We start from the raw sequence: 115,343 nt of genomic DNA on the forward strand, positions 1-115,343 counted from the left end.
AGTAAAACCAAACGAATTGGTTACAGTGAAAATTGATAAGAATACGGCCTTAGTTTTCGCCAATCAATCAAAAGACACAGCTTCTGTTGATTTAAAAGTTACTGGCGATATCGGATTATCTATGGGTTACAAAAACTAATTCTATTTCGACAACTAAGATAAACATTCATGAAAATTTTAAAACAAATTACAAAACCGATTTTATTACCACATTGTTCACAAGATTTGCTGCTGGCCATTCCAAGAATTGTTTGCGGCTTTCTTTTAACTTACAGTTTTGGCGCTGCTAAATTTGGCTTGCCTTGGTCGCCCGCGGATAATAACTTAGGCTTCTTCGAAGTGGCCTTTTGGTTTCCAAATGATGTAGCCGCTTATGTTGGTATATTTGCCATTGCCCCAGCGTTCTTTGCCTGGATGGGTGCATTTAGCGAAGCCGTTGGTGGTATCTTTTTACTGCTAGGCTTTCAAACCCGAATCGCTTCCTTCTTAATAATGAGTACGATGTTAGTTGCTATTTTTATGCAACAAATCAATAACGGCATGTGGAATTGCCTTCCGGCTATGGGATTTTTATGGGTTGGAGTATTCTATATGATTCTTGGTTCCGGAAGATTTGGCATTGATTATTTAGTAACCCGTGAAAGAATTTCACTATGAAAACTATTATAAAAACAACCATGCTTCTTATTCTCATGACTGGTTGTGTTCAGAAATCATACAAACGATTGGTTGTAGTTACTCTGGATGTTTCAAAAGTCAAGGATGTGCAATCGGTTGGTATTCGCGGTGAAGGAAAACCATTAAGTTGGGAAAGCGATTATCCTATGCAGGAAGTGGTAAAAGACAGTTTGTATAAAGCTATAATAACCATAAACACAGGTTATCTTTTGCTGAAGGAAAATGTACCGTAAACGGAGATTTTGAGTTAAAAGACAAACCCAACAGACGCATCTATTTTGATGTTAAAAAAGATACCACTTATGTCAATTTGGTTTTTGACAAAGAATAAAAAAAGAGTTCCTAATAGGAACTCTTTTTTGTTATAAAGAATCAATCTCGCCCTGTACAACTTCCCATTCTTCGAGCAGTTTATCCAGCTCTTGTTTTTTCTTATTGTATGCCATAAAGAAATTAGCATCTTCAACATGCTTGTTATAGTTTGAAGCTAAGGCTTTGTCATCTGCCTGAATGTCTTTTTCTAATTGCTGAATTTGACTTTCTACTTTACTCAAACGGTTTTGCAGTGATTTACTTTTCTTTTGATCTTCATAAGAAACATTTTTGTTTTCCTTATTTGAATTCGAAGTAACGACTACATCTTTCTTTTCTATTTCACGCATGCTTTGTGCGTTACGCTGTTCTAAGAAAAAGTTGATGTCGCCTAGATATTCTTTTATTTTTTGGTCTTTAAATTCGTAAACAATATTCGACATTCCTTGTAGAAAATCTCTGTCGTGCGAAACTAACAATAAAGTGCCTTCGTATTTTTTTAATGCGGCTTTCAATACATTTTTAGATTTGATGTCCAAGTGATTCGTTGGTTCATCCATTACCAAAACATTGATTGGCTGCAGCAACAATTTGCACAATGCCAAACGATTTCTTTCTCCACCGGAAAGTACTTTTACTTTTTTCTCCACATCATCACCACGAAACAAAAAAGAACCAAGCATATCTCTAACTTTAGAACGATTGGTATCGGTAGCTGCATTAATCATGGTTTCTAATAACGTAATTTCGCCATCTAAATATTCGGCCTGATTTTGGGCAAAATAACCCAACTGCACATTGTGTCCCAGTTTTATCGAACCCTGATATTTAAATTCGTTAACGATGGCTTTCATAAAAGTTGATTTTCCCTGACCATTCTGACCTACGAAAGCAATTTTAGAACCGCGTTCAACCAAAAGCGAAATATCTTTTAAAATCGTTTTATCTCCGTAAGCTTTAGTTACATGTTCTGCCTCAATCACAACTCTTCCCGGAGTTTGGGAAACCGGAAATGAAATATTCATTACCGAGTTATCATCTTCGTCCACTTCGATGCGTTCTACTTTATCCAGCTTTTTGATAAGCGATTGCGCCATCGATGCTTTTGATGCTTTCGCTCTGAACTTTTCGATTAACTTCTCTGTTTCTTCAATTTTCTTGGCTTGATTTTTTTTTGTAGCCAATTGCTTTTCGCGAATTTCTTCACGCAAAACTAAGTATTGTGAATAGGGTTTGTTGTAGTCGTAGGCTTTGCCTAATGAGATTTCAATCGTACGATTCGTTACATTATCCAAAAACATTTTATCGTGCGAAACAATTACCACTACGCCTGGAAAGTTTCTCAGAAATCCTTCCAGCCAAATGATACTCTCGATATCCAAGTGATTCGTTGGCTCATCAAGCAATAGAATATCATTCGATTGCAGTAATAATTTGGCCAACTCTATTCGCATTCTCCAACCACCGGAAAAAGTATCGGTTTGGTTGTTAAAATCTTCTCTTTTGAAACCTAATCCCAATAATATTTTTTCGGTATCCCCAACATAATTATAGCCGCCCAGTAATTCAAAACGATGTGTATAATCGGATAAATCTTCTATAATCTGACTATATGCTTCGCTTTCATAATCGGTTCTTGAGACCAATTGATTGTTGATGTTTTCTAACTTTTTTTCGACAGCTTTTATCTCTGTGAAAGCTTCATAAGCTTCTTCAAGTACAGTTCTTCCATGTTCAAAATCGATGTCCTGACGAAGAAAGCCCATTTTAATTTCCTTTTCGGTTGCAATCTGACCTGAATCGGGTTTGAAATCGCCTGCAAGAATTTTTAACATCGTCGATTTTCCGGCGCCGTTTTTCCCAACAAGTCCTACTCTGTCGCCTGAGCCTAATCGAAAAGTTACCTCTTCAAAAAGATAGGTACCACCAAAAGAAACAGATAAGTTATGGATATTTAACATAGAGAAAAAGAATAGTATATTAGTATTAAAACCTGCTTTCGGTTTACCTTTGCAGAACCGAAATGGAAATAAAATTAAAATTTTTGCAAATGTTAAAAAAAGGATCCAAACTAAATAGTATTTTAACAGGAACTTGTCCTAGATGCCAAGAAGAAAGTATGTATGTTGATAAAAATCCATACAACTTACCAAAGATTTTTGAAATGCACGAGAATTGTAGCCACTGTGGTTTACATTATCAAATAGAGCCTTCCTTTTTTTATGGGGCGATGTATGTAAATTATGGACTGACTGTTATGGTTGGAGTCGCGGCATTTATCATTTCAAAAGTCCTTTTGGGATTAGCATTAACTCCATCATTTATCAGCATTATTTTAACACTGATTGTTTTAATGCCGATTAACTCAAGATTAGCCCGGAATATTTATATCAATATGTTTGTGAGTTTTGACAAAGATGCTGTTAAGAAATAGCATATCTTTTTATATCGATTGTCTTATCTAATGGTTTTCCGTTTTCGATAAAGTCGTATAAATCTAAAGCCAATGTTGGTGCCAGCATTACACCTCGGGTTCCCAGGCCATTTAAAATATGAAGGTTTGCGTATTTTGGGTGCGTACCAAGTAATGGTTTTCTGTCCTTTACTGTTGGTCTTACGCCTGCAAAATGCTCTACAATTTCAAAATCACAGTTTAGAATCTCATTTATTCTATCTATCAGTTCTTGTCTGCCTTCTTCAGTAGGCGAGTTTGTTTTATCTTCCCAATTATAGGTTGCGCCAACCTTGAACAGATTATTACCTAATGGCAAAATAAAAACATTTGTATTTATAATTACATCCAAGTCTAAATCGGCAGCTCTGATGATAAATAATTCTCCTTTAGTTCCGTCAAGCGGTAAATAATTAAAAAAAGGGTTTGAATGCATTCCAAATCCTTCAGCGAAGACAATGCATTTGGTTTTTATGCTTTTATATTCAATAGAATCGTCAAACGTTTTGATTTCTGTATAATCAAAAGTTTCAGAAATCAATAAATCCAAACTCCTCAGATAGGCGTGATAATTAGTAAGCAACGCAATTGTATCAACATAACCCGTTTGCAGGACTTCTCCGTATCCAAATGGAGCATCAATACCTACATATTTTTTGTGAACTATAGCTGTTGAAAGAAATGGTGCTAAATTAGGTTTATCTGAGGCTGCAAACCAATTGTTTTGTTCTTCTACCGAAAAGAACTTTCTGTAAATTGGAATTTTAAAATCAAATTGAACCTTGAACTTTTCTTCTATCGTTCGATAAAATTCTGATGCTATTTCAAGTTGGGCATTTGCATTCCATACCTGGCTAAATCTTTTTAAAATAACCGGATTGTACAATCCACCAGCGATGCTGCTTGAATTTTGTGATTTATTATCAAAGACTATAAATGATTTATTATGCTGCAAAAGGGTTTCTGCAAAAGCGATGCCTGCCAATCCTGAGCCAACAATAATGTAATCTTTCATCCTGTTTATACCTAAAAAAAACTCTCACCATAAAGATGAGAGTTTTATATTTTATTATGAAATATTTCTTAGTAATTCCACATGTCAGATTCGAAACTACGAATCTTTTCTTTTACTCTTTCAGATTCCAAAAGCTGTGCCTGTGAATTGTCCTTCATGTATTGCTGAATTTCTCTATCACCATAAACATTTTCTTCTTTGTAAATCTCGCCGTTAAATCTTCGGGAGTTTAACAAATGGTCAAACGTGATTGGCATTGCAGAATTCTTATCATTAAAGGCCTTCGACTCATGCAGTATATCTCTTACTGTAGGGAAGTAAACCCAGAACAAATCAATTACATCGGCTTTTTCATTCCCGGCATCTCTTGCTTCAGGAGTAACCGGACACAAAGCTAACAATCTGTATTTCAACTCACCTTGACGTTTGTCAAAATACCAATAACCTTTGATTTTGTAGCCTGAAATATAACTGGCGTCCAATTCTTTTTTATTGATATACTGTGGGTCTAAAACTTTAGCTCCACTTTTATAATCATCATAGTAGTTATTTATTTCATCTTTCCCCATATCGGTAGTATCGATATAAGTAAATGAAGATTCCATATCCTTAAACGTTTTCTTAATATTGAAATAATCATCAGTATATACTTCTGTTATTTTACCACTCTTGATGTTTTTTACAAGTACATCGAAGAGTGATCTTCTTTCTTTACCAACGAAAGCCGTATCGATAGGATAATACAAAGGAAAATTAATTCTCTCATCAACGTCAATAAACTCCCAAATGGTTTTACCCATTAAGACATCCCTGTCATGAACATAACCATAAGGTAATGGTTTGTCGTTGTCAGAAATTAACTGTGCAGGTGTTTTCTTTCCAATCTCATCTGGAGTTTTAGAATTCAACAAGTTTGCCTGAGCATAAGTTGAAGCACTCATTGCTACTGCAAAAATTACTGATAAAAGATTTTTAATTTTCATAATTTATAATATAAGTTATTTAAGTAGGTTTCTCTCAACTTAAATTATTATTGTATTTCGTAAATAACCGGTGCAGCATCTTTAGGGATAATTCCTGAAGCTCCAACAATTTTTGTTTTAATATCAAAAATAGATATTTGGTCACCTTTTGATGCTCTTGCTAAAGCCGCTTTACATTTTCCATCAACTTTACTACCGTTAACAATAACAGCTGCTTGTCCAGGAACTTTGAAACTAAAACGAGTTACTTCATATTTTAAATCATAAACGAAGTCTTGAAGCTCAGCAGTAATATTTGAAACCTCTAAACGAGATTTAGCTCCTTTTTGAACTCCTGTAACTCCACCAATTGCACCAGCCGGAGCAGGGATGTTTTTGATTCTAAATACTTTCTTATCTGATACTTTAGATTTGTCCGGTAATTCACCAGTTACACTAACGGTAACTTCAGTTCCACTTCCAGGGCTAAGATTATATTGTCCAGGCTTAGCACCTTTTGTCATACCAGGAGCAGAAGCAGAAACTTTATTATCAGTAATACCGGCAAATGAAATAGTCATTGGGTTTGGTAAACCTCTGTACACTACGTTCATTTTATCAGCAGATATATTTGCTGAATTAGGTTTAGGTACTACTACATAGTTTCCTTTGATTGGTAAGCTTACAACTTTTCCTCCTTCGTCGAAGTTGAAAGAACCGGTAATTTCATGTTCTCCAACTGCACCAGCACCAAAAGAGAAGTCTGCCTGACCCGCTTTAGCAGGAACACTGACTCCGTTTACGATAACTGATTTTGCAACCAAGTTCGGGTCAAATTTACCTAAGATAATTTTACCTTTTACGGCTTCTCCCTGAAAGAAAGCTGTTTTTTCAGGAACAACAATTGGTTGGTACGCTGTTAATGAAGCAGCTGCCACAAGGTCTGATTGGAACATACCTGCAATAATATCGCTTTCAGTAGTTTTAATGTCAGCCTGTAATTGAGATAATTTTGTAATCGTTGCGATAAGTGGGAATCCTTTGAAGTTATAATCTAACCAATTCAAAGTAGCTCCAGCACTTTTAGATTTTACTGGTTCAGCAGCAAATCTTTTTTGGATTTTTTTCAATTCCGGCTCAGATATTGAGCTTCCTCCGATTTGTTTAACTTTCTCAACAAAATTCTTCATTCTATCAAGGAACTCTTGACCTGATTTTGACGGTTTATCACCTTCAAACCATTTCTCGTCAACTTTGTCTCCTTTATCCATAGCTTCGAAAGGTAAGTTCCCGTCTTCGTTTCTTGGATATTCTTTTGTAAACTCAGTTTTAATATCCTCTATATACGTGCTATATTCTTTACAAAGTGCTCTTATTTTTTCTACCTTTTCCTTTTTAGCACCAAATTGTAACGGCTGATCTTGAGCTTTTTGAGCTAACTGTTGGAATGATGAATCATTTCTAACATCAGCAATACCATTTGACTCAATAATTTTATTATTCAAGATTCCAAAAGCCGATAGTACTTCTTTGGACATATTTAATGCTAACATTGCGATGAAAACCAGATACATCAGGTTAATCATCTTCTGTCTAGGGGTTAATTTTCCTCCTGCCATTTTTTCTAATTAGTTTAAATTATTATTTTGTTTAAAATATATAGTTAAAAAACTAATTATCCTTTGTTACTCATTGCAGAAAGCATTCCTCCATATACATTATTCAATGTAGAAAGATTTGAAGTAAGGCTTTGCATTTGATCTTTTAATTTTAAGTTGTTTTCAGCAACCTCATCGTTAATTTTTGCGTTTCTTTCGGCGCTTTGTAATTGAACTTGGTATAAACCATTCAAAGTTTCTAATTGAGAAGCTGCTTTAGTCATTTCTTCTGCATATTTTTTTGTTGATGCAACAGAATCGACTGTAGGAGAAATTGCTTTTGCTGCACCTTCGAAGTTTCTGATGCTAGCTCCTAAACTTTCCATTAATTGTCCATCAATTTTAGCTTCTTTCAACATATTGTCTAATTTTTGAGACAATAAACCTTGTGCTTCTTTTGGATCTTCTTTTTTACCTTTTTCTTTTGCTTCACCACCGGCTAATTCTGGATAAACTAATGACCAGTCTAATTCTTTATCTACTGGATCGAAAGCTGACAGACCAAAAATCAATGCCTCAGTTCCTAATCCTACGATAAGCATCAAACTTGCGCCTGGCCAGTGCATCAATTTAAATAATGCTCCAATAATTACAACTGCAGCTCCCATCCCGTACGCGAAATTCATTGCTTTTTTGCTTAAAAATGCCATAATAATAAAATTTTAGTTAGTTAGTTTTTAATTTATATTTAAGTTAGTTTGAAATTACTTTTTAGGTGCAGCATTCTTGGTAACCTGAGTTCCCATATAATCCTGAACTGTACGGAAACCAATGTAGCTTCTGGCTGAATCTGCATATTCAAAATCTCTGGTTCCTACTTGCAGGAAGTAAGCAACGTCTTTCCATGAACCACCACGAACGGCTTTTCTCATGTTCTTCAAATCTGAAACGTTTGGATTTATTGAAGACACATATTCGTAAGCTGCAGCATCGTATGATGAATCTGTCCATTCAGCCACATTTCCTGACATATTGTACAAATTATATCCATTTGGCTCATATGATTTTGCTTCTACAGTATATAAAGCCTGATCAGCAGCATAATCCCCTCTATTAGGTTTGAAATTAGCTAAGAAACAACCTCTGTCATTTTTAGCATAAGGTCCTCCCCATGGGAAAGTAGCTGATTCTAAACCACCTCTAGCAGCGTACTCCCATTCTGATTCTATTGGAAGACGGAAGGAATTTATTAAATCTTGTTTTTTCTTTTTTGATTTGATGTACGAATTTTTGTTTAAAGTTCTCCATGCACAAAATGCTTTTGCTTGTTTCCAGCTAACACCAACTACAGGATATTCGCCATACGCTTGATGCCAAAAATAATCATTGTGCATAGGCTCATTGTAGGAATAAGCAAAATCTTTTATCCAAACTGTAGTGTCAGGATAAACAAGTTGCTGTTCAGTTCTGATAAAATCACTTCTCTTGCCTTTTTTAGCTTTTGCAGCTGCTTGGATATCCATCCATGAGTATCTGAATTTTAATTTACGAACATCGATTGTTCTTAAACCATTAAAAGATTCTGCCATTGGCAAATACATAGTATCCATAACTTCTGTGTAATATTCGTCTGGATATTTTTTTGTGTCTTTTATAAGCTTGATTTTTTTATTTAATCTTCTTCCTGCATAAGGATCATCATCAGTTCCTACACTATAATAATTCTCATACATATATTTATCATAAGGAGTCATTTTAGCGGGATCAGTATCATTAAAAGCAAAATCACCAATGCTTCCGCCTTTACCGCCGCCTCCTTTACCACCTTTACCGGTAGAAGTTTGTCCAACTTCATCAGCAAGAATAGCTAAACGCACTCTTATCGTAGAATCTTTTACCCATTCTACAAACTGACGGTATTCACTATTTGTGATTTCGGTTTCATCCATATAGAATGATCTAACGGTAACCGTTTTAGTAGGTGAATCTTGTACATTAGCTAGGTCATCATCAGATTTTCCCATAATGTATGATCCACCAGGGATTAAAGTCATTCCAAATGGTTTTTCGGGATGCCATTTCTTTCCTTTAACTCCTACCAATTCACCTTTATCACTTGATCCACCACAACTGGTTAATAAAGCTAAAAATGACGCAAATGTTATGAACTTCTTCATATGTATATATTGGGGTTATTTTGAATATTATTTTAAGGGCGTAAACCTATTTATTATTTTTCAAAAAAGCAATTAATTAATATTAAATTTCTTCAGACAATTTTCCACAATAACAATTCACATTCCAAAAATAGAATTAATCTTGTAATAAAAAAAATGTTTTATCGATAAAACGCATTTTTTATCGATAAAATGCTGTTTTTTCTAATTTTTGTAATCTTATTTTTATTTTTTTGTTGTTATAATGAATTCTTTCGCTGTGCTTTCCACCACCTTTCAGGTATTTCATTGTTACAAGCTGCTAAATATTCGTCATGCGAACAAGATAATAACGTGTTTTTTTTAAGTTTATTGTGTTGTCCTGCAAAAAAATTAATTTCTATCCACCATCTCCCTGTTTTATTGCTCTTATAGAACACTAATTCTTCGTTTTCTAATGGCACAATATACTTTAAATAATTTTCTTTTGTCCCAAATGGGTATTCATTTGAACGGTAATTAACCCCTTCTATAAAATACCATAGTATCTGCGCAATTAGTACTGAACCTTCTTTTTTATTATTATAATTAAAAATTCCTAAAGAACTTACTTTATCACTGATTCCAGCATATCTTGACAGACTACAAATTTCTTTTCCATCAAATCCATTTGGAACAAAAGTAGCAAAATTTCCTGAATATGAAGACTTTACAGCATTTAAATCTATACTAACAATATCCGCATCGCGTAATGTTGGCTCTGACAATTCAATATTATTTGAAATTTCACCTAATCTGTATGCATCAAAAAATAATTTTTCAATCAAATCAATCTCTTCCTGCGAATTATAATAAGTTTGATATCCTATATTGGAATAATTAAAAAGGTTGTTAGGCTCATCCAAAATTATTTTAGACAAATAAGAGTTGGCTGTTATTCCATCTTCCTGTTTGCCAAAATCAAACCTACTGTCTATTGAAACCAAATTGACCATCTGTTCCTGCTTATCATATGCTCTGTATAACGGATAAGTCAAATCCTGCGAACCGCCAATAACAATTGGAATAATTCCTTTTCGAATTAATTTAGCGGCTACTTTTTGTAAAGCAAAAAAAGTATCTTCTAAAGAATTCCCGGGAATTATATCTCCCAAATCAGCTATTGAGCTTTGCCAGTTTCCCGGAAACAAACCATATAATTCTCTTCGGACAGCATCTAGATTTACTTCGTCATCTACGAAATTAATAGCGCCACGGTTTTCTAAAACACCTATGATGGCAATTTTTATTTTGTCGATATCCGGAAAGTCTTTATCTGTATGAAATGCAACTTTACTTCCCAAATGTTGTGATGACAATCCGTTTATGAATTGAATAATTTCGTTATCAACAGGTGACAGAAAATCAAATTCCATAGTTTATTTCTTTTTAGCAGGTGCTTTTTTGGTTGCAGTTTTCTTTGCTGCAGGTTTTTTTGCAGGCGTTTTTTTCTCAATTAACTCTTTAACTTGTTCCAAAGTTAATTTCGATGCATCAACATCTTTATTTAATTCAATCTTGATTTTGCCTTTGATGATTACTGATTTTCCCCATCGTGCTTTTTCAACCAGAATTCCTTCTTCTTTCCAATTGTGAATTACCTTATCAATATTCTTTTGCAATTTCTCTTCAATAAGTTCTGCAATATCAGCTTGCGACAAATTATCGAAATTGTATTTTTTACTTACATTGATAAAAATTCCGTTCCATTTCAAAAATGGACCAAAACGACCAACACCTTTTTGAACCGGCTCATTCTTATAAGTTGCAATTGGTGCATCAGCCTGAGCTTTCTCATTTATCAACTCTTGCGCTCTATCCATAGTTACATCTAACGGATCTTCGCCTTTTGGCAACGAAATAAATTGTTTTCCGAAACGAACATAAGGTCCAAAACGACCATTGCTTACTTCAACTTCTTCTCCTTTATATATACCTAAGCTTTTTGGCAACAAAAATAAATTCAATGCTTCTTCTAAAGTGATGCTGCTAATATTTTGTTCCTGACGCAGACTTGCGAATTGTTTTTCTTCATCGTCAGCCTCACCAATTTGGGCAACCGGTCCAAACTTACCTAAACGAACCAAAACTTGTTTGCCTGTTTTTGGATCTTTACCTAATATCCTTTCGCCGCTTTCGCGTTCTGCATTTTCTCCTACTTCAAGCACATTTGGATGAAACTTATCATAGAAATCCTGCATCATTTTTGCCCAATCAATATTTCCTTCTGCTATTTCGTCAAAATCCTGCTCTACTTTAGCCGTAAAATTATAATCTAATATCGCTGCAAAATTCTTTACCAAAAAGTCATTCACAATCGTCCCGATATCTGTCGGAACTAACTTCCCTTTATCAGAACCTGTGTTTTCCTTTAAAATCTTTTCTTCAACCTTATTCGCCTGAAGTGTAAGCTGTGTATATTTTCTTTCTACGCCTTCTAAGTTTCCTTTTTCAACATACGTTCTGGCAATGATAGTAGAAATGGTTGGTGCATAAGTCGATGGACGGCCAATTCCCAATTCTTCTAATTTCTTTACCAATGATGCTTCCGTGTATCTGGAAGCTGGTCTTGTATATCTTTCTGTTGCGGTTATATTGTTGTTTAGTAGCTTCTCATTTACTTTCAATGCCGGTAACATTCCTTCTTGTTCTTCATCGTCGTCGTCATTGCCTTCAAGGTAAACTTTTAAGAAACCTTCAAATTTGATTACTTCTCCCGATGCCTGAAAAACTTCTGAATGATTATTGGCTTCAATCTTTACATTGGTTCTTTCAAGTTCGGCATCACTCATTTGTGACGCTAAAGTTCTTTTCCAAATCAAATCGTATAAACGTGCTTGGTCTCTTTCAATATTCACAGAACTGCGTGACATATCTGTTGGGCGGATTGCTTCGTGTGCTTCTTGTGCACCTTTGCTTTTGGTGCTGAAGGTTCTTGGCTTTGAAAACTGTTTTCCGTATGATTTAGTAATTTCAGCTGCAGCCGCAGCCATCGCTTCTTGTGACAAGTTCACACTATCCGTTCTCATGTAGGTAATCAATCCCGCTTCGTATAAACGTTGCGCGATTTGCATGGTGATTCCAACCGGTAAATACAATTTACGTGCGGCTTCCTGTTGCAAGGTTGACGTTGTAAACGGCGCAGCCGGGGATTTCTTTGTTGGTTTGGTTTCTAAATCGGCTACCTTATATATAGAACCTATATTTTTATTTAAAAAATCCTCTGCTTCTTTTTTAGTAGCAAAGTTTTTTGGCAATTTGGCCTTCACTACTTTTCCGGCTTCATTAGTAAATTCTGCAGTTACTGAATAAGAAGCTACAGGTTTGAATTCTTGTATTTCTCTTTCTCTTTCAACAATCAAACGCACAGAAACTGATTGCACTCTACCTGCTGATAATCCACCTTTTACTTTTTTCCATAGTACCGGAGAAAGTTCATAACCAACTAATCGATCTAAAACTCTACGTGCCTGTTGGGCATTCACTAAATTATAATCAATTTCTCGTGGATTATCTATAGCTTTTAAAATGGCATTTTTGGTAATTTCGTGAAAAACAATTCTTTTGGTTTTGGCTTTGTCTAATTTTAATTCTTCTGCTAAGTGCCAGGAAATAGCTTCTCCTTCGCGGTCTTCATCGGAAGCTAACCAAACCATATCGGCGCTTTTGGCTAAACCTTTTAGTTTTGTGACCAAAGCTTTTTTATCAGATGAGACTTCGTATTTTGGCTTGAAACCATTGGCAACATCAACCCCAATTTCTTTAGAAGGCAAGTCGGCAATGTGTCCGTAGCTTGACTCTACTTGGAAATCACTTCCCAGAAATTTTTCGATTGTCTTGGCTTTTGCCGGTGACTCAACTATAACTAAATTCTTTGCCATAATCCGATTGTTTGTGTCGGCAAAAGTAAACGTTTTTTTTAAAAAACCGTTTTATTGCTATTTTTTAACGACGACTGACGCCTTTTAACAAATTATACCTAAGGCAAAAGACGCCAACCAGCTAGCCCCGATTGTAGTGAAAATCAACTTTGGCAAAGTTTAAAACTTTGCCAAAGTTATTGTAACGGAAAGCGGGAACAAGGACTCGAAGAGTGCTCAAACCTTTCGCTCTAAAACTTTTGTTAAACCAAACTGCCATCTTGTCATATTTTGTAATTTAGTATTATCTTTGCTGTCGCGACAGTGATTTTAAGATACTGAAATAAATTCAGCATAAATGGAAAAAGAAATTGACGAAACACAGCAAGGAACCAGCCTTGTTTTGGAACAAAAAAAAGAAAATACCAAAAAACTATTTATAGAAAGCTATGGCTGTGCGATGAATTTTTCGGACAGTGAAGTCGTGGCTTCCATATTGACTAACGAAGGTTATAATACTACTACTATATTAGAAGAAGCCGACTTGGTTTTGGTAAACACCTGTTCTATTCGTGATAAAGCGGAACAAACCGTCAGAAAGCGTTTGGAGAAATACAATGCAGTAAAACGCGAAGTAAATCCGGGAATGAAAGTTGGTGTTTTGGGTTGCATGGCCGAACGCTTGAAAGAGAAATTCCTTGTCGAAGAAAAAATCGTCGATATGGTTGTTGGTCCTGATGCTTATAAGGATTTGCCCAATTTATTAAAAGAAGTCGAAGACGGCAGAGATGCTATTAACGTAATTTTATCTAAAGAAGAAACCTATGGTGATATTTCGCCTGTCCGTTTGATGAGCAATGGTGTGACAGCGCTTGTTTCTATCACTCGTGGCTGTGATAATATGTGTACATTTTGTGTAGTGCCATTCACTCGCGGACGCGAACGTAGTCGAGAACCACAAAGTATCCTAGCTGAAATCAAAAATTTATGGAGCAATGGATATAAAGAAGTAACACTTCTTGGTCAAAATGTAGACAGTTATCTTTGGTATGGCGGCGGTTTGAAAAAAGATTTTGATAAAGCTACCGAAATGCAAAAAGCCACAGCGGTTGGTTTTGATCAATTGTTAGAAATGGTTGCAGTGCAATTTCCGAAGATGAGAATTCGTTTTTCGACATCCAATCCGCAAGACATGCACGAAGAAGTGTTGCATGTGATTGCCAAATATCCAAACGTTTGCAAGCATATTCATTTGCCGGTTCAAAGCGGAAGCGACAGGATTCTTAAGGAAATGAATCGTTTGCACACAAGAGCAGAATATCTACAATTGATTGACAAAATTCATCAAATAATACCTGATGTTAGCGTTACACAGGATATGATTGCCGGTTTTCCAACGGAGACAGAAGCCGATCATCAGGACACATTAAGTTTAATGGAAGCTGTAAAATATGGTTTTGGATATATGTATTCATATTCTGAAAGACCCGGAACATTAGCCGGAAGAAAAATGGATGATGATGTCTTAGAAGAAACTAAATTGCGCAGACTTCAGGAAATTGTGGACTTACAAAGAACTCACAGTGGCATCAGAACTAAAGAATTTGTTGGTAAAACCGTAGAAGTTTTAGTAGAAAAAGTTTCTAAAAAATCAGATAAAGATTTATCAGGAAGAAATTCACAGAGTTTTATGGTTGTTTTTCCAAGAGAAAATTATAAAATCGGTGATTTCGTAAATGTAAAAGTCACCAATTGTACCAGCGGAACCTTGATTGGTCAAGCGATTGGCTATAGTGAAATGCAAATTAATTAAAAAATACTGAAAATAAATTCAGCATAAAATGGAAACTGTTCAAAGTATAAAACAACGATTTGAGATTATTGGGAATGATCCAAAACTCAATCGCGCAATAGAAAAAGCGATTCAAGTTGCTCCAACTGATATTTCGGTATTGGTTGTGGGTGAAAGTGGTGTTGGTAAAGAAAGTATTCCCAGAATTATTCATTCGCTTTCGCACAGAAAACACGGAAAATATATAGCCGTAAACTGCGGTGCCATTCCCGAAGGAACTATTGACAGCGAACTTTTCGGTCATGAAAAAGGTTCTTTTACCGGTGCAAATACAGAGCGTCAAGGTTATTTTGAAGTAGCTGACGGCGGAACAATTTTTCTGGATGAAGTGGGCGAATTACCATTAGCAACCCAAGTACGTTTATTACGTGTTTTAGAAAATGGCGAGTTCATGAAAGTCGGTTCATCACACGTACAAAAGACCAATGTTCGTATCGTTGCGGCTACCAATGTAAATTTATTCGATGCCATCGAAAAAGGAAAATTCCGTGAAGATTTGTATTATCGTTTGAGCACGGTTGATATTCCTTTGCCACCATTGCGTGACCGAAAAGAAGACATTCATTTATTGTTTAGAAAATTTGCTTCGGATTTTGCACATAAATACAAAATGCCTCCCGTTAAATTGAGTGATGAAGCCATTCAGTTTTTGCAAAAATACCGTTGGAGCGGAAACATCCGTCAGCTTAGAAATTTTGCCGAACAGCTTTCGGTTTTAGAAACGAATCGCGATATTTCATTGGCAACAATCCAATCTTATTTACCTGTTGAAGGTAGCACTTTGCCTTCGGTTATTGGCGGAAAAAAATCGGAAAATGATTTTTCTACCGAAAGAGATATTTTGTACAAAGTTCTTTTTGATATGAAAAGTGATCTGCATGATCTAAAAAAACTAACTTTAGAATTGATGCAAAACGGAAGTTCGAAAGTGCAGGAAATGAACAAGAATTTGATTCAGAAAGTTTTTGGCTCGAAAGAAGAAGCTATTTCTAACTTTGCTGATGAACCAAGACTGAATACCATTTCTTCTCAAAACGAAACAGAGCAAGAAGAATTTGACGATGACGATGATACTAATTATCTGGTAGCAGAAACCATTGATGAGGAAGAAGTATTGAAATTAGAACAAAAAGAAATCGAACTCATCAAGAAGTCTTTAGAACGTCACAGAGGCAAAAGAAAAGCCGCTGCTGATGAGTTGGGAATCTCAGAAAGAACACTTTATCGAAAAATTAAGCAGTATGACCTATAATTTTTTTATTTCATAAATAAGTCTTTACGTTTACAGTAACCAAATTATATTATGATGAAAAAAATACTCTTCTTTTTTATAACAGCTATTGCATTAACCTCATGCAGCAGCGAGAGTGATACCGTTGTTCCTCCTACTACATTACAAAAAGTTGTTTTTTATTCCAACACTCCAAACGAAAGACAATGGAATATCAGCGATGATTTATTGAGAAACATTACTCTTGCCGACGGAACTGTTGTTGAAGAGTTTATCTACGATAGTCATAACAGATTGGTAAGCGATATAAAATATACGGGGGGATTAGTTTCTGAAACAACTACGATTACTTATAATGCTGACAATACTATTCAAAGTATCAATGGATTACCATATGCATACAATTCCTCCACAAGAACTTACACCTATTCTTATGGTTCCAGTTTTACAATTAGCTGTCAGGTAAATTCAGATTTTTTGGTTGAAAATTTCGTGCGAACAGGAACTGATGCCGGAGAATATCACATGGCTTATTCCAGTGGCGATATGACTTCATTTGAAAAAATAAACAGCGGTTCAACCGAAATCATTAAAAATTTCCATTTTGATGGATTGTATGGTGCTAATCCTCTTTACAATGCTGTTTTAGCTGTAGCAAGAGTAAAATCATTGACCGATCCAAATTTCTTTATTGATGGTGTAGCTTCGACAAGTATAGCCGGTGGTTATGACAGAGGTGCATCTGACAACCATTATTATAGTTATGGTTACTCTTCTTCTACAAGTAATAATCCAACTCATAACGATAAAGATTTCTCAATTGGCATTGAAGTTTTAGACAATAGTATGAATACTGTTGGTGTCTACTCTTTTGCAGATTACATCTACCAATTTTAACCCTTCCATAATTCAAAATAAAGAATTACTTTAGCGGTCTTTAATTGTTACCATGAAGTTTTTCAGATTACTTTCCTTTTTAATTCTTGCCATCAGCATTAACAGCTGTTCGGTATATAACTTTACTGGTGCTAAGCCAATAGATGCTAAGTCATTTCAGGTGAACTTTTTTCAGAATAATGCCGACCTAATTGAGCCCGGAATTGAACGAAGATTTACTATCAGACTTCAGGAAATTATTCAGAATCAAACCAACCTGGATTTGACCAATTCCAATGGTGATTTGCTTTATGAAGGCGAAATTGTTGAATATAGAATAACCCCAATGCAAGCCACTGCTTCTCAAACTGCCGCTCAAAGTAGATTGACCATTTCGGTGAATGTTCGTTTTAGCAATAAAAATAAAGAAGCCGATAATTTTGAAAGACGTTTTTCTTTTTACAGAGATTATGAAGGAAGCTCTCTTCCAACAGGCTCGGTATTAAACGACTATATCGATGAAATTTTTGAGCGTATAACGCAAGATGTTTTTAACGAATCACTAGCAAAGTGGTAAGATGAACTTAACCGATTACACATATTTACTAAACAAACCCGACGCCATCAATGATAGGTATGCCGAAACATTGGACAATGTTTTGACTGCATTTCCCTATTTTCAAAGTGCGCGTGTGTTGAAGTTGAAACATTTGTATAATCAGGATAGTTTTAATTATAATTATGCATTGAAAGTTTCTGCTGCTTATACTACAGACAGAAGTATTTTATTTGACTTTATCACTTCCGATTCTTTTGTTTCGGTTCAAAAAGGCTTGTATGAAAAGAAACTCGAAGAGTTAATGAACATGAGCGTCATAGGAAGTGAACACATTATTGTCGAAGCCAACCAGCCTGTTGTTGATGCCTTAGAACAATCTATTTTGACTTCTATCAAAGAAGCTTCAACCACAGAAGAACAAAAAGCAGAAGAAAAATTGGAAATCGGAAAACCATTGGAGTTTTCTAAAAACGAGAAGCATTCTTTTCAGGAATGGCTGCAATTGTCTCGATTAAAACCAATCATTAGAGAAGAAAGCAAGCCTTCAATTGATGATGATAAAAAGAAAAAATTGGATTTAATCGATAAGTTTATAGAAAACAATCCAAAGATAACTCCAATTGCAAAAGACGCTACAGTTCCGGTGATAGAAGTCATTTCAGAGGACACTTCTTTCCTGATGACAGAGACTTTAGCCCGAGTATATTTAGAACAAAAAAAATATTCAAAAGCAATTCAAGCCTATGAAATATTAATTTTGAAATATCCGGAAAAAAGTAGTTTCTTTGCAAACCGAATTTCGGATATTAAAATTTTACAACAAAATAATAATTAAGTAATGAGCACATTTTCAATCTTTTTAGTATTAATAACAATAGTTTGTTTTTTATTAATCATAGTAGTTATGGTACAAAACCCTAAAGGTGGCGGTTTATCATCTTCATTAGGTGGTTCAACTCAAATAGGTGGCGTTCAAAAAACAACTGACTTTTTAGATAAAAGTACTTGGACATTAGCCACTATATTAATCGTTTTGATTTTATTATCAAGCTTAAGTTTCACCGGAAGCACCAGTGATGCTAACTCAAAAATCATTGATGAGACAGAAGCGGCAGTGCCAAAAACGGTAACTCCGGCTCCTGCTAAACCAGCTGAGACTCCAAAAAAATAATTTGTATACAAAAAATATAATGCCAGCACTGACATGCTGGCATTTTTTTTAGGAACAATATCGCTTGGCACAATTTCTGACTAGCAAAAACCAACTTTAAAATAACATAAATTCATAAATTATGGCATTAAATATTAAACCTCTTTCGGATAGAGTTATCATTGAACCTGCTGCTGCAGAAACGCAAACAGCATCTGGGATTATTATTCCGGATACGGCTAAAGAAAAACCACAAAAAGGAACTGTTGTAGCTGTTGGAAACGGTAAAAAAGACGAACCATTAACAGTTAAAGTTGGCGATGTTGTTCTGTATGGAAAATACGCCGGAACGGATTTAAAGTTCAATGGAAAAGATTACCTAATCATGCGTGAAGATGATATTCTTGCAATTATCTAACTAGATTAAGATTTGAGAATTAAGTAGTAAGACTAAAAAATAAACAAAAAAATGGCAAAAGACATAAAATTTGATATTGAAGCTCGCGACGGTTTAAAACGTGGTGTTGATGCATTAGCAAATGCAGTAAAAGTAACCCTTGGACCAAAAGGTCGTAATGTAATTATCGGAAAATCATTTGGTGGACCAACAGTTACCAAAGATGGTGTTACCGTTGCAAAAGAAATTGAATTGAAAGACGCATTAGAAAATATGGGTGCGCAAATGGTTAAAGAAGTAGCATCAAAAACCAATGATTTAGCTGGTGACGGAACTACAACTGCAACTGTTTTGGCTCAGGCTATCGTTAAAGAAGGTTTGAAAAACGTTGCTGCCGGTGCCAATCCAATGGATTTAAAACGTGGAATTGACAAAGCTGTTGAAGCTATTGTGGCTGACCTTGCCAAACAAGCTCAGGTTGTTGGAAGCGATTCTGAAAAAATAAAACAAATTGCTTCTATTTCTGCAAATAACGACGAAGTAATTGGCGATTTAATCGCTACAGCTTTCGCGAAAGTTGGAAAAGAAGGTGTTATCACTGTAGAAGAAGCCAAAGGAACAGAAACAACCGTTGATGTTGTAGAAGGAATGCAGTTTGACAGAGGTTATCTTTCTCCGTATTTCGTTACCAATCCGGAGAAAATGGAAGTGGAATTAGAAAGACCATACATTTTGTTATATGACAAAAAAGTTTCTTCTCTAAAAGAATTATTACCAATATTAGAACCGGTTGCGCAATCAGGGAAACCATTATTAATTATTGCTGAAGATGTTGACGGAGAAGCTCTTTCAACATTAGTAGTAAACAAATTACGTGGTGCCTTGAAAATTGCTGCAGTAAAAGCTCCGGGATTTGGTGACAGAAGAAAAGCGATGTTGGAAGATATTGCCATCCTAACTGGTGGAACTGTGATTGCTGAAGAAAGTGGTTATACTTTAGAAAACACTACTTTAGAAATGTTGGGTACAGCTGAAAAAGTAACAATTGATAAAGACAATACAACTTTGGTAAATGGTGCCGGAACGGCTGACATGATTAAAAATCGTGTAAACCAAATTAAGGGTCAAATGGAGTCAACGACTTCTGAATATGATAAAGAAAAACTACAGGAACGTTTGGCTAAATTGGCTGGCGGTGTTGCCGTACTTTATGTTGGCGCTGCTTCTGAAGTAGAAATGAAAGAGAAAAAAGACCGTGTTGACGATGCGCTTCATGCGACTCGCGCTGCGGTTGAAGAAGGAATTGTAGCTGGTGGTGGTGTTGCTTTATTAAGAGCAAAATCAGTTCTAGATAAACTAAAAGCAGACAATGCTGATGAAGCTACCGGAATCCAAATTGTATCACGTGCTGTTGAAGCTCCGTTAAGAACTATTGTTGAGAATGCCGGATTAGAAGGTTCGGTTGTAGTTGCAAAAGTCTCTGAAGGAAAAGCAAACTTTGGATACAACGCCAAAACAGACGAATATGTTGACATGCTAAAAGCCGGAATCATCGATCCTAAAAAAGTAACGCGTGTAGCCCTTGAAAATGCTGCCTCAGTTTCAGGAATGATTTTAACTACCGAATGTGCTTTGGTGGAAATCAAAGAAGAAAACGCCGGTGGTGGAATGCCAATGGGCGGTGGAATGCCTGGAATGATGTAATTTGAAGTACGAGTTACGAAGTAAAAAGTACAAAGTATATATTAAAAACGCCTCAATTTCTTGAGGCGTTTTTTTATTCTTCTTGTTTTGGTGTTTTCTTTATCATCTTTATGAAAACCGGAAAAGTAGAAACTAATATTATTCCGATGACAATTTTCTCAATGTGATGTTTTAAATCGATATCAAATTTCTCTAAAAACATTCCGTATAAATAATGCCCGGAAAAAATTAAAATAAATGACCAAAGGAATGAGCTTACGATGTTGTAAAACATAAACTTCTTTTTATCCATAGTCACTATTCCGGCAACTATAGGTGCAAATGTTCTGACTATTGGTAAAAAACGCGCGAAGATTATCGCTTTTCCACCATATCTTTCAAAGAAATCCTTTGACTGAATCAGGTATTTTTTCTTAAACCAAAAGCTATCTTCTTTTTTATATAAATAATATCCACTTCTTTCCCCAAACCAATATCCCATCATATTTCCTAAGATTCCCGCAACAGCAACTAATATTGACAACAGTGTCACATTAGCAATATCTGTTGGAATGACAGCAAAATTCTCAATTAAATCCCGACTGTATATTCCCGCTAAAAAAAGTAAGCTGTCACCAGGCAAAAAGAAACCGGCAAACAAACCTGTTTCGGCAAAAACAATAAACAACACAATCCACAAACCAACTTTTACACCACCAATAGACATGGTTATGTAAAATTCGGGATTTAGTAATTGCATCCAGTCAAAATCACTCATAGAGTATAAATTTAAGTATATAAAATCGAGCGTGAAAATACTCCTTTTTTTTGGGATATCAGTACGTTTTCACAAATCAATAACTAATGTTTTTCCAAATCTAAATTTTGCAACAACGATACCGAAACAACATGATTCATAGCATTATTACCAGAATTGGATGTAACAAACTGATTCATATAACCCAATTCCAATCGGATATTATTGTTGTAATTCAGCCCAAGTCCAATTAAAAATCTATTTTGATCGATAACTTTCGAATTGATTTTATTATCGCCCAAATTCAGAAAAATTTCATCCTGAACAACAGCGTAAATTTCTTCATTACCGGATTTCAGATTTGTGATGTGGAATAAATTTCTGTTCAAATAACGAAATCTGTTCTGATAATTTGTGGTATTACCTTCAATTGCCAATTGCTCAACCCATCGTTGTTCTAATCGAAATCGGTGAATGATAGTGTTCGCATTCTCGTTCCACTTTGTATTATGTTGGTATTGTTCCCAAAACCTGTTTTCTCTGAAAAATTCATTTAACGAAGCACTATAAGTATTGACCAAAGCGTAGCCACCACTAATATTTTTAGATTTTGACAAATAATAAATCCCACCAACTCTAAATAAATTTTGAAGATTTTGTTCCAGTTGATTGTCAAGTCTGAATTGCGCTTCAATATGATAACCCCATTTTTCAGAAACCTTATATTGCCCGGTGTAAGCAAACCAAACTCTTTGATCCTCTATTGTTTTTTGAGAAAAACAATTGCTGTAAATCAGCAATAACAAAACGATTCCTATCTTTTTCAATTTTTTTTTCGGTAAAAATAAGCATAAAAAAACTCCTTAAAAAATTAAGGAGTTTTTAAAATTACTTTCTTTCGTATTTACAACAGCTATGAAGATTTTCATAAACCTCATCTGTTGCTTTAACTTCTTCAGTATCATGACCAACTTTCGCAACTGCCTTTTTTACATCAAGTAATGAACATTTTTCTTCATTTATGATTACATGCAGCATATGGTCATCAATATTCCAATCGGCACTTTTCACTCCTGCAACAGAAAATGCTGCTTTCTGAATTCGTTTTTTACATTGTTCACAATTGCCATTTACTTCAAACTCATATTTGGCATTTTTGTTCTTTTTGTCTTGTGCTTGTGTTGAAAGTGCTACAAACAGTAACATCATTCCTAAAACTATATTTTTCATTTATGTTGAATTTAGTTCAACATCTTTCGATGCTGAAAGTTATTTAATTTTAAATCGCAATCCTGCGTAATACATCTGACCAAAAATCGGCGCATATACAATTGAAGTGTCAAAATTTGGACCAAACGGATTATCACTTCCTAAAATGGCTTTGTCTTGTTTGTAATTTCCAATGTTTTCTCCGCCAATATATATTTCAAAGGTACTCGAAAAAGTTCGGGTAATTTGTGCATTCATTACTGCAAATGAAGGTGAAAATTCAGGCAACCTGTCTTGCTCCGGATTGCTTGCGGTATATGGTAGTTGCTGCTTTCCTAACCAATTTGTAGTAAAATCAAATTTCCATTGTTGCCCTTTGTCTTTGATATGAGTTTCATATTCCAAATTCACAAAGAAACGATGCTTCGCCTGTAATGGTCTTTGATAACTTCCTGAAAGATAATCGGTCGAAATGTCATAAAATTTATAAGCCGTTCTCAAATTCAAATGCTTGATAATTTCCAAATTGAAATCAAGCTGCAAACTATTAGCATATGACTTTCCTTTTAGGTTATAAAACAAAACCTGCTGTGGTGAATTCATCACATCAACCACTGCTTGATTTTGAAAATCGGTTCTGTAGAAATCAACAGTTGTATCGGCATTCATTCCAAACAATTTGAAATTTTGAGTAAAACTAAGGCCGTAATTCCATGCAATTTCCGGATCCAAACCATACACTTTCCCATTTGTGTCCAAAACGGAAAACGTTCTTGAGCTGGCAAATAGGTTTTGGTTTTCAGCAAAAATGTTAGCCGCACGCTTTCCTCTTCCGGCTGAAAATCGCAACACCGATTTTTCCCATGGATTGTATTTCACATGCAATCTTGGTGTAAAAAAAGCTCCTAACCTATTGTGATAATCAAATCGGCCACCAAGAATATAACTAAATTTATCGCCGTTATCATAAGTATATTCAAAGAAAGCACCAACCGAATTATCGATTCTGCTTACATCGGAAATATTTACAAACTCAGCATATTTATCATAGGTAAAGTTCAATCCTGTAGCAAATTTGTTCTTTGTATTGCTGATAATCGAATTGAAAATCAGGTTCGAATAATAGCTTTGCTGTTTGATATCATATTGGTTCAAACCAAAATATGATTCCTGATTATGACTGGTAAAAGCATTTTGGAAACCAATACTTTGGTACGGCATATCTTTCCAAACATAACCCACTTTTGACGAGAAATCAAGTCTTTCGGTACTGATTTCTGAACCCCAATAATTGGTCGTCAAACGGTCTCTGTCAGCATCAAAATCGAGTTCTCCCGTTTGTTTTTCATCATTCATATAACGAAGATTCAAAAACGAAACCCAACCTGTATTCGGATTGGAATATTGCCAACGATTGGCAATGTTGAATTGTTTTCCTAACGGATTATCCAGAAATCCGTCGTCATTCATATCGTTTTTGGCAACTCTTGTATTACCATGTACAAACAAACTCGTTGCCCAAAAATCGGAAATCTTTTTGTTGAAATGGGTGTTCAATTCAAAACGCGAATCGGTCGAACCATACGCATTAAGAAAAAACGGGATGTCTTTTATTGGCTTGATTAATTCGGTATTGATTTGCCCCGAAATACTTTCGTATCCATTGACAACACTTCCTGCTCCTTTGTTAATTTGAATACTTTCAACCCAAGTTCCCGGTGTGAAAGACAATCCATACGCTTGAGAAGCACCACGAACCGATGGAATATTTTCTTCGGTAATCATTATATAGGGACTTGTCAAACCCAACATTTTGATTTGTTTGGTTCCGGTCAAAGCATCCGAAAAATTAACATCGATGGATGGATTGGTTTCAAAACTTTCGGCCAAATTACAACAGGCAGCTTTGAGTAATTCTTTACTCGTAACCAGCGTAGTATTCATCGTTCCGGAAATTGATTTTTTTAGTCCTTTTTTATTGGCTTGAACCTTTACTGTTTTCAGAGTATCTTTTGTGATTTCTTCTTGTGAAAAAGTAACGACTGAAACCAGCAATGTTAAGAACAACATTGTATTTTTCATTTTATGCTGAATTTATTTCAGCATCTGTTGATACTGAAAATTAAACTTAATTTGAATTTCGAGAGATTCCTATAATGAGAACCTGACACGAGCGTAGCGAACTGACGCCAGTAAATAAATTCAGGTTAAAGAATCTGAACTGAATTCAGATTAAGTCAGGCGTAAAAAGTGTATTGGCTGTACAAGAGATACAATGGCGGTGCATGAGGATCGCAATAATAAGTAATAGTATCTCTTTGTTTGAAGTTGTTTTTTGAAACAAAAATCGCTGGTTTCCAGTCGTGTAAAACTGGAATAAATTCAACATCAAATGATATTGATTTGACAATAACTTGGTCTGATTTTATTTCAGCTTTGATGACTTTATCATTGCAACATTTCGAATCTTTCTCGACAATTCCGCAACATTCGTCTACTTTTTCAAGTGAAGTTGGAGCTTCATTTATAGTTATTGATGCGATTTCATCATCACAATAATGCACATTAAACGCCAATCCTAAATTGGAAACCAACAGGACTGTTGTCAATAATATACTTATGTGTTTTTTGAAAATCATAGGGCAAAGTTAGTAAAAACCATTTGGCAAAAACTTAAAATTGAATTAAAACTTTACAATTCAAACTCTTGTCCCATCGACGGAACAGCACAATCAAAACCATATTTTTCCTGAATTTTGATGCGCAATTCATCAGCCGGTTGATTTTCTCCATGTACTAAAAACACTTTATCGGGTTTATTTTTTAGTTCTGACAACCAATTGAGCAAATCATTTTGGTCGCCATGTGCTGACAATCCTTGTATTTCCAAAATTTTGGCCAAAACCGGATAATATTTCCCGTGAATTTTTATCTCTGTTGCTCCTTCTAATAGTTTTCTTCCTCGTGTGCCTTCACCTTGGTAGCCAACCATGATTACAGTTGTTTCGGGTAGGCCGATATATTCTTCCAGATAACTCAAGACTCTTCCGCCGGTTACCATTCCGCTTGCGGCAATGACAACTTTTGGTCGTTTGTCAAAAATGGTGTTCATGGTGTCCTGATATTCTGAATTCATAACAAACATTCGGCACATTTTTACACATTCTTCTTCCGATAATTTGTGCCATTTTTTATTGTTTATAAAAACATCCAAAACACTTATTCCCATCGGCGTATCTATTACATACGGAATATCCGGAACTCTTTCTTCTTCCTTTAATTGCCAAATCAGATACATGATTGTTTGAGCGCGTTCAACCGCAAAGCTAGGAATAATAACTGTTCCGTTATTTTGATAAGTGTTATTGATATAGGTTTCCAAAAGTAATTTTACATCTTCATCGGGATGAATTCGGTTGCCGTAAGTACTTTCTAAAAAAACATAATCGGCCTCTTTTGGTTTGATAGGTGAGAACATCAAGACGTCATTAACGCGACCAATATCACCGGAAAAAACCAGCGTTTTACCTTCTAACTTTAATTCGATGGAACAAGCGCCGATGATATGACCGGCATTTCTGAAAACAGCTGCTACTTCTGCGTCGAGTGACACTTCTTGATTTGGATTTATCACTTTAAATAATGGAAAAACTTCTTCTGTTTGTTCAACATTATACAAAGGTTCGGCTTTTTCATGCTTTGAAAAATGCTCTTTGTTGGCTTTATTGGCTTCTTCTTCCTGTATTTTGGCGCTGTCCAACAAAATTAATTTGGTGATTGTCGCGGTTGGACTTGTGCAATATATTTTGCCTTCAAAACCCTGGTTGACTAATCTTGGCAGCCAACCACAATGATCTAAATGGCCATGTGTCAGTAAAACAAAATCAATTGTATTGGGCAGAATCGGCAATGGTTCCCAATTGAGTTCTCGTAATGGTTTTATCCCTTGAAATTGTCCGCAGTCAATAAGGATTCTTATTCCGTTGCTTTCGATTAAGGTTTTTGAACCCGTTACTGTTCCGGTTCCGCCAAGAAATTTAATTTTCATATCACAAATAGTTACACAGTTCTGAAGCTTCTTTAGTCACGTTTTTTATTCTGATTGGGCTGAGTCCAATTTTTTGAAGGACTTCAACATTATCGATAATTTCCCGAGCCAGAATAATATCTAAAACCATCAATTTATCTTTTTCGGCTATCGTCAGAGTGGTCAGGCAGGTAATGGGATACAAATGTTCTTGATCTATTTTTTGTCTGAGACAGAATTTTGAAGGATAATCCCAACTCAGCAGTTTTAATCCGGAGCAAGTAGCAAAAGCCATTGCATCGGAAGTGAAGCGGTTATTGGTTACAATCCAGCAACTTGAAATCTTATCGTTTTTGGTAAAAATAGCATGGTTTCTATCTTTCAAATCATTGAATCTGGAAAGTATGTACATCGGAACTTTTACATCCGAATTTGTTTCACTTTTGGGATGAAACTTACATTCAACCATTTCATTAAAATTATTTTTTCTGATGACAACATCTACTTCGTGAGTCACACATCTTCCTTGCAGAATCAGATTGGTTTTTGTCGTATAGCCCTCGGATGTAAAAAAACGCGAAATAAATTTCTCGAAGAAAAAACCAGCCGGACCAAGCATTTGAATGGCAGTTCTCAGATTGTATCTTGCTGCATTCGAATTAGATGTTTTTTTGAGTAAAGCAAAAGCAAGTTTATAGATTTTTTTGGTAGTAATGCCTTCATAAATTTGATTGTCTATTGCTTGTAAAATACTTTCAACAACCAATTTGTCTGCTCCGGATTTTAATAAAGAACTTTTAAGTTTGTCCCGATTGAACTCGACAACACCACCAGAATGCTTTACAATTTTCATAAAACTCAAAATTAAATTTCAGCATATAGAACACTTGTAAAGTTACAAAAAATCAGCTACTTTTTCATCTGTTTCTGATAATAAAATCCCGGAATAAACAACAAAATGAAAATCGGCTGAATCAAAAATCGTCTGATGTAGAACAAGGTCATTTTACTTTCTTCGGCAAAAAATGTCAGGACAAAAATGAAGCTAATCATTAATATTGAACCTAAAACCATATATAGGAAAGCTGAGAATTTTACAATTTGTTTGTCTTTAAAAATAACATACAGCAGCAATAATGAAATCACTGAATTGAGATAAAACCGTATTCCCAAACTAAAAAACAATTTAAAAATGTTGATTCTTGGAAACGGCAAATGTGCATACTCATCTTTGAAATAATTTAAAAACGGATCGTAGAATAGCGTGTCTTCGAATACTCTGATTAAAATCAAAAGCAATATCAAAAACAATGACCAGCCTACTTTTTCTTTATTTCTTATCAACTTCTGTAGCATACAACGAATATTTATTAACCCATAATACCCATAACAAAAACACAACTCCATAAATCACCAACGGAAAAATCACACCATGCAGCAAATGTTCATACTGAGGAAAATGATACAACGCAACGCACAAAAGCCCAATTCGAGCAATATTCAAAACGTGAATTAAAACAATTCCAAAGACAATAAACAAAACCGTTTTTTTGAATTTTCCGGTAAACGCAATTACGAATGAGATGAACAAAATAATCACGCTGATTGCGTTGCATCCTTCAATAATCCGGGAAATGTATTTGCCTTTATAAATTAATTTTACTGTCGGTTCTGTCTGATGTGGCATGGTGTAAGAATTAGAATCAATCCAGGACAAAACCGTTGCAGATTGATCGGCTACAACTTGTGTAAAAAAATCCACTTCAAAATCTTTGACATTATAACGACTTAGATAGCTTTGATAAATAAAGGTCAAAACCAAATAACTCAAGATAAATTTTCCAAGAAAAAGCAAGAAAGGTTTGTATTGCAGCAGCAGATTCTTCAAAATAGAATTTTTAACAAATTTATATAAAATAAAAAAAGTGCAGTCGTTACTTTTGCATAAAAAATTGAAAATGAATTTCGAAAACTTAAAACCACAAGTAATTGCACTACTTTCTGAAGCGAATGCTGAAAGAGATATCAAATTGAAAAACCTTTGCCAATTGCTTACTGACAATGTCGATTATTACAATTGGGTTGGATTTTATTTTGCCAATCACGAAAATAAAACGTTGCATCTTGGACCATACGTTGGTGCCGAAACAGACCATACAGTAATTCCATTTGGAAAAGGAATCTGCGGACAAGTAGCAGAATCCAATCAGAATTTTGTCGTTCCCGATGTTGCTGTTCAGGATAATTATATTGCCTGCAGCTTTACCGTTAAATCGGAAATTGTGGTACCGCTTTTTGTAAATGGAAAAAATATTGGACAAATAGACATCGACAGTCACGTGATTGATCCGTTCACAGAAGCCGACGAACGCTTTCTAGAATTTGTAAATCAGGAAGTTGCCAAACTTTTTTAAGTTAAGACAATCTTTTTATTTGCCTAATCGAAAAAGAAGATTATCTTTGCACACGAATTGAGAAAACCTCTATTCATACATAATAATCATTTAAAGAAATATTGGAATGTATTTAAGTAAAGAAACAAAAGCAGAAATCTTCGCTAAACACGGAGGAAAAGCAGAAAACACAGGATCTGCAGAAGGACAAATCGCATTGTTCACATTTAGAATCTCTCACTTAACTGAGCACTTGAAAAAAAATCGTCACGATTACAACACTGAGCGTTCGTTAGTACTTTTGGTAGGTAAAAGAAGAAGTCTTCTTGACTACTTGAAGAAAAAAGATATCAACAGATATCGTGAGATCATCAAAGAATTGAATATTAGAAAATAGTCAATAAAAAAGAGGTGCACACGCGCCTCTTTTTATTTTTAGATTAAAAAGAAGAAAAGTTTCGGTTTTTCATTGGGTTACAAACAACTACTACAACAACTACAACACAACTAACCTAATTGTTTAAAAACGAATTAAATTTTATGATTCCAAAAGTAACCCAAGAAACAATCGATTTAGGTGATGGAAGAAGCATCACAATCGAAACAGGTAAATTAGCAAAACAGGCAGACGGTTCTGTAGTTGTACGTTGTGGAGACACTATGTTGTTAGCAACAGCCGTATCAGCAAGAACATCAAATCCTGGTGTTGACTTTTTACCTTTGACGGTAGATTACCGTGAAAAATTTGCAGCAGCAGGACGTTTTCCTGGCGGATTTTTCAAAAGAGAAGCACGTCCAAGTGACAGCGAAGTATTAACCATGCGTCTTGTTGACCGTGTTTTACGTCCGCTTTTCCCAGATGATTATCACGCTGAAACTCAGGTGATGATTCAGTTAATGTCTCACGACGAAAATGTTATGCCGGATTCTTTAGCAGGATTAGCAGCTTCGGCAGCTTTAGCTGTGTCAGACATTCCATTCTACAATTTAATTTCTGAAGTACGTGTTGCACGTATCGACGGTAAATTTGTAATCAATCCAAGCAAAGCGCAATTAGACTCATCAGATATTGATATGATGATTGGAGCTTCAATGGATTCTGTTGCAATGGTTGAAGGAGAAATGAAAGAAATCTCAGAAGCAGAAATGGTAGAAGCTATTAAATTTGCTCATGAGGCTATCAAAGTTCAAATTCAGGCGCAGTTAAGATTACAGGAAGCTTTTGGTAAAAAAGAAATCCGTACGTATGAAGGTGAAGTTGAAGACGAAGCAGTTTACAAAAAAGTAAAAGCGGCTGGATATGACAAATGTTATGCTATTGCTCAGGAAGCTTCAGGAAAAAGTGAAAGAGGCGAAAAATTCGCTGCAGTAAAAGAAGAATGTAAAGCCTTATTTACTGAAGAAGAATATGCTGAAAATGCAGACTTGGCTGGTTTAGTTGGAAAATATTTCTACAAAACCAATAAAGAAGCCGTTCGTAACGTAATCCTTGAAAAAGGAATTCGATTGGACGGAAGAAAAACAACCGAAATCAGACCAATCTGGTGTGAAACTGATTACTTGCCAAGAGTTCACGGTTCTGCATTGTTTACACGTGGAGAAACTCAGGCATTGGCAACAGTAACTTTGGGAACTTCAAGAGAAGCTAACCAAATTGACTCACCATCTGAACAAGGAGAAGAAAAATTCTATTTACATTATAATTTCCCACCATTCTCAACCGGTGAAGCTAAACCTTTAAGAGGAACTTCAAGGAGAGAAGTTGGTCACGGAAACTTAGCACAACGTGCTTTGAAAAACATGATTCCGGCTGATTGTCCTTATACAATCCGTATTGTTTCTGAAGTTTTAGAATCTAACGGTTCTTCTTCTATGGCAACGGTTTGTGCCGGTACAATGGCATTGATGGATGCAGGAGTTCAAATGGTAAAACCGGTTTCAGGTATTGCAATGGGATTGATTACTGATGGACAAAAATTTGCGGTGCTTTCTGATATTTTAGGTGATGAAGATCATTTAGGTGACATGGACTTTAAAGTAACCGGAACAAAAGACGGAATCACAGCTTGTCAAATGGATATCAAAATTGACGGTTTACGTTATGATATTATGGAACAGGCTTTGAACCAAGCTCGTGATGGTCGTATGCATATCTTAGGAAAATTAACTGAAACTATTGCTACCCCAAGAGCTGATGTTAAAGCTTATGCTCCAAAAATCATTACAAGAACAATTCCTGGAAACTTCATTGGAGCCTTGATTGGACCTGGTGGAAAAGTTATTCAGGAATTACAAAAAGCAACCGGAACAACTATCGTTATCAACGAAGTAGACGAACAAGGTGTTGTTGAAATCCTTGGAACTGATCCGGATGGAATTGCTGCAGTATTGGCGAAAATTGATTCTATCATTTTCAAACCTGCAGTTGGTGAAGCTTATGAAGTGAAAGTAATTAAAATGTTAGATTTTGGTGCTGTTGTAGAATATACAGCTGCTCCCGGAAATGAAGTTTTATTGCACGTTTCTGAGTTGGCTTGGGAAAGAACAGAAAATGTTTCCGATGTAGTTAAAATGGGTGATGTTTTCCTGGTAAAATATCTTGGTGTTGATCCAAAAACAAGAAAAGAAAAAGTGTCAAGAAAAGCACTTTTACCAAGACCTCCAAGAGAAGATAAAAAAGAGTAATTACTTTTTTTAGTTTATAGAAAACCCCGATTCATCATTTTGAATCGGGGTTTTTTGATTCTGCTGGATTTATTAAAAATAAAAATAATTGTTTACCTATATAATTCCACAGTTAAACGATATTTCTGACCTTTAAACGGCATTGAAAATAATTTTGAATAAAAATTATTAACTTTAAGCTAACTAACACAATTAAAACCCATTTATTATGAAAAAATTATTTTTTATCCTTTTTACAGGAGTCTTTACATTTTCGTGTTCAAGTGACGATTCCTCAGGACCTGCATTATCAGACACACCACTAGCCAAAGTAGAATATGACAATAGTAATTTTGGCATCTATAAAGGGGTATTTATAGGTTCATCCGGAACTGTTTTGATTAATATTAATAATGATGGATTTTTGGAGGCAAGTTTAACCATTGATGGATCGACTTCAATCTATACTTCGACCGAATCTGCTACTTTAAATTCTGCAATGGCAGGATTGACATTCACAAATGGAAGTAATTCTTTTGATTTTAGCGTCACTGCTAATGGAGGAGATCCAACAGTCAGCAATATAAATATAAGTGGGCATCCGGATGCTACAATAGTCGTTCTAAAAGAATTTCATAACGTTTTAGCCAAATGCTATGTGGGTAGCTTTAGTGGTGACGATTCAGGTTTATTTCATGTTGTTATAGTGGATGCTGTTGTTGATGGGATTGCAAGATCTAACGATGGTGGCAGCGCCTTTAATACAGATGGCACATTAATAGGCACTACTATAACTGGAACGTTTGAGGGCGGCACCTTTACCGGAACAAGTAGTGGCAATCGCATAAGTGGATCTTGGCAAAACAGTTTTGGCGAAAGCGGTACATGGTCAGGTACCAGAAAGTTATAATTTTATAAATTACACATAAAAAATCTACTTCACTCGTGAAGTAGATTTTTTATTTTTATTCACATCTGATTAGAAGGTAAGTATAAAAAATGTTATTAAATTGTAACTTTTTTAAAATTGTAACGTACAACCACTTGAACACTTTAAAGTAAAGGAGACAAATTAATGAGACAGCTCAAAATCACAAAGCAGGTAACTAACCGTGAAACTGCTTCCCTAGACAAGTACCTACAAGAAATTGGAAAAGTTGACTTAATTACTGCTGATGAAGAAGTAGAGTTGGCACAAAAGATTAAAGCCGGCGACCAAAGAGCGTTAGAAAAATTGACAAAAGCCAATTTACGTTTCGTGGTTTCTGTGGCTAAGCAATACCAAAATCAAGGTTTAACACTTCCCGATTTGATTAACGAAGGAAATTTAGGTTTGATTAAAGCGGCTCAACGTTTTGATGAAACTCGTGGTTTCAAATTCATTTCATATGCAGTTTGGTGGATTCGTCAATCGATTCTTCAGGCTTTAGCAGAACAATCTCGTATCGTTCGTTTGCCTTTAAATAAAATTGGTTCTATCAATAAAATCAACAAGATGTACGCTTTGTTAGAGCAATCTAACGAACGTCCGCCAAGTGCTGAAGAAATTGCAAAAGAATTGGATATGACCGTAAATGATGTAAAAGAGTCAATGAAAAACTCCGGTCGTCATTTATCAATGGATGCGCCTCTTGTAGAAGGTGAAGATTCAAATTTATATGACGTTTTACGTTCCGGCGAATCTCCAAACCCTGACAGAGAGTTAATACATGAGTCTTTACGTACAGAAATTGAAAGATCTTTAGAAACTTTAACGCCACGTGAAGCAGATGTTGTACGTTTGTACTTTGGTTTAGGCGACCAACATCCGATGACTTTAGAAGAAATCGGAGAAACTTTCGATTTAACCCGTGAGCGTGTGCGTCAGATTAAAGAAAAAGCTATTCGTAGATTAAAACATACTTCAAGAAGTAAAATATTAAAAACATATTTGGGATAATCCCAAAAACCACAACAACAGTCTGATTAACTGTTCGTTTTTTGATTGATGATTGAAACTCCGGCTGATTACCGGAGTTTTATTTTTTATATCATCAACCAAAAAATATTTTTTGATTGCTCCGCTTACGCTCCGCCAGTTCGGCTTCGCCTCGTGTGATGATTGAAACTCCGGCTGATTACCGAGTTTTATTTTTTTAACCTGAACTTGTTTCAGGTTCTCTAATTATAATTTACTTTTGCACAAACAACATAACTAGAATGAAAAATACACTTATTGCCCCATCAGTCCTTGCTGCCGATTTTGCCAACTTACAACGCGATATCGAAATGATCAACAGCAGCCAAGCCGACTGGTTTCATATTGATATTATGGATGGAGTTTTTGTTCCGAATATTTCTTTCGGAATGCCGGTTTTAGAAGCCATTACAAAGCATGCAAAAAAAACCATTGACGTACACTTAATGATTGTCGATCCTGACAGATACATCAAGACTTTTGCAACATTAGGTTCTAATATATTAACCGTTCACTACGAAGCCTGCACACATTTACACAGAACGTTACAAGCAATAAAAGCAGAAGGAATGAAAGCCGGAGTCGCGCTAAATCCGCACACTAGTATTGATTTATTAGAAGACGTAATTAATGATATTGATATGGTTTGCCTAATGAGTGTTAATCCTGGTTTTGGTGGACAATCTTTTATTGAAAATACATATACTAAAATTGAAAAACTAAAAGCGTTAATAAATAGAAAAAACGCATCAACCTTAATTGAAATCGACGGAGGAGTTACCGATAAAAATGCGGCTCAATTAGTAAAAGCAGGTGCAGATGTACTTGTAGCCGGAAACTTTGTTTTTAAAGCGGAAAATCCAACCAAAACCATATCCGATTTAAAGAAGATAACAAGTATATAATTAAAAAGCCTTTCACTATGAAAAAACTACTATCATTATCAATGCTATTCTTTGCCCTTGCAACCACCGCTCAAATCAAGATTGGTAAAACTGAAGCAAAACCAGTTCTTATAGGTAAGTTGGGTACACCTACTATGAGTACTATTGAAATAACAAAAACAGGTGATTTAGTTACTTTCAAATACCAAAATAACAATAAGCCACAAGTAGCTGAATTTAAAACCTTCAGCTTTAAAGATATTGATGGTGCTCTGGAAGGATTCTATAGTGTCATTGCGGATGGCTTCACAAACTTACCAAAGGAAGATATTAAGATTGAATTACCCACAGAAACAGTAACCCTTCATTATACTAAAGCTATGAATGTAGTCAACGTGAAGATGAAGATAAGTTATAACAATGGTGAAGAAGGCGGAGCAACAGTATCGTTAACTAAAGTGGCGATTGATAAGTTATTCGGTAAATTGTAAATTTGTGCAAACCTGACATAGAGATTTTGCTACGCAAGTTCCCTCAAAGCTCCGCTTTGAAAATAAAGGGATTTTGCTACGCAAGTTCCCTCAAAGCTCCGCTTTGAAAATAAAGGGATTTTGCTATGCAAGTTCCCTCAAAGCTCCGCTTTGAAAATAAAATAGCGGGAAAAAATGCTCAAACAAGTTTGGACATTTTTTCCCGCTATTTTATTTATTCGTGACCGCGAAGGGATTCGAACCCCCAACCCTCAGAGCCGAAATCTGATATTCTATCCAGTTGAACTACGCAGCCTTTTTAAGTACAAAGTTAGAAGTACGAGGTACGAAGTTAAATCGTACTTCCAACTTCGCACCTCGCACTTAATTTATACTAAAAGTTTCTTAACTATGGTCGAAATAGTTTTCCCTTCCGCACTTCCACCGATTTGTGCTGATGCCAATCCCATAACTTTTCCCATTGAAGCAATTCCTGATGCTCCGGTTTCTGCTATTATTTTAGAAACTATTGCTTCTACTTCTGCTTCTGAAAGTTGTGCAGGAAGGAATTTTTCGATTACGGCGATTTGTGCTAATTCCGGTTCTGCTAAGTCAGGACGGTTTTGTGTTGTAAATATTGATGCGCTGTCTTTACGCATTTTTACCAGTTTTTGTAAAATCTTGATTTCGTCGGCTTCGGTGATTTCTGACGAACCTCCGGCAGTTTGTGCTAATAAGATTTCTGATTTGATGGCACGAAGTGCTTCTAATGCAATGGTATTTTTTTCACGCATGGCATTTTTCATTTCGTCCATTATTTGGGTTGATAAACTCATCTTTTAGATTGTTAGATTATTAGACTTTTAGACTTCTTAGATTCAAATGGTTTTTCCCTTAGCCCTGATGGTAGCGAGCTACCGTGTAGCGCGGACAGCGGGAAAATGGATGACAATAATGCCCGAACCATTCGCTTCTAAAAAAGCTCTGCGAAGGTAAAAAAAATAACCCGAAAATCTCAATGAAATTTTCGGGTCAACATTTTGGGGTTATCTGTAGACTAGTCTACATTGTCGTGCAAGAATGAGTTGTTTGAACGCAACTGTGTATCGTCGTTGCTATCAGTTCCTATAGACATTCTTGAGTTTGTCTCAGCTTGAGCATTATTTGACAAATCTACTCCAAGACGCTTGTATGCCGGTTCTTTTTCCATTTCTTCAATTTTTGAAGGGTTGTTATGGAATTTATAATTGAACTCTTTTAATTTCTTTCTTCTATCGTCAGCTCTGTGTTTCAGGGTTTCTTCGATAGTCATTTCGACAGGTGAAATGTCTTCAAAATGGCTTATGATTGCGCTTGGTTTTTCAGTAATTTCTACTTTCATGGTGATGTTTAACTCTTCGGCAATTGGCTCTTCAACGATAGCTGCAGCTGCTGGTTTTGAGTTTAACAAATCGTTTTCCAACTCCATGTATTCTTCTAAAGAATATTTGATAACGCCTTCTTCGTTGAGTTCAGTCATTGGTACAAATTGCACTGGTTCGTTTACCACGATTTCATTTACTGATGATTCCGATAAATCGAAAACAATTTTGCTTTCTTCAACTGCTTCAATTTTCTGAACTTCCTCAACTCTTTCGAATGTTGGCATTGCCGGCATATCAAAAGTGAAGGTGATTTGCTCTTCTTCTTTCTCGATAATTGGTTCAACAACTTTCATTTCTTTAACTTCCGGAGTTGTTACTTTGAAATCGATGTCATTGATTGGCGAAACGATTTCAAAAGTTACATCTAAGTTTCTGATGAAATGATTCATAGCAATCAATTCGTTTTCGTCGATAATAGCAGCCGGAGAAACTATTTCTTCAATTTCAGCAACAGGCGGAGTTTGAATTTCCATCTCATCTTCGATTAATTCGAAAACTATTTTTTCTTCCTTAACTTCGATTACCGGAGTATCAATTGCTGTGAAAACTTCAACTGGTTTTTGGGTTAAATCGCGCTCTAATTTATGTTCACCATCTAATGAGTGAATAATTTTCTTAGCCTCTGTATTTACAATTCCGTTTTGCTGCTCCACATTAAAACCTGTAGCAATAATGGTAACCGCAATAGCTTCTCCTAAAGTTTCATCTTCACCAACACCCATAATGATATTGGCATTGTGTCCGGCTTCGGATTGAATATGGTCATTGATTTCTCCAATTTCGTCAATAGTAATTTCGTTAGAACCCGAAACGATAAGCAACAATACGTTTTTGGCACCTGAAATTTTATTGTCATTTAATAATGGAGAATCCAAAGCAGAAATGATGGCTTCTTTTGCACGGTTATCACCAGTTGCAGTAGAAGAACCCATAATCGCAGTTCCACTATTTGATAAAACAGTTTTAGCGTCTTTTAGATCGATGTTTTGAGTGTAATGGTGTGTAATTACTTCTGCGATTCCACGAGAAGCTGTAGCTAACACTTCGTCAGCTTTTGAGAATCCTGCTTTGAAACCAAGATTTCCATAAACTTCTCTCAATTTATTGTTATTGATAACAATCAAAGAGTCGACTTGTTTTCTTAATTTTTCAACACCTAACAATGCTTGTTCAGAACGCACTTTCCCTTCAAATTGAAACGGAATAGTTACGATTCCAACCGTAAGAATATCTCTTTCTTTAGCAAGTTGTGCAATTACCGGCGCAGCACCTGTTCCGGTTCCACCGCCCATTCCTGCTGTGATGAAAACCATTTTGGTATTGGTATCCAACATTTTTTCAATGTCGCCAATGCTTTCAATCGCTGATTGGTGTCCAACATCCGGATTTGCTCCTGCACCAAGTCCTTCCGTCAGGTTAACACCTAATTGAATTTTATTTGGCACCGGACTATTTTGAAGTGCTTGTGAGTCGGTGTTACAAACGATGAAATCAACGCCTTTGATTCCCTGCTGGAACATGTGATTGATAGCGTTACTTCCGCCGCCACCAACTCCGATTACTTTAATCACATTTGATTGATTCTTTGGTAAATCAAATGAGATGTTTCCAAATTCTGAGTTGCTTATCATACTATTTTGGTTTGTTAGGTATTATATATTCTGTATTTCTTTGTCTTATTTTTTACTTCCATCTTTCCGCTTCCATCTACTCGGCGTTATCTAAAAAGTCTTTAATCTTTTCAACATAACGGTCAAAAAATGATCTTTTAATTTTGTTTTCTGTTGTTTCAGTTTCAAGGTTGATTTCTTCTTCAATTGCATCGGAAACAGTTTCGACTTTTTCTTCTACAACTTGAGTCTGAGCTACTGGTTGAAATGCGGCTTGTCTTGGAGCTTCGACCGCAACTTCTTTCAATTCAATTTTGTAGGCACTATTTGAATTGTTTTCGATGCTGTTCATCACCAATCCAACTGCTGTTGCAAATAATGGACTTGAAATCTCTTCGCTTGAATTGCCCGCCAAATGCTCGTTTGGATAACCAATTCTGGTGTCCATTCCTGTAATATATTCCACCAATTGCTTGATGTGTTTCAATTGCGAACCACCACCTGTTAATACAATTCCGGCAATCAGTTTCTTGCGTGGATCTTCGTGTCCGTAAGCTTTGATTTCGGTAAAAACCTGCTCGATGATTTCAACAACTCTGGCATGAATTATTTTAGACAAGTTTTTCAAAGAAATCTCTTTTGGATCTCTTCCTCTCAATCCCGGAATTGATACAATTTCGTTGTCTTTATTTTCACCCGGCCACGCTGAACCGAATTTTGTTTTTAATAATTCAGCTTGCTTTTCGATAATTGAACAACCTTCTTTGATATCATCTGTAATTACATTTCCACCAAAAGGTACCACTGCAGTGTGACGAATGATTCCGTCTTTGAAAATGGCTAAATCTGTTGTTCCTCCACCAATGTCAATCAAAGCAACACCGGCTTCTTTTTCTTCCTGACTCAAAACCGCATCAGCCGAAGCTAATGGTTCTAATGTCAATCCGGATAATTCAATGCCTGAACTTTGGATGCATCTTCCCACGTTTCTGATAGAAGACGCTTGTCCAACTACTACATGAAAGCTGGCTTCCAATCTTCCGCCATACATTCCGATTGGTTCTTTTATTTCAGATTGTCCGTCGATTTTAAATTCTTGTGGCAAAACGTGGATTATTTCCTCTCCCGGAAGCATCGCCAATTTATTTACCTGATCAATCAACAACTGAATATCTCTACCGCTGATTACTTCTTCAGGGTTTGTTCTGATTACATAATCGGTATGTTGAATGCTGCGAATGTGTTGTCCTGCAATGCCAACAACCACATCATTAATTTTGTATCCTGAATTTGCTTCTGCCTCAATAACTGCCTGCTGGATAGATTGAATAGTTTGGGTAATATTGTTTACCACACCACGAGCAACACCAAGACTTTTGGATTTTCCAACACCTAAAATTTCTAACTTTCCATACTCATTTTTCTTGCCAATCATGGCAACAATCTTGGTTGTTCCAATGTCTAATCCAACTGCAATATTCTCTTTTTCCATAATCTTCTATTTAATGCAAACTACTTGCTTAGTAAACTTCAGGTTAATCCTTTTGTATTTGTTCAAAGTGCTGTCTGAAACAGCCTTTTGAAAAAACGCTTTATAATTTTTAAATTTCTTGTCGATGTTAATAGCTCGTCCGAAATCTATTTGAAAATCGTAATTTCTGTTCGCCATAACCAAGCTGCCGTTAGGCAAAACCTGCACACCAATGATGTTTTTTTTCAAAAACTCATCTTCATTAATCATCCTTAAAACTTCAGATAATTTTTCTTTTTTTACTACTGTAATTTCCCCCGATAGTAGCGGCACTCTGGCTGTATAATTATCTGATAACGGCATCTTATTTCCTTCATAATCAATATAAAAAGAACCTGCCTCATCGAATACTCTTCCTACTGGTGTTTTTTGTTTCACCACCGCTTTTAAAACACCATCAACACTGACAAACACATCCGCTTTCTGGATCATTTCCTGTTTGTTGATAGAAGCTTCCAATTTCTTCAAATCTAAATCAACTTTATTGATTGTTTTTAGGTCTTGATTTTTTTCTATTAACAATTTATTAACCATTTCGGGCTTCAAAAAAAGCGTGCTTTCGCCGACAAAAACAACCTCTGTTTTCTTAATTTTTCGATGCTCATTTCTATAAGAAGTAAACGAAAACAGGGCGATTACAACTATAATCATCAATACTAATCGAATATTTGTCCAAGTGAAAATCTTCATGATAATGCTTGTTTAATTTTTGGAACTAATTCACCAATATCTCCGGCGCCAATCGTCACAATTATTTTAGCGTCACTTTTTAAAATTGTCGGAATTAAATCCGTTTTTGAAACCAATATTTTATTTGGATTTTCCATTTTGGAAAGCAGCCAGCTTGAAGTAATTCCTTCCATTGGTAATTCGCGTGCCGGATAAATATCTAAAAACAAAATTTCGTCAAATTGCGATAAGCTTTTGGCAAAATCATCGGCAAAATCTTTGGTTCTGCTGAACAAATGCGGTTGAAAAATCGCCAGTACTTTTTCATTCGGATACAATTCGCGAACTGCCTGATGCACTGCATTAATTTCAGTTGGATGATGAGCATAATCATCAATATAAACGAGATTTTCATTCTTAATCTGATACGAAAACCGGCGTTGGATTCCTTTAAATGAAGCCATAGCTTTAGCGATGGTCTTGGTTGGGGAACCAAAAGTTTTAGCCATCGCTAAAGCCATCATGGCATTCATTAAATTGTGTCTTCCGGGTAAACCGAACTGTATATTTTCAATTGTTTCGGATGGCGTTTGCACATCGAAAACATAATATCCATTTTCAATTCTGATGTTAAACGCTTTGAAAGTTGCATCTTCATCAATTCCGACAGTTAATCCTTCTAACTGTAAACCTTTTGGAACAAATATTTTGGTTTTGTCTTCAACTTTATCAGCAAACTCTCTAAAGGAATCTTCAATCGCATTTTTATCGCCATAAATATCCAAATGGTCAGCATCCATTGATGTTACACAGGCAATATTTGGATGCAGATGCAGGAACGAACGGTCGAACTCATCGGCTTCAACTACAGTAACCGTTTTTCCGTTTCCAATTAAATTGGAATGATAATTTTCTACAATTCCGCCAATAAATGCCGTGACATCGGTACCACATTCGTATAAAATATGACCAAGAATACTGGATGTTGTTGTTTTTCCGTGCGTTCCGGCAACGGCGAAACAAAAAGTGTCTTTGGTAATAATTCCCAAGACTTCGGCTCGTTTTTTTACAACATAGTCTCTTTCATTAAAATAATTCCATTCCGAATGTGAAATTGGAACCGCCGGTGTGATAATAACCAACGTGTTTTCGACATAATAATCTGCCGGAATTAAGTTGATATTGTCTTCAAAATGGATCGACATTCCACCAGCTATCAATTCATCCGTAAGCATGGTTGGCGTTTTGTCGTAACCCGAAACATTTTTTCCAATGTTTTGGAAATACCGAGCCAAAGCACTCATTCCGATGCCACCAATTCCGATGAAATAGACGTTATGTATTTGGTTTAGATTCACTTATTTTATCAACTTAACTATTTGTTCAACTATGTCTTTTGTAGCGTTTGGCTTAGCCAGTTTTTTGATGTTTTCGCTTAATTCTTTTTGCAAATTTTCATTGAAAATTAAATTCGAAAATATCGGTTCGAAGGTGAAATCCAATTCACTTTCTTTAATCAAAATGGCTCCTTTTTTATCTACAATTGCTTTGGCATTTTTGGTCTGATGGTCCTCGGCTACATTGGGTGACGGAATAAAAATTACCGGTTTCCCAACTAAACACAACTCGGAGACTGATGAAGCTCCGGCTCGAGAGATTACAAAATCTGCGGCAGCGTAAACCAAATCCATTCGGTCTATAAACGAAACCACTTGTACTAGCTGGCCATCAGAAAAATGATTGTAATCGTGATAATACAATTTGCCACATTGCCAGATAATCTGAATGTCTTTTGAAACCAAATTGTAAATTTCTTTTTCAATCAATTGATTTAATCTTCTTGCACCCAAACTTCCGCCAAGTACCAAGAGCGTTTTTTTATTTGGATTTAAATTAAAATGCTTAATGGCTTCTTTACGTTTAGAATCAATTTCCAATAAATCCTGACGAACCGGATTTCCTGTGATAACAATTTTCTCTTTTGGGAAAAACCGCTCTAAATTTTCATAAGCCACACAAATTGTATTGGCCTTTTTACTTAACAACTTATTCGTAATTCCCGGATAGGAATTTTGCTCCTGAATCACCGTTGGAATCTTCATCATGTTTGCCATCTGTAATAAAGGGCCACTGGCAAAACCGCCTGTTCCAATTACGACATCAGGTTTGAATGCTTTTAATATTTTTCGGGATGTCAACAAACTGCTTGTCACTTTCAGCGGAAACATCAGGTTTTGCAAGGTTAGTTTTCGTTGTAAACCTGCAATCCAAAGTCCTTCAATTTCATAGCCTGCCTGTGGTACTTTTTGCATTTCCATTTTATCTTCGGCACCAACAAAAAGAAATTCAGCATCGGGAAAACGCAATTTTAATTCATTGGCAATAGCAATCGCCGGGTAGATATGCCCACCGGTTCCGCCACCACTTAATATGAATTTGAGCTTTCTCATTTTATTTTTTATTTAAAACAGCACTCATTGGATTTGCTGTATCTACAATTGAAAAATCTTCCAATTCTGCTTCTTCATCTTCCTGCAATTGTTTATCGATTAGCTTTTGTAGAGCGTCTTCACGTTTTTGTTTTTCAGCTTGTTCTTCTGCTATTTCTTCTTCTTTTTTGGTCACACTTAAAATAATTCCAAGTGCAATACACGTCATCCAAATAGAACTTCCTCCACTACTAATCAAAGGCAATGTTTGTCCGGTAACAGGTAACAATTCTACAGCTACAGCCATATTGGTCATCGCCTGAAAAATTATGGGAAAACCCAAGCCGACGACGACGAGTTTTCCGAAAAGCGTGTTGGATTTATGTGCAGCGACAACAAATCTGAATAATAATAATAGATATAATCCCAAGACACATAATCCGCCAACTAATCCGTATTCTTCCACAATAATGGCGTAGATAAAATCGGAAGATGATTGTGGCAGGAAGTTTTTCTGTACGCTTTTTCCGGGACCAAGTCCGTAAATTCCACCTGAAGCAATAGCTATTTTTGCCTTTTCGATTTGATAATCATCTTCATCGGGCTTGTCGCTGGTAAAGTTGTCAATACGGGCAATCCAAGTATCAACACGATTTGGAAATGCATCCGGGAAAGCTTTGGCTACTAATATGAAAAATGTCAATCCTATAATTCCAGCTCCGACTATGATTCCGATATATTTCAACGGGTATTTTCCAATAAAAACCAACATCAATACCATTGAGAATATTAAAGCAGCTGTAGATAAATTTGCCGGAAGAATAAAAATTAAGGTAATAAAAACCGGCGTCCACAATTCCCAAAGTGAGTTTTGGAACGTGATTGGAGTTTCTCTTTTCTTGGATAAATAGCGTGCTACAAAAACATACAGCACGATTGAGGCCAGTGTAGAAGTTTGAAACGTAATGCCAATGAACGGAATCTGAATCCATCGACTCGCGTTGGCCCCTTCGATTATCGTTCCTTTTAGCAAGGTGTAAATCAGTAAAATCCAAACAACGGGCAATAGAATTTTGGAAATTGTTTTGAAGTAATGATATGGAACTTTATGGACTTTATAAAGAATAAAAAATCCAACGAGAACTTGGGCTGCATGCTTCAGTAAATAAGTAAATGCATTTCCTGAACCATGACGCATATAGGCCAAATTGCTGCTCGCGCTAAAAACAGGCATAAACGAAAATAGCGCCAACAAGGCAACGAATGCCCAGATGACTTTATCTCCTTTTAAGCTGTTTATTAGTTCTTTCATTTTTTTAGCTTTTAGCTATCAGCGGTTAGCCTTTAGCTTTTTATATTTTGCTAACAGCTAATTGCTGATTGCTGATTGCTTTTTTACAAATTCTTTACCGCTGCTTTAAATTGATTTCCTCTGTCTTCGTAATTTTGAAATAAATCGAAACTTGCGCAGGCCGGAGATAATAGAACTGCATCACCTTTTTCTGCAATATGCATAGCCGTAACTACAGCGTCACGCATATTATCCACTTCGACCATCATATCAACTACATTTCCGAAAGCATCGATTATTTTTTTGTTATCGACACCAAGACAAATGATTGCTTTTACTTTTTCGCGAACTAACGACATGATTTCGCTGTAATCATTTCCTTTATCAACACCACCGACAATCCAAACGGTTGGCACTGTCATGCTGTCTAAAGCAAAGAAAGTAGCGTTTACATTGGTCGCTTTGCTATCATTGATGTATTGCACATTTTGGATTTTGAGTACTTTTTCCAAACGATGTTCTACACCTTGAAAATTGGATAAGCTTTCACGAATCGTTTCTTTTCTGATTTTCATCAGCTGTGCTACAGAGGTTGCTGCCATAGCGTTTTTCATGTTGTGCTTTCCTTCCAGAGAAACTTCTCCGGTTTTCATTTCAAATTCTTCGTTGTTGATGATGATGTCCATAGTGTCGTTTTTTATAAATGCTCCGTTTTCAAATGTTTTTGTCAATGAAAAAGGAATTAATTGTGCTTTTGTTTTGTTTGTTTTGAACCATTCTGAAATCGCTTCATCATCGGCGTCATAGATGAAAAAATCATTCTCGGTTTGGTTCATTGTTATTCTGAATTTTGATGCTATATAGTTTTCATATTTATATTCATATCTGTCCAAATGATCCGGACTTATATTTGTTATTATGGCTATGTCCGGTCTGTATTTTATGATTCCATCTAATTGAAAACTGCTCAATTCCAACACATAGCAATCGTAATTTTCTTCGGCAACCTGCCAGGCGAAACTCTTACCAATGTTTCCTGCTAACCCAACATTCAATCCGCCTTGTTTCAGCAAATGATAGGCTAACATTGTTGTTGTTGTTTTGCCGTTGCTTCCTGTAATTCCGATGGTTTTTGCCTTGGTAAACTGGACTGCAAATTCAATTTCAGAAATCACCGGAATTCCCTTTTCTATCAGCTTTTTTACTATTGGTGCCTTTTCAGGAATTCCAGGACTTTTCATTACCACATCAGCATTCAGAATCAGGCTTTCGGTATGGGTTTCGTCTTCCCATTTAATCTCATATTGTTTAAGAACTTCTCTGTAATTGTCTTTTATTTGTCCATAGTCGGAAACAAAAACATCGTATCCTTGTTTCTTCCCCAAAATGGCTGTTCCCACGCCACTTTCTCCACCACCAAGTATTACCAATCGTTGCATTATCTCAGTTTTAATGTCACAATAGAAACTATAGCCAATAGAATTGCTACAATCCAAAAACGGGTAACAATTTTACTTTCGTGATATCCTTTCTTTTGGTAATGATGATGCAATGGCGACATGAGAAAAATTCGCCTTCCTTCCCCAAAACGTTTCTTAGTGTATTTGAAATAAGAAACCTGTAAAATCACTGATAAATTTTCGGCGAAAAAGATGGCGCACAATACCGGTAATAACATTTCTTTTCTAACAGAAATAGCTAAGACCGCGATGATTCCACCGATGGTTAAACTTCCTGTATCACCCATAAACACCGTTGCCGGGAAGGAATTGTACCAAAGAAATCCGATTAGTGCTCCAACAAAAGCCGAAATAAAAACCGTCATTTCTCCTGAATTAGGAATGTACATGATATTCAGATAGCTTGAAAGAATAACGTTACCCGAAACGAAGGCAAAAATTCCGAGAGCGAGTACCGAAATAGCAGAAGTTCCAGCGGCTAAGCCATCAATTCCATCAGTTAAATTGGCTCCGTTTGAAACCGCTGTAATGATAAAAATTACGATTGGAATAAAAACCAACCAAGCCCAATTTTCATAACCATCGCCAGTCCATTCGATGATTTTGGCATAATCTAATTCGTTGTTTTTAGTAAACGGAATTGTGGTAACTGTAGATTTGATTTCAGCAGGTGTTTCTTTAATAACGTTCTCCGTTTGATTGAAAGAAATCGGCGTAGATGATCTTTCTCTAACTGTTACATTTGGATTAAAATATAACACCGAACCAACAACCAAACCTAAACCAACCTGACCAACTACTTTGAAAATTCCTTTTAAACCCTGCTTGTCTTTTTTGAAAATTTTGATGTAATCATCAATGAATCCTATGGTTCCCATCCAAAGTGTGGTTACTACCAAAAGGATGATGTAGATATTATTCAGTTTGGTTAGCAATAAAACCGGAATCAAAGTAGCAATGATGATGATTAATCCACCCATTGTTGGCGTTCCTGCTTTTTGAGTTTGACCTTCTAAACCAAGCTCTCTTACGGTTTCACCTACTTGTTGATTTCTCAGGAAAGTGATGATTTTTTTTCCGTAAATGGTTGAAATCATTAGCGAAAGTATCAACGCTAAAGCCGAACGAAAAGTGATATATTGGAAAACTCCTGCTCCAGGAATGTCCATTGTTTTGTCGAGGTATTCAAATAAGTAATATAGCATATTCGGTTATTTGTTAATTCGGTTATTTGTCCAGTTGTTCTAAAATTTCTTTTACAATTTCCATATCATCAAAATCGTAGCGAACGCCATTAATTTCCTGATAGGTTTCGTGTCCTTTTCCGGCAATTAGAATAATATCATTTGGGCCTGCCAATTGACATGCCGTTCTAATAGCCTGTTTTCTATCAACAATGGACAATGTCTTTCTTTGATTTTGTGGCTGTACGCCTTCTTCCATGTCGGCAATAATGTCAATTGGATCTTCGGTTCTTGGATTGTCAGAAGTAATGATTACTTTATTGCTCATGGTCGAAGCAATGTTTGCCATGATTGGTCTTTTTGTCTTATCTCTATCGCCACCACAACCTACTACAGTTATCAATTGTTCATTATTAGAACGAATGTCATTGATGGTTTTCAGGACATTTTCCAAAGCATCCGGCGTATGTGCATAATCTACAATTGCTGTAATTTGGAAATTTGAAACAATAAACTGGAATCGTCCTGAAACGCTTTCCAATTCTGATAATAATCGCAATGTTTCTAATTTATCCAATCCTAATTCGATTGCAGTTCCGTAGATTGCCAATAAATTATAGGCGTTAAAAGTTCCGATTAAGCGAACCCAAACTTCGCTTTCATTTATCTTCAACAATAATCCTGATAATTGATTTTCGAGAATTTGTGCTTTAAAATCGGCATACGATTTCAACGCATACGTCAGTTTTCTGGCGGCCGTATTTTGAATCATCACTAAACCGTTTTTGTCATCGATGTTGGTCAATGCAAAAGCTGATTTTGGCAAATGGTCAAAAAATGATTTTTTTACATCGCGGTATTCGGCGAATGTTGGATGATAATCTAAATGGTCGTGCGATAAGTTCGTGAAAACGCCACCTTCAAAATGCAAGGCCTCGGTACGTTTTTGATGAATTCCGTGCGAGCTTACTTCCATAAAGCAATATTCAACACCCATTTCGCTCATTTCTGCCAAATAATAATTAATAGTTAATGAATCCGGTGTGGTGTGCGTTGCTTTGTATTCTTTATCATCAACCATGATTTTTACGGTTGAAAGCAATCCAACTTTGTAGCCTGCTTTTTGGAATAATTGGTATAATAAAGAAGCGATGGTTGTTTTACCATTCGTTCCGGTAATGCCAACTAATTTTAGATTTTGTGATGGATTTCCATAAAAGTTTGCTGCCAAAAATGCCAAAGCTGTATTGGTGTCTTTGACCTCGATATAAGTAACTCCGGTAACAATTACCTCCGGTAAAGTATCACAAACAATTACTATAGCTCCGAGATTTATGGCTTTTTCGATAAAGTCGTGACCGTTAGAAACTGTTCCGCGAATGGCAACAAAAACATCATTCTCAACAACTTTTCTTGAATCGAATTCGATTTTGTTGATGCACATTTCTGTCGAACCTTTTACAGCCTCGATGGCAACTTTATATAGTATGTCTTTTAAAACTATCACGATAATTCGAGTATGATTGTTTGATTTTTATTCAAAGAAGCTCCAGCCGGAATTGATTGTTTTTTTACTTTTCCGATGCCGATAACTTTTACTTTTAGTTTTAAATTTTCTAAAAGCGCCACAGCATCCATTCCGCTCATTCCTTTTAAATTTGGAATAACTTTGATTTCAGCATTTGATTTGATTTTATAATCGTCGTAAGCCACTTCCTGTTTGCTGATTTTTTTATTCAGATTTTTGATTTCATTTGTTGATGGCGAATCGGTAAAAATCTTTTGTGCGATACGTTTGAAAACCGGTCCGGCTACATCAGCGCCATAATAATTATTGCCCGAAGTATTTGGTTTGTGAACCACTACAATACAGGAATATTTAGGGTTTTCGGCTGGAAAAAATCCAACGAAAGAAGAAATGTAATGTTTGTCATTTCCGCCGTTTTTTCCATAATTGGCTTGCGCTGTTCCAGTTTTACCAGCCATAGAAAAATCTTTGGAATACAACTTCGAACCTGTTCCTTTCTTAACTACGTTTTGCATTACAGCTTTTAACTTCTTGATTGTTTCGTCAGAACAAATCTTCGGATTGATGACTTCTTTATTATAGGTTTTGATGACTTTATTCCATTCTTTTATTTCGGAAACGAATTGTGGTTTTATCATTTCGCCGTTGTTTGCAACTGCATTATACAAGGTCAATGTTTGTAATGGAGTTACAGAAACACCGTATCCAAAAGCCATCCATGGTAGCGAAATAGCGCTCCAATGTTTGTCTCCGGGTTGCGGAATATAAGGTTGTCCTTCTCCCTGAAATGGCAATCCTAATGGTTTGTTCAATCCCATTCTGTCGATTCTGTCTACAAATTGTTGTGGATTGTTTCTATAGTTTTCATAAACCGCCTGAACCATTATAGTATTTGAAGAAACTTCGAAACCACGAGCCAAAGAAATTCTTCCATAACCACCTTCGTGAGAATCACGGACTTTGCTTCCTCGGTAATCAATTATTCCGCCTTTGCTGTCATAAACCTTACTGGTGTCTACTTTATTATCATCTAACAAGGCAATCATATCAACCAGTTTGAAGGTTGAACCCGGTTCGTGTGATTCGGCTATTGCATAATTTGTAGTTTCAAAATAAGTCGAATCGGTTTCTTTTAATTTTCCGAGATTAGAGATGGCTTTTACTCTTCCGGTTTTGGTTTCCATTACCACAACACAACCGTGTTCTGCTTTGAATTCTTTTAATTGTTTTAACAAAGCGTGATGCGCAATATCCTGAATATAAACATCGATAGTTGAAATCACATCATAACCATCCTGCGGATCAACTTCATTCACATCGCGAATAGGTTTCCATTGGCCTTTGGCGATTTTTTGTTTTAAGACTTTGCCGTCTTTTCCATTTAAATATTTTCTGAAAGACCATTCAATTCCTTTACCAACGCGGGTTCCGTTTTCGTCAATTCGGTCATAACCAATTGTTCTTTCGGCAATTTTTCCTATTGGATGTTCGCGAACGGTTTCCTGCTCGGTAATCATTCCGCCTTTATTCGCTCCTAAATTAAAAAGTGGAAAACCTTTAATTTTGATATATTCTGTATAGCTTAAGTCACGAGCAATTAATAAATACCTGTTCTTATTGGCACGAGCCATTCTTAGTTGGGTGTGATAAAAAGAACTTGGTTTGCCTAACATTTTTGATAATGAATCGGCTAATGGTTTTACATTCGTCTCAAAATTTTCAGATTTTGGAGCTACAGCATCAAAACGGATGTTGTAATTTGGAATTGAGGTTGCCAATAAACTTCCGTCTGAAGAATAAATATTTCCTTTATTGGCTGGAATCACAAAGTTCTTAACCGTTCTTTCTTTGGCTAATTTTCTATAATAATCTCCTTCTGACCATTGAATTTTAGTCAGCTTAAAAGCAATTGCTATAGTCATTATGAAGATGCTGAACGCAACTAAATAAATACGGTAAGAGATATGTTTATCTTCTACTGCCATAATTTTTGAAAGAAACTTTTTTCTATTGGTTTTTTAACTTTTATCTTTTGTGGTGGAACTGACGATGGAAAAATCTTTCTTTCTTCCATTTTCTCTGAAACTGTCGATTCCATTTTTAACTTCATTAATTCGGAGCGTTTGTCAACAAACTCGGAGCGCAATTCTTTTACTTCATTTGTCAATTCTGTTATACGAAATACTTTTTGCTCAAATCGGTGTGTATTGCCTATCATCAAAAGTGCTAACAGAAACAAAAAAACTATGAAACGCCAGTTTCTTGTGGCATCTTCATTGACTAAAAACCTAGCTTTTAATATGCTGTAAACTCCTTTTTTCATTTCTATTTCTTTTCAGCTACTCTTAACTTGGCACTTCTTGCTCTGTTGTTTTCTTTTATTTCTTCGTCGGTTGGAACGATTAACTTTTCAATGCTTTTAAACGGAACTGAAAAGTTTCCGAAAAAATCGCGTTCAGGTTCACCTTCAAACATTCCGTTTTTTATGAAACGCTTTACCAATCTATCTTCTAAAGAATGGTAGGATATCACGCTTAATCTTCCTTCCGGTTTCAATATTTCAAGTGATTGTTCTAAAAATTCTTTTAAAACATCCATTTCCTGATTCACTTCAATTCTTATTGCCTGATAGATTTGAGCCAGGATTTTATTTTTGTGTTGTTCGGGCAAAAACCTCGACAGAACAATTTTTAATTCGTCAGTTGTTTTGATAGTTTTCTTTCCTCTTGCTTCAGCTATTGTTCTAGCTAGAGCCGGAGCAACTTTCAATTCGCCATAATCCAAAAACACTCTTTTTAAATTGGCTTCATCATATTCATTTACCACTTTGAACGCGTCCAACTCATTTTTTTTACTCATTCTCATATCTAATTCGGCATCAAAGCGAGTAGAAAAACCTCTTTCGGGAACATCGAACTGATGTGATGAAACACCTAAATCTGCTAGAATCCCATCGACACTTTTCACTCCGTGAAACCTCAAAAAACGTTTGATATATCTAAAGTTTTCAGGTATGAGCGTAAATCTTTCATCTGGTAAAGCGTTTGCCTGAGCATCTTCATCCTGGTCAAATCCGAATAGTTTTCCGTTTGGTCCTAATCGTTTTAAAATCTCTTTAGAATGACCGCCGCCGCCAAAAGTCACATCCACATAAATTCCGTCAGGTTTGATATTAAGTCCGTCAACAGTTTCTTTCAGTAAAACCGGATTATGATATTCCATTTTCATCGTCATTTACATTCCCCATTACATCTTCGGCTAAGTCTGCAAAATCAATATCGTCGCCTGCTATCGATTTTTCATATAAATCTTTATCCCAAACCTCCACTATATTGACAGCAGAAGAAAGAACGATATCTTTCGATATTTTGCTAAACGCAACTAAATCTTTCGGAATTAACAACCTTCCTAAATCGTCAACTTCGACCACTTTTACTCCGGCAGTAAATCGACGGATGAAGTCGTTATTTTTCTTTACAAAGCGGTTGAGTTTGTTGATTTTTTGCATCATCAAATTCCACTCTGTCATTGGATATAATTCTAAACAAGGTTGAAAAACGGAACGCTTCAAGACAAAGCCATCTTGAAGAGAATTAGCAAGTTGCTTCTTCAACGCCGAAGGAATCATGAGTCTTCCCTTGGCATCAACCTTGCATTCGTATGTTCCGATTATGGTGTTCAATTTGGTTTTATTCTGGTTACCAGCAAAAATATAAAAATATTTACCACAATTTACCACAAAATACCACTTTGTTAATAAGTTTTACCACTTTAATCCCATATTGCAAAAAAACTTAAGAAAATCTGTCTGTTTAATTTTTAAAAAATCATCAAAATAAGTCGGGAAATTAGGAAAAAGTGATTTTGAAAATTGATTTTTAATACTTTTCAACTTCCCTATTTAGACTAAATTTATTTTCGCAATTGTTGACAATTAATGCTTTATTCGTTTCTGATGGAGTGTTGACGAAATTGTCAATTTTAGTAGTAAATAATCCTTATATAAATGGGTTTTAATCTATAAAATCATATATTTGTTGCGAGGCAAAACTCAAAAAAATCACATGGAAGGAAAATTTAAAAAAGAAGGCAGATATTCCTATTTTGAAGCCGGAGAAGGCACACCAATAGTCGTTTTACACGGGTTAATGGGTGGCTTGAGTAACTTTAATGGCGTTGCTGATTATTTCTCGTCTAAAGGATATAAAGTAATTATTCCTGAGTTGCCTATTTATACCCAAAATATTTTAAAAACCAACGTGAAAGCTTTTGCAAAATATGTCAAAGACTTTATTACTTTCAAAGGTTTTGATCGTGTTATTCTTTTGGGAAATTCTCTTGGTGGACATATAGCTCTGTATCATGCTAAAATGTATCCTGAAAAAGTTGCCGGTCTTGTAATTACGGGAAGTTCAGGATTGTATGAAAGTGCTATGGGAGACAGTTATCCAAAGCGTGGTGATTATGATTATATAAAGAAAAAAGCAGAAGCTGTTTTTTATGACCCAAAAGTGGCTTCAAAAGAAATAGTTGACGAAGTTTTTGCTGTAGTTAATGACAGAATAAAAGTGATTAAAACATTGACTATTGCAAAAAGTGCGATTCGTCATAATATGGCTAAAGATTTACCAAAAATGCATGTTAAAACCTGTATAATTTGGGGGAAAAACGATCAGGTTACACCACCTGAAGTAGCGGAAGAATTTCACAAATTAATGCCTAATTCTTCATTGTATTGGATAGACAAATGCGGCCACGCTGCCATGATGGAGCATCCTGACGAGTTCAACCGTTTACTTGATGAATGGTTAAAAGAAGTTCATTTATAAAGATGAAAATTAACACTGCCGAATTTATTATCAGCAATTCTGATGTCAGCAAATGTCCTTTGGAACGTTTGCCTGAATATGCTTTTATAGGTCGTTCTAATGTTGGGAAATCATCTTTAATCAACATGCTGACCAATCATAAAAATTTGGCAAAAACATCAGGAAAACCAGGGAAGACACAACTTATAAATCATTTTAAAATAAATTCCAATTGGTTTTTAGTCGATTTGCCCGGTTATGGCTATGCTCGGGTTTCTAAGAAAACAAAAGAAGTTTTTCAGGAATTCATAACCGATTATTTCGAAAAAAGAGAACAATTGGTTTGCGCTTTTGTGCTAATCGATATTCGGTTAGAAGCACAAAAAATCGACTTGGAATTCATCAATTATTTGGGTGAAATTGAAGTACCTTTCTGCATCATTTTTACTAAAGCGGATAAGATAAGCCGTGGAAAAATTGATTCAAACATTGCCGCTTACAGAAAAGCGCTTTTAGCCAATAACTGGGAAGAAATGCCACAACATTTTGTTACTTCGGCAACAGAAAACACAGGAAGAGAAATAGTTTTGCAATATATTGACGATGTAAACACAGAAGTCTTTAAAGACTTGAATCAGTTTTAGAATTTATTTTTTCAACTCTAATTTTTCGGCAAAATAATCACAAAAATCTCTCATGGTATCAGCCATTTTTTCATCTTGTGTTGCACGCTGAAAAGTATCGGCCATAGCAACCAAGGTTTGATGAAAAAACTTTTTCATTTCATCAACAGGCATCTCTTTTGTCCACAAATCTATACGAAGTGTTTCCTGCACTTTGCTATCCCAAATTGATAGCATCATGGCTTTTGCTTCTTCTTGTTCAACGCCACCGTCTTGTGCTGACCAGCTTAGCTTTTCAGGAACACGGTTTTCATCTAATTCAACAAGGAATTTTATTTCGGAGGTAATGTTTTTACTCATCAGTCTTTTTGGGTTTGTATTTTGATTTTTCAAATAGTTCTTTGGCATCCATTTTCAGCATATCCTGCATACTGACTTCATTATTTTGCATAAACGAACGGACAATCTGCCATCCAATCCATTGTCCTACTCTTCCGGGAGATTCGTTATCGATTTCTAAATAAAATTTAGAAAAAGGCGCCAAATTTGTAAAGCGTCCGGGCAATTTAGAATCAGCGCTATAGAGCAATTCTTTTTCTATAAAGTAGCGCCAAATATAACTCTCGTTTTCCTGGCACCAAGTAATTTGTTCGGGTAGATAGCCAATTTTTTCAGCATCTGTATAGGTAGGCAATAACTGATCTTTCAGGTATAATTGCTTGCCATAATATATCATTTCACCAAGCAATGTCTTTTCTCTTGCCGGCGGAATTTTTCCTAGAGAAAAGCTCGTAACGATATCGGGCATCATTTGTCTTTCTTCAAAATTTTGCTCTAAATACTTAGGGAATTCATAGAATTTATGATTTGCACCAAGATATAATTCCAAAGAAATTACAAGTTTGTCATTAGCGTATATTGCCTTATTGTTATAATCCATATCAGCAATAACCGTATACACTTTTGGCATCGTAGCTGTTGGAAAAAAATATTTTATGTGTTTAAACAAATCCTCAATTTCTGAAGTTTGCTTTCCAAAATCAGAATACTTCTTCTCTACTTCCTGAAACAATTCCTTCCATAACGGATTTTGCATTTTTTCTATCCAAACTTTATCCGGCACACCTTCGGGAAAGAAAAAAGGATATTCGGCTTTTAGATTTTGTAACTCATTTGGTGGTGTTTCAAAAAAGGCTTTTTCAAATCGATATACCTTAAGTGAAATCGGGGGTGTTTCTTCTATTGCCTTTTCGATTTTTGATTTTTTATCACAAGAGATTAAACCAACTAAAAGGACTACTGCAACTATATATTTTTTCATTTAAAATTAACGAATGTTAAACCGATTAAAACCCTTTTGATTTTTTACATTTGCAAATATACAGTGCAGTTTCTAAAAATTTTCATAACAAATGGCAAAAAAAAGTACTATTAAGGTAGGGGAAATTAACACCTTTATTGTTACATGGTTGAAGGATTATGCAACAAATGCGAATGTGAATGGTTTTGTAGTTGGAATTTCAGGTGGAGTTGACTCGGCTGTGACTTCTACGCTTTGTGCTCAAACGGGCTTAACCACTTTATGTGTTGAAATGCCGATCCATCAGGACAGCACACAAGTGAGCCGCGGAAGGGAACATATTGAGCAATTAAAAAAGCGATTCCCGAATGTAAAAAGTGTTGAAACCAATTTGACTTCGGTATTTGAAACATTTAAAAAAGAAATGCCAAGCTCAGATAATGAAGTGAAGTTAAATTTGTCTTTAGCCAATACCAGAGCAAGACTGCGTATGACAACCTTATATTATTTAGGGGGAATTCACGGTTTACTTGTGGCTGGAACAGGAAATAAAGTAGAAGATTTTGGCGTTGGTTTTTATACCAAATATGGCGATGGCGGAGTTGATTTGAGTCCGATTGCGGATTTGATGAAAAGTGATGTTTATGCTTTGGGAGCTTATTTAGAAATTCCCGAATCTATTCAAAATGCAGCACCAACCGATGGATTATTTGGCGATTCAAGAACTGACGAAGATCAACTTGGAGCAAGTTATGATGAGTTAGAATGGGCAATGCTTGCGGCGGAAAACAATAAAAACGCTGAAAATTTCTCCGGAAGAGAAAAAGAAGTTTTTGAAATTTATAAGAAGTTAAACACAATAAACCAACATAAAATGAATCCGATTCCCGTATGTTTAATCCCTTCTGAATATAAAAAATGTTAAAAATTTTAACATTTTTTCAATATGTTTTCTTACCTTTACTTATAGTTTATTAACTTTTATCAAATACCACAATTATGATAAATCTATGCGTTGCTGATAACTTTCCGGTTGTTCATTTTGGAATGAAAGCTTATTTTAAGGATCATCCTGAAATAAACGTCGTTTCGAATGTTGGCAATTTTTTTATGGTTCCGGATGCATTAAGAAACAAAGAAATTGACGTCTTAGTCATCGATTTAGAACTTGAAGGATTAAAGAGTATTTATGAAGTCAAGTCGATCATTAAAAATTTCCCAAAAACCAAAGTTGTCGTTTTTAGTAGTTTGTCGGAACACATCTATGCACCAAATGCAATAAAAGCTGGTTGCTCGGGTTATGTTCACAAGACATCAAAGCTTGAAAATTTAGGAATTGCTATTGTCAAAGTAAGCCAAGGACAAATTATCCTAAATGATGAAATCAAGAAAAGTTTGGCATTGATTGCTAAGCAAAACAAATCGGAACGTTTGTATCGCAAACTTTCTAATCGAGAAATCGAAGTGCTGCGTTTTTTAAGCGATGGTAAAAAGAACAACGAGATTGCTAAAATTTTAGCGCTTAACGAAAAAACCATCAGTACTTACAAACTTCGTCTGCTGACGAAACTTAATGTAACGAACTTGGTTGACCTTGTCAACAAAGCTAAAACTTTGGAAATCGTTTAAAAAAACTGAACCTCGCAAGCGCGAGGTTTTTTTATATGTAAGTCGAACGTATTCTTCCTATTTTATTAGTCAGATTAACTTTCAGTTTATTATAATCGTTGATGGTCGATTTTAGTTCTTCCAAATCATTTTCTTCTTCATTACTGTAACTGTTCATCAAATCCATAATCAATTTATTGATTAGATATTCACGAAGTGAAACAATGGTTTCGGAAACATACTGACTCACATTTTGATTTTTCGTTTTAACATAAATGTGTTTAGCTTCCCAATTGTGAAGCAATTCTCTTTCTTCCGCCATCAATATATCGGTAACCATTTGTGAATGCTCAACAGACAATTGCATCAAATACTGCTCGATGTTGAATTCTTCATTTTGATTGTAATAGGCAATTAAATCATTGTAGATTTCTTTGAATAAAGGATTTGCCAATTCGACCTCATCCTCCTGCAAACTCAAGTAAATACGTTGATGAACTTTAACAGTACTGGTTTCCTTTTCCTCTATCATTTCGCCTTCTTCGTTGGCTTTTAAAATGAAATCATCAAAGTCGGCTTCCTGAGAACCGTAAAGCAATAACATTTCAATAATCTTACGTTCTAATTCGTAAACAATGTTGACTTTCTCTTGTGCTGATTGCGTTTCGGTTTTAACAACTTCAAATGCTTTTTGTTCCTGCTTTAGTTTTTTCCCGGCTTCCGAAATGTCTTTCTGAACCAATTGTGCTAATGTATTGAGAAGCACTTGTTCTGAAATATCCATAATTCGGGATGTTTCCTGAATATAGATTTCTCGTTTTATTCTATCCGGAATTTTAGAAATACTGACAACCATATCGCGAATCAAATCAGCTTTCTTAATTGGGTCGTTATTGGCTTCATCCATTAAAAGCGAAGCTTTGAATTGAATGAAATCTTTGGCGTTATTTTCTAAGTACGAAACTAAATCTTCATACGAATTCTTTCTGGCAAAACTATCCGGATCATCACCATCAGGAAATGTGCAAACTTTAACGTTCATTCCTTCTTCGAGAATCAAATCAATTCCACGAACCGAAGCGCGAAGTCCGGCAGCATCTCCATCAAAAAGAACGGTAATGTTTTTGGTCAATCGGTTGATTAATCGAATTTGGTTCGGAGTCAAGGCAGTTCCCGATGAAGCTACCACATTTTCAATTCCGGCCTGATGCAACTGAATCACATCGGTATAACCCTCAACCAAATAGCAATTATTCTGTTTGGCAATAGCTTGCTTAGCATGAAAAATTCCATAAAGCACTTTACTCTTATGGTAAATATCGCTTTCAGGCGAATTGAGATATTTGGCTGCTTTTTTATCATTAGTCAAAATTCTCCCGCCAAAACCTAAATTTCGTCCTGATAAACTTTGAATTGGAAACATTACTCTTCCTTTAAATCGGTCGAAATGCTTTCCGTCTTCTTTGAGAATAGTCAGTCCAACTTTTTCAAGATAATCCAATTTATAGCCTTTTGCCAACGCTTCTTTGGTAAACGCATCCCAAGTTTCGGGCGAATAACCCAAACCAAATTTGGCGATGGTTTCATTGGTAAAACCTCTTTCTTTGAAGTACGACAAACCTATTGCCTTTCCTTCTTCTGAATTTAAAAGCGTTTCGTGAAAATACGTTTTGGCAAATTCAGAAACCAAGTACAAGCTTTCTTTTTCGTTGGCTTCTATTTTATCTTCCTGAGAAACTTCGGTTTCTTCAATTTCGATATTGTATTTATTGGCCAAAAAACGAATCGCTTCCGGATACGTAAAATGCTCGTGTTCCATCAAAAAAGTCACAACACTTCCGCCTTTTCCGGAGCTGAAATCTTTCCAAATTTGTTTCACAGGCGAAACCATGAACGAAGGCGAACGTTCATCCGAAAACGGACTTAATCCTTTGTAATTGCTACCGGCACGTTTGAGTTGGACAAAATCACCTATGACTTCTTCCACACGTGCGGTTTCAAAAACTTTATCTATGGTTTCGCGAGTAATCAAAGTGAATTGAATGATTTAAAATTTGAAAGATGGTAAAAATACATAAAAATAAAAAAAGATGCTCCATCGCTGAAACATCTTTTTGAAGTATAAACTAACCACCCGAGGCGCAGCCGAATTGTATGGAGCGCAGCGGAATAAAAACAAATTTTAATTCAAGTCAAAACGAACACCAAGTGAAATGTTGTTTTGTTTAACGGCATTGTCTTTAAACAATGGATTTAAATCATATTTTAGATATAAACTTGTTGCGCCATAACCAAGATATGTACTCACACCATAGATAAAATCATTCGTATTGAAACCTCCTTTTTCTTTAACTGTTGTATCATGTCCGTCTTCATTGTATTTTAAAATCTGTTTTGATTTTACTCTGAATCCGGCGTAACCACCTATTCCAAAACGGACACCTTCATGAGTTCTGAATATTTTTTTACCTTCAGCATTGGTTTTAGTTTTTGTAAAATCAAACTCTAAATGTACAGGCAAGGTTACATATACATTTCTGAAACGGGAATCTTTAAGATTTACCGAACTTGTCTCTAGATTGGTTTGGTCACCATTTACTACAAATAATCTGTTGTCGGTTGGACGAAGATTATTATACATTACTGAAAATCCGTATTTCAAATGCAGTAAATTATCATTTTTGAAAAGTCTAGTGTTCGATGTAAATCCCCATTCGTAGAAGTGTGAACCCCAATATCTATAATCAGAATGAGCGACAGCTTTATCTGTAACTAAATTATTAACCCCAGCGGCGAACACAAATTGTGTAGTCGTTCTTCTTTCTGATGCATTACGAATAGAATCTTTCCATCTTTTGTATTTTTCAGTGGTTTTGTGTTTTGAAAAAGAGATTACAACTCTATCATGATCGTAACTTTCCGCAATTTTTCCGTCTACTTTTTGTTTTACCAGATCTTTTAACTCTTCCTGAGCTTGACCAATTCTTGTTTCAATGTTTTTGGAGCGTATTTCTGCTAATTCCAATTTCTTTTGGTCTGCCTGCGCTTTTGTAATTACGTTATTTTCCAAGTCTTTGTTTACAGTTTCCAATTCTGCTTTCAAAGCAGCTTTTTCTTCTTTAGTAATGTTTTCAATTTTGACAGCGATGGCTTTTGCTTTGTCTTCAAAAGTTTCTTGTGCTGATAGTTTACTTGCTACCAGGCATGCTGCTACTGCTAAATAAAGGGTAAAATTTCTCATGATGTTTGTGATTTTTTTTGATTAATGATTTTTGTTATTGCTTATTCGTTATTTCTGTTGGCCAAAGCCACTTTTACTTCCTGATAATTTTTGTTTACTTTATTGATTATTTTCTCTCTGAAAGTCAATTCTAATTCACCATCAACCTGATAAAGTAGGTTTTTGGCGTCTACTTGAAGCATCGATTTACTGTTTACAGATTGTTTAGCTTTTTTGTCTAAACCAGCTAATAAAGCTTCATCTGATTTAATTTCTTTATTAACGCCACTTATAACTTGATTTCCCGTAATTATTTTGGGCAAATCTTTTAAAGCAACATCTGAACTGTTTTGATACTCAATTTCTTTGTCACGATTGATAAGAGGATTGTTTGAATGGTTTTGATTGATTGTTGTTTTTTGATTGTTGATTGAAACTCGTTGATTATTGGTTGTCGGTTGTCGGTTGACAGTTGTCGGTTGATTTGAAAATACAACTTGATTTTCACTCTCTTTTGGAATTTGGAATTTGGAATTTGGGATTTTTACTATAGTATCTTTAGGTGATACAGTAACAACATCATCTTTAGGTTGAATTTCGGTCCCATTTTGTGTGAAGAAATACATGCCAACAGTTAGCAAAACCGTGATGCTGGCAGCAATAAACAAAAAGCCAAAAGGTCGTCTTGTTTTTTTTTCTTCAGCAACCGAAAGCATCGCATCTAATCTGTCCCAAGCCTGAGCTGAAGGCTGAATTTCTCTCGAATTCAACTTTTCTTTTATCTGATTTTCTAATTTATTCAGTGCCATTGCTATAATTTTTTAATTTTTTAATATTGTCCTGAAGCATTTTACGTGCGTGAGACAACTGTGATTTGGATGTTCCTTCGCTTATTCCGAGCATGGTGGAAATTTCCTGATGTTTAAAACCTTCGATACAATAGAGGTTGAAAACCATTTTGTAACCATCCGGTAAATTGTCAATCAAAAACTGAATATCTTCTACCGAAAATTGGCTTTCAATATTGTTATGACTTTCTTCGAAATAAGTTTCGTCTTCGATGAATTTTACTTTTTTCTGAACTCTGATAAAAGAAATACATTCGTTAATCATGATTCTTCTTATCCAACCTTCAAAACTTCCTTTTTGTTCAAAATGTTGAAGGTTGGTAAACACTTTCATAAAAGCCGTAATCATAATGTCTTCTGCCTGTTGCAAATCTTTGATGTACTGACGGCAGACGCTTAACATTTTTGGAGAAAATTTAGAATATAATCTATGTTGTGCATGACGGTTATTTTCGACAGCCAATTCGATTAATTCTTTTTCTTCCTGATGTAAATTGATTACTTTCAAAACTATTGGTTAGTGTTCTATTAGCATAGACGAGGATGGTTGAAAAATAGTTGCATGACGATTTAAAAAAAATTAAAAAGCCAGTAAAATCAATGCTTTACGAATAAAAATATTTTTATTTTTTTCTTTCGATAACGTAATTTACCATAAGAGAAAGTGCATCTCTATAGTCAGATTGAGGAAATTTTTCAAGAATTTGAAGTGCTTCCTGCTGGAATACTACCATTTTTTGTTCGGCGTAAACCAGACCATTTTTGTCTTTTACAAATTGGATAACTTCCTTAACGCGCTTTTTGTCTTTGTTGTGATTTTTAATCGAATTGATGCACCAGCTTTTTTCTTTAGGCGAACAATTATTCAAGGCATAAATCAAAGGCAAAGTCATTTTTTGTTCTTTGATGTCTATTCCGGTTGGTTTTCCAATCGCATCATCCGTATAATCAAACAAATCGTCTTTGATTTGAAATGCCATTCCGATGAGTTCTCCAAACTTTCTCATGGCTTCGACCTGAGCTTCATCTTCAGAAACCGATTTGGCGCCAAGTGCACAACAGGAAGCAATTAAGGTTGCTGTTTTTTTTCGGATGATTTCATAATAGACTTCTTCCACAATGTCTAAACGACGGGCTTTTTCTATTTGAAGTAATTCACCTTCGCTCATTTCCCGCACGGCTACTGATATTATTCGGAGTAAATCGAAATCGCCATTATCAATAGAAAGCAACAATCCTTTTGACAGTAAATAATCCCCAACAAGAACCGCTATTTTGTTTTTCCACAAAGCATTAATAGAGAAAAATCCGCGACGACGATTGCTATCATCCACAACATCATCGTGAACCAAAGTTGCTGTGTGAATTAGTTCGATTACGCTGGCGCCACGATAGGTTCTTTCATTGACTTCATTCTTTTCGGAAAGCATTTTGGCAACCAGAAAAACAAACATTGGTCGCATTTGTTTTCCTTTTCGGTTTACGATATAATAGGTAATTCTGTTAAGTAAGGCGATTTTTGAAGTCATCGATTCATAGAACTTTTTTTCAAAAAGTTCCATTTCCACTTGAATGGGTTTTTTTATTTGTGAGGTGACGTTCATCGCATTCAAAGATACAATAATGCAGTCGTTTGAAAAATTTTTTTACTTTTGATTAAACCTTTTTTAAGAAAGTAACTCTTACCAACCAAACCATAAAAAAATAGAAATATGAAAACAACAAAAATTATTTTAGGACTGGCATTAGCTTTTTCTATTTTTAGTTGCAGTAAAGATGACAGCAACAGCACATCTGAATTAAGTGAAGCCAAAGTAAGTGCCAATATTGATATGGCTACTGAAGATGTAGCGAAAATTGTAGAAGATCAATATGCCCTTCAGGTAAATCCTGGTGCGGGGAAAAACAACCTTGAAACACAGGACCTTCCATCTTGTGCTACAGTTACTGTTGATTTGACAGCTACCACTTGGACCAGAACTGTAGTTTTTGACAACTGTACTTTACCAAACGGAAACGTTTTAGACGGAACTATTATTGTGAGCGGAAGCTTAAACTTTGATACACCATCACACACTATTAGCTATACTTTTGTTGATTTCCACCACAATAACATTTTAATTGAAGGTAACAGAACTGTAGTAAGATCTATGCAAAGCACTGCCGCGCAAGGCGCTGTTCATCCTGTAGCTAATATGTCTATCGATATGACGGCAACTTTCCCTAATGGAAATGTTTACCACAGAGCTGGTAACCGAGTGAGAGAATTAATTGAAGGTTTTGATACACCAATGGTATGGGCTGATAATGTGTTTTCAATTTCCGGAAGTTGGACAACTACTTTCCCTGCCGGAACTCGAACATCAACCATCACAACACCTTTGAGAGTTAGAGCCAATTGCCCTTATATTGTTCGCGGCGTTGTAGAAATTGTTAGAAACGATAATACCGCGGTTTTGGATTATGGAACTGGAGAATGTGATAACCAAGCGACTTTAACCATTAATGGTACAACCACAACAATTACTCTAGGAAACTAAAAAGTAGTTTTTCATCTTACTAAAAAGTGCCAAATTTTAATAAAATTTGGCACTTTTTTTTATGACTTATTAGCCAACTGACCGCAAGCGGCATCTATATCTTTTCCTCGGCTTCGGCGAACTTTGGCTACGATATCGTTTCGTTCCAATGCTTTTATGTAATTATCGATTGCTTCGTCTGATGCTTGTTGGAACTCACCATCATCAATTGGGTTGTATTCAATCAAATTGACTTTGCATGGAACGTATTTACAGAATTTCACCAAAGCATCTATAGAAGCTTTATCATCGTTAATGCCTTTCCAAACCACATATTCATAAGTGACTTTGCTTTTGGTTTTTTGATACCAATATTGTAACGCTTCTTTCAATTCGGGCAACTGAAAGTTTTTGGTAAACGGCATGATGTGATTCCGGGTTTCCTCGATAGCAGAATGCAATGAAACGGCTAGCTTGAATTTCACATCATCATCAGCCATTTTTTTTATCATTTTAGAAACTCCGGAAGTGGAAACCGTAATTCGTTTTGGCGACATTCCCAAACCTTCTTCCGAGGTAATCATTGAAATCGCTTTCATCACATTATTGTAATTCATCAGCGGTTCGCCCATTCCCATAAAAACAATATTTGAAAGCGGTCGGTTATAATACAAACGACTTTCTCTATCGATGGCAACAACTTGGTCATAGATTTCTCCGGGCTCCAGATTTCGCATTCTTTTTAAACGTGCTGTGGCGCAGAAATTACAATCCAAACTACAACCAACCTGGCTCGAAACACATGCTGTGGTTCGGGTTTCTGTCGGAATCAAAACGCTTTCTACAACCAAACCATCATGAAGTCGGACTGCATTTTTTACCGTTCCGTCTTCGCTGCGTTGCATTTGGTCAACTTTGATATGATTGATTACGAAGTTATTTTCGAGCATGGTTCGCGTTTCTTTGGAAACATTGGTCATGTCATCAAAATTGTGCAACGCTTTACTCCAAAGCCATTCATAGACTTGGTTGCCTCGAAATGCTTTGTCGCCATTAGCCACAAAAAAATCCCGCAATTGTTCTTTGCTTAAACTTCGGATGTCTTTTTTCTCGATTTCCATGGCGCAAAGTTAGTCATAAAGTTGAAATACTAATTTTGGAATTTGTAATTTTGAAATTTGAAATTTACACCTATGCATTTCCTTTCCGAAGAATTAGATAACTATGTTACACAACATTCAGAAAACGAACCCGAATTGTTGGCGCAGCTGAATAAAGAAACCCATCAAAAGATTCTGCAGCCACGTATGTTGAGCGGTCATTTTCAGGGCAGGGTTTTGAGCATGCTTTCGAAAATTATTAATCCAATAAGTATCCTCGAAATCGGGACTTACACCGGTTATGCCACACTTTGTTTAGCAGAAGGTTTGGCAGAAAACGGTACGATTGACACGTTAGATAACGAAGAAGAACTGTACGATTTTCAGCGAAAATATTTTGACAAATCACAATGGTCAAGCCAGATTACACAACATTTAGGTGAAGCTTTGGATGTAATTCCGACATTGAATAAAAAATACGATTTGGTTTTTATTGATGCTGATAAAGAAAACTACATCAATTATTTTAATTTGATAGTTCCGATGATGAACAAAGGCGGCATAATCCTTTCGGACAACGTTTTGTGGAGCGGAAAAGTTTTGGAAGAAGTAAAACCAAACGATATTACAACCAAAATTCTTTTGGAATACAATCAATTACTGAAAGAGGATACACGAGTTGAAACCGTTTTGCTCCCTATTCGTGATGGTTTGACTGTCTCACGCGTACTCTAGTTTTAAGAATGTACTTTCTATATAGTTTGTAGCAAATAAACCCGAATGTTGCTCCAAACGCATAACCTGTTAAAATATCTGTTGGAAAATGTAACCCAAGATAAATTCGGCTGTAAGCAAAGATTAACGGAAATAAAAACAGCAAATAAGCCTGTTTATAAAATTTCTTCATAATCATAAATGTGAAAACCGTTGTTGCCATTGAGTTGGCTGCATGACCGGAAAAGAAACTAAACGATGGACTAGTTTTTACAACTCTAATAATATGATTTACCGTTTCATCATTACAAGGTCGTAAACGATGGAAATACCATTTAAAAAGATTTGCCGTTTGATCGCAAAGCAATATTAAAAATGCTGTGAAAAGAAGGTAGTAACCAAATCTTTTCCACCCTTTTTTCTTTTGAATCAGATAAAAAACAAGGAGAAATATTGGCGTCCAATAAATTTGCTTTGTAATTATGAGCCACAAACCATCAAATGTCGGTGAGCCTAATCCGTTTAAGAAAATCAGCAGCCCTTTATCTAGTTGGAGAATTTTTTCAAACACTATGATTGTCTTTTTATTGGTCCGGATAAATTCTCAATATCTTCTTTTAATTTGGTCGCTTCGGGCAAAATATTCGTATCTAAATTCGATTTTACTTTTTCGACCTCATCGGTAAACGTTGACGTCAATTCTTTCATAGAAGTATCAATTCCGTTGGCTTCAGCACCTTTTTGGATTTCACTTTTTATTTCGTTTGTGGCATTTTTTAATTGCGCCATAGCTTTCCCCATAGTTCTTGCCACATCCGGAATTTTTTCCGATCCAAAAAGCATTAAGGCAATCAAAATAATAAGGATTAATTCACCACCACCAATTCCAAACATAGTTTTAGATTTTTCTTTATGAATTGCAAAGTTACTTAAATTGCTATTAGTTTTTTAAAATTTCCAAATATTTAGTCGCTAAATCCGAGAAGATAAATCGAGCCATTATTTTATTTTTTGTATTCAAAGCGTTGACCAATTTTGGGTCTTCGACAGCATAATACCAAAAACCTCTGAGATACTCTTTTGGGATTTTCAGATTTTCCAAAAAGAATTCTTCCTTGAACATGTATTCGATTTTTTCTAATAACTTTTCTTTTTTCTCAACAGCTAATTCTTTCTTCAGCATGGCTGTTCGTCCGCTAATTGAATTTATTAATCCGTCAAAGGGCATTCCTCCGAATGGAATTAATAATGGACTATACCAATGAAATTCTTCGGCTGTCCTTAATTTTCTTTCAGCAGGCGAATATACTTTGGCCGGTCTTTGCAAAATTCCGAGTGAAACAGCATTAATGTTGGGGTAACTTTTGACTTCAACTTCGTCAAGCGGAATGACTTTGGCTTCTAAATTGACTACATATAGTTTTTTGGCGACATCATTTTCATCAATTTCCATCGTTTTGGTTATGACCTGAAGGCCTGAAAACTGGAGCTTATCGCCGACCTTTACAAACATCGAAAAGTTTCCGTTTTGGTCGGTTGTCGTGTTAGAATCGGAACGAATATTTGTGATGTTTATATCGTTTAGTTCTTTTAGCTGAGAAGTTATTTTCCCCTTCAACAAGGTTAAGGTTTGTCCTTGAGCAAAGGTTTGAGCGAAAAATAAAAATATAATTATACTTTTAAATAACTTCATTATTCTAATTTTACGTTGTAAAAATATCTTTTAGAACACTAAAAGTATATAATCTTTTGTTAAACTTACCCCTAAAGAACCTATTCGTTGCAATGAAAAAAATGATTATCGCCAGTACTTCAACCCTTCATGGTGGAAGTTATTTAGACTATTTGTTATCCACTTTAGCCATTCATTTTAAAGAATGTACTGAAATACTTTTTATTCCTTATGCGCGTCCGGGTGGAATTTCTCATGATGATTATACTTCGAATGTCAAGTCGGCCTTTGCCAAAATAAATAAAGCTGTCAAAGGTTTGCATGAATTTGATAACCCGACAGAAGCTATTCAAAAGTCACAGGGAATTTTCACCGGAGGCGGAAATACTTTTTTATTGGTAACACAACTATATCAAAACAAGGTGATGGAAGTTTTGACAAAAGTTATCGAAAACGGAACACCTTATCTTGGCTCAAGTGCCGGAAGCAACATCACCGGATTGACGATGCAAACCACGAATGACATGCCGATTATATATCCGCCTAGTTTCAAAACTTTGGGTTTGATTCCGTTTAATTTGAATCCACATTATCTTGACGCCGATTTGCAAAGCAAACACATGGGCGAAACCCGTGAAACCAGAATTAAAGAATTCCATGCTTTTAATGATACACCCGTTTTAGGATTACGTGAAGGAAGTTGGCTGGAAGTTGCTGGTGACAAAATAATTCTGAAAGGAAGTTTAACGGCTCGATTGTTCAATCAAAATAAAACTCCTGAAGAATTAGCCCCTGAAACCGATTTAGCATTTTTAGGAAAATAAAAAAGCCTCAACTTTCGTTAAGGCTTTTGAGCGGAAGACCTACCTATCGGCAGGCAGGCGAGGCTTCTCGCCACAAAATAAAAAGAAAAAGTCCCAAACTTACGTTTGAGACTTTTAGAGCGGAAGACGAGGCTCGAACTCGCGACAACCAGCTTGGAAGGCTGGAGCTCTACCAACTGAGCTACTTCCGCAATAATGTGGGTGCAAATATATAGAATAACATTCTTTCGATGCAACTTTTTTTTAAAAAAAATATTGATTTTTTAAAGGCGCAGAATTTATACTTGTAAGTCATTTGTAATGAAAATGTTGTAAAAACATTTTCTTATGCACATAAATTTTTAAGACGCCAATCTCGACATTATTTCGTTGGCTACTGATGGATGATAAATGAATAAACACGATTTATCTTTTATCACATTGATAATTTTGGCATTCATTTCAACAGGAAGTGCAGGACAACCTTGGCTTCTTCCTAATCTCTTATTTTGCTTTATAAACGATTCTGAAACATAATCTGCACCGTGAACTACAACAGCTCTTTCTCTTGCCTTATCGTTTAACCCTTTTTCAAGTCCATCTAATTTTAAAGACATTCCGTGCTTACCATCATAAATTTCGCCAGTAGCATAAAATCCAACACTGCTTTGGAAAGATTCTGCCTGATTTGAAAATTGCTTGGCAAATTCTTCTCCTGTGTTTCTTCCATGAGCCACTAAAGTTTGGAACAAAATGATTTTTTTATCCAAATCGATTACCCAAAGACGTTTCTTGTTTGATGACAAGCTAAAATCAACTAAGGTTAAGATATTTTTTTGAACAAGTCCTTTATCTTTTAGCAAATAGAAACCATCCAATGCTAAATTGAAACAGTCAAAACTTGGCAATACAAAAGAGTTTGCATCTAATTGATTATAAATAGATACATTTTCTAAAACAGTTGTAGTTTCTGTTTCTGTGCTAATTTTTTTGGAATTTGATTTGCTTGGAAGACTTGTGAATGACATCAACAAGAAAACAAAAAACAAAGGAAAAAACTTATAATTCATTGATTGATACTAGGTTTAAAAATTAGACTTGGTGCTGCAAACATAAACTAAATTTTGAAAAACAAAAATATTTATGGTTTTATTAAGCTAAATTTAAGGCATTAACTCGTTGTTTTTGAATGATTTTATTAATTTCAAAAGTTGCAAATATGAATTAATTCTTTACTTTTGTTTGACTAACCTAACCACCAATGCCCAAATATTCATGCTATTCTATCTGCATAATTTTGCTTTTTGCAAGCAAATTGTTTGGTCAAAAAAAGACACTTCAAACGCAATTTACCGAAGAAAAAATCTCAATTGACGGCAAGTTTGATGAGAAAGCGTGGAAATCTGCTCAGATTGCAACCGATTTTGTAATGTATGCACCTTATAACGGCGTGCCTATTCCACCCGAAAAAAAAACAGAAGTAAAAGTCGTTTATACCAATGAAGCCATTTATGTAGCAGCCACATTATACGATGATGAACCTAATGCAATTTCGAGAGAATTAACCGAAAGAGATAACTTCGCTGTAGCAGATCATTTTGGAGTGCAACTTAACGGATACAATGATGGGCAACAAGAGTTCCGATTTTTTGTTAGTACTGCCGGAGTTCAAATAGATGTTTTTTATACCGAAGCAAATGGTGAAGATGTTTCCTGGAATGCCATTTGGGAAAGCAAAACACAGCTCACCAATTTCGGTTGGACTGTTGAAATGAGAATACCTTATGCTGCTTTACGTTTTTCTACAGCAAAAAAACAAACATGGGGCTTGAATTTCTACAGAGAAATTAGACGTGATAATCAGCAATATAACTGGAATCTGATTCGAAATGAAATAAGTTCCGAAAGCAATCAGGCCGGAATTTTGGAAGGCATTGAAAATATAAAAACACCAACCCGATTGTTTCTGATTCCTTTTTCCTCCTATTATTTGAATGCGAGCAAGAATCAAAAAACATATGGTGAATTAAAAGGTGGCTTGGATATAAAGTACGGAATCAATGATGCATTTACGCTCGATGCAATTTTGATTCCTGATTTTGGTCAGACTAAATTCGACAATGTTGAATTAAACCTTAGCGCATTCGAACAACAGTTTTCAGAAAACCGTCCGTTTTTTACTGAAGGAACCGATTTATTTAACAAAGGAGATTTGCTTTACACCCGAAGAATTGGCGAAAGTCCTTCGATTGCATTGGCTGACAATGAAACTATTGATAGCTATCCAAATACAATAAAACTTATCAATGCCTTGAAAGTTTCGGGAAGAACAAAAAGCGGTTTGGGAATTGGTGTTTTAAATGCTGTTACCGAGCAAACAAGCGTTGAAGTAAGAAACACCGATACAAATCAAACACACTTAGCAACTTTAGCGCCTGTATCAAATTATAATGTTTTTGTTCTTGATCAGCGTTTTAATAAAAATTCTTCGGTTTCATTTACAAATACAAATGTAACCCGAAACGGTAATTTTCGAGATGCCAATGTTAGTGCAGTGTCATGGGATTTAAATACTAAAACCAATTCATTCCAAACGCAGGGTAATTTTCAATACAGCCAAATTAATGATGTTGATGACACCAATGGCTTCAAATCTTTTATCGAATTTAATAAAACCAAAGGAAAATATCGATTTGGACTTGGCGGTTCTTATGTTTCCAAAGACTACGACAATAATGATTTAGGAATTAATTTTCAAACTCACTTTCATTCCTATTACGGAAATGTAAGTTACCGAATTTTAAAGCCAACCAAGAGATACAACAGTTTTAAATTAAATTTAAATGTTAAGTCAGAATTTGACAATAATACGGTGAAAAACCAAAATAATAGTCTGAACATATTCATAAATTCGTTTACTACAAAAAATGATTATTTCGGATATGGTATTAATTCAAGACCGTTTATAGTATACGATTTCTACGAACCTCGTTCCGTCGATGATTCAAAATTTGTGATTTACCCTGAATTTTATGAACCTTGGTTCTTTTATTCATCTAATTATATTCGAAAATTTGCTTTAGATTTTAATCCGTCTGCCACTTTTTTTAACGAAAAAGACAGAGTAAATTATAGTGTTTTCATAAGCCCAAGATATCGTTTCAGCGATCATATATCTTTAATATATAGTTTCAAATTTTCAAGGCAAAACAGAAATATCGGCTGGGTTGACTTTGATGAAAATGGCAACACCATTTTTGCAAGAAGAAACAGAATCACCTATATCAATACACTTCAGGGAAAATATTCACTCAATCCTAATATGAATCTGAACTTAACGGTTCGCCATTATTGGTCTTATGCTGTAAATCATGACTATTTGACCCTTGAAGATGACGGAAGTCTTACTGATAATTTGATTTATGACACTAACAAAAACTCGAATCTCAATACATGGAATTTAGATTTATCTTATTCCTGGTGGTTTGCTCCCGGAAGTCAGGTTTCTATTTTGTATCGAAACAGTTCTTCTTTATTTAGTAGAGAATACAGTCGTCAATTTGGAAGTAATTTCAGAGATGCTATCGACAATGAAAACCTGAGTCATGTCTTATCGATCAGCGTTCGCTATTTTATAGATTACAATACACTCAAAAACTCTAAGTTTTATAAATCCTTTACAAAACCTAAGGAAAGAATACATTTCTAAAACTGGTTTTTTAGAATTATCTTTGTTTAAAATTCTGCACCATGAATAAAAAAGTAATCCTAATGATATTGGATGGTTGGGGAAAATCGCCTGACCCAAAAGTTTCCGCTATCGATAATGCCAATGTTCCGTTTATAAATTCGCTTTACACAAAATATCCAAACGCACAATTAAGAACCGATGGTTTAAACGTTGGTCTGCCCGAAGGACAAATGGGAAACAGTGAAGTCGGTCACATGAATCTTGGCGCCGGAAGGATAGTTTATCAAGATTTGGCAAAAATCAATTTGGCTGTTGCCAATAAGACTATGGGAAAAGAACAACCTTTGATTGACGCTTTCAATTATGCAAAAGCCAATGACAAAGCGGTTCATTTTTTAGGATTGGTTTCAGATGGAGGCGTTCATTCTCACACCTCGCATCTTCGTAGTTTGATAGATGTTTCGCAGGATTTTGGTTTGGAAAAAGTATTTGTCCACGCTTTTACGGATGGTCGTGATGTTGACCCAAAATCGGGAAAAAAATACATACAAGATTTAGAAAGTTATATCCGAAAATCAACAGTTAAAATTGCTTCAGTCGTGGGTCGTTATTATGCCATGGACAGAGACAAACGTTGGGAACGTGTAAAATTGGCTTACGATTTAATCGTAAATGGCACAGGAAAACACTCGACAAATTTAGTTGATAGCATCGCCGAAAGTTATGCCAAAAATGTTACTGATGAATTTATTCTTCCGTTAACAGCTGTTGATGTTAATGATAAACCAATCGCCACCATTCAAAATGATGATGTGGTCGTTTTCTTCAACTTCAGAACTGACCGCGGACGAGAACTTACCGAAGCGCTTTCGCAAAAAGATTTCCATGAACAAAACATGCACAAATTGAATTTGTACTATGTGACGATGACCAATTACAATGATACATATCAAAATGTTCATGTGATTTATGACAAAGACAACATCACCGAAACGCTTGGAGAAGTTTTAGAGAAACACAATAAAAAACAAATTCGAATAGCCGAAACGGAGAAATATCCACACGTTACTTTTTTCTTTTCCGGCGGAAGAGAACAACCTTTTCACGGCGAAACCCGCATTTTGAGAAATTCACCAAAAGTGGCAACCTATGATTTGCAACCCGAAATGAGTGCGTTCGAATTGAAAGATGCTTTGGTTCCGGAACTAAAAGAAGGAAAAGTAGATTTTGTTTGTCTGAACTTTGCCAATGGCGATATGGTTGGACATACCGGAGTAATGGCTGCCGCAATTAAAGCGTGTGAAGCAGTTGACATCTGCGTAAAAGAAGTAGTTGAAACGGCTCTTGAAAACAATTACACAACCATCATCATTGCTGACCACGGTAATTGTGAAACGATGATAAATCCTGATGGTTCACCAAATACGGCACATACTACGAATCCGGTACCAATAATTTTAGTAGATAAAGAATTAAAAACTATTCACGATGGTGTTTTGGGCGACATTGCTCCTACCATTTTAGAATTAATGGGAATTGAAAAACCAGCAGTAATGACAAGTCATTCGTTATTATAAAACAAATCCCTCAAAAGAGGGATTTTTTATTTCAACATTTGATAATATGCTCTTTCGATACTTTCCTGATGTGTCGGATGTGCAATTTTTATCATTTCGGCTGCGCGTTGCTTTAGGGTTTTGCCATAAAGATTAGCAATGCCGTTTTCGGTGATGATGTACTGCACGTGGGAACGTGTAGAGACAACTCCGGCTCCTTGTTTTAAATACGGAACAATGCGACTTTCTCCTCTTTTGGTTATCGATGGCAAGGCAATAATCGCTTTTCCGCCGTCACTTAGCGAAGCACCTCGAATAAAATCCATTTGACCGCCGACTCCTGAGTACATTTTGGCACCAATAGAATCTGCACAAACCTGCCCGGTTACATCAACTTCAATAGCCGAATTTATCGCAACCATTTTCGGGTTTTTACGAATTCGGGCAGTGTCATTAACCATCGATGATTCTTTCATTTCAATGAATGGATTGTCGTTTACAAAATCATATAATCGTTTCGAACCAATTAAAAATGTAGCCAAAACTCTGCCTCGCAAAGTGCCTTTATAATTGCAATTGATGACATCACTTTCTATCAAATCGATTACACCATCCGAAAACATTTCGGTGTGTAATCCTAAATCTTTGTGATTCTTTAGTTTGCTCAAAGCCGCATTGGGAATCGAACCAATTCCCATTTGTAATGTGCTTCGATCTTCAATCAAAGAAGCAACATACTCTCCTATTTTTTCTTCTTCTTTAGTAAACAAACTTGGTTCATGTCCATAAATTGATGTATCGACTTCGACTAAATAATCAATTTCGGAAACGTGAATGATTCCATCACCAAAAGTTCTCGGCATTTGTGGATTTACTTGAGCAATAACTGTTTTAGCATTTTCGATAGCAGCAACAGTTGCTTCTACTGAAACGCCAAGCGAGCAGTAACCATGTTTATCTGGTGGCGAAACATGAATAAAAGCAACACTTAATTCCAATACTTTTTTGCGAAATAAATGAGGTAACTCACTAAGAAAAACCGGAGTATAAGAACCGTTTCCGGCAGTTAAAGTGTGACGCACGTTGGCCCCGATAAAAAAAGAATTCACATGAAAACTTTCGGCTAATTCGATATTGGCATAAGGTGCCGGACCTTCCGTGTGCAAGTGACAAACCTCAACATTGCGGAGTTCTGAAGCTCTTTCAGCTAAGGCTTTGGTTAAAATAGTAGGCGTTGCTGCCGCCGCTTGAACATAAACCCTATCATTTGATTTAACTACTTTGACTGCTTCTGCAGCCGTAACATATTTACTCATACCTAAAAAATTTGTTCAAAATTATATCGGAATACCTTATAAAAATATGACATTTCTCATAGTATGGAAATAGATGAAATTATAAATAAAAGTTAAAATTTCAATATTAATAGTATTACTATTATATTTGCATAAAATTATATCAGAATGGACATCATTTTATCCAACTTAAAAATTCAAGTAAACGAAAAAATTTACGTGAAAGATCCTGAGACCTCAACACTTGGCAAGAAAATCATCCAAGAAAGTATTGTTCTGATTGATGAAATTGGGTTTGAAGTTTTCACTTTTAAAAAACTAGGAGAACGAATTGGTTCCAATGAAAGTTCGATATACCGCTATTTCGAAAGCAAGCACAAACTTTTGGTTTACTTGTCTTCTTGGTATTGGGGATGGATGGAATATCGCTTGGTTTTTGCTACTTCAAATATAGCTGACCCAATGGAAAAACTCAAGAGAGCTATTACCATCGTCACCGAAAAAATTGAAGACGACTCAACGACTCTTCATATCAACGAAGCGATTTTGAATAAAATCATTATTGCCGAGTTCACCAAAACTTTTTTGACTAAAGAGGTAGATGAAGAAAACAGAGAAGGCTTCTTTTTGGTTTACAAAAGAGTGATAAACCGAATTATTGATATCATCCAAGAGATAAATCCGGAGTATGGTTATAGCAAAAGCTTAGCTTCTTCAATTGTGGAAGGCTCATTGCACCAACACTTTTTAAAAGACCATTTGAAAACCATTACCAATTGCAATGAGAATAATTCGCCAACGGATTTTTATATTGATTTGGCACAAAAAACTTTAAGGAAATAACTATGGCACTAACTGCGTCTCAAAGATTAATCAACTTACTTAAACTCGACAGAAAGGACATTTCTCAAATATTTTTTTATGCCATTTTTGCCGGTTTAGTGAGTTTATCATTACCCTTAGGAATTCAAGCAATTATCAACCTAATCCAATCGGGAAGAGTTAGTATTTCTTGGATTGTTTTAGTATTCATTGTGATTGCCGGAGTAGCATTAGTTGGTATTCTATCCTTAATGCAATTGCGAATCACTGAGAATTTGCAACAAAAAATATTCATCCGTTCTTCATTTGAATTTGGTTTCCGTTTACCAAAAATTAAAACCGATGCGTTGCACAATCAATATCCGCCGGAATTAGCCAATCGTTTTTTTGATACTATGACCATTCAAAAAGGGGCTTCAAAATTACTGATTGATTTTTCTTCAGCGATTTTACAAATTATTTTTGGGATTATATTACTGTCTCTTTACCATCCTTTTTTTATATTTTTTGGTGTTTTCTTGGTCATCTTGCTTTATGTGATTTTCCGATTTTCTTATAATTCAGGATTGTCTAGCAGTTTAAAAGAGTCGAAATACAAGTATAAAGTCGTTAGTTGGTTACAGGAAATGGCGAGAAATAATTTCAGCTTTAAAAAATCTTCCAACTTTGATTTTGCTTTAATCAAAAATGATCGACTGGTTTCGGAATACTTAACCTACCGCGAGAGACACTTTGGTATTATTAAAAGACAATTTACCCAATTGATTGTTTTCAAAATCATAATTACTGCGGGATTGTTACTCATTGGCGGCTATTTGGTTTTAAACCAAAAAATGAATATCGGTCAGTTCGTAGCTGCAGAAATCATCATTTTATTGGTAATTAATTCGGTAGAAAAAATTGTAATCGGTTTAGAAACCCTTTACGATGTTTTAACTGCTGTTGAAAAAATTGGTCAAATAACCGACTTAGAAATAGAGGATACTTCCTCAAAAGCAGCGGATTATTGTTATACTAACATTCAATTAGAAGCTGAAAATCTGAGTTATAAATTTCCTGATGCCAATGATTATGTCTTGGAGAAAATAAATCTGAGTATTGAACAATCCGAAAAAATATATTTAGAAGGATTAAATGGGTCAGGGAAAACAACGCTTATTCGAATCCTCTCTGGATTGTTGCAACCAACTTCGGGTTCGTTTTACATCAATGATGATACTTATCGCAAAATTGATTTAGAACAATACCGATCTCAAATCAGTACCATTATCATTGGAGAAACACCATTTGAAGGCACTATTTTAGAAAACATCACTTTCAACAATCCGTTAATCTCTCAGGAAGATTTAAAATGGGCTATCGAAAGTGTGAATTTAGGCGATTTTATCAAGTCGTTACCCAAAGGTTTGGATACCAAAATTTATCCCGAAGGAAAACAACTATCTTCTTCAAATGCCCAAAAAATTCTTTTAGCCAGAAGTATCATCAATCGCCCAAAAATTCTATTTTATGAAGACGCCTTAGATAAAATGGACAATGATGCGGCCAAAGAAGTCATCGATTTCATTACTTCGGAAGATAATAACTGGACATTAATTGTTTCTTCTAAAAACGACTATTGGAAACAAAAATGCTCCAGAAACATAACCATGAGCGAAGGAAAAATAATTAACGATATCAAAAAATAATTGCGATGCTTAACATTTCAAACAACAACCGAATTGGCGAAAGCATAGAAAAATATAGCACGTTTAAAACACTAAGCAATCGACCGCATTATAAAATTTTAAACAAAATCATAGTCGGTGTTTCGCTCTTGGGTTTACTTATCTTGTTTTTGCCGTGGACACAAAATATCTCAGGAAGCGGTGCTGTTACCACGTTAAAACCCGACCAAAGACCACAAACCATTCACTCGGCGATAGCCGGTCGAATTGAAAAATGGTATGTCAAAGAAGGTGATTTTGTGCAAAAGGGCGATACGATTCTTTTCATTTCGGAAACCAAAGAAGATTACCTTGACCCGAATTTGGTAAAAAACACCGAAAGCCAACTTAAAGCCAAAGAGCTTGCAGGAAAATCTTATGGTGGCAAAGTCACTTCACTTGCAGCTCAAATTGCAGCGATTCAAAACGAACGCCAATTAAAACTGCAACAAGCCCAAAATAAAATCAAGCAATCACGGTTAAAAGTAAAAAGTGACAGCATGGATTTGGTAGCTGTACGAACCCAAATTAAAATCGCAACCACACAATTCAATCGTTCTTTAGCTCTTAACAAAGAAGGTTTAAAACCCATGACTGATGTTGAGGAAAAACGCTTGAAATTACAAGAAACAGAAGCCAAAATCATCACTCAGGAAAACAAACTGTTGGCCAGCGAAAACGAATTAATCAATGCCAAAGTAGAAATCAATCGGATCATCGCCGAATACAACGAAAAAGAACAAAAAGCCCGAAGCGACCAATACACTGCACTTAGCAGTCAGTACGATACCGAAGCGCAAGTTAACAAACTCAAAAACCAATACACTAATTATCAAATCCGAAACGGGATGTATTATATTAAAGCGCCTCAAAGTGGTTACGTAAACAGAGCGTTGCAATCGGGTATTGGGGAAACCATCAAAGAAGGCACCCAAATTGTGAGCATTATGCCGGCGAAATATGATATTGCAGTAGAAACCTTTGTCACACCAACCGATTTGCCATTATTACACAAAGGGGAAAAAGTGAGAATTTGGTTCGATGGTTGGCCAACGATAGTATTTTCAGGTTGGCCTGATATGTCTTATGGTACTTTTGGTGGAAAAATTGTAGCCATCGAAAACTTTATCAGTGATAACGGAAAATTCAGGGTTTTAATTGCACCCGATGAAAAGGATGCGCCTTGGCCAAAACAAATCAGCATCGGTTCGGGTGCTCAAACACTAGCATTACTGGACAATGTTCCGGTTTGGTTCGAAATTTGGCGAACGCTCAACGGTTTCCCACCTAATTACTACCAACCGAAAAGCAACCTTCAAAAAGACAAAAAGTAATGAAATCGATAGTTTTAGGTTTTTTATTTTTCGGAATATCTGTTTGGAGTCAAAATGCTGCCAAAGAGCTCACCTATAATGAGTTTTTAGGCTATGTGAAAAAATACCATCCGTTGGTAAAAAGTGCCAACTTAGAACTCAATCAGGCACAAGCCAATTTAATGATGGCGCGTGGTGGTTTTGATCCTAAAATTGAAGTCGATTTTGACCAGAAAAAATTCAAAGACAAGGAATATTATTCGATACTGAACAGCAGTTTTAAAATCCCGACTTGGTACGGAGTAGAAATCAAAGCGGGTTTTGACAACAACGATGGTATTTATCTGAATCCCGAAAATACAGTTCCAAATCAAGGACTGACTTCGCTTGGGATTTCAATCCCGCTTGGACAAGGATTATTCATTAACCAACGCATGGCCGATTTGCGAAAAGCCAAAATTCAAGTCAAATTGAGTCAGGCTGAGCGTAATTTGATGGCGGTTTCGGTTTTATATGATGCTTCCGTTGCTTATTTTAATTGGAAACGAAATTTTAATGAAGTCACCTTGTATCAAAATTATTTGACCAATGCCGAAGTGCGTTACAAAGGCATCACAAAATCAATTGAAGAAGGCGATAAACCGGCAATCGATAGTGTTGAAGCCGGAATCATCGTAAGAAATCGAAAGCTGAGTTTAGAGGAATCCAAATTAAAATTGGCGAAAGCCCAATTGGAATTATCCAATTTTCTTTGGTTAGAAAATAACGTTCCGCTCGAACTGCAAGACGATATTATTCCTGAGGAAAATTTGGCTGCAACCATCAAAGAAACCTTACGCACCAACGATTTGATGCTTGAAAATCCAACACTCGAAAATCATCCGAAAATCAATGCCTTGGAAAACAAAATTGAAATGCTCGAAGTAGAACGAAAACTCAAAGCCAATATGCTTTTGCCTAAAATCGACCTGGGTTACTCCTATTTATCAGAACCGAGTTATATTGATAATTACCGATTTCAGGATTATAAAGTAGGTGTGAATTTTTCCTTTCCGGTGTTTTTAAGAAAAGAACGTGGTAGTTTGCAATTGACGAAATACAAACTGCAAGATGTGAAATTCGATTTAGATTTGGAGCGTGTGCAATTAAAGAACAAAATCAAAGCCCAACAAACGGAAATAGCTTCTCTGGAAAAACAGCAACAATTAATCGAAAGCCTTGTTAATGATTACAACACCATGTTGGCTTCTGAAGAACGACTGTTTTCCTTTGGAGAAAGCTCTATCTTCTTAATCAACTCGAGAGAAAATAATTTGGTTTCAGCACAATTATCAAAATTACAACTTGAGAATCGCTTTTTAGATTCAAATGCCGCTTTGTTTAAAATCATGGCCAATCCTGAATAAGTATTACTAAAATAATTACTTTTGCCAACTGATAAATTTGATTTATGATTATTCCAAAAACAGCCGAACAAATTGAATTGATGCGCGAAAGTGCTTTGTTGGTTTCTAAAACTTTAGGTGAAGTTGCCAAAGTAATTAAACCCGGCGTAACAACTTTACAATTAGACAAGATTGCCGAAGAATTCATCAGAGATAATGGCGGAGTTCCTGGTTTTCTTGGTTTGTATGGTTTCCCGAATTCACTTTGCATGAGTCCAAATGCGCAGGTTGTTCACGGAATTCCGAATAACATTCCGCTTCAGGAAGGCGATGTGATTTCAGTGGATTGCGGAGTTTTGAAAAACGGATTTTATGGCGATCATGCCTATTCATTTGAAATTGGCGAAGTAACACCTGAAACCAAAAAACTCTTAAGAGTCACCAAAGAATCTTTATATGTTGGCATAAGAGAATTCAGAGCCGGAAATCGTGTGGAAGATGTTGGAAATGCTATTCAGAAATATTGCGAATCTCACGGTTATGGTGTAGTTCGTGAGCTTGTTGGTCATGGTTTAGGTGAAAAAATGCACGAAGATCCCGAAATGCCAAACTACGGAAAACGCGGTCGCGGAAAATTATTCGTTGAAGGAATGGTTGTCGCCATCGAACCAATGATTAATATGGGGACCAAAAACATCAAACAACTCAAAGATGGCTGGACAATTCTAACTGCCGATGGAAAACCAAGTGCACATTTTGAACATAATGTGGCTTTAATAAACGGAAAACCCGAACTGCTTTCAACTTTTGGTTATATCTATAAAGCATTGGGAATTGTGAGCAATGAAGAGGATGAGTTTCGTAAAAATCCTTTAGTGCTGTAATGAAAAAGATTTTCAAATTCATACTAAATACCATTCCAAGACCAATCCTTATCCGGTTGAGTATTGTAGTTCGTCCAATATTGGCTTTTTTGCTAAAAGGAAATCGATTCACCGACCCAATTGACGGAAAAAGTTTCCGTATGTTTTTGCCGTATGGATATGGAACACAAAGAAATAATGTGCTTTCTCCAAGTACGCTTTCGTTAGAAAGACACCGATTATTGTGGTTGTATTTACAGAATGAAACCGATTTTTTTCAATCTGAACTTGATACAGATTCTCCAATATCAAAAAACAAACGAATTAAATTACGAGATACTGAAACAAGTTCAGTATTAAAAGTACTGCACTTTGCACCGGAGCAGGAATTTTACAAGCGTTTCAAAAAGCAAACTAACATTGATTACACTACAACCGATTTGCTTTCGCCTTTAGCAGATGTAAAAGCAGATATTTGCAATTTGCCCTTTGAAGACAATGCTTATGACTTAATCCTTTGCAACCACGTTTTAGAACACATTCCCGATGATACTAAAGCCATGCAGGAATTATATCGCGTGTTAAAACCCGGTGGCATGGGCATCTTTCAAATCCCACAAGACTTGAAAAGAGCCATGACTTTCTCAGATGACACAATTGTTGACCAAAAAGAGCGGGCAAAAATCTTCGGACAATATGACCACGTTCGCGTTTACGGCAGAGATTATTTTGACAAACTGAGAAGCATTGGTTTTACCGTAATCGAAGAAGACTACACTAACAAAATTGCTCCTGAATTGGTAGAAAAATATTGTTTGGCGAAAGGCGAAATTATTCCTGTCTGTTTTAAGTAAAACCTAAGATTTGGTATAATCTTGGTAAGTAAATTTTACTATCTTTACGTTTCAGATTTACTAATTATGCTAAAAAATCTATTATCTTCTTGCTTTTTGTTGGTTACAACTATTTCTCTTTCACAAGTTGAAAAAGAAATTTCCCCACCTTACAACATCAAAACCGTAAGCTTTGTTCAAAACGGACAAAATGCGATTCCTATATTCCGATTAGGTGACAGCTTTCAAGTTCAATTTGATGATTTGTATGGCAATGAAGCCAATTATTATTATACCATAACCCATTGTGATTACGACTGGAAACCATCTCAGTTAGCAAAAGCAGAATACCTAAACGGTTTTGATGATCAAAGAATTCAGGATTACTCTAACTCCCTAAATTGTTTGCAATTATATTCACATTATAGACTTTCATTTCCTAACAGATTTACACAATTTAGAGTAAGTGGAAATTATATTATAAGTATTTTAGATGAAGAAAAACATGTAGTTTTTTCAAAAAAATTCATACTCTATGAAGAATTGGTATCAGTACCATTGCAAATAAGAAGAGCCCGAAATTTAAATGTTGTAGAGCAAAAACACAATCTGGATTTTGCTATTAAATCGGCTACTATAAATTTCCAAAGCCCGTTGAATAACGTAAAAGTTATGCTGATGCAAAACGGGAAATTTGACAATGCTATAACTAACATCAAACCACAATATACCATTGGCAATGATTTGATTTATAAATACGATACTGAAACGCAGTTTTGGGCCGGAAATGAATTCCGTTTTTTTGAAAACAAAGATATTCGGGCTGCTAATAACAGCATAGCTACCATAGATTCTAAAGGTGGCGTTTACAATGCGCATCTATATTTAGATCAGGCAAAAGCCAATTTTCCATATACCTATTTCCCTGATATTAATGGAAACTTTATTATAAAAAACATTGGTGCACAAAATAATGAAATTGAAGCCGACTATTCTTGGGTTTTCTTCTCTCTTTCGGCTCCAAACTTATATGGTTCAAAATCTATTTACGTTAACGGTATGTTCAACAATTTTGCCATGAATGATGAAAACAAAATGGATTATAATGCCGAAAAAGGAATCTACGAAAAAGCACTCATGATAAAGCAAGGCTTTACCAATTATCAATATGTGATTTCAGATGGAAAAGGAAAAATTGATTCGGAAAATGCTATCGATGGTAATTTTTTCCAAACAGAAAATAATTATTTTGTTTTAGTCTATTACAAAGAAAATAATCAACGATATGACAGAATTATTGGAAAAGGAATAGCGAGTTCGGTTGATATAACTAACTAAAAATTAACACTAATTTATTTTACCGAGCAGTATTTTTTGTAATTTTGACTTCGTTTTACAATCTCATTTATGGTTACTCAAATAACAAGAGGCATAAAAATATCCGTTTTGACTAGTTTTGAAGGCACCTACTTCAAGAACTACAAGCTTCATTTTGCCTTTAGTTATGAAATTACCATCGAAAATCACAGCAAGGATTCCGTTCAGTTAAACACGCGTCATTGGGAAATTTTGGATTCTCTAAACAACATTGAAATTGTTGACGGCGAAGGTGTAATTGGCAAAAAACCAGTACTGAAACCAGGAGAAAAGCACACATACAATTCAGGTTGTTTACTTTCATCTCCATTTGGAGCGATGAGTGGTTATTTTAATATGATTAATTTTACTACTACCAAAACTTTCAAAGTTATAGTACCGACTTTTAAACTAAGTGCTCCGTTTGCCTTGAATTAAAAGTCTTGTTAAAAGCAAATTAATCTTTGTCCTCTCTTATTAAAATTTCAAAATTTCCTTTGTACTTTTGTGGCACTTTTAGATACCAGTTATCTAAAAATCTAAGATGTCTAATAATCTAATAATCTGAATATGCCAAAAGGTTTTTTTCATGTGCCAAAAGCGGTAAATGAACCCGTAAAATCATACGCTCCAAATTCTCCTGAAAAAGCAGCAGTTTTAGCAGCTTATAAAAAAATGTGGAACGAAACTATAGATGTTCCAAACTATATCGGTAACGAGGAAATTCGAACCGGAAATACGAGAAACATGTCTGCGCCTCATGACCATCAACATATTGTTGGAACATATCATTTGGCAGAGAAAAAACATATTGAAAAAGCCATTATATGTGCTCTTGAAGCAAGAAAGAAATGGGCAAACATGGCTTGGGAACAACGCGCTGCTATCTTTTTAAAAGCTGCCGAATTAATTGCCGGACCTTACAGAGCAAGAATAAACGCAGCAACAATGATTGCGCAATCGAAAACTATTTATCAAGCAGAAATTGATGCGTCTTGTGAGTTGATTGACTTTTTGCGTTACAACGTAGAATTCATGACACAGATTTATAACGACCAGCCAAAATCAGTTTCTGATATTTGGAACCGGGTTGAATATCGCCCATTGGAAGGATTTGTTTATGCAATTACGCCGTTTAACTTTACTGCTATTGCAGCCAATCTTCCTGCAAGTGCTGCTTTGATGGGGAATACTGTTGTTTGGAAACCAAGCGATAGTCAAGTATTCTCAGCAAAAATCATCATTGACGTTTTCAAAGAAGCCGGTGTTCCTGATGGTGTTATCAATGTCGTTTTTGGCGATCCTGTTATGATTACCGATACCGTTTTAGCACATCCTGATTTTGCAGGTGTTCATTATACAGGTTCAACATTTGTATTCAAGGAAATCTGGAAAAAAATCGGAAACAATATTCATACTTATAAAACCTATCCAAGAATTGTTGGAGAAACAGGTGGAAAAGATTTCGTTTTGGCACATCCAAGTGCCAATGTAAAACAAGTCGTTACCGGAATCACTCGTGGGGCTTTTGAATTTCAAGGGCAAAAATGTTCGGCTGCTTCAAGAGGTTATATTCCGCAAAGTTTGTGGCCAGCGGTAAAAGAACAATTAATTACAGATGTGAAATCAATGAAAATGGGTTCGCCTGAAGATTTTGGAAACTTTATCACCGCTGTAATCCACGAAGGTTCTTTTGACAAATTGGCTAAAGCAATTGATCAGGCAAAAGCTGATGCAGATGCAGAAATCATCGTTGGTGGAAACTATGATAAATCAAAAGGATATTTCATTGAACCAACTGTAATTGTTACTACAAATCCAAAATATGCCACCATGGAAACCGAGCTTTTTGGGCCGGTTATGACGATTTATGTTTATGAAGATGCCAAATGGAAAGAGACATTAGCTTTGGTTGACGGAACTTCAGAATATGCTTTGACAGGAGCTATTTTCAGTCAGGACAGATACGCAATTGAAGAAGCAACTTTGGCTTTACAAAACAGCGCCGGAAACTTCTATATCAATGACAAACCAACCGGAGCAGTTGTTGGAATGCAACCGTTTGGTGGCGCCAGAGCTTCGGGAACCAATGACAAAGCAGGTTCAATGCAGAATTTATTGCGTTGGGTTTCGCCACGAACTATCAAAGAAACTTTTGTAACTCCGGAAGATTATCGTTATCCGTTTTTAGGAGAATAGTTTTATAACGGTTTATAATTATATAAAGTCCGGCTATATGCCCGGACTTTTTTTATGGTGTTGATTGCTAATTTTTTGTATATTCGATGGTCAATATTAATAACCAACAAATGAAGTCAAAAATTACGCTATTATTTTTCGGATTGTTTTCTGCTTTGGGTTTCGCCCAGGATAAAGCCTATGATTTATTAAAAGACAAAACCCAAACAAATATACTTTATGACCGAGTTTTTGGCGTATCCAATGCTACAGAAATTCGGAAGACAGCTATTACTTCAGGTTATTTCAACCAGATATATCACGAAATACAACGTGCCGATTTTTCGCAATCTTTACCAAAATACGAAACACTTAAAGAAGCAGCTAAATTAGGTTCGGTAAACAATGAAATCCCACTCGCCATTTTAATTTCAGAATTTGAAACCATTAAAAAAAGAGCCCTAGAAAACGGAGATGTGTTTTCAAACAGCAATAATAAATTACAGTTAAAAGCGAATGTGACCAATGCATTTGAAAAACATTCGATTAATCTTATGGCGCCACTAATAGCTAAATCGACAAAAGCTTCATTTGTTCTGAAAGACAATTTCATCTTCAATACCACAGCTAAAGTTATTGCAGCTATTTATATCAAATCGGAAGAAACATCCGGTTGGAAACAAATCACAACAAACAACCCATTTACATTGCCTTTAAATGAAAATGGTAAGCACATCGTAAAATGCAAAATTGTATTCACTAATCAGGAAACAATAACACAGTCATTTGAAATAGAAATCAGTAATTCTGAATCCGTAAGAAACAAAAACGCGCAGCCTTTAGCTCCGAATGTAGTCAATACGATTACTTCTACAATTCCGTATCAAGGTTATGGAGAAACTAGCGCCTTCGTTGGACAAGGACAATACGAAGTTTTCTTAGACAATGTGGATGGCGTTCTTGACAAACCGATATTCCTTTTAGATGGTTTTGATCCCGGAGATACCCGAAATACAACTGCTATCTACAGTTTTTTAAATTATGGAACTGGTCAAAATTTAGCTACCGACTTAAGAGCGCAGGGTTTTGATATTATCATCTTGAATTTCCCAACCTATACGCGTCCATCAACGACAACTGTTATAGATGGTGGCGTCGATTACATCCAAAGAAACGCCATGATATTTGTGGAACTTCTCAACCAAATCAATGCTCAAAAAGTAGGCACCGAAAAAAATGTAGTTATCGGACCAAGTATGGGCGGATTAATAGCCCGATATGCTTTGCGCTATATGGAAATGAACAGCCTAAATCACGACACCCGATTGTATATTTCATTTGATTCACCTCATCAAGGAGCCAATGTACCAATTGGATTCCAGCATCTGTTTAATTATATGGCTTACGGTCCGGCTGCAATTACTGCGGTGCAACCTATTGTTGATGGCATGATGAAAAGTCCGGCCGCGAGAGAAATGTTAATCGACCAGTTTGAAGGTCATTTGCAAACCGGAAGCGCTTTTGAATTCAATACAGCATCTACATCGCTATTACCAACAGGTTGCCCGAACTACAGAAACGCTTTTCAAAATGAATTGAATGCCATGGGTTTTCCAACTACAGTTCGCAACGTTTCCATTGCCAATGGAGCCGGAAACGGAACAATGAATTACACTCCCGATTTTGAAGTAATGAATCACACTTTTAATATAACATCAACACAAAGAGCTATTATTAATCTGCGTTATACTCCAAACACCAACACAACCAACCAAGTAAGCCGCTTTAGAGGACAAGCATTTATAGTAATTGCATGGGTAACCGCTTATGAGAGTATGGCCAATTCAAAAGCACCGACTTATACCGCCGGTCTTGATACGGCACCGGGAGGACGATTTGATTTGTCAGGTTTGGAAGCAGGGTTAGGAACTGACCCACTACTATTAGAATTTTTTGCCAATTTAAATGCAGATTATTTTACTTTTATACCAACGTGGAGTTCGATGGCAATCTCAAACACTCAAAATTTGTACAGTCCGGTAACCGGAAGTTCTGTTACTCCTTTTGTGGCATCATCTATCCCAACAGTAAATGAAAATCACGTTACTTTAAATGCCCAGAATACTGCTTTTGCTTTAAATGAAATATTAAATCCGGTATTATCTACTAATGAAAATACTGCTTTAAATATGATTTGGATTCAAAATCCAATTCAAAATTCAATTCAGATTAACACATTAAACACTATTGAAAAAGCTGCTATTTCGGTAACAGATATGCTGGGAAAAACTATTTATCAAACGAAAAGTCAAACTATAAACGGAACATTTGAAATTCCGGTTTCGGTATCCAAAGGAATTTATCTCATCACTATCGGCAATGATAAAGGAAGTGTAACGAAGAAAATCGTTAAGAGTTAATACTAAAAAAGCCCCTAAATCGGGGCTTTTTTATGCTTTAAACTTAAGTGGCAAATGCACAACCTTTTTAGTTTCAAAGAATTCATCTTTAAAAAAATCGGCAATGTTATATTCGGTTGCTTTTGGGAAATCCTTTAGTTCTTCAGTCAAATCACCACCTTTTAAATAAAGAATTCCGTTTGGCAATTTGTGCTTGTTTTGCTTTTTGATTTTGTCTTTTATCCACGAAACAAAATCAGGCATATTAGTCACAGCGCGACTCACAATAAAATCATAATCGCCTTTTGCGTTTTCGGCACGCATTTGTTCGGCTTTGACATTTTTTAACCCCAATCCGTCAACAACAGCCTGTACTACTCTTATTTTTTTGGCAATAACATCAATCAGATAAAAACGCGTTTCCGGAAACAAAATCGCTAATGGAATTCCGGGAAAACCTCCGCCTGTGCCTACGTCTAAGATATACGTTCCGGGCTCAAACGGCTGAATTTTGGCTATTGCTAACGAATGTAAAACGTGCTTAGTATATAATTCATCAATATCTTTTCGGGAAATCACATTGATTTTAGCATTCCAATCTTGGTACAATGCTTCGAGTTTTTGAAACTGCAGTATTTGATTTTCAGTAAGGTTAGGAAATTGTTTCAGAATTTCTTCCATGTGTTGAATTTTCAACAAAAATACTGTTTTAGTTGATAAAAAATGATTAATATCAGTTACAAAAAAATTATAATAATTACATTTGGGAAAAATTTTGAATTCTATAATATGAATACCACAACACCTATTTTTTCTAAAACAGATAGTTTAAAATTCTTTAGAACACTTAACTCTAGAGTAAATAACTATTTCAAAGAGAATAACCTTGACAGAACCGGAAACTGGAAACTGCACCTAAAAACTATAGTAATGTTTTCCATCTTCCTAACGCCATATTTCTTTTTATTAGCTATGGATATGCCTTTTTGGGTTTATCTTCTGCTTAATGTTGTTATCGGAATAGGAATGGCCGGAGTAGGTATGAATGTGATGCACGATGGAAATCACGGTGCGTATTCTTCTAAATCATGGGTGAATAAATTCATGGGCGGAAGCATTTATATTTTGGCCGGAAATGTTTATAATTGGCAAGTACAACACAATGTTTTGCACCATACGTATACTAATATTTTAGGGCACGATGAAGATTTAGAAGCAGGAAGAATTATGCGTTTTACCAAAGAAGCTAAATGGTATCGCTTTCATAAATTTCAACAATATTACTCGATTTTTTTATATGGTTTACTAACATTCAATTGGGCAATTACTACCGATTTTCTTCAAATGAAGCGCTATTTGAAACGTAATTTATCTTACGGCGAATTCAAAAAACCAGTTATTCGTTGGACCACTTTAATCATCACAAAAATAATTTATTTTTCTATTTGGATAGTAACACCGATGGTTATGGGAATCACATGGTGGAAAGTAGTTTTAGGATTTTTGGTAATGCATTACACTGCCGGAGTTATCTTAAGCGTGGTTTTCCAATTAGCGCATGTTGTTGAAGAAACAGAAAACCCTATTCCGGATGACAATGGCGAAATCGAAAATACCTGGGCTATTCACCAATTATTTACCACAGCTAATTTTGCTCCAAAAAACTGGTTGGTAAACTATTATACAGGTGGATTAAATCACCAAGTAGAGCATCATTTATTCCCAAATATCAGCCATATTCATTATGGAAAAATTGCTGAAATCGTTAAGCAAACTGCAGCAGAATGTGAATTACCATACTATGAATTCAAAACAACCAGAGCCGCAATTATTTCGCACTTCAGACATTTAAGGGAACTGGGAAGACAGCCACAATTAGCCTAATTTTATCAAAAGACGCCTTAATTGGCGTTTCTTTATTTAACATAATTAACAACACACAATGAGTATTTTATCGGACAGAATTAACAATTTAGCTACATCACAAACCCTTGCAATGGCAGCATTAGCAAGAGAATTAAAATCACAAGGAAAAGACATCATCAGTTTAAGTTTGGGTGAACCCGATTTCAACACACCCGATTTTATTAAAGAAGCCGCTAAAAAAGCAATCGATGAAAATTACAGTACTTACACGCCGGTTGACGGTTATGGAGAACTGAAAGATGCGATTTGCAGAAAATTCAAACGCGATAATAATTTAGACTACAAACCGGCAAACATCGTAGTTTCTACCGGCGCAAAACAATCATTATACAACATTGCACAAGTGATGCTGAATGATGGTGATGAAGTAATTCTTCCTGCACCTTATTGGGTTTCTTATTTTGAAATCATCAAATTATCCGGTGGCGTTCCGGTTGAAGTACCGACTTCGGTGGAAACCGATTTTAAAATGACAGCCGAGCAATTGGAAAAAGCGATTACGCCTAAAACCAAAATGATGTGGTTCAGTTCGCCTTGTAATCCGAGTGGTTCGGTTTATAATCGTGAAGAGTTGACAGCAATTGGTAAAGTATTAGAAAAATATCCAAACGTTTATATCGTTTCTGACGAAATCTACGAACACATCAATTTCTCAGGAACCTTTTGCAGTATCGGATCCATTCCGGGATTGTTTGAAAGAACCATTACGGTGAATGGAGTTGCCAAAGCATTTGCTATGACAGGCTGGAGAATTGGTTATATCGGCGCACCTGAATTTATTGCTAAAGCTTGTACAAAAATGCAGGGACAAGTTACTTCGGGAGCGAATTCTATTGCGCAAAGAGCTACAATTACCGCTGTTGATGCTGACCCTAGTGTTTTAAACGAAATGGTTTCTGCTTTTAAAAACCGTAGAGATTTGGTTGTTGGTTTAACCAAAAGCATTCCGGGATTAAAAATCAATACGCCTGAAGGTGCATTTTATGTTTTCCCTGATGTTTCGTCTTATTTCGGAAAAACATTACGTGGAAAATTGATTAACAACGCAGATGATTTTTCGATGTATTTATTAGCCGAAGCCAATGTTGCTACAGTAACTGGTGACGCTTTTGGCAATCCAAATTGCATCCGAATTTCTTATGCAACCAGTGAAGAATTATTAACCGAAGCTTTCAAAAGAATTAAGGAAGCTTTATCTTAAATTATATTTATCATGAAAAAAGTAATTTCAATTCTTGTTCTTTTTGTATGTATTACTGTAAATGCGCAGGACAAGCCAAAAACCCAAACCGTAGAAGCCGCTTGTGGTCAATGCCAATTCGGAATGAAAGGTAAAGGCGGTTGTGATTTAGCAGTTCGTATCGACGGAAAATCATATTTTGTTGACGGAACAGACATTCACAAACACGGAGATGCACATGCTGAAGATGGTTTTTGTTCAACAATAAGAAAAGCCGAAGTGGTTGGCGAAGTAAAAGGAGATCGATTTGTAGCTTCAAGCTTTAAATTACTTCCTGCAACGGCACCAGACCCACATGCAGGTCACAAACATTAAAAAACATAAGCGTCCCAATTAAAACGGGACGCTTTTTTTATGTATTCCTTTTATTGTACTTTTGGGAATATGAATCTGATTTTACAAAACATTTCAAAACACGTCTCGTTAACTCCGGAAGAAGAGTTGTTGTTTTTATCCAAAACTGAAACCAAAAAAGTCAAAGCCAAAACCATTCTTCAAAATGCAGGGCATGTTTGTAAGGAAGGTTATTTTGTGAATTCAGGTTTGCTCAGAAGTTTTAATATCAATGACAACATTGTCGAACATGTAATGAGTTTTGCCTGCGAAGGCTGGTGGATTAGTGATATGTACAGTCTGCTATCGCAAAAACCAGGAAATCTTTTTATCGAAGTTTTAGAAGATGCTGAAGTAGTTGTATTGACTAAAGAAAATCAAGAAAAATTGTATCTCGAAATCCCAAAACTGGAACGTTTTTTCAGAATCCTAACTGAAAATTCATTAGTAGCAAACCAAGAGCGCTTAATGGATAATTTAAGTTTAACCGCCGAAGAACGCTTTGAAAAATTCTGTAAAAAATATCCAACGCTGATTCAGAAAGTTCCTCAAAAACAAATCGCTTCATATATTGGTGTTACGCCGGAGTTTTTCAGTAAGATGAAAGCGAGAATGTTGAAAAAATAGGCTCAGTATTCAGTCACAGTTGACAGAAAAACAACTACTAAAGACTGCAACTGAAGACTGAAAACTTATTTCTTAATCTAGGTTAAGTGCTCCAGCTTTCCTATCGCCGTAAATTTGTATCATAATAATTAATATATTTATAGATATGAAAAATACAGTTGTACACAAAGCAAACACACGCGGACAAGCTGATCACGGTTGGTTAAACGCACACCATACTTTTAGTTTCGCAAGTTACTATGACCCAAACCGAGTGCAGTTTGGTGTATTGCGGGTTTTAAACGATGATATTGTAGCATCCGGAATGGGATTCGGAACACATCCACACGATAATATGGAGATTATTACGATTCCGTTGGAAGGCGATTTGGCGCACAAAGACAGCATGGGAAATACTGAGGTTATCAAATTTGGTGACGTGCAAGTTATGAGTGCCGGAACCGGAATTCAACATTCTGAATTTAATCCGAATCACGATAAAAGAACGAATCTGTTGCAGATTTGGGTGTTCCCAAAAGTGAGAAATGTAGAGCCTCGTTACCAACAAATCACTTTAGATACTACAGACCGTCACAACAAATTACAACAAATTCTTTCCCCGAATGCCGATGACTCTGGCGTTTGGATTCACCAAGATGCCTGGTTCCATATGGGGAATTTGGATAAAGGAATTACTATTGATTACAATCGCAAAAAAGAAGGCAATGGTTTGTATGTGTTTGTGATTAAAGGAAGCGTAAAAGTTGACGGACAAGAACTAGAACAACGTGACGGTTTGGGCATCACCGATTTTGACAAAGTAACTTTTGAAGCTACTTCTGATGCTGAAATTTTGTTAATGGAAGTTCCAATGACTCAATAAATAATAGAATTATGAGCGAAGTAAAATTAAAAATAGACGGCAATAAAGGCTTTTTTTATATTGATGTTGATGGAAAACACGAAGCTATGATGACCTTTGTTTTTGCAGGTGACAAGCAAATCATCATTGATCACACTGAAGTAAATCCGGGAAACGAAGGCAAAGGCTTTGGCAAACAAATGGTAAAAAAAGCTGTTGAATATGCTCGTGAAAACGGCATAAGAATCATTCCGCTTTGTCCGTTTGCGAAAAGTGTTTTTGATAAAGTTCCCGAGTTTAGAGACGTTTTATAACAATAACTAACCTGCAAGGTTTGGAAAACCTTGCAGGTCTTACTATTTATTTTATGGCAAATCTTTTAGAAAATAACGTTGAAGGAAAAATTGGTACACAAAAATATTTATGTACCATTTCCTGGCGTAACGGCACTTTGCTGATGGACGAACCCGAAAATGTGGGTGGAGAAAATATTGGGCCTGACCCTTTTTCAACTTTCCTGGCATCTTTGGCAGGCTGTACTTTATCTACTTTGAGAATGTACATCGACAGAAAAGGCTGGGACATTCCCGAAATCAATATTTCACTAAATTTAGCACAGGAAATGGCTCCGGATTTAGAAACCACCATTTCGAGGATAATCACATTTCCATCAAACATTAGTTATGAACAAAAAGAACGCTTGCTGTTGATTGCTGAAAAGTGTCCGATTTCTAAAATTCTGAAAAACAAAATAACTATTAACACCACCATATAATGGATCCTAAAGACCTAACCAAAGAATACACCAATGGCGAAGTGACCATAGTGTGGCAATCGGGGAAATGCATTCATTCTGCCAATTGCGTAAAAAACAATCCCGATGTTTTCAAACCAAAAGAAAAACCTTGGATTACACCCGAAGGTTCAACCACCAATAAAATTATCGAAACGATAAACAAATGTCCCTCGGGAGCGCTAACCTATTACTTAAATAAAAAATGAAGAAACTACTTGCCTTTGGTGCATCAAACAGCAGCGATTCAATCAACAAACAACTGGCAAAATATGCGGCAAGTCTTTTCAGCAATGCCATTGTTGATTTGTTGGATTTGAATGATTACGAAATGCCAATCTACTCAAAAGACAGAGAGAAAGAAAATGGTATTCCGCAATTAGCACATGATTTTTACAAAAAAATTGGCGATGCCGATTTAGTCCTAATTTCCTTTGCCGAGAATAACGGAAATTATACAACGGCTTTCAAGAATATCCTCGACTGGATGTCGCGTATTAATGGTAAAACATTTCAGGAAAAACCAATGCTTTTACTGGCTACTTCACCAGGAGCTCGAGGCGGAAGTTCGGTACTTGATATTGCTGTAAAAAGGATGCCGTTTCAGGGCGGTGTTGTTAAAGGTAGTTTTTCATTGCCAAGTTTTAATGAAAATTTTAATGTGGAAAAAGGAATAATTTCCAATGATGAATTAAATAATCAGTTGCTGGAAATTGTTAATTTGATTGAACTATAGCTGGTAAGGAAGCGAAAAGATTCCTTTTAGCCCCGATTGCAGTGGAAATCCTTTTTTGAAAAAAAAGATTGCAACGGAAAGCGGGAGGATGGTTGAATCAGATAAGCGAATGTTCCGCTCCTAAAAATTTACTATTTTTGTTATTCAAAACTATAAAACGACTAAATGAAAGCATACGTTTTTCCAGGACAAGGAGCACAATTTACCGGAATGGGTAAAGATTTATATGAGAATTCTCCATTAGCGAAGGAACTTTTCGAAAAAGCCAATGATATTTTAGGTTTCCGAATTACAGACATTATGTTTGAAGGAACTGCCGAAGAATTAAAAGAAACCAAGGTTACACAGCCTGCGGTTTTTTTGCATTCGGTGATTTTGGCGAAAACCTTAAATATTAAACCTGATATGGTTGCCGGACATTCTTTAGGTGAATTTTCAGCATTGGTTGCTAATGGCGCATTATCATTTGAAGACGGATTAAAATTGGTTTCACAACGTGCGCTTGCGATGCAAAAAGCTTGTGAAATTACGCCAAGTACAATGGCTGCCGTTTTAAATTTGGATGACAAAATTGTGGAAGATATTTGTGCTTCTATTGACGGAATTGTGGTTGCTGCGAATTATAACTGTCCGGGACAATTAGTGATTTCGGGAGAATACAAAGCTGTGGAATTAGCCTGTGAAAAAATGAAAGAAGCCGGAGCCAAACGCGCTTTGATTTTGCCGGTTGGTGGTGCATTTCACTCACCAATGATGGAACCTGCCAGAGAAGAATTGGCTGCAGCCATAGAAGCTACAACATTCAACACTCCAAGTTGTCCGGTGTATCAAAATGTAACGGCAAGTGCAGTCTCGTCTGCAGACGAGATCAAGAAAAACTTAATCATCCAATTGACTGCTCCGGTAAGATGGACACAATCGGTACAACAAATGATAAAAGACGGAGCGACCAGTTTTACGGAAGTTGGACCCGGAAAAGTATTGGTTGGATTAGTTAATAAGATTGATAAAGAAGTCGAAACGATTTCGGCTTAATGAAAAGCATAATCAAAATCTTAAGTGAAATTAAATCGGCTAAAGTCATTTCTGACGAAGTTGATTATAAGGATTATGTTTCTTTGGATTTGTCTGTTACGAATTTAAATTTGTCCAATCAAAAACTGGAAACGGCTGAAGATTACGAGCATTACATTCAGGAATATTTAGACAATCATCAGGCGAAAATTGCTTTTGGAGGTTATCAGGAACGTCGAAATTTATACCAAAGAAGTACGGTTTTCAAGAATCAAGACAGCGATGAACGCAATATTCACATTGGTTTGGATTTATGGATAAACGAATCTGCACCGATTTATGCGGCTTTGGATGGAACGATTCACAGCTTTCAAAACAACGAGTCACTTGGCGATTATGGCCCGACACTGATTTTGAAACATCAAATAGAAAATTTTACGTTTCATACTTTGTACGGTCATTTGGGTTTGAGTAGTTTAGAAGGTAAAAAAATAGGTGCCTTTGTGAAGAAAGGCGAACAAATTGCTAATTTAGGTTTACCACCAATCAATGGAGATTATGCGCCGCATTTACATTTCCAAATCATTATCGATATGGAAAATAAAATGGGAGATTATCCTGGTGTTTGCAGTTCAAAAAAGCTGGCATTTTATTTGGCAAATTGCCCAGATCCGAATCTATTATTAAAAATCAAATTATAAATATCATGAAAAAATTAATTTTATCACTAGCATTTGTAGCAGTATTAGTTAGCTGCCAAGACAAAACCAAAGAAAAACTGGACGAAGTCAAAGATGCTGTGACCGAAGAAGTAACAGCAACTATTGATACGGCTAAAGCAAAAGCCGAAGCTGAACTCGACACTTTAAAAGAAAAAACAAACGCCAAAATAGACACCGTCAAATTAAAGAGTGCTCAGAAAATGGAAGAAGCTGCAAAAAAACTGAAAGAATCGGTTAAGAAATAACTAAAAAAGTCCTCACGAATGTGAGGACTTTTTTTATGTGGAAAACTTAAATCTAACTTCTAATTTTCTGTTCCCATTTCCAGGCGGAAGCTAATCCATCTTCTAACGTAAGTTCTGATTTCCATCCTAAAACTTTATTCGCTTTATCGGTATTGGCATAGGCGGAAATCACATCGCCTTCTCTTCTTCCAACAATTTTGTATGGTAATTTTTTCCCGGATACTTTTTCAAAAGCGTTGATGACTTCCAAAACTGAACTTCCTGTTCCTGTTCCTAAATTGAAGGTTTCTACTTTTTCAAGATTTTGTTTCTTCAATAATCTTTGCAGTGCTACAACATGGGCTTTCGCCAAATCGACAACATGGATATAATCGCGAATACAGGTTCCGTCAACTGTTGGATAATCATTGCCGTAAACAGAAAGCTCTTTTCGCAAACCAAAAGCTGTTTGGGTAATAAATGGCACTAAATTTTGTGGAATTCCGATTGGCAATTCTCCGATTTCTGCACTTGAATGCGCTCCAATCGGATTAAAATAACGCAATAAAACCGCATTGATATTGTTAACTTTTGCCACATCAATGATGATTTCTTCGCCTATTTGCTTGGTATTTCCATAAGGTGAGTTTGCCGGTTGCACGGAAGCATCTTCGGTAATCGGCATTTTTTCGGCTTGACCGTAAACCGTACAAGACGAACTGAAAATAAAATTAGCTTGTGGTAATTTTGTCAATTCCTGCAGAAGATAAACCAACGAATTAATATTGTTTTCATAGTATAACAAAGGATTCTCAACGCTTTCTCCAACCGCTTTTGAAGCTGCGAAGTGAATTACACCCACAACATCGTTATGCTTTTTGAAGAAATCTTGAACAGCGGATTTATCCCTTAAATCAATATTTTCAAAAATTGGTTTTTTGCCTGTAATTTTTTCAATTCCGTCAAGAACTTCAATAGAAGAATTGGAAAGATTATCAATCGCCACGACTTCAAAACCTTCATTTTGTAATTCGACAACTGTGTGTGAACCTATAAATCCTAAACCGCCTGTTACCAGTATTTTCATAAATTAAGTTGTTGGTTGTTGGTTGTTGGTTGTTAGATGAAAAACCATCAACTATCAACCATAAACCATCAACTATTTCAAATATTCTAAAACGCTATCCGTAATAAATTTGATTTGCTCGTCATCCAGTTCGGTGTGCATTGGCAACGAAATTACTTCTTTTACCAATTGATTCGTTACCGGAAAATCTTCTTCTTTATATCTTGAATCTAGATATGCTTTTTGTGAATGCAGCGGAATTGGATAATAAATCGCACACGGAATTCCTTTAGCTAACAAATGTTCCATCAAAGCATTTCTATCAGCATCGATAATTCTCAAAGTATATTGGTGAAAAACGTGGCAATCACAATTATCACAAATAGTTGGCGCTATTATATTTTTGTGTCCTTCAAAAGCTGCTGAATATTTTCTTGCAGCATTTTGTCTTGCTTCATTGTAGCTGTCTAACAATGGTAATTTTGCATTCAAAACTGCAGCCTGAACGCTATCCAAACGCGAGTTTACGCCAACCACATCATGATGATAACGAACATACATTCCGTGATTTACAATTCCACGGATAGTATGTGCCAAAGCATCATCATTAGTGAAAATTGCTCCACCATCACCATAACAACCTAAATTTTTAGAGGGGAAAAATGAAGTTGACGATACATGACCAATTGTTCCCGCTTTCTTTTTAGTTCCATCAGAAAATTTGCAATTAGCACCAATTGCCTGTGCGTTATCTTCGATTACATATAAATTGTGTTCTTTGGCAATCGCCATAATTGCTTCCATGTTGGCAGCTCTTCCGAACAAATGCACCGGAACGATTGCTTTTGTTTTTGGTGTAATCGCTTTCTTTATCGCATCAATCGAAATGTTCATATTCACCAAATCAACATCTACCAAAACCGGTGTTAATTGTAGTAAGGCAATTACCTCAACAGTTGCAGCAAACGTAAAATCTGCAGTTATAACTTCATCGCCTGGCTTTAGTCCCAATCCCATCATGGCAATTTGCAACGCATCGGTTCCGTTAGCACATGGAATTACGTGTTTTACATCCAAATAATCTTCAAGATTTTTTTGGAATTCGTGTACTTTTGGTCCGTTGATATAAGTCGTAGTGTCTAAAACTTCCTGAATAGAAGCATCAACTGTAGCTTTTATTTTTTCGTATTGACTTTTTAAGTCAACCATTTGTATTTTTCGCATGATTCTGAAATTTGTGATGCAAAAGTAAGAAATTCTGAAGTAGAATTTCATGTTCCATAAAAGAAACGTACTTTAGCTCAATTAATTTTTAGGGATGTTTTTTCTATATAATTTATTGTTGCTTTTTGCTTCACAAATAGTGAAAATTGCGGCGCTTTTTAGTCCAAAAATAAAGCTGTTTGTTGACGGAAGAAAGACTGTTTTTCAAACATTAGAAAGCAAAATTAGTTCGTCTGATAAAACGATTTGGTTTCATGCCGCTTCTTTAGGCGAATTCGAACAAGGTTTGCCAGTGATAGAAAAAATCAAAATTCAATTCCCAAATCATAAAATTGTGGTGACATTCTTTTCACCTTCGGGTTATGAAGTCCGAAAAAACAATACCATTGCTGACGTTACGGTTTATTTGCCTTTAGATACAAAAAGTAACGCACAAAGATTCCTGAAGCTCATTCATCCTGACTTGGTTTTCTTTATCAAATATGAATACTGGCCAAATTATTTGAATGAATTAAAAAAACTTGAAATTAAAACCTATCTGATTTCAGGAATTTTCAGGGAAAATCAGGCATTTTTCAAATGGTATGGCAGTTTTTACCGAAACGCATTAAAGACTTTTGATTTCTTTTTTGTGCAGAATGAAAGTTCGAAATTGTTGCTCCAAAAACTTGGTTTTAATAATGTAAAAATCTCTGGCGACACCCGTTTTGACCGAGTAGTTTCTATTTTGGAAAGAGACAATTCGCTTGATTTTATCAAAGAATTTAAAAACAATACAACCACTATTGTGATTGGAAGTTCCTGGCCAAAAGATGAATATTTGCTCGTAAACTATATCAATCAGACTACTGAAAAAGTAAAATTTATTATTGCACCACACAATATTAAAGCGGAACAAATTCAGGAATTGAAAAACTCAATTTCTAAGAGAGTGATTTTATTTTCAGAAAAAGAGAATATCGATTTATCAGATTACGATGTTTTAATCGTTGACACCATCGGAATATTGACCAAAATCTACAGCTATGCTGATATTGCCTATGTTGGCGGTGGTTTTGGAAATCCAGGTGTTCATAATATTTTGGAACCGGCTACTTTTGGAATTCCGATTATTGTGGGTCCAAATTTTTCTCATTTTGCCGAAGCTGTTGCTTTGGTTCATCAGCAAGGCTGCGTTTCTATTGCTAACCAAAACGAACTAAATGATGCTTTTTCAAACTTGATTTCCAACGAAGACATTCGACACGAAAAAGGGCATATATGTTCGACATTTGTTCAAATGAATAAAGGCGCGACAGATGTTATTCTGAAACACATCTGTAACAAATAATACAAACAACAAACTCACTTCTATCAATAATTTACATTATGAAATATTTAAAGCTACTACTTTTATTCCTTTTCGTCCAAGTTTCCGCGCAGCAAGGTGGCATGTGGATTCCTTCTCTTTTAAAAGGAATGAACGAAGATGAAATGAAGAACCTTGGTATGAAAATTACTGCCGAGCAGATTTATTCAATCAATAAATCAAGTATAAAAGACGGTGTTCCGCAATTTGACAAAAAATGTACTGCCGAAGTCATCTCTGATAAAGGGTTGATTTTAACCAATCATCACTGTGGTTATGATGCCATTCAGAATCATTCTACTGTTGAGCATGATTATTTAGCTGATGGTTTTTGGGCATACAAAATGGAAGATGAATTACTAAACAAAGGCATGGTGGTTTCTTTTGTTGTTCGAATTGATGATGTGACTTCAAAAGTTTTGGCCGGTGTTGCCGCGATTGAATCGGAAGTTGACAAACAGAAAAAAATTCAGGAAAACATTGCTACGCTTACCAAAACGCTACCAAAAGAAAGCTGGGAAGAAAATGTTATTAAAACATTTTACAACGGGAATCAATATTTGCTTTTTGTAACCGAAACATTTAAAGATATAAGGTTGGTTGGTGCGCCACCCAGTTCGATTGGAAAATTTGCCGATGTAACTGATAATTGGGTTTGGCCAAGACATACAGGCGATTTTTCGCTGTTCAGAATTTATGCCGATAAAAACAATCGCCCTGCGGAATATTCTCCGCAAAATGTTCCCTACAAACCAAAATATTATTTCCCGATTTCTATTAAAGGATTAAAAGAAAATGATTTTACTATGGTTTTGGGGTATCCCGGAACAACTCACGAATACTTACCTTCATTTGCCGTTGAACAAATCGTAAACACATCTAATCCGGCTAAAATTGAAATCCGTGATACTACTCTGAAAGTTCTAAATGAATTTATGCGAAAGGATAAAGCGATTAAAATTCAATATGCTTCAAAAAATCAAACTATTGCAAACGCCTGGAAAAAATGGCAAGGAGAAATCAAAGGATTGAAAAAATCTAATGCAGTTGGAGCAAAACAAAATTTTGAAAAGCAATTCCAAAAGAAAGTTATCGAAGCAGGGAAAGAAGCCGAATACGGGAATTTGATTCCCGATTTTGAAAAAAATTATACTCAAATCAAAGACTTTTCTTTGGCTCGTGATTATTTTAATGAAATTGTGGTTACTAATGCTGAAATTCTCTCTGTTGCTTATAAATTATATCAATTAGAACAATTGTACAACACCAAAGGTGAGCAGGCATTTAACGACAGAAGAACTAATTTAATCAATGGTTGGGGAGAATTTTACAGCGAATTCAATCCAAAAGTTAATCAGGAAGTTTTTAAACAGTTACTTGATATTTACAGTAAAAAATATCCAAAACAATTTCTACCAAGTTCTTTAGAAAATGCAAATGCTGAAAATATAGCCAACGAAGTTTTTACAAAATCGCAATTGGTAAGCTATGATAAAGTCAAAGAATTATTAACAGGCGATTCGAAAACTGTTTTAGAAAAACTGAATAATGATGAAGGATATAAAGTTGGTAAAACTATTATTGATGCACATATAAAAAATGTTGCTCCAAAATATGACGAAATAAATTTAAGAAATACAGCAGCACAAAGAACCTATATGAAAGGCATTTTAGAGTTATTCCCAAAAAACAGAAATTTTCCTGATGCTAATAGCACACTACGTGTAACCTATGGGAAAATTAAAGGTTACAAACCAAGTGACGCAGTTTTTTACGAGCCTTTCTCCTATCTAGATGGTGTCATTGAAAAATATATCCCAGGCGATTATGAATTTGATGCACCAAAAAAATTAATTGATTTATACAATGCCAAAGATTATGGCGTTTATGGCGTAAATGGTAAAATGCCTTTGGATTTTATAGCCACAAACCACACTACAGGTGGAAATTCAGGAAGTCCGGCACTTGATGCCGACGGAAATCTAATTGGTTTGAATTTTGATAGGGTTTGGGAAGGAACGATGAGCGATATTTATTATTCTCCTGAAATATGTAGGAATATAATGGTTGATATTCGTTATGTTTTGTTCATCATTGATAAATTTGCAGGCGCTGATAATCTGATTAAAGAGCTAAAAATCATTGCTCCAGGAAAGAAAAAGTAATTTTTTTAACATTAATTTAAGTTTTGGCACGATTCTTGTTAAACAAAAGCCGAAGTAAAATATGGGTTTTTTAAAAAAAATTAAAAATTTATTTTAACCTATTAAAAAATTTATATCTTTGCCTCGAATTAATAATTAACCTTTTATATTAAGTAAGATGAAAAAAGTATTTTTAAGTTTAGCTGTTATTGCTGCATTAACTGTAGTATCTTGTAAGCAAGCTGATGCTGCTGCTACTGAAGCTGTTGACACAACTGCTGTTGAGGCTGTTGACACAACTGCTGCTCCTGCTGCTGACACAACTGCTGTTGACACAACTGCTGCTGCTGCTCCAGCTGAGGCTGCTCCAGCTGAAAAAAAATAATTAAATAACTAATTATTTTTAAAGATTTAAAGCCACGCTAAGCGTGGCTTTCTTATTTTATATACATTCCAAATTTATTTTGTAAACCATATAAACAAAAAAGCTTCAAACATAGTTTGAAGCTTTTTGTACTCAAGGCGGGACTTGAACCCGCACGAACATTGCTGTTCACTGGATTTTAAGTCCAGCGTGTCTACCAATTTCACCACTCGAGCATTATTTGGTAATTGAGCGAAAAACGGGGCTCGAACCCGCGACCTCGACCTTGGCAAGGTCGCGCTCTACCAACTGAGCTATTTTCGCATTCGCATTAATTCTTAGAACGGCAATACTTATGCTGTATTGCGGATGCAAATGTAATATTAAAAATGAATAATACAAACGTTTTTTTTGAAAAAAACTTTGTCAAACTCTAACCAATTGATAAACACAATTCAGTAACAGCATTTATTTTTTCTGCAGCATTCTTTTTAATTCATTTAGTTTCATCAATGCTTCGATTGGCGTCAATGTATTGATATCTAAACCAACTATATCTTCTCGTATTTCTTCTAACAACGGATCATCAAGATTAAAAATATTCAGTTGCATTTCGTCCTTAGCTTTAACTCCACCTAATGCATCGCTCGAATGATTTTTTTCTAATTTCTTCAGAAGCTTCTGTGCTTTTTGTATTACTGTCTGAGGCATTCCCGCCATTTTTGCTACATGAATACCAAAACTGTGAGCGCTTCCGCCGGTAACTAACTTTCGTATAAAAAGAACCGTATCTTTTAATTCTTTTACCGAAACATTATAATTTTTAATTCTCGGCAACAACTCACTCATTTCATTCAATTCGTGATAATGAGTAGCAAATAACGTCTTGGCTCTAGCCGGATTTTCATGTAGAAATTCAGCAATCGCCCACGCAATTGAAATTCCATCGTATGTGCTGGTTCCGCGACCAATCTCATCCAACAAAACCAAACTTCTGTCTGAAATGTTATTCAGAATCGAAGCGGTTTCATTCATCTCAACCATAAAAGTAGATTCGCCCATCGAAATGTTATCACTTGCTCCTACTCGAGTGAAAATTTTATCTACAATTCCCATTCTGACTTTTTCTGCCGGAACAAAACTTCCCATCTGCGCTAATAAAACTATTAAAGCCGTTTGCCTCAAAATTGCTGACTTCCCCGACATGTTTGGTCCGGTAATCATTATAATTTGTTGCGATTCTCTATCTAAGAAAACATCATTCGGAACATATGGAACTCCAACAGGCAACTGCTTTTCAATAACCGGATGGCGACCATTGGTGATTTCCAAATCAAAGGATTCGTCCAGAATTGGGCATACATAATCGTTTTCTATAGCCAATTGCGCGAAAGAAATCAGACAATCGAGCTGTCCTATTAGATTTGCATTTAACTGAACTTGTTTAATATAAGTCGCAATCCAACTCACTAATTGTTCGAAGAGTTGACTTTCTATTTGATGAATTTTTTCTTCGGCTCCAAGGATTTTGGTTTCATATTCTTTTAATTCTTCGGTAATATAACGTTCGGCATTTACTAAAGTCTGCTTTCTAATCCATTCCGTCGGAACTTTATCTTTATGTGTATTTCGAACTTCTATATAATAGCCGAAAACATTATTAAAAGAAATCTTCAGAGATGAAATACCTGTTGCTTCCGATTCCCGCTTTTCAATGCCTTCCAGATATTCTTTCCCTGAAAAGGCAATACTTCTCAATTCATCTAATTCGGGATGAACGCCACTTGCAATAGCATTCCCTTTGGCAATAGCTACCGGCGCATCTTGATTTAAAGTGGTTCTTATCTTTTCGCGAAGCAAATCACATGAATGTAAACTATCGCCAATAACCCGAACTGCTTCTTGTTTACTTTCTAACGCAATTTCTTTAATCGGAATAATAGCGTCTAATGATTCTTTTAGATAAATAACTTCTCTTGGAGAAATTTTTCCGGTTGCCACCTTAGAAATCAAACGCTCCAAGTCGGAAATTTGTTTGATTTGGTATTGCATTTTTTGAAGAATTTCTATATTTTCTTTTAAATAAGAAACAACTTTATGACGACTTCTAATCTTGTGGATGTCTTTTAAAGGCAATGCCAACCAACGCTTCAATAACCTTGATCCCATTGGCGAAAGCGTTTTATCAATCACATCCAACAGCGTAACCGCATTTTGCGAATGGCTGTGGTACAATTCTAAATTTCGAATGGTGAATCTGTCCATCCAAACATAAGCATCCTCAGCAATTCTTTGAATATTGGTGATGTGCTGCACTTTATTATGCTGCGTTTCCGATAAATAAAACAGAATCGCTCCTGAAGCTATAATTCCATCAAGCAACTCATCGATTCCAAAACCTTTTAGCGAATTGGTTTGAAAATGATTGTTTAAGGTTTCAAAAGCGTAATCTTCTTTATAAACCCAATCTTCGAGATAAAAAACATTGAACCTTTCTCCGAATAGTTCTTTGAATTGGTTTCGGTTGTTTTTTTGAATTAAAATCTCACTCGGGCTAAAATTCTGCAACAGCTTATCAATATATTCTTCATTGCCTTGTGCAGTCAAAAATTCGCCTGTAGAAACGTCAAGAAAAGAAACGCCTAATTGCTTTTTACCGAAATAAACCGAAGCCAAAAAATTATTAGATTTTGATTGTAAAACCTCATCGTTCATTGAAACTCCAGGCGTAATCAACTCTGTTACGCCACGTTTAACAATTGTTTTGGTCATTTTTGGATCTTCGAGTTGGTCACAAATCGCTACCCGAAGTCCGGCTTTTACCAATTTTGGCAAATAAGTATTTAAAGAATGATGTGGAAAACCCGCCAAAGCTGTTTCGGTTTCGGAACCTGCACCACGCTTGGTTAAAACAATTCCAAGGATTTTGGAAGCCCGAATGGCATCTTCTCCAAAGGTTTCGTAAAAATCGCCAACTCTAAACAACAAACACGCATCGGGATACTTTCTTTTTATCTCGTTGTATTGCTTCATTAAAGGAGTCTCTTTTGTCGAAGTTTCTTTGGCTGCCAATGGTTTCAGAATTAATTTTTCGTGAAAGCGAATTTAAATATTTTAGAATGATTTAGTCCTCCTAAAAAAAATTAATTTAACCTTAAGACAAAAAAAAGAGAGGCATTCTAAATTTACAATACATTTGTCACAGAAACTTAAATACTATATAAAATGAAAAGAATTATTTTATTAGCTGCAATTACTGTTTTTGGTGTTGCAACTAGCAATGCTCAAACCGCAAAAAAAGCTACTACTAAGAAAGCTGATGCTCCAGCTAAAGTTGAAACTCCAAAAGTTGACGGAGCCGGAATGCTTTTCGAAAACGAAACTATCGATTACGGAACAATTCCACACAACTCTGACGGGAAAAGAGAGTTTGTATTTGTTAACAACGGAAACAAACCTTTAAAAATAGAAAGCACCCAAGGTTCTTGTGGTTGTACCGTTCCTTCTAAACCTGAAGGCGATATCGCTCCAGGTGCAAAAGGAGTTATTGGTGTAAAATATGCGACTGACAGAGTTGGTCCATTTACAAAAACGGTAACTATAAAATCAAATGCTGCCGGACAAGAAACTAAAGTAGTTACTATCAAAGGAACTGTTTTACCAGATGCTCCAGCTGATAGCGCTCCAACAAAAAGCTAATTTTACTTAATTATAATTCAGGAAAGTCTCGATAATCTCGGGACTTTTTTTTTGAATATCTTTACCGCTCGAAACCGAAAGTCAAATGCTCTAAAATAAAAAAGATGCGCAAACTTGAAAATAAAGAACTGGAAAGAAAATCAATCGAAGACTTCAAAGATGCCAAGAAAACACCAATCATAATTGTATTGGATGACATCCGAAGTCTGCACAATATTGGTTCTGTATTTCGAACTGCCGATGCCTTCTTAATCGAGAAAATATATTTATGCGGAATAACGGCAATTCCACCCAACAAAGAGATTCACAAGACCGCACTTGGCGCGACAGAAACAGTTACCTGGGAATATCAGGAAAATGTTTTGGCCGTAATTGAAAATTTGAAAAAAGAAAATGTTTCCGTTTTTGCCATCGAACAAGTGGAAAATGCCATCTTTCTTCAGGATTTTAAAGTAGATAAAACCAAAAAATACGCTTTGGTTTTTGGTAATGAAGTATTTGGTGTTGCTCAAAAAGCAATAGAACTTTGCGACGGAACGATTGAAATTCCGCAGTTAGGAACTAAACATTCATTAAATATTTCGGTTAGTACCGGAATTGTGGTGTGGGACTTGTTTCAGAAAATGAATTATTAACCCGAAATCTTATTCTGAATTTCGTTTAAAATAAAAACATAATCTTCCTGATTATTTTGAAAATCTCTATTGGTCACATCAATAATCAACACATTTAAATCGGTTTGCGATTTGATATAATCCAAATAACCATTGTTGATTTTTTCTAAATATTCCGCCGGAATTTCCTGCTCGTAGCTTCTACCTCTTTCTCGGATATTTGCCAAAAGTCGTTCGGTGCTTTGATACAAATAAATATACAAATCAGGTTTTGGCATTTCTTTATAGATGATGTCAAACATGGTTTTATACAAACGAAACTCATCTTCGGCAAGCGTAACTTTAGCAAAAATTAACGATTTAAAAATATGATAATCGGCAACGATGAAATCCTTAAACAAATCAAATTGTGCTAAATCATCCGAAATTTGCTGATATCTATCGGCCAAAAAAGACATTTCCAACGGAAAAGCATAACGGTTTTGGTCTTCATAGAATTTCGGCAAAAAAGGATTATCCGCGAAACGTTCTAAAACAGATTTAGCATTAAAATCTTCCGCTAATTTGTTTGTCAACGTCGTTTTTCCGGCACCAATATTTCCTTCAATAGCGATGTAATTAAAATGGTCGAGTTTTAATTTTGAAATTGGAATTTCCAGATTCTGAATGACTTTACAATTGCTTTTATCTTCCGAAAGTACTAGCAATTCATGCAAATATTTTTGTAAAATGGGATGACGCCAGTCTAAATGTAAATCCTGCATTGGCAACAACACAAACAAACGGTTTTGCATTTCCGGATGTGGCACTTTTAGTTTCTCGGAAGCAATGATTTCCTCATCAAAAGCGATGACATCAATATCGATAATTCGCGCCTGATAACCTTCGACATCTTCACGAACTCTTCCTAAAGCTTCTTCGAGCAAAAGACATTCTTCCAAAATCTGATGCGCCGATTTATGTGTATTCATAATCACAGCACAATTGTAGAATTTTTCACTTTCAAAACCCCAAGCAGGCGTTTCATAAAGCTTGGAAACTCTAATAATTGTTCCAATTTCATTATGCAAATTATCAATGCAACGCACAATGTTTTCGAGACGATTGCCTTGATTGCTACCTAACGATAAAATGACTTGATGCTGCTTTTTCATGGAAGCACAAATTAACTAAAACTATTTTAGAATAACGTCAAAAAATAGCCGACTGTTAATAACAATTTCTCAACAATTGCCTTTTGATAAAATCATAAAACTTCCATAAATAGTAACCGTTTTATAAGCAAAAGGCTTTATTTTTGTTAAGTAAATGCGTAACTAAATCTATCATACCATGTTAAAGAAAATTTTAAAAATTGTTGGAATTGTTTTGTTGTTGTTAGTGATTTCGGCTTTCGCAATTCCGTATTTCTTTAAAGACCAAATCAAAGCTAAAATTTTATCGTCAATCAATGAAAAAGTCGATGCTAAAGTAGCTTTCGCCGATGCCGATTTGAGTTTGTTCAGAAATTTTCCTAATGCAAGTGTTTCGATAGAAAAATTATCCATCATCAACAAAGCCCCTTTTGAAGGCGATACTTTAGTTTCTTTTGAAGAATTAAACCTGAAGATGTCTATCAAAGAGTTATTCAATGATGATAACGAACCTATGAATATTGATGGAATCTCATCCAAAAACGGACTGATAAACATCATCTTTAACAAAGACGGAATTGGCAATTATGACATTGCTTTAAAAGATAAAGACAAAGCCGACAATGAAAAAAGCAAACCGCTTTCATTAAAAATAAAAGAATATTCGGTTGAGAATTTCAAATTCAAATATTATGATGAAAAGTCGAAAATCAAAATGGTTTTAGACAGCATCAATCATGAAGGAACAGGTGATTTTGCTTCATCAAAATTGGATTTGGTGACCAAAACTACGACCAAAGTTTCGCTCGATATGGACAAAGTGAATTATATGAAAAACGTTGCCGTTTCTCTTGATGCGATACTCGGAATTGACTTGGATAACAGCAAATATACTTTCAAAGAGAACAAAGCTAAAATCAATGAATTGCCTTTAGAATTCGATGGTTTCATTCAATTGGTTGATGCCGGACAACAATATGATTTGAAATTTAAGACACCAACTTCTTCATTCAAAAATTTCTTGGGATTAATTCCGGCGCAATATTCGAGCAATTTAAAAGATGTGAAAACCAGTGGCGATTTTACGGTTGCCGGATTTGCCAAAGGTTTGTATTCTGATAAATCAGTCCCAAAATTCAATATCGAAATTGCTTCCAATAATGCTTCTTTTCAATATCCGAATTTGCCAAAATCGGTTAAGAATATCATCATCGATACCAAAATTATCAATGAAACAGGTATTATGAATGACACTTATGTGAATTTGGATAAGCTTTCTTTCCAAATCGACCAAGATGTTTTCAATGCTAAAGCGAATATTAAAAATGTTGCCGAAAATGCTTTGGTGAATGCTGCTTTGAAAGGAACGATTAATTTGGGAAATGTTTCTAAAGCATATCCAATTAAATTAGAGAAACCATTAAGCGGAATTTTAAAAGCTGATGTTACTACCGAATTCGATATGCAATCTGTTGAAAAAAGCGATTATGCGCGAATCAGAAATGCCGGAACAATCGATTTGACCGGATTCAATTATACCGATGAAAATGGAAAAACCATGAAGATTAGTAGGGCTTTGGTTTCCTTTGACCCAAGTCGGGTGAATCTTAAACAATTCAATGCTACAACCGGAAAAACAGATTTAGCGGTGAATGGTGTGTTGGAAAATTTCTATGGCTTTGTATTTAAAAATCAGGAATTGAAAGGAAACTTTAATCTGAATTCAAATCAATTGGCGGTAAGTGACTTTATGACTTCGGAAGCTGACGCCAAAAAAGAAGCCAAAGCTCAGGAAGCAATGAAAATACCGGCGTTTCTAAATTGTTCATTAACAGCAAAAGCCAACACGGTTCTGTATGATAATTTAGTTTTGAAAAATGTTTCCGGAAAAATAATTATCAAAGACCAAAAAGCAACTTTGGAAAATGGTAAAACCGATATTTTTGGCGGTGCCATTACATTCAATGGCGATGTTTCGACCAAAGAAAAAGTTTCAAAATTCAATATGGATTTAGGGTTGAATGGTGTTGACATTGCGCAAACTTTCACCCAATTGGAAATGATGAAAAAAATTGCGCCTATTGCCGGAATCATTAACGGAAAACTAAATTCAAAAATCAAGCTTTCCGGAAATTTGAAGGACAAAGAAATGACGCCTGATTTAAAAAGCATCACAGGAGATTTACTTGGTCAATTGCTTTCCACAACAGTAAATTCAAACAATTCAACTTTGTTAACCGCTTTGGATGACAAGCTGGGTTTTGTAGATTTAAAAAAATTAAATCTTAATGATTTGAAAGCTGCATTAACTTTTAAAGACGGGAAAGTAAACGTAAAACCATTCGATATCAAATACCAAGACATAAAAGCCACAGTTGGCGGATCACACGGTTTCGATCAATTGATGAACTACAATGTGAAATTGGATGTTCCGGCTAAATATTTGGGAACAGAAATCAATAATTTAATTGGGAAATTAACGCCGGCTGACGCAAAAAAGTTTGAAACGATTCCTATAAATGCTATTCTTAGCGGTAACTTTAAAAATCCAAATATTACTACTGATGTCAAACAAGCTACCACCACTTTGGTTACTAACTTGGTAAAACAACAAAAAGACAAACTGATTCAACAAGGAACTTCAGCACTTAGTACTATGATCCAGAACAACACGAAACCTAAGGATACTTCGAAAACGGCCACGCCAAAACCAGATGTAAAAACACAGGCAACAGATTTACTCAACGGCTTGTTGAATAAAAAGAAAAAAGCAGCACCAAAACCTGCTGAGACAACGCCAACGACTACAAAATAAAAAAGAAACCCTTTCGCTTGAAAGGGTTTTTATTTAAATAGCAATTTTCACAACATAACCTTCAAAAGTCCGGACGTTAAAAACCGTTCCGTCTTCAAACATCAAATATTGTCCTTTGATACCGGTTAATTTCCCTGAGAAGCTTGGTGATTTATCTAAATTCAGGCTGTTGACTTTAGTTGGAAATTGCAAAACTGGATAATGCAATTCATATAAATTCCCCTTTTCGGGATAATAAAACTCCTGAACTTCTTTTGGAATTAAATATTTTAATGAGGCTTTTTCTTTGAGTAAATCAACTTGTGGAACTTCGTTTTTCAACATTTTTTGCCAGTTGGTTTTGTCTGAATAATGATTCTTTAAAGCTACTTCGGTAATTCCGGCTAAATATCTATTCGGAACTTCTACAATTGGAATCGCCTGAACTGCGCCTTGATCTATCCAACGAGTTGGCACTTGAGTTTGCCGGGTAACCCCAACTTTCACTTCGCTCGACAGTGCCAAATACACAATATGTGGTTGCAGCTGCACTTTTTTTTCGTACTCCAAATCGCGGTCTTCTATGTCTAAATGCGCCGTGCTTAATTCGGGTTTCATAATCCAATCGCCTGCAGCTGCTGAACTCATAAAACAATCATAACAAAATCCCTGACGGAAAATCTTTTTCTTTTTGCCGCAATTCAAACATTGGTAACCAACGAAATCTATTTCCATCGATTTTCCCAGCAACTGATTCAAACTCAAAAAACTATTCTCAAAAACCAGATAATACTGAATCGGATTCGAGAATTCGGTTTGCATTTTGGTTAATACGCCTTCGTAAGTCATGGTTTATTCTTAAGATTATTTTCTATATTTGGTAAAGTTATACATCATAAATCAAATATGCCAATACCATTAATAAATTCTATTGCTTCCTGGGTTTTGAAACAACGCATTCATCAGATTGAGTTGTTTCTGAAATATCCGCATGAAGTTCAGGAAGAACTAATGATGAACTTAATTCGTTCATCGGAAGAAACGGTTTTTGGGCATAAATATGATTTTGGAAGTATCAAATCCTATCAGACTTTTGCCGAAAGAGTTCCGGTTTCGACTTATGAAGACTTGGAACCTATGATAGAACTTACCCGAAAAGGTGCACAAAATGTTTTTTGGAACACACCAATAAAATGGTTTGCCAAATCGAGTGGAACAACTAATGCAAAAAGTAAATTTATTCCCGTAAGTAATGAAGCTTTAGAAGATTGTCATTACAAAGGCAGCAAGGATTTGTTGTGTATGTATTTGAACAATAATGAAAACTCCGAAATGTTTTTGGGTAAAAGTTTGCGTCTTGGAGGAAGTTCAAAGATTTATGAAAACAACAATACCTATTTTGGCGATTTATCCGCAATCCTTATTGAAAATATGCCTATTTGGGCGGAATTCAGTAGTACACCGAGCAGTAAAATTTCTTTAATGAGTGAATGGGAATCTAAGCTTACCGCGATTATCAACGAAACTAAAAACGAAAACGTAACCAGTTTTGCGGGTGTACCTTCATGGATGTTGGTTTTGCTTAACAGAATCATGACCGAAACCGGGAAAGATAATTTAATGGAATTGTGGCCAAATTTGGAAGTTTATTTTCATGGCGGCGTGAGTTTTGAACCGTACAGAGAACAATATAAAAAGATACTTCCTCGAAATAATTTCAAATACTACGAAATATATAATGCATCTGAAGGATTTTTTGCGATTCAGGACTTGAATTATTCCAACGATTTGCTGTTGATGTTGGATTATGGCATTTTCTACGAATTCATTCCGATGGATACTTTTGGCACCGAAAATCAAAAAGTAATTCGACTTTCAGATGTAGAATTATTTAAGAATTATGCCATTGTGATTACAACTAATGCCGGGCTTTGGCGCTATTTGATTGGTGATACCGTTCGGTTTACTTCTTTGTCACCATATCGAATTCGGGTTTCAGGAAGAACTAAACATCATATCAACGTTTTTGGCGAAGAATTAATGGTTGAAAATACCGATATGGCTTTATCTAAAACCTGTTCTGCTTTGAATTGTGAAGTGAAAGATTATACTGTTGCCCCTATTTTTATGAAAATAAAGGAAAAAGGTGCACACGAATGGATGATTGAATTTAAAAAACATCCGGAAGACATCAAACTTTTCGAAAAAACATTAGATGAAAATTTGCAGTCATTAAACTCTGATTATGAAGCCAAGCGTTACAACAACATGACACTAAATTCTTTAGTCATTAATGTTGCCCGGGAAAATTTATTTTACGACTGGCTTAAAGAAAACAACAAACTCGGCGGACAACACAAAATCCCCAGACTTTCTAACGAAAGAGATTATTTGGAACAGTTGAAAAGCATGCAGGTCATAGAAAATTCCAAATAGAAAATTCCAAATTACAAAATGAAAAAAATTCTTTTCATACTATTTCTGATGGCTTTCCTAACGTCATGCGGACCAAAAAGATTAAGATGCGGACCAGGACGCTGTTCTATTGAAACAACCAAAACAAACTCCACTGTAAATAATATTTGCTAAAATTTCATTCGATGTGTAACATTTGCTTGGGATAGAAGTCTTACTGACACCCGAGGCGCAGCCGAACTGTTTGGAGCGTAGCGGAGAAAATCATCATCAATCAAAATCAATCACAAATGAAATCAATCATTATGGCTGTGCTATTAATGGCAGCAACTGGTGCTTTTGCACAAGAAAAACCGGCAGAAAGTCCGGAAACCTCAAAGACTACCACAACAGAAAAATCAAATGAACTCTCGGAAGTTACTGTCTATGGAAACAAGAAACAGTACATCAAAGTCGAGTCAGACAAAACCACCATTAACGTTAGGGACAACTCGATGCTTAACAGCGGCAGTAGTTTAGAAGCGGTAAAAAAAATTCCCGGTGTTATAACATCGCCATCCGGAAGTATTACACTCAACAGCAAAGGCGTGAACATATATATTGATGGCACACCAACTACACTTAGCGGCACCGATTTACAAAATTATCTGGCTACATTGCCGGCAAATGCCATTGAGAAAATCGAATTAATTTATAATCCGGGAGCTTCTTTTGATGCCAATGCAAGTGGTTCTATCATCAATATTATTACCAGCACCAAGAGAAAAAAAGGGATTAACGCCAGTTTTAACATCAATTATAATTTTAATGAATATCAAAAACCAAGTCCACAGATTTTGCTGAACGGAAAGACAAAAAATTTGAGTTGGCAAACTATGATTGGCTACAATTATATTGACAGTGAAAGTTTGAACATAACAGATCAAATCTTTACTTCTTTTACTCCAAACGAGCATCTTTATCAAAAAAACCTGGCCAAGTTTACCAATAGAAATTTTTATTTCAGAACGGGAACGAATTATAAGCTGAATGAAAAATCGAATTTATTGTTCAACTATAATCTGAATATGGCGAATGACCGAATTACCAACGAAGCCACAACTACCGGAACCGGAATTGATTTTTCGAACTTTGGTTATGCCAAAAACAAAAACAACAATCACGAGTTGAGTTTACAGTACAAAACCAAGTTGGACACTATCGGAAGAACACTTGACATAACAGCATTCAGTAATTTTTTTGATAAAACACCAACTACAATTTCTAATGGTCTAAGCAATGGTGACGCTACATATTATAATGGTAAAGCAGATTTCGGACTGTCTAATTATTATTTGAAATACGACTTTGCGATTCCGTTTAACAAAATCAATTTCTCTTTGAATACAGGTGGAAAATACAATACTATTAGAGTAACTGATAACGGAATTTACAATTTGAATTCGGCATCTAATTCGGTTATCGATTTTGATTATACCGAAAATAATTTGGCTTTTTATGTTGAAGCCAGACAAAAAATCAAGAAGTTTAACTTCACAGCCGGTCTTCGTTTTGAGGATTATAAAGTTGACCGAACGGCGGTGCAAAATAGTACTGAAACCAAAATCAATTTCAAAAACACCAACTTTTTCCCAAATTTGAGTGCGCTTTATGAAATGAATGAAAATGTAAATTTTTCAGCTTCGTATTCCAAAAAAATCCGACAAGCTGATTACAATACGTTAGACCCAAATAATTTTGCGAATTTTGATCAATACAATACTTCAGAAGGAAATCCGTTTTTAAAGCCAATGTTTTTTGACAATTTTGAGTTTAAAATGACTGCTTTTCAGTTTTTGAGTTTGGGTGGAAATTATACGATTGCCAAAGACAAAAACTTCTTCATATTCAATGCTGAACCCGGAGAATTGGTGAGTACATCAACTTTTCAACAGTTTGATGAAGTAAAGACTTTGAGTTTGTTTGCTTCAATTCCGTTGCCATTGGATTATTTCCTTAAAGGAAAAGCTGAATTCGAAAAAAGGATGAATAATATGGAGAAAATGAATTACATCTTTTTCAATTTCAATTACATCAAAGTGCAAACTGAAGGTTATGATTTTTCGTTTAAAAACAAGCCCATCTTTAATTATGCTGCGGAAGCACAATTCATTTTACCTTGGAACATCAAGAATAATATGTCTTACTTTATTTTACCAAAAGGAACTTGGGAAATCTACAATATTACCAAACCAATTCAACAGTTTGACATCACATTCAGCAGAGAGTTTATGAATAAAAATCTGAAAATAGGATTGCATTGTTTTGATGTTTTCAATGCCAATGAAGTGAACGCTACAATTTCGTCAACTAATCTGCAAACGCAATTCTATCAAAAACAAGATTCTAGAACCTTTAGGATTTCGTTGGTTTATAACTTTGGAAACTTAAGTTTGAAGAAAGACAACACCAACATCGACGTTGACAAAATCAATTCTGGTGGCGGTTTAGTAAGATAAACTTATTAAAACAAAAAATCCCTCAATTGAGGGATTTTTTTATGAAGCTATTTCTAATCTTTTCAGAAGATTTTTGGTTAATGCGTCTCGTGTATAATCAACATCAATGTGTAATTGCTTTTCGTCCGAGCTAGGCAATTCATACATCGCATCGGTTAAAATGGCTTCACAAAGTGAGCGTAAACCTCTTGCTCCTAATTTGTATTCCAAAGCTTTGTCAACTATATAATCCAAGGCATTGTCATCTATGGTGAATTTAACTTCATCCATAGCGAACAATTTTTGATATTGCTTGATTAAGGCATTTTTTGGTTCGGTTAAAATAGCACGAAGCGTTGCTCTGTCTAAAGGATCCATGTGTGTTAGTACCGGAAGTCTTCCTATAATTTCCGGAATTAATCCAAAATCTTTGATGTCTTTTGGGATAATATATTGCAACAGATTGTCTTTGTCGATACTGTCAAGATTTCTTGAAGTGGTGTAACCAACGGCTGTTCTATTCAATCGTTTAGAAATAATTCTTTCTATGCCATCAAAAGCACCACCGGCAATAAACAAAATGTCTTTGGTATTGACTTCAATAAATTTTTGATCCGGATGTTTTCTTCCTCCTTTTGGCGGAACATTTACTACCGTTCCTTCCAATAATTTCAGCAAAGCCTGTTGCAC

110 protein-coding genes and 4 tRNA genes (2 of these 114 only partly in view) are annotated in these 115,343 nt (G+C 35.6%); 59 read left to right on the forward strand and 55 right to left on the reverse strand.

Annotated elements, in window-relative coordinates; genetic code table 11:
* The 3 genes in view from L1S35_RS01255 to L1S35_RS01265 are tightly spaced (at most 29 nt apart) and all read left to right on the forward strand, a layout consistent with a single transcriptional unit that may run on beyond the window.
* Positions 1–139, forward strand: the final stretch of a protein-coding gene (locus L1S35_RS01255; protein ID WP_236395909.1) for a hypothetical protein. Its footprint begins 209 nt before the window's first position; the window shows 139 of its 348 coding nt (coding positions 210–348); its start codon lies off the left edge, out of view; it ends in the stop codon at positions 137–139.
* Positions 140–168: 29 nt separating this feature from the next.
* Positions 169–657: a DoxX family protein gene (locus L1S35_RS01260; RefSeq protein ID WP_236395911.1), complete on the forward strand. Its 489-nt coding sequence runs from the start codon at positions 169–171 to the stop codon at positions 655–657.
* Positions 654–911 (forward strand): hypothetical protein, encoded by a 258-nt coding sequence (locus tag L1S35_RS01265; RefSeq protein WP_236395913.1) that lies wholly within the window; start codon positions 654–656, stop codon positions 909–911. The genes L1S35_RS01260 and L1S35_RS01265 overlap by 4 nt, the downstream gene beginning before the upstream one ends.
* Positions 912–1,040: 129 nt before the next feature.
* Here the strand turns inward: L1S35_RS01265 and L1S35_RS01270 are convergent, their stop codons facing one another.
* Positions 1,041–2,951 carry an ABC-F family ATP-binding cassette domain-containing protein gene (locus tag L1S35_RS01270; RefSeq protein ID WP_236395915.1) on the reverse strand — a complete coding sequence of 637 codons (1,911 nt, stop codon included), beginning with the start codon at positions 2,949–2,951 and terminating at the stop codon, positions 1,041–1,043.
* An 89-nt stretch (positions 2,952–3,040) separates the two neighbouring features.
* Between L1S35_RS01270 and L1S35_RS01275 the strand changes: the two genes are divergently transcribed.
* Positions 3,041–3,424 (forward strand): DUF983 domain-containing protein, encoded by a 384-nt coding sequence (locus tag L1S35_RS01275; RefSeq protein ID WP_236395917.1) that lies wholly within the window; start codon positions 3,041–3,043, stop codon positions 3,422–3,424.
* Here the strand turns inward: L1S35_RS01275 and L1S35_RS01280 are convergent.
* From L1S35_RS01280 to topA, 7 genes are all read right to left on the reverse strand, one after another.
* Positions 3,414–4,457, reverse strand: a complete 1,044-nt coding sequence (locus L1S35_RS01280; protein ID WP_236395919.1) for an NAD(P)/FAD-dependent oxidoreductase — start codon at positions 4,455–4,457, stop codon at positions 3,414–3,416. The genes L1S35_RS01275 and L1S35_RS01280 overlap by 11 nt on opposite strands.
* A gap of 68 nt (positions 4,458–4,525) precedes the next feature.
* Positions 4,526–5,440 (reverse strand): type IX secretion system ring subunit PorN/GldN, encoded by a 915-nt coding sequence (gene porN, locus L1S35_RS01285; RefSeq protein WP_236395921.1) that lies wholly within the window; start codon positions 5,438–5,440, stop codon positions 4,526–4,528.
* Between the two features lie 47 nt (positions 5,441–5,487).
* On the reverse strand, positions 5,488–7,038 hold the full coding sequence (gene porM, locus L1S35_RS01290) for a type IX secretion system motor protein PorM/GldM (RefSeq protein ID WP_236395922.1): 1,551 nt from the start codon (positions 7,036–7,038) through the stop codon (positions 5,488–5,490).
* 56 nt (positions 7,039–7,094) lie between these two features.
* Complete coding sequence (gene porL, locus L1S35_RS01295) at positions 7,095–7,727, reverse strand: type IX secretion system motor protein PorL/GldL (RefSeq protein ID WP_236395923.1); 633 nt, start codon at positions 7,725–7,727, stop codon at positions 7,095–7,097.
* Positions 7,728–7,781: 54 nt separating this feature from the next.
* Positions 7,782–9,194 (reverse strand): T9SS ring complex lipoprotein PorK/GldK, encoded by a 1,413-nt coding sequence (gene porK, locus L1S35_RS01300; protein ID WP_236395924.1) that lies wholly within the window; start codon positions 9,192–9,194, stop codon positions 7,782–7,784.
* A 239-nt stretch (positions 9,195–9,433) separates the two neighbouring features.
* The gene (locus tag L1S35_RS01305) at positions 9,434–10,588 is read right to left on the reverse strand and encodes a formimidoylglutamase (RefSeq protein ID WP_236395925.1); all 1,155 of its coding nucleotides are present in this window, start codon (positions 10,586–10,588) and stop codon (positions 9,434–9,436) included.
* Positions 10,589–10,591: 3 nt separating this feature from the next.
* Positions 10,592–13,093, reverse strand: coding sequence for a type I DNA topoisomerase (gene topA, locus L1S35_RS01310; RefSeq protein ID WP_236395926.1), 2,502 nt, complete (start codon positions 13,091–13,093; stop codon positions 10,592–10,594).
* A gap of 337 nt (positions 13,094–13,430) precedes the next feature.
* On the opposite strand from topA, the gene miaB reads away from it, so the two are divergent.
* The 8 genes from miaB (at position 13,431) to groL (ending at position 20,841) form a co-directional block, all read left to right on the forward strand.
* Positions 13,431–14,885 carry a tRNA (N6-isopentenyl adenosine(37)-C2)-methylthiotransferase MiaB gene (gene miaB / locus L1S35_RS01315; RefSeq protein ID WP_236395927.1) on the forward strand — a complete coding sequence of 485 codons (1,455 nt, stop codon included), beginning with the start codon at positions 13,431–13,433 and terminating at the stop codon, positions 14,883–14,885.
* A gap of 28 nt (positions 14,886–14,913) precedes the next feature.
* On the forward strand, positions 14,914–16,176 hold the full coding sequence (locus L1S35_RS01320; RefSeq protein WP_236395928.1) for a sigma-54 interaction domain-containing protein: 1,263 nt from the start codon (positions 14,914–14,916) through the stop codon (positions 16,174–16,176).
* A gap of 54 nt (positions 16,177–16,230) precedes the next feature.
* Positions 16,231–17,052, forward strand: coding sequence for a putative periplasmic lipoprotein (locus tag L1S35_RS01325; RefSeq protein WP_236395929.1), 822 nt, complete (start codon positions 16,231–16,233; stop codon positions 17,050–17,052).
* Between the two features lie 52 nt (positions 17,053–17,104).
* Positions 17,105–17,608, forward strand: a complete 504-nt coding sequence (locus L1S35_RS01330; protein ID WP_236395931.1) for an LptE family protein — start codon at positions 17,105–17,107, stop codon at positions 17,606–17,608.
* A gap of 1 nt (position 17,609) precedes the next feature.
* Entirely contained in the window at positions 17,610–18,425 is an 816-nt protein-coding gene (locus tag L1S35_RS01335; RefSeq protein WP_236395933.1) for a tetratricopeptide repeat protein, read from the forward strand.
* A gap of 3 nt (positions 18,426–18,428) precedes the next feature.
* On the forward strand, positions 18,429–18,761 hold the full coding sequence (secG, locus tag L1S35_RS01340; protein ID WP_236395935.1) for a preprotein translocase subunit SecG: 333 nt from the start codon (positions 18,429–18,431) through the stop codon (positions 18,759–18,761).
* A gap of 121 nt (positions 18,762–18,882) precedes the next feature.
* Positions 18,883–19,158: a co-chaperone GroES gene (locus L1S35_RS01345; RefSeq protein ID WP_136150696.1), complete on the forward strand. Its 276-nt coding sequence runs from the start codon at positions 18,883–18,885 to the stop codon at positions 19,156–19,158.
* A gap of 51 nt (positions 19,159–19,209) precedes the next feature.
* Positions 19,210–20,841 carry a chaperonin GroEL gene (gene groL, locus L1S35_RS01350; RefSeq protein WP_236395937.1) on the forward strand — a complete coding sequence of 544 codons (1,632 nt, stop codon included), beginning with the start codon at positions 19,210–19,212 and terminating at the stop codon, positions 20,839–20,841.
* A 73-nt stretch (positions 20,842–20,914) separates the two neighbouring features.
* Here the strand turns inward: groL and L1S35_RS01355 are convergent, their stop codons facing one another.
* The 9 genes from L1S35_RS01355 to xrtF form a co-directional block, all read right to left on the reverse strand.
* Entirely contained in the window at positions 20,915–21,598 is a 684-nt protein-coding gene (locus tag L1S35_RS01355) for a DedA family protein (protein WP_236395939.1), read from the reverse strand.
* 83 nt (positions 21,599–21,681) lie between these two features.
* Positions 21,682–22,404: a DUF2490 domain-containing protein gene (locus tag L1S35_RS01360; protein WP_236395941.1), complete on the reverse strand. Its 723-nt coding sequence runs from the start codon at positions 22,402–22,404 to the stop codon at positions 21,682–21,684.
* A 61-nt stretch (positions 22,405–22,465) separates the two neighbouring features.
* A complete protein-coding gene (locus L1S35_RS01365) occupies positions 22,466–22,807 on the reverse strand; it encodes a heavy-metal-associated domain-containing protein (protein ID WP_236395943.1) in 342 nt (113 codons plus the stop codon).
* A 39-nt stretch (positions 22,808–22,846) separates the two neighbouring features.
* Positions 22,847–24,868, reverse strand: a complete 2,022-nt coding sequence (locus L1S35_RS01370) for a TonB-dependent receptor plug domain-containing protein (RefSeq protein WP_236395945.1) — start codon at positions 24,866–24,868, stop codon at positions 22,847–22,849.
* A 155-nt stretch (positions 24,869–25,023) separates the two neighbouring features.
* Positions 25,024–25,425, reverse strand: coding sequence for an HYC_CC_PP family protein (locus L1S35_RS01375; protein WP_236395947.1), 402 nt, complete (start codon positions 25,423–25,425; stop codon positions 25,024–25,026).
* Between the two features lie 53 nt (positions 25,426–25,478).
* The gene (locus tag L1S35_RS01380; RefSeq protein WP_236395949.1) at positions 25,479–26,834 is read right to left on the reverse strand and encodes an MBL fold metallo-hydrolase RNA specificity domain-containing protein; all 1,356 of its coding nucleotides are present in this window, start codon (positions 26,832–26,834) and stop codon (positions 25,479–25,481) included.
* 1 nt (position 26,835) lies between these two features.
* On the reverse strand, positions 26,836–27,666 hold the full coding sequence (locus L1S35_RS01385) for a restriction endonuclease (RefSeq protein WP_236395950.1): 831 nt from the start codon (positions 27,664–27,666) through the stop codon (positions 26,836–26,838).
* A gap of 56 nt (positions 27,667–27,722) precedes the next feature.
* The gene (locus L1S35_RS01390) at positions 27,723–28,169 is read right to left on the reverse strand and encodes an exosortase F system-associated membrane protein (protein ID WP_236395951.1); all 447 of its coding nucleotides are present in this window, start codon (positions 28,167–28,169) and stop codon (positions 27,723–27,725) included.
* Complete coding sequence (gene xrtF, locus L1S35_RS01395) at positions 28,144–28,701, reverse strand: exosortase family protein XrtF (protein WP_236395952.1); 558 nt, start codon at positions 28,699–28,701, stop codon at positions 28,144–28,146. The genes L1S35_RS01390 and xrtF overlap by 26 nt, the downstream gene beginning before the upstream one ends.
* A gap of 70 nt (positions 28,702–28,771) precedes the next feature.
* Here xrtF and L1S35_RS01400 point away from each other — a divergent pair, with 70 nt between their 5' ends.
* The 7 genes from L1S35_RS01400 to L1S35_RS01430 all read left to right on the forward strand — a co-directional run bounded on the left by L1S35_RS01400 (position 28,772) and on the right by L1S35_RS01430 (position 35,202).
* Positions 28,772–29,227, forward strand: coding sequence for an XrtF-associated fRMsr-like GAF protein (locus L1S35_RS01400; RefSeq protein WP_236395953.1), 456 nt, complete (start codon positions 28,772–28,774; stop codon positions 29,225–29,227).
* Between the two features lie 106 nt (positions 29,228–29,333).
* The gene (gene rpsO, locus L1S35_RS01405) at positions 29,334–29,603 is read left to right on the forward strand and encodes a 30S ribosomal protein S15 (RefSeq protein ID WP_236395954.1); all 270 of its coding nucleotides are present in this window, start codon (positions 29,334–29,336) and stop codon (positions 29,601–29,603) included.
* A 143-nt stretch (positions 29,604–29,746) separates the two neighbouring features.
* A complete protein-coding gene (locus tag L1S35_RS01410) occupies positions 29,747–31,891 on the forward strand; it encodes a polyribonucleotide nucleotidyltransferase (protein ID WP_236395955.1) in 2,145 nt (714 codons plus the stop codon).
* Between the two features lie 208 nt (positions 31,892–32,099).
* Positions 32,100–32,780, forward strand: a complete 681-nt coding sequence (locus L1S35_RS01415; RefSeq protein WP_236395956.1) for a hypothetical protein — start codon at positions 32,100–32,102, stop codon at positions 32,778–32,780.
* 165 nt (positions 32,781–32,945) lie between these two features.
* Entirely contained in the window at positions 32,946–33,809 is an 864-nt protein-coding gene (locus L1S35_RS01420; protein ID WP_026707723.1) for a sigma-70 family RNA polymerase sigma factor, read from the forward strand.
* Positions 33,810–34,069: 260 nt separating this feature from the next.
* Positions 34,070–34,732, forward strand: coding sequence for a ribulose-phosphate 3-epimerase (gene rpe / locus L1S35_RS01425; protein ID WP_236395957.1), 663 nt, complete (start codon positions 34,070–34,072; stop codon positions 34,730–34,732).
* Between the two features lie 17 nt (positions 34,733–34,749).
* A complete protein-coding gene (locus tag L1S35_RS01430) occupies positions 34,750–35,202 on the forward strand; it encodes a hypothetical protein (RefSeq protein ID WP_236395959.1) in 453 nt (150 codons plus the stop codon).
* Between the two features lie 221 nt (positions 35,203–35,423).
* Here L1S35_RS01430 and L1S35_RS01435 read toward each other — a convergent pair.
* From L1S35_RS01435 to mraZ, 15 genes are all read right to left on the reverse strand, one after another.
* A tRNA-Arg gene (locus L1S35_RS01435) sits at positions 35,424–35,497 on the reverse strand.
* 73 nt (positions 35,498–35,570) lie between these two features.
* Positions 35,571–36,017 carry a GatB/YqeY domain-containing protein gene (locus tag L1S35_RS01440; RefSeq protein ID WP_236395961.1) on the reverse strand — a complete coding sequence of 149 codons (447 nt, stop codon included), beginning with the start codon at positions 36,015–36,017 and terminating at the stop codon, positions 35,571–35,573.
* 221 nt (positions 36,018–36,238) lie between these two features.
* Positions 36,239–38,236 (reverse strand): cell division protein FtsZ, encoded by a 1,998-nt coding sequence (gene ftsZ, locus L1S35_RS01445; RefSeq protein WP_236395963.1) that lies wholly within the window; start codon positions 38,234–38,236, stop codon positions 36,239–36,241.
* Positions 38,237–38,312: 76 nt separating this feature from the next.
* A complete protein-coding gene (gene ftsA, locus L1S35_RS01450; RefSeq protein WP_236395965.1) occupies positions 38,313–39,707 on the reverse strand; it encodes a cell division protein FtsA in 1,395 nt (464 codons plus the stop codon).
* Between the two features lie 6 nt (positions 39,708–39,713).
* Positions 39,714–40,436, reverse strand: coding sequence for a cell division protein FtsQ/DivIB (locus L1S35_RS01455; protein WP_236395967.1), 723 nt, complete (start codon positions 40,434–40,436; stop codon positions 39,714–39,716).
* Entirely contained in the window at positions 40,433–41,773 is a 1,341-nt protein-coding gene (murC, locus tag L1S35_RS01460) for a UDP-N-acetylmuramate--L-alanine ligase (protein ID WP_236395969.1), read from the reverse strand. Before murC ends, L1S35_RS01455 begins: the two co-directional genes overlap by 4 nt.
* Complete coding sequence (gene murG, locus L1S35_RS01465) at positions 41,774–42,865, reverse strand: undecaprenyldiphospho-muramoylpentapeptide beta-N-acetylglucosaminyltransferase (protein ID WP_236395970.1); 1,092 nt, start codon at positions 42,863–42,865, stop codon at positions 41,774–41,776.
* Between the two features lies 1 nt (position 42,866).
* Positions 42,867–44,156: an FtsW/RodA/SpoVE family cell cycle protein gene (locus L1S35_RS01470; RefSeq protein ID WP_236395971.1), complete on the reverse strand. Its 1,290-nt coding sequence runs from the start codon at positions 44,154–44,156 to the stop codon at positions 42,867–42,869.
* Positions 44,157–44,239: 83 nt separating this feature from the next.
* Complete coding sequence (gene murD / locus L1S35_RS01475) at positions 44,240–45,574, reverse strand: UDP-N-acetylmuramoyl-L-alanine--D-glutamate ligase (RefSeq protein WP_236395972.1); 1,335 nt, start codon at positions 45,572–45,574, stop codon at positions 44,240–44,242.
* Positions 45,574–46,800 carry a phospho-N-acetylmuramoyl-pentapeptide-transferase gene (gene mraY / locus L1S35_RS01480; protein WP_236395973.1) on the reverse strand — a complete coding sequence of 409 codons (1,227 nt, stop codon included), beginning with the start codon at positions 46,798–46,800 and terminating at the stop codon, positions 45,574–45,576. Before mraY ends, murD begins: the two co-directional genes overlap by 1 nt.
* Positions 46,801–46,822: 22 nt before the next feature.
* Complete coding sequence (locus tag L1S35_RS01485) at positions 46,823–48,286, reverse strand: UDP-N-acetylmuramoyl-L-alanyl-D-glutamate--2,6-diaminopimelate ligase (protein WP_236395974.1); 1,464 nt, start codon at positions 48,284–48,286, stop codon at positions 46,823–46,825.
* Positions 48,283–50,292, reverse strand: a complete 2,010-nt coding sequence (locus L1S35_RS01490) for a PASTA domain-containing penicillin-binding protein (protein WP_236395975.1) — start codon at positions 50,290–50,292, stop codon at positions 48,283–48,285. The genes L1S35_RS01485 and L1S35_RS01490 overlap by 4 nt, the downstream gene beginning before the upstream one ends.
* Entirely contained in the window at positions 50,283–50,630 is a 348-nt protein-coding gene (locus L1S35_RS01495) for an FtsL-like putative cell division protein (RefSeq protein WP_236395976.1), read from the reverse strand. The genes L1S35_RS01490 and L1S35_RS01495 overlap by 10 nt, the downstream gene beginning before the upstream one ends.
* Positions 50,631–50,632: 2 nt before the next feature.
* Positions 50,633–51,541: a 16S rRNA (cytosine(1402)-N(4))-methyltransferase RsmH gene (gene rsmH, locus L1S35_RS01500; RefSeq protein WP_236395978.1), complete on the reverse strand. Its 909-nt coding sequence runs from the start codon at positions 51,539–51,541 to the stop codon at positions 50,633–50,635.
* Complete coding sequence (gene mraZ / locus L1S35_RS01505; RefSeq protein WP_236395980.1) at positions 51,516–51,989, reverse strand: division/cell wall cluster transcriptional repressor MraZ; 474 nt, start codon at positions 51,987–51,989, stop codon at positions 51,516–51,518. The genes rsmH and mraZ overlap by 26 nt, the downstream gene beginning before the upstream one ends.
* A 382-nt stretch (positions 51,990–52,371) precedes the next feature.
* On the opposite strand from mraZ, the gene L1S35_RS01510 reads away from it, so the two are divergent.
* Positions 52,372–53,136, forward strand: a complete 765-nt coding sequence (locus L1S35_RS01510) for an alpha/beta fold hydrolase (protein WP_236395982.1) — start codon at positions 52,372–52,374, stop codon at positions 53,134–53,136.
* 2 nt (positions 53,137–53,138) lie between these two features.
* A complete protein-coding gene (yihA, locus tag L1S35_RS01515; RefSeq protein ID WP_236395984.1) occupies positions 53,139–53,759 on the forward strand; it encodes a ribosome biogenesis GTP-binding protein YihA/YsxC in 621 nt (206 codons plus the stop codon).
* Positions 53,760–53,762: 3 nt separating this feature from the next.
* Here yihA and gldC read toward each other — a convergent pair whose 3' ends face one another.
* Both gldC and gldB read right to left on the reverse strand, forming a co-directional pair.
* Positions 53,763–54,098 carry a gliding motility protein GldC gene (gene gldC / locus L1S35_RS01520; protein WP_236395986.1) on the reverse strand — a complete coding sequence of 112 codons (336 nt, stop codon included), beginning with the start codon at positions 54,096–54,098 and terminating at the stop codon, positions 53,763–53,765.
* Positions 54,091–55,059, reverse strand: coding sequence for a gliding motility lipoprotein GldB (gene gldB, locus L1S35_RS01525; protein WP_236395988.1), 969 nt, complete (start codon positions 55,057–55,059; stop codon positions 54,091–54,093). The genes gldC and gldB overlap by 8 nt, the downstream gene beginning before the upstream one ends.
* A 91-nt stretch (positions 55,060–55,150) precedes the next feature.
* Between gldB and nadE the strand changes: the two genes are divergently transcribed.
* Positions 55,151–55,963: an NAD(+) synthase gene (gene nadE, locus L1S35_RS01530; RefSeq protein ID WP_236395990.1), complete on the forward strand. Its 813-nt coding sequence runs from the start codon at positions 55,151–55,153 to the stop codon at positions 55,961–55,963.
* Positions 55,964–56,037: 74 nt separating this feature from the next.
* Positions 56,038–56,667, forward strand: coding sequence for a response regulator transcription factor (locus L1S35_RS01535; RefSeq protein WP_236395991.1), 630 nt, complete (start codon positions 56,038–56,040; stop codon positions 56,665–56,667).
* Between the two features lie 31 nt (positions 56,668–56,698).
* Here the strand turns inward: L1S35_RS01535 and dnaG are convergent, their stop codons facing one another.
* The 5 genes from dnaG to L1S35_RS01560 all read right to left on the reverse strand — a co-directional run bounded on the left by dnaG (position 56,699) and on the right by L1S35_RS01560 (position 62,318).
* Positions 56,699–58,678, reverse strand: a complete 1,980-nt coding sequence (gene dnaG / locus L1S35_RS01540; RefSeq protein ID WP_236395992.1) for a DNA primase — start codon at positions 58,676–58,678, stop codon at positions 56,699–56,701.
* A gap of 150 nt (positions 58,679–58,828) precedes the next feature.
* Complete coding sequence (locus L1S35_RS01545; RefSeq protein ID WP_236395993.1) at positions 58,829–59,887, reverse strand: hypothetical protein; 1,059 nt, start codon at positions 59,885–59,887, stop codon at positions 58,829–58,831.
* 41 nt (positions 59,888–59,928) lie between these two features.
* A complete protein-coding gene (locus L1S35_RS01550; protein WP_236395994.1) occupies positions 59,929–60,675 on the reverse strand; it encodes a hypothetical protein in 747 nt (248 codons plus the stop codon).
* Positions 60,662–61,222, reverse strand: coding sequence for an RNA polymerase sigma factor (locus L1S35_RS01555; protein ID WP_236395995.1), 561 nt, complete (start codon positions 61,220–61,222; stop codon positions 60,662–60,664). The genes L1S35_RS01550 and L1S35_RS01555 overlap by 14 nt, the downstream gene beginning before the upstream one ends.
* 115 nt (positions 61,223–61,337) lie before the next feature.
* Complete coding sequence (locus L1S35_RS01560) at positions 61,338–62,318, reverse strand: polyprenyl synthetase family protein (RefSeq protein WP_236395996.1); 981 nt, start codon at positions 62,316–62,318, stop codon at positions 61,338–61,340.
* Between the two features lie 108 nt (positions 62,319–62,426).
* Here L1S35_RS01560 and L1S35_RS01565 point away from each other — a divergent pair, with 108 nt between their 5' ends.
* On the forward strand, positions 62,427–63,254 hold the full coding sequence (locus tag L1S35_RS01565; protein ID WP_236395998.1) for a hypothetical protein: 828 nt from the start codon (positions 62,427–62,429) through the stop codon (positions 63,252–63,254).
* A gap of 59 nt (positions 63,255–63,313) precedes the next feature.
* On the opposite strand, the gene rlmN is transcribed toward L1S35_RS01565, so the two are convergent.
* Entirely contained in the window at positions 63,314–64,354 is a 1,041-nt protein-coding gene (gene rlmN / locus L1S35_RS01570; protein ID WP_236396000.1) for a dual-specificity RNA methyltransferase RlmN, read from the reverse strand.
* 72 nt (positions 64,355–64,426) lie between these two features.
* On the opposite strand from rlmN, the gene L1S35_RS01575 reads away from it, so the two are divergent.
* Positions 64,427–65,068: an O-methyltransferase gene (locus L1S35_RS01575; RefSeq protein ID WP_236396003.1), complete on the forward strand. Its 642-nt coding sequence runs from the start codon at positions 64,427–64,429 to the stop codon at positions 65,066–65,068.
* Here the strand turns inward: L1S35_RS01575 and L1S35_RS01580 are convergent.
* Genes L1S35_RS01580 through L1S35_RS01590 form a run of 3 tightly spaced genes read right to left on the reverse strand, consistent with a single transcriptional unit; the run spans position 65,031 to position 66,740 of the window.
* The gene (locus L1S35_RS01580; RefSeq protein ID WP_236396005.1) at positions 65,031–65,618 is read right to left on the reverse strand and encodes a phosphatase PAP2 family protein; all 588 of its coding nucleotides are present in this window, start codon (positions 65,616–65,618) and stop codon (positions 65,031–65,033) included. The two genes, L1S35_RS01575 and L1S35_RS01580, sit on opposite strands and share 38 nt — an antisense overlap.
* Positions 65,618–65,941, reverse strand: coding sequence for a twin-arginine translocase TatA/TatE family subunit (locus L1S35_RS01585; RefSeq protein ID WP_236396007.1), 324 nt, complete (start codon positions 65,939–65,941; stop codon positions 65,618–65,620). Before L1S35_RS01585 ends, L1S35_RS01580 begins: the two co-directional genes overlap by 1 nt.
* A gap of 46 nt (positions 65,942–65,987) precedes the next feature.
* The gene (locus L1S35_RS01590; protein WP_236396009.1) at positions 65,988–66,740 is read right to left on the reverse strand and encodes a hypothetical protein; all 753 of its coding nucleotides are present in this window, start codon (positions 66,738–66,740) and stop codon (positions 65,988–65,990) included.
* Between the two features lie 92 nt (positions 66,741–66,832).
* Here L1S35_RS01590 and pepE point away from each other — a divergent pair, with 92 nt between their 5' ends.
* Positions 66,833–67,543 (forward strand): dipeptidase PepE, encoded by a 711-nt coding sequence (gene pepE, locus L1S35_RS01595; RefSeq protein WP_236396011.1) that lies wholly within the window; start codon positions 66,833–66,835, stop codon positions 67,541–67,543.
* 118 nt (positions 67,544–67,661) lie between these two features.
* Here the strand turns inward: pepE and L1S35_RS01600 are convergent.
* Together L1S35_RS01600 and L1S35_RS01605 are read right to left on the reverse strand one after the other, a co-directional pair.
* Positions 67,662–67,734: transfer RNA gene (locus L1S35_RS01600), tRNA-Gly, on the reverse strand.
* A gap of 150 nt (positions 67,735–67,884) precedes the next feature.
* A complete protein-coding gene (locus tag L1S35_RS01605) occupies positions 67,885–68,592 on the reverse strand; it encodes a murein L,D-transpeptidase catalytic domain family protein (protein WP_236396012.1) in 708 nt (235 codons plus the stop codon).
* 191 nt (positions 68,593–68,783) lie between these two features.
* Between L1S35_RS01605 and L1S35_RS01610 the strand changes: the two genes are divergently transcribed.
* Positions 68,784–71,231: a DUF5916 domain-containing protein gene (locus L1S35_RS01610; protein ID WP_236396013.1), complete on the forward strand. Its 2,448-nt coding sequence runs from the start codon at positions 68,784–68,786 to the stop codon at positions 71,229–71,231.
* A gap of 41 nt (positions 71,232–71,272) precedes the next feature.
* Entirely contained in the window at positions 71,273–72,790 is a 1,518-nt protein-coding gene (gene gpmI, locus L1S35_RS01615; protein ID WP_236396014.1) for a 2,3-bisphosphoglycerate-independent phosphoglycerate mutase, read from the forward strand.
* A gap of 26 nt (positions 72,791–72,816) precedes the next feature.
* On the opposite strand, the gene L1S35_RS01620 is transcribed toward gpmI, so the two are convergent.
* Positions 72,817–74,085, reverse strand: coding sequence for an acetyl-CoA hydrolase/transferase family protein (locus L1S35_RS01620; RefSeq protein ID WP_236396015.1), 1,269 nt, complete (start codon positions 74,083–74,085; stop codon positions 72,817–72,819).
* 147 nt (positions 74,086–74,232) lie between these two features.
* Between L1S35_RS01620 and L1S35_RS01625 the strand changes: the two genes are divergently transcribed.
* From L1S35_RS01625 to L1S35_RS01670, 10 genes are all read left to right on the forward strand, one after another.
* A complete protein-coding gene (locus L1S35_RS01625) occupies positions 74,233–74,907 on the forward strand; it encodes a TetR/AcrR family transcriptional regulator (protein WP_236396016.1) in 675 nt (224 codons plus the stop codon).
* A gap of 2 nt (positions 74,908–74,909) precedes the next feature.
* Positions 74,910–76,574 (forward strand): peptidase domain-containing ABC transporter, encoded by a 1,665-nt coding sequence (locus tag L1S35_RS01630; protein ID WP_236396017.1) that lies wholly within the window; start codon positions 74,910–74,912, stop codon positions 76,572–76,574.
* Between the two features lie 5 nt (positions 76,575–76,579).
* Positions 76,580–77,926, forward strand: a complete 1,347-nt coding sequence (locus L1S35_RS01635) for an HlyD family secretion protein (RefSeq protein WP_236396018.1) — start codon at positions 76,580–76,582, stop codon at positions 77,924–77,926.
* Positions 77,926–79,311 (forward strand): TolC family protein, encoded by a 1,386-nt coding sequence (locus tag L1S35_RS01640; RefSeq protein ID WP_236396020.1) that lies wholly within the window; start codon positions 77,926–77,928, stop codon positions 79,309–79,311. The genes L1S35_RS01635 and L1S35_RS01640 overlap by 1 nt, the downstream gene beginning before the upstream one ends.
* Before the next feature lie 44 nt (positions 79,312–79,355).
* A complete protein-coding gene (map, locus tag L1S35_RS01645; RefSeq protein ID WP_236396022.1) occupies positions 79,356–80,174 on the forward strand; it encodes a type I methionyl aminopeptidase in 819 nt (272 codons plus the stop codon).
* The gene (locus L1S35_RS01650) at positions 80,174–81,007 is read left to right on the forward strand and encodes a class I SAM-dependent methyltransferase (protein WP_236396023.1); all 834 of its coding nucleotides are present in this window, start codon (positions 80,174–80,176) and stop codon (positions 81,005–81,007) included. Before map ends, L1S35_RS01650 begins: the two co-directional genes overlap by 1 nt.
* Before the next feature lie 66 nt (positions 81,008–81,073).
* Positions 81,074–82,324 carry a type IX secretion system plug protein gene (locus tag L1S35_RS01655; RefSeq protein ID WP_236396024.1) on the forward strand — a complete coding sequence of 417 codons (1,251 nt, stop codon included), beginning with the start codon at positions 81,074–81,076 and terminating at the stop codon, positions 82,322–82,324.
* 69 nt (positions 82,325–82,393) lie between these two features.
* Positions 82,394–82,780, forward strand: a complete 387-nt coding sequence (gene apaG, locus L1S35_RS01660) for a Co2+/Mg2+ efflux facilitator ApaG/CorD (RefSeq protein WP_136150752.1) — start codon at positions 82,394–82,396, stop codon at positions 82,778–82,780.
* Positions 82,781–82,912: 132 nt separating this feature from the next.
* Positions 82,913–84,541 carry an L-glutamate gamma-semialdehyde dehydrogenase gene (gene pruA, locus L1S35_RS01665; RefSeq protein ID WP_236396025.1) on the forward strand — a complete coding sequence of 543 codons (1,629 nt, stop codon included), beginning with the start codon at positions 82,913–82,915 and terminating at the stop codon, positions 84,539–84,541.
* 110 nt (positions 84,542–84,651) lie between these two features.
* Positions 84,652–86,940 (forward strand): T9SS type A sorting domain-containing protein, encoded by a 2,289-nt coding sequence (locus tag L1S35_RS01670; protein ID WP_236396026.1) that lies wholly within the window; start codon positions 84,652–84,654, stop codon positions 86,938–86,940.
* A gap of 30 nt (positions 86,941–86,970) precedes the next feature.
* Here the strand turns inward: L1S35_RS01670 and rsmG are convergent, their stop codons facing one another.
* On the reverse strand, positions 86,971–87,600 hold the full coding sequence (gene rsmG, locus L1S35_RS01675) for a 16S rRNA (guanine(527)-N(7))-methyltransferase RsmG (RefSeq protein WP_236396027.1): 630 nt from the start codon (positions 87,598–87,600) through the stop codon (positions 86,971–86,973).
* Between the two features lie 108 nt (positions 87,601–87,708).
* On the opposite strand from rsmG, the gene L1S35_RS01680 reads away from it, so the two are divergent.
* The 12 genes from L1S35_RS01680 to L1S35_RS01735 all read left to right on the forward strand — a co-directional run bounded on the left by L1S35_RS01680 (position 87,709) and on the right by L1S35_RS01735 (position 95,396).
* Positions 87,709–88,803 carry a fatty acid desaturase family protein gene (locus L1S35_RS01680; RefSeq protein WP_236396477.1) on the forward strand — a complete coding sequence of 365 codons (1,095 nt, stop codon included), beginning with the start codon at positions 87,709–87,711 and terminating at the stop codon, positions 88,801–88,803.
* Between the two features lie 58 nt (positions 88,804–88,861).
* Complete coding sequence (locus tag L1S35_RS01685; RefSeq protein ID WP_236396028.1) at positions 88,862–90,046, forward strand: pyridoxal phosphate-dependent aminotransferase; 1,185 nt, start codon at positions 88,862–88,864, stop codon at positions 90,044–90,046.
* A gap of 12 nt (positions 90,047–90,058) precedes the next feature.
* Positions 90,059–90,400, forward strand: coding sequence for a DUF6370 family protein (locus tag L1S35_RS01690; protein ID WP_236396029.1), 342 nt, complete (start codon positions 90,059–90,061; stop codon positions 90,398–90,400).
* Between the two features lie 39 nt (positions 90,401–90,439).
* The gene (locus L1S35_RS01695; RefSeq protein ID WP_236396030.1) at positions 90,440–91,045 is read left to right on the forward strand and encodes a Crp/Fnr family transcriptional regulator; all 606 of its coding nucleotides are present in this window, start codon (positions 90,440–90,442) and stop codon (positions 91,043–91,045) included.
* Between the two features lie 145 nt (positions 91,046–91,190).
* Positions 91,191–91,907: a pirin family protein gene (locus tag L1S35_RS01700; RefSeq protein ID WP_236396031.1), complete on the forward strand. Its 717-nt coding sequence runs from the start codon at positions 91,191–91,193 to the stop codon at positions 91,905–91,907.
* 11 nt (positions 91,908–91,918) lie between these two features.
* Positions 91,919–92,200 carry a GNAT family N-acetyltransferase gene (locus L1S35_RS01705; protein ID WP_236396033.1) on the forward strand — a complete coding sequence of 94 codons (282 nt, stop codon included), beginning with the start codon at positions 91,919–91,921 and terminating at the stop codon, positions 92,198–92,200.
* Between the two features lie 20 nt (positions 92,201–92,220).
* Positions 92,221–92,661 (forward strand): OsmC family protein, encoded by a 441-nt coding sequence (locus L1S35_RS01710; protein ID WP_236396035.1) that lies wholly within the window; start codon positions 92,221–92,223, stop codon positions 92,659–92,661.
* Positions 92,661–92,888, forward strand: a complete 228-nt coding sequence (locus tag L1S35_RS01715; RefSeq protein WP_236396036.1) for a (4Fe-4S)-binding protein — start codon at positions 92,661–92,663, stop codon at positions 92,886–92,888. Before L1S35_RS01710 ends, L1S35_RS01715 begins: the two co-directional genes overlap by 1 nt.
* On the forward strand, positions 92,885–93,415 hold the full coding sequence (locus L1S35_RS01720) for an NADPH-dependent FMN reductase (RefSeq protein WP_236396038.1): 531 nt from the start codon (positions 92,885–92,887) through the stop codon (positions 93,413–93,415). Before L1S35_RS01715 ends, L1S35_RS01720 begins: the two co-directional genes overlap by 4 nt.
* Positions 93,416–93,580: 165 nt before the next feature.
* Positions 93,581–94,450, forward strand: a complete 870-nt coding sequence (fabD, locus tag L1S35_RS01725; protein ID WP_236396039.1) for an ACP S-malonyltransferase — start codon at positions 93,581–93,583, stop codon at positions 94,448–94,450.
* Positions 94,450–95,130 (forward strand): peptidoglycan DD-metalloendopeptidase family protein, encoded by a 681-nt coding sequence (locus L1S35_RS01730; RefSeq protein ID WP_236396040.1) that lies wholly within the window; start codon positions 94,450–94,452, stop codon positions 95,128–95,130. The genes fabD and L1S35_RS01730 overlap by 1 nt, the downstream gene beginning before the upstream one ends.
* 5 nt (positions 95,131–95,135) lie before the next feature.
* On the forward strand, positions 95,136–95,396 hold the full coding sequence (locus L1S35_RS01735) for a hypothetical protein (protein ID WP_236396041.1): 261 nt from the start codon (positions 95,136–95,138) through the stop codon (positions 95,394–95,396).
* Positions 95,397–95,448: 52 nt separating this feature from the next.
* Here the strand turns inward: L1S35_RS01735 and galE are convergent, their stop codons facing one another.
* The gene (gene galE, locus L1S35_RS01740; RefSeq protein WP_236396042.1) at positions 95,449–96,462 is read right to left on the reverse strand and encodes a UDP-glucose 4-epimerase GalE; all 1,014 of its coding nucleotides are present in this window, start codon (positions 96,460–96,462) and stop codon (positions 95,449–95,451) included.
* A gap of 72 nt (positions 96,463–96,534) precedes the next feature.
* Positions 96,535–97,665 carry a DegT/DnrJ/EryC1/StrS family aminotransferase gene (locus L1S35_RS01745; protein WP_236396043.1) on the reverse strand — a complete coding sequence of 377 codons (1,131 nt, stop codon included), beginning with the start codon at positions 97,663–97,665 and terminating at the stop codon, positions 96,535–96,537.
* A gap of 94 nt (positions 97,666–97,759) precedes the next feature.
* Here L1S35_RS01745 and L1S35_RS01750 point away from each other — a divergent pair, with 94 nt between their 5' ends.
* From L1S35_RS01750 to L1S35_RS01760, 3 genes are all read left to right on the forward strand, one after another.
* Positions 97,760–98,995, forward strand: coding sequence for a 3-deoxy-D-manno-octulosonic acid transferase (locus L1S35_RS01750; protein WP_236396044.1), 1,236 nt, complete (start codon positions 97,760–97,762; stop codon positions 98,993–98,995).
* Positions 98,996–99,033: 38 nt separating this feature from the next.
* Positions 99,034–101,178, forward strand: a complete 2,145-nt coding sequence (locus L1S35_RS01755) for a S46 family peptidase (protein ID WP_236396045.1) — start codon at positions 99,034–99,036, stop codon at positions 101,176–101,178.
* A gap of 157 nt (positions 101,179–101,335) precedes the next feature.
* The gene (locus L1S35_RS01760) at positions 101,336–101,542 is read left to right on the forward strand and encodes a hypothetical protein (protein ID WP_236396046.1); all 207 of its coding nucleotides are present in this window, start codon (positions 101,336–101,338) and stop codon (positions 101,540–101,542) included.
* 129 nt (positions 101,543–101,671) lie between these two features.
* Here L1S35_RS01760 and L1S35_RS01765 read toward each other — a convergent pair.
* From L1S35_RS01765 to mutS, 3 genes are all read right to left on the reverse strand, one after another.
* A tRNA-Leu gene (locus L1S35_RS01765) sits at positions 101,672–101,757 on the reverse strand.
* Between the two features lie 15 nt (positions 101,758–101,772).
* Positions 101,773–101,845 (reverse strand) — tRNA-Gly (locus L1S35_RS01770).
* Between the two features lie 144 nt (positions 101,846–101,989).
* Positions 101,990–104,593, reverse strand: coding sequence for a DNA mismatch repair protein MutS (gene mutS / locus L1S35_RS01775; RefSeq protein ID WP_236396047.1), 2,604 nt, complete (start codon positions 104,591–104,593; stop codon positions 101,990–101,992).
* Positions 104,594–104,746: 153 nt separating this feature from the next.
* Here mutS and L1S35_RS01780 point away from each other — a divergent pair, with 153 nt between their 5' ends.
* The gene (locus L1S35_RS01780) at positions 104,747–105,220 is read left to right on the forward strand and encodes a DUF1573 domain-containing protein (RefSeq protein ID WP_236396049.1); all 474 of its coding nucleotides are present in this window, start codon (positions 104,747–104,749) and stop codon (positions 105,218–105,220) included.
* Between the two features lie 104 nt (positions 105,221–105,324).
* The gene (locus L1S35_RS01785; protein WP_236396051.1) at positions 105,325–105,855 is read left to right on the forward strand and encodes an RNA methyltransferase; all 531 of its coding nucleotides are present in this window, start codon (positions 105,325–105,327) and stop codon (positions 105,853–105,855) included.
* On the opposite strand, the gene folK is transcribed toward L1S35_RS01785, so the two are convergent.
* A complete protein-coding gene (gene folK / locus L1S35_RS01790) occupies positions 105,852–106,988 on the reverse strand; it encodes a 2-amino-4-hydroxy-6-hydroxymethyldihydropteridine diphosphokinase (protein ID WP_236396052.1) in 1,137 nt (378 codons plus the stop codon). The two genes, L1S35_RS01785 and folK, sit on opposite strands and share 4 nt — an antisense overlap.
* Positions 106,989–107,166: 178 nt before the next feature.
* Between folK and L1S35_RS01795 the strand changes: the two genes are divergently transcribed.
* Entirely contained in the window at positions 107,167–109,782 is a 2,616-nt protein-coding gene (locus tag L1S35_RS01795; RefSeq protein WP_236396054.1) for an AsmA-like C-terminal region-containing protein, read from the forward strand.
* Positions 109,783–109,815: 33 nt separating this feature from the next.
* On the opposite strand, the gene L1S35_RS01800 is transcribed toward L1S35_RS01795, so the two are convergent.
* Positions 109,816–110,610 (reverse strand): DUF2797 domain-containing protein, encoded by a 795-nt coding sequence (locus tag L1S35_RS01800; RefSeq protein WP_236396056.1) that lies wholly within the window; start codon positions 110,608–110,610, stop codon positions 109,816–109,818.
* A gap of 57 nt (positions 110,611–110,667) precedes the next feature.
* Here L1S35_RS01800 and L1S35_RS01805 point away from each other — a divergent pair, with 57 nt between their 5' ends.
* The 3 genes from L1S35_RS01805 (at position 110,668) to L1S35_RS01810 (ending at position 114,674) form a co-directional block, all read left to right on the forward strand.
* On the forward strand, positions 110,668–112,197 hold the full coding sequence (locus L1S35_RS01805; protein WP_236396057.1) for a GH3 auxin-responsive promoter family protein: 1,530 nt from the start codon (positions 110,668–110,670) through the stop codon (positions 112,195–112,197).
* Positions 112,198–112,215: 18 nt separating this feature from the next.
* Positions 112,216–112,350 (forward strand): lipoprotein, encoded by a 135-nt coding sequence (locus L1S35_RS13335; protein ID WP_370641037.1) that lies wholly within the window; start codon positions 112,216–112,218, stop codon positions 112,348–112,350.
* A 116-nt stretch (positions 112,351–112,466) separates the two neighbouring features.
* On the forward strand, positions 112,467–114,674 hold the full coding sequence (locus L1S35_RS01810; RefSeq protein ID WP_236396058.1) for a TonB-dependent receptor domain-containing protein: 2,208 nt from the start codon (positions 112,467–112,469) through the stop codon (positions 114,672–114,674).
* 39 nt (positions 114,675–114,713) lie between these two features.
* Here L1S35_RS01810 and clpX read toward each other — a convergent pair whose 3' ends face one another.
* Positions 114,714–115,343, reverse strand: partial view of an ATP-dependent Clp protease ATP-binding subunit ClpX gene (clpX, locus tag L1S35_RS01815; protein ID WP_236396059.1) — the 3' portion only. The gene runs 606 nt beyond the window's last position; the window shows 630 of its 1,236 coding nt (coding positions 607–1,236); the start codon falls outside the window, past its right edge; its stop codon occupies positions 114,714–114,716.

This window comes from Flavobacterium anseongense (assembly GCF_021608185.1).
In the GTDB taxonomy this organism is placed as follows: Bacteria; Bacteroidota; Bacteroidia; order Flavobacteriales; family Flavobacteriaceae; genus Flavobacterium; species Flavobacterium anseongense.

Excerpts from the sequence above, each read along its gene's own strand:
- L1S35_RS01260 (WP_236395911.1), top strand. The coding sequence starts at position 169 with ATGAAAATTTTAAAACAAATTACAAAACCGATTTTATTACCACATTGT.
- L1S35_RS01265 (WP_236395913.1), top strand. The coding sequence starts at position 654 with ATGAAAACTATTATAAAAACAACCATGCTTCTTATTCTCATGACTGGT.
- L1S35_RS01270 (WP_236395915.1), bottom strand. The coding sequence starts at position 2,951 with ATGTTAAATATCCATAACTTATCTGTTTCTTTTGGTGGTACCTATCTT.
- L1S35_RS01275 (WP_236395917.1), top strand. The coding sequence starts at position 3,041 with ATGTTAAAAAAAGGATCCAAACTAAATAGTATTTTAACAGGAACTTGT.
- L1S35_RS01280 (WP_236395919.1), bottom strand. The coding sequence starts at position 4,457 with ATGAAAGATTACATTATTGTTGGCTCAGGATTGGCAGGCATCGCTTTT.
- porN (WP_236395921.1), bottom strand. The coding sequence starts at position 5,440 with ATGAAAATTAAAAATCTTTTATCAGTAATTTTTGCAGTAGCAATGAGT.
- porM (WP_236395922.1), bottom strand. The coding sequence starts at position 7,038 with ATGGCAGGAGGAAAATTAACCCCTAGACAGAAGATGATTAACCTGATG.
- porL (WP_236395923.1), bottom strand. The coding sequence starts at position 7,727 with ATGGCATTTTTAAGCAAAAAAGCAATGAATTTCGCGTACGGGATGGGA.
- porK (WP_236395924.1), bottom strand. The coding sequence starts at position 9,194 with ATGAAGAAGTTCATAACATTTGCGTCATTTTTAGCTTTATTAACCAGT.
- L1S35_RS01305 (WP_236395925.1), bottom strand. The coding sequence starts at position 10,588 with ATGGAATTTGATTTTCTGTCACCTGTTGATAACGAAATTATTCAATTC.
- topA (WP_236395926.1), bottom strand. The coding sequence starts at position 13,093 with ATGGCAAAGAATTTAGTTATAGTTGAGTCACCGGCAAAAGCCAAGACA.
- miaB (WP_236395927.1), top strand. The coding sequence starts at position 13,431 with ATGGAAAAAGAAATTGACGAAACACAGCAAGGAACCAGCCTTGTTTTG.
- L1S35_RS01320 (WP_236395928.1), top strand. The coding sequence starts at position 14,914 with ATGGAAACTGTTCAAAGTATAAAACAACGATTTGAGATTATTGGGAAT.
- L1S35_RS01325 (WP_236395929.1), top strand. The coding sequence starts at position 16,231 with ATGAAAAAAATACTCTTCTTTTTTATAACAGCTATTGCATTAACCTCA.
- L1S35_RS01330 (WP_236395931.1), top strand. The coding sequence starts at position 17,105 with ATGAAGTTTTTCAGATTACTTTCCTTTTTAATTCTTGCCATCAGCATT.
- L1S35_RS01335 (WP_236395933.1), top strand. The coding sequence starts at position 17,610 with ATGAACTTAACCGATTACACATATTTACTAAACAAACCCGACGCCATC.
- secG (WP_236395935.1), top strand. The coding sequence starts at position 18,429 with ATGAGCACATTTTCAATCTTTTTAGTATTAATAACAATAGTTTGTTTT.
- L1S35_RS01345 (WP_136150696.1), top strand. The coding sequence starts at position 18,883 with ATGGCATTAAATATTAAACCTCTTTCGGATAGAGTTATCATTGAACCT.
- groL (WP_236395937.1), top strand. The coding sequence starts at position 19,210 with ATGGCAAAAGACATAAAATTTGATATTGAAGCTCGCGACGGTTTAAAA.
- L1S35_RS01355 (WP_236395939.1), bottom strand. The coding sequence starts at position 21,598 with ATGAGTGATTTTGACTGGATGCAATTACTAAATCCCGAATTTTACATA.
- L1S35_RS01365 (WP_236395943.1), bottom strand. The coding sequence starts at position 22,807 with ATGAAAAATATAGTTTTAGGAATGATGTTACTGTTTGTAGCACTTTCA.
- L1S35_RS01370 (WP_236395945.1), bottom strand. The coding sequence starts at position 24,868 with ATGAAAAATACAATGTTGTTCTTAACATTGCTGGTTTCAGTCGTTACT.
- L1S35_RS01375 (WP_236395947.1), bottom strand. The coding sequence starts at position 25,425 with ATGATTTTCAAAAAACACATAAGTATATTATTGACAACAGTCCTGTTG.
- L1S35_RS01380 (WP_236395949.1), bottom strand. The coding sequence starts at position 26,834 with ATGAAAATTAAATTTCTTGGCGGAACCGGAACAGTAACGGGTTCAAAA.
- L1S35_RS01385 (WP_236395950.1), bottom strand. The coding sequence starts at position 27,666 with ATGAAAATTGTAAAGCATTCTGGTGGTGTTGTCGAGTTCAATCGGGAC.
- L1S35_RS01390 (WP_236395951.1), bottom strand. The coding sequence starts at position 28,169 with ATGCTACAGAAGTTGATAAGAAATAAAGAAAAAGTAGGCTGGTCATTG.
- L1S35_RS01400 (WP_236395953.1), top strand. The coding sequence starts at position 28,772 with ATGAATTTCGAAAACTTAAAACCACAAGTAATTGCACTACTTTCTGAA.
- rpsO (WP_236395954.1), top strand. The coding sequence starts at position 29,334 with ATGTATTTAAGTAAAGAAACAAAAGCAGAAATCTTCGCTAAACACGGA.
- L1S35_RS01410 (WP_236395955.1), top strand. The coding sequence starts at position 29,747 with ATGATTCCAAAAGTAACCCAAGAAACAATCGATTTAGGTGATGGAAGA.
- L1S35_RS01415 (WP_236395956.1), top strand. The coding sequence starts at position 32,100 with ATGAAAAAATTATTTTTTATCCTTTTTACAGGAGTCTTTACATTTTCG.
- L1S35_RS01420 (WP_026707723.1), top strand. The coding sequence starts at position 32,946 with ATGAGACAGCTCAAAATCACAAAGCAGGTAACTAACCGTGAAACTGCT.
- rpe (WP_236395957.1), top strand. The coding sequence starts at position 34,070 with ATGAAAAATACACTTATTGCCCCATCAGTCCTTGCTGCCGATTTTGCC.
- L1S35_RS01430 (WP_236395959.1), top strand. The coding sequence starts at position 34,750 with ATGAAAAAACTACTATCATTATCAATGCTATTCTTTGCCCTTGCAACC.
- L1S35_RS01440 (WP_236395961.1), bottom strand. The coding sequence starts at position 36,017 with ATGAGTTTATCAACCCAAATAATGGACGAAATGAAAAATGCCATGCGT.
- ftsZ (WP_236395963.1), bottom strand. The coding sequence starts at position 38,236 with ATGATAAGCAACTCAGAATTTGGAAACATCTCATTTGATTTACCAAAG.
- ftsA (WP_236395965.1), bottom strand. The coding sequence starts at position 39,707 with ATGGAAAAAGAGAATATTGCAGTTGGATTAGACATTGGAACAACCAAG.
- L1S35_RS01455 (WP_236395967.1), bottom strand. The coding sequence starts at position 40,436 with ATGAAGATTTTCACTTGGACAAATATTCGATTAGTATTGATGATTATA.
- murG (WP_236395970.1), bottom strand. The coding sequence starts at position 42,865 with ATGAGAAAGCTCAAATTCATATTAAGTGGTGGCGGAACCGGTGGGCAT.
- L1S35_RS01470 (WP_236395971.1), bottom strand. The coding sequence starts at position 44,156 with ATGAAAGAACTAATAAACAGCTTAAAAGGAGATAAAGTCATCTGGGCA.
- murD (WP_236395972.1), bottom strand. The coding sequence starts at position 45,574 with ATGCAACGATTGGTAATACTTGGTGGTGGAGAAAGTGGCGTGGGAACA.
- mraY (WP_236395973.1), bottom strand. The coding sequence starts at position 46,800 with ATGCTATATTACTTATTTGAATACCTCGACAAAACAATGGACATTCCT.
- L1S35_RS01490 (WP_236395975.1), bottom strand. The coding sequence starts at position 50,292 with ATGGCAGTAGAAGATAAACATATCTCTTACCGTATTTATTTAGTTGCG.
- L1S35_RS01495 (WP_236395976.1), bottom strand. The coding sequence starts at position 50,630 with ATGAAAAAAGGAGTTTACAGCATATTAAAAGCTAGGTTTTTAGTCAAT.
- rsmH (WP_236395978.1), bottom strand. The coding sequence starts at position 51,541 with ATGACGATGAAAATGGAATATCATAATCCGGTTTTACTGAAAGAAACT.
- L1S35_RS01510 (WP_236395982.1), top strand. The coding sequence starts at position 52,372 with ATGGAAGGAAAATTTAAAAAAGAAGGCAGATATTCCTATTTTGAAGCC.
- yihA (WP_236395984.1), top strand. The coding sequence starts at position 53,139 with ATGAAAATTAACACTGCCGAATTTATTATCAGCAATTCTGATGTCAGC.
- gldC (WP_236395986.1), bottom strand. The coding sequence starts at position 54,098 with ATGAGTAAAAACATTACCTCCGAAATAAAATTCCTTGTTGAATTAGAT.
- gldB (WP_236395988.1), bottom strand. The coding sequence starts at position 55,059 with ATGAAAAAATATATAGTTGCAGTAGTCCTTTTAGTTGGTTTAATCTCT.
- nadE (WP_236395990.1), top strand. The coding sequence starts at position 55,151 with ATGGCAAAAAAAAGTACTATTAAGGTAGGGGAAATTAACACCTTTATT.
- L1S35_RS01535 (WP_236395991.1), top strand. The coding sequence starts at position 56,038 with ATGATAAATCTATGCGTTGCTGATAACTTTCCGGTTGTTCATTTTGGA.
- L1S35_RS01545 (WP_236395993.1), bottom strand. The coding sequence starts at position 59,887 with ATGAGAAATTTTACCCTTTATTTAGCAGTAGCAGCATGCCTGGTAGCA.
- L1S35_RS01550 (WP_236395994.1), bottom strand. The coding sequence starts at position 60,675 with ATGGCACTGAATAAATTAGAAAATCAGATAAAAGAAAAGTTGAATTCG.
- L1S35_RS01560 (WP_236395996.1), bottom strand. The coding sequence starts at position 62,318 with ATGAACGTCACCTCACAAATAAAAAAACCCATTCAAGTGGAAATGGAA.
- L1S35_RS01565 (WP_236395998.1), top strand. The coding sequence starts at position 62,427 with ATGAAAACAACAAAAATTATTTTAGGACTGGCATTAGCTTTTTCTATT.
- rlmN (WP_236396000.1), bottom strand. The coding sequence starts at position 64,354 with ATGGAAATCGAGAAAAAAGACATCCGAAGTTTAAGCAAAGAACAATTG.
- L1S35_RS01575 (WP_236396003.1), top strand. The coding sequence starts at position 64,427 with ATGCATTTCCTTTCCGAAGAATTAGATAACTATGTTACACAACATTCA.
- L1S35_RS01585 (WP_236396007.1), bottom strand. The coding sequence starts at position 65,941 with ATGTTTGGAATTGGTGGTGGTGAATTAATCCTTATTATTTTGATTGCC.
- L1S35_RS01590 (WP_236396009.1), bottom strand. The coding sequence starts at position 66,740 with ATGAAGTTATTTAAAAGTATAATTATATTTTTATTTTTCGCTCAAACC.
- pepE (WP_236396011.1), top strand. The coding sequence starts at position 66,833 with ATGAAAAAAATGATTATCGCCAGTACTTCAACCCTTCATGGTGGAAGT.
- L1S35_RS01605 (WP_236396012.1), bottom strand. The coding sequence starts at position 68,592 with ATGAATTATAAGTTTTTTCCTTTGTTTTTTGTTTTCTTGTTGATGTCA.
- L1S35_RS01610 (WP_236396013.1), top strand. The coding sequence starts at position 68,784 with ATGCCCAAATATTCATGCTATTCTATCTGCATAATTTTGCTTTTTGCA.
- gpmI (WP_236396014.1), top strand. The coding sequence starts at position 71,273 with ATGAATAAAAAAGTAATCCTAATGATATTGGATGGTTGGGGAAAATCG.
- L1S35_RS01620 (WP_236396015.1), bottom strand. The coding sequence starts at position 74,085 with ATGAGTAAATATGTTACGGCTGCAGAAGCAGTCAAAGTAGTTAAATCA.
- L1S35_RS01625 (WP_236396016.1), top strand. The coding sequence starts at position 74,233 with ATGGACATCATTTTATCCAACTTAAAAATTCAAGTAAACGAAAAAATT.
- L1S35_RS01630 (WP_236396017.1), top strand. The coding sequence starts at position 74,910 with ATGGCACTAACTGCGTCTCAAAGATTAATCAACTTACTTAAACTCGAC.
- L1S35_RS01635 (WP_236396018.1), top strand. The coding sequence starts at position 76,580 with ATGCTTAACATTTCAAACAACAACCGAATTGGCGAAAGCATAGAAAAA.
- L1S35_RS01640 (WP_236396020.1), top strand. The coding sequence starts at position 77,926 with ATGAAATCGATAGTTTTAGGTTTTTTATTTTTCGGAATATCTGTTTGG.
- map (WP_236396022.1), top strand. The coding sequence starts at position 79,356 with ATGATTATTCCAAAAACAGCCGAACAAATTGAATTGATGCGCGAAAGT.
- L1S35_RS01650 (WP_236396023.1), top strand. The coding sequence starts at position 80,174 with ATGAAAAAGATTTTCAAATTCATACTAAATACCATTCCAAGACCAATC.
- L1S35_RS01655 (WP_236396024.1), top strand. The coding sequence starts at position 81,074 with ATGCTAAAAAATCTATTATCTTCTTGCTTTTTGTTGGTTACAACTATT.
- apaG (WP_136150752.1), top strand. The coding sequence starts at position 82,394 with ATGGTTACTCAAATAACAAGAGGCATAAAAATATCCGTTTTGACTAGT.
- pruA (WP_236396025.1), top strand. The coding sequence starts at position 82,913 with ATGCCAAAAGGTTTTTTTCATGTGCCAAAAGCGGTAAATGAACCCGTA.
- L1S35_RS01670 (WP_236396026.1), top strand. The coding sequence starts at position 84,652 with ATGAAGTCAAAAATTACGCTATTATTTTTCGGATTGTTTTCTGCTTTG.
- rsmG (WP_236396027.1), bottom strand. The coding sequence starts at position 87,600 with ATGGAAGAAATTCTGAAACAATTTCCTAACCTTACTGAAAATCAAATA.
- L1S35_RS01680 (WP_236396477.1), top strand. The coding sequence starts at position 87,709 with ATGAATACCACAACACCTATTTTTTCTAAAACAGATAGTTTAAAATTC.
- L1S35_RS01685 (WP_236396028.1), top strand. The coding sequence starts at position 88,862 with ATGAGTATTTTATCGGACAGAATTAACAATTTAGCTACATCACAAACC.
- L1S35_RS01690 (WP_236396029.1), top strand. The coding sequence starts at position 90,059 with ATGAAAAAAGTAATTTCAATTCTTGTTCTTTTTGTATGTATTACTGTA.
- L1S35_RS01695 (WP_236396030.1), top strand. The coding sequence starts at position 90,440 with ATGTATTCCTTTTATTGTACTTTTGGGAATATGAATCTGATTTTACAA.
- L1S35_RS01700 (WP_236396031.1), top strand. The coding sequence starts at position 91,191 with ATGAAAAATACAGTTGTACACAAAGCAAACACACGCGGACAAGCTGAT.
- L1S35_RS01705 (WP_236396033.1), top strand. The coding sequence starts at position 91,919 with ATGAGCGAAGTAAAATTAAAAATAGACGGCAATAAAGGCTTTTTTTAT.
- L1S35_RS01715 (WP_236396036.1), top strand. The coding sequence starts at position 92,661 with ATGGATCCTAAAGACCTAACCAAAGAATACACCAATGGCGAAGTGACC.
- L1S35_RS01720 (WP_236396038.1), top strand. The coding sequence starts at position 92,885 with ATGAAGAAACTACTTGCCTTTGGTGCATCAAACAGCAGCGATTCAATC.
- fabD (WP_236396039.1), top strand. The coding sequence starts at position 93,581 with ATGAAAGCATACGTTTTTCCAGGACAAGGAGCACAATTTACCGGAATG.
- L1S35_RS01730 (WP_236396040.1), top strand. The coding sequence starts at position 94,450 with ATGAAAAGCATAATCAAAATCTTAAGTGAAATTAAATCGGCTAAAGTC.
- L1S35_RS01735 (WP_236396041.1), top strand. The coding sequence starts at position 95,136 with ATGAAAAAATTAATTTTATCACTAGCATTTGTAGCAGTATTAGTTAGC.
- galE (WP_236396042.1), bottom strand. The coding sequence starts at position 96,462 with ATGAAAATACTGGTAACAGGCGGTTTAGGATTTATAGGTTCACACACA.
- L1S35_RS01745 (WP_236396043.1), bottom strand. The coding sequence starts at position 97,665 with ATGCGAAAAATACAAATGGTTGACTTAAAAAGTCAATACGAAAAAATA.
- L1S35_RS01750 (WP_236396044.1), top strand. The coding sequence starts at position 97,760 with ATGTTTTTTCTATATAATTTATTGTTGCTTTTTGCTTCACAAATAGTG.
- L1S35_RS01755 (WP_236396045.1), top strand. The coding sequence starts at position 99,034 with ATGAAATATTTAAAGCTACTACTTTTATTCCTTTTCGTCCAAGTTTCC.
- L1S35_RS01760 (WP_236396046.1), top strand. The coding sequence starts at position 101,336 with ATGAAAAAAGTATTTTTAAGTTTAGCTGTTATTGCTGCATTAACTGTA.
- L1S35_RS01780 (WP_236396049.1), top strand. The coding sequence starts at position 104,747 with ATGAAAAGAATTATTTTATTAGCTGCAATTACTGTTTTTGGTGTTGCA.
- L1S35_RS01785 (WP_236396051.1), top strand. The coding sequence starts at position 105,325 with ATGCGCAAACTTGAAAATAAAGAACTGGAAAGAAAATCAATCGAAGAC.
- folK (WP_236396052.1), bottom strand. The coding sequence starts at position 106,988 with ATGAAAAAGCAGCATCAAGTCATTTTATCGTTAGGTAGCAATCAAGGC.
- L1S35_RS01795 (WP_236396054.1), top strand. The coding sequence starts at position 107,167 with ATGTTAAAGAAAATTTTAAAAATTGTTGGAATTGTTTTGTTGTTGTTA.
- L1S35_RS01800 (WP_236396056.1), bottom strand. The coding sequence starts at position 110,610 with ATGACTTACGAAGGCGTATTAACCAAAATGCAAACCGAATTCTCGAAT.
- L1S35_RS01805 (WP_236396057.1), top strand. The coding sequence starts at position 110,668 with ATGCCAATACCATTAATAAATTCTATTGCTTCCTGGGTTTTGAAACAA.
- L1S35_RS13335 (WP_370641037.1), top strand. The coding sequence starts at position 112,216 with ATGAAAAAAATTCTTTTCATACTATTTCTGATGGCTTTCCTAACGTCA.
- L1S35_RS01810 (WP_236396058.1), top strand. The coding sequence starts at position 112,467 with ATGAAATCAATCATTATGGCTGTGCTATTAATGGCAGCAACTGGTGCT.